This is a genomic window from Desulfoconvexum algidum (assembly GCF_055382125.1).
In genome coordinates this window covers 1,901,507-2,016,849 of sequence record NZ_AP042394.1, presented here as the reverse complement: position 1 = coordinate 2,016,849, position 115,343 = coordinate 1,901,507, and the positions used below count along the sequence as shown (strand labels likewise).

The window sequence follows — 115,343 nt, the reverse complement described above, 5'->3', positions numbered from 1 at the left end:
CTTTTTCCTATAAATAATTAAACTTAAAACACCTCCAACAGCCAACAACCAGACAAGTGTTGCAGTACTCCCGGATATTAGAATACAAAATAAAAGGGATAGAACTAACAAAATTTTCTTTTTTGTATAGTCTTTTTTCATTAAAGCAGGATATGTCACAAAGAAAAAGAGAATCAGGACATACCCACCATAAGAATGAATGTCCTGAAAAGGTGAGAATATTGACCCTAACCCCTTTTGATCCGGCATGTTAAATATCAGTTGTCCAAAAGCAAAAACAATAACGGTTACAGCATGGAAATAAAGGCATGGAATAAAATATTTCCGGTCGCTTTTATTGTTTATCTCAAGATCAAAAATTCTATAAAGGAAAAACCCCTGAAGTATTCTATAACCGGTTTCCATAAACCAGAAAGGATCTTCCTGCCCAACGATTGAGGCATATTTAAGTCGATATACTAAAAAATTTAATGGATACTCACATAAACAAACGATGATAGAGAGGCATACAATACCGGATAATACATCAATAATATTACTAATTTTGTTTTGTGAAACAAAACCTTTTCTATCCCAAAAAAATCTTTTTAAAAACCAGGCTGTATATATTATGGAAAATGCAAAACTTAATAAAGGAGCAAACTTAAGAAAACCCAAGCCCTGGACTCCGCTTATCAAAGGGATAAATGCAACAAAAAGATAAAGTATCCAGATAATTTTCCACCAACATACAGCAACAAAAAGCAGTATTGCTATTATTCCAGCTATTTGTAAAGTTCCAGGAAGATAATTCAAATAGACAAAAACAGATCTAATCGATAAAAAGAAAAAAGTGACAAAAACAAAACATCTCAAAAAAGTGCTTGCACTATATATAGCTGCTATTCGTTTATTGATCTTCATTTTAAAAATTAGTTATTCCTTACACCCTAAGAGCTTTGAATTAGACCGATCCTCATCAAAACCTGATGAAAAATGAACCCTATCTGAAGAAATTTGATTTTCAAATCTCATTTTTTTACTGGTTTTTAGCTGTCTTTTGAATTTTAAGACTCAGACGTGTGTTAGTAATTACCTTTTGGGGAATGATTTCATATCGTAGCCGCATTTATCCCTGAAAAGCCTTTTCCTGCTGCATTTTTTGAACGGCCTTGATACCTTTCCGGATATTGTAAGCGACCTGTCTGATCCAAATATCGATATTGTTTTTGGCTATGCTTGTAAACCTGGCGCTTTGACCTCCATCATGGAGATAACTGATACCAAAGTACTGTTCTACAATATAGCGTACTTTGGATATCTTCTTATTACGGTCCTTTTCAAGCTGTGTCAGTTTGGCAGTGGTCGTATCTTTTCACATAATGCCATCACCAAATTCATTTAAACTTAAAAAACTTCTGTTGTCTTTGCCATGATATCCTTTATCTGCATAGACCATTTTCAACTTCTGCTTCGTATAGCGGCTGTATAGTGTACAGTATTTGAAATAATTGGTATCGTGAACAGAAGCCTGACTTAAAATCGTTGCCAGAATAAAACCGTGATTGGTATCTATTGAAGCATGCTCTTTTAAACCATAATAAGGCTTATCATTCTTTACCTTTGACCCCGTATCCGCCTGCACGTATACCAGTCTCTCAATATTCCAGGGATTCAAGACCAACGGCTTTTCGCAAATAGCATTTGCCCTATTCCTCAAGGCAAACCGGAGATGGACATCATGAAGATAATTAGGAGAACAGATACTTATATAATCAATGGCATCCCTCTTTTCTTCTCTGATTATCCACATGCCGATCAAAGCATTCAAACTCCGCAAAAAAATCAGTTTCAGGAAAATAACTATCAATCCCCCCACACTGTCATTGGGATCAAGCACTGCAACAAGACTGTTGCCCGTATCCTTTATCGCCCGCATATACTGTGGTGCCAAATGCTCTGACATCCTTTGGAAAACAAAACCCTCCAAAACTGCACCCGGGATAAATAAACGAATATCTTATTCTATTGTCGGAACCGATCCCCTTCCTTACATTTTCCACATTCCACTGCAATGAAATAAATATTGGATTCCTGCAATGCACTTGCAAGATTTGTTGCAAAATTCAGATGGCCTTCTTTAACATTTCTATTTACGATATCTTCAGGACCTGGTTCATAAATCGGGAGGATTCCTTGTTTCAAATTCTCAATTTTTCCTCTCATCAACGTCTACACAGGTTACAGTACTTCCAATCTCAGCAAAGCATGCACCTGTTACAAGGCCGACATAACCTGTTCCGATTATTGTAATATTCAAAAGGACTCCTTAAAATAAGAAATTAACGGAAAAACTGTTTCACCGCTTCAGCGACATATTTAATTTGGTCATCTGTCAACTCAGGATAAATCGGAAGACTCAATATTTCGTTTTGATATTGAAAAGTTATGGGGAAATCATCAGGGGTATAATTAAGGTAAGCATAGGCTTTTAAAAAGGGAAGGCTTATTGGATAGTGCACACCTGAACTAATCGATTTCTCTTTAAGAAATGACTGTAATTGATCTCTCTTTTTTGTTCGAATAACGAAAAGATGATATACGCAGCTGACATTTTCAAGTTCTTTAGCCAGGACAATCTCTTTTGTATCCTTTAATTCTCTATTGTAAGTTGCCGCAACCCTTTGTCGTTCTTTAGTCCATTTACTGATATATTTTAATTTAACGCTCAATATGCCCGCTTGAAGCCCATCAAGACGAGAATTATAACCTTCAAACTCATGATTATACTTTTCAATCCTTCCATGATTTGCAAACATTCTACACTTCTTTGCAAGATTCTCATTATTGGTTATAATTGCCCCCCCATCTCCATAAGCCCCTAAATTTTTTCCCGGGTAAAAACTGAAACATCCGGCATCCCCCAATATTCCTATCTTTTTCCCATGGTAAAGAGCGCCATGGGCCTGAGCACAGTCCTCAATAACAAAGAGACCATATTCTTGAGCAAGTTCCAGAATAGCATCCATATCAGCAGGTTGCCCATACAGGTGTACAGGCATTATCGCTTTTGTTCGTGAAGATATATTTTCCTTAATTTTATTAACATCAATGGTATAAAAATCAGGATGGCAGTCTGAAAAAACCACTTTTGCTCCGGTTGCTGAAATCGCTTCTGAAGAGGAGATAAAAGAATTGGCTGCAGTGATCACCTCATCCCCCTGACCAATTCCAAGAGATTTTAATGTGATAAAAAGAGCGTCGGTACCATTGGCCACCCCAACGCAGTGTTCAGCACCGCAAAATTTTGCAAATTCATCTTCAAATGCTGTTACATATTTTCCGTTTATAAAAGCAGTATCATTGATAACGTTTCTAATAGCAAAATCAATTTCATCTGCTATGGACGTATACTGAGTTTTCAAATCAACAAAAGGTATTTTCATAAATCATTCTCTCAATTAAAATTAATAATCAATTTTCCGAACAAATTGTGCAGGACTGCCTGCAACTATTGAGTTGTCTTGGATATCCTTCGTTACAACACTGCCGGCTCCCACAAGGGAATTCGCTCCAATCCTTACCCCTGGCAAAAGAGTAGAATTGGCTCCTATTTTGGCATTCATTTCAACAACGGCCCCTTTTAATTCTTTTTTAACGTCTGGAGATTTCGGGTATTTTGCGTTTGTAATAACAACATTGGGCCCCAACCAACAATTATTTTCCAGTATTGAATATTCCGGGACAAAAACCTGGGAATGGATTTTAGTATTGTCACCGATTTCCACGTGGTGCTCTATAACCGACATCGTACCAATACTAACATTATTGCCGATCTTGTTTAGCTCACGGATATTAGCCTTGTTTCCTGTCTGGAAATTATCACCAATTCTATTTCCGGCATAAATTACGGTATGGGAACGAATGAGGGCATTATCGCCAATAGTAGTTGTCAGTTCTCCAAACTTACCGCCTCCAGGTTGACATCCTATAATACAAAAATCTTCCACAATTATATTTTTCCCAAGGATTACATTTGGATAAATTACAGCGGTCTGTGAAATCAGGTTAGACATGACCGAGCTTACATTTTTTCGGTTTAAATCTTAAGGAAACCTCTTTCCCAGTTTCAATGGACTCATAAATCGCCATAATGAGCTCTAAGCTTTTTCTTCCCACAAGCCCGTCAACAAGTTGGTGCTTTTTATATTTCAAACAATCCACAACGTGATCATAATACTCTTTGTGACCAAACCCATAAACATTGGGAGGATTAACCGAATACTTTTCCATAACATCTTTGTCTGTTTCAAGTTCCTCAAGAAAGTTCCATGTTTTCATCTGGTTCACTGCAAACCCGCCAACCTCCACAGTACCTTTCTCACCAAGTATTGAAATAGAACCTTCCAGGTCTTTAGGACGTGTTGCAGTTGTTGCTTCTATTATTCCCAAAGCGCCATTTTTGAACTGCAGGGTAACCACAGCAGTATCTTCTGTTTCTATATCAACAAGAGCCGTTCTACTTTTGGCAAAAACGCTTTCCACATCACCCATCATCCATTCAAGCAAATCAATATGATGACTTGCCTGATTCGTTAATACACCACCATCTTGGGCCCATGTTCCCCTCCAGGCATCCTGATCATAATACCGCTGGGGCCTGCACCAACGCACACGGACAGTGCCTAAAACCAATTTACCAAATCGCCCCTGCTCCATTGCTTCACGCAATTTAATAACAGGCAGATTAAATCTATTCTGTTTAATGATAAACAGTTTTATACCGTTCGTATCACAAGCATGGATCATGCTATCAGCATCATCAAGTGTCAGTGCCATAGGCTTTTCCACAATAAAATGCTTATGGTAGGACGCAAGTTCGATTACGTTACCCGCATGCATACCGCTGGGGGTAAGGACAGTAACAGCATCAAGTTCCTCTTGTTTCATCATCTCGTGCATATCCGTGTAGTAGGGAACATCAAATTGTTTCCCAATATGTGCCGCTTTTTCATGATCAAGATCACATACTGCTGATAAAGAGGCTCCTTTAATCTGATTAAATCCCAAAAGCTCTGAATGGCGCTTGGCAATACGGCCACATCCAAGTAATCCAATTTTCAAGTCGTCCATAGTATTTCCCTTTTTTATTCGCTCCTGATTTTATTTGTCACAATGTTATATAGCCCGACAAAAAGCACCTTTACATCGGTCCAGAACGGATGTTTTTGTTTTTGGCAAAAATAAATTCTTTCCGAATCCATATATTGATCTACTGCTTGCATTTTATACGCCACGTATGGAGGAAAACAGCCGGGCTTATACTTCATACGCTCTTTTTTCAAATCTTCCGGATAATTGGCTAAAAATCTTTCACTTAAAGGTCTTACAGAAACCAATGACAATTCACCCTTAAACAAATTGATAAGCTGAGGAGCTTCATCCAGCCAAAATCTTCGCAAGAAACTCCCCCATGCAGTGACCCTGAAATCTTCCTTGACTTTGCCTTTGTCCCCATATCCGATCTGTTTTGTAACAAAAGCCTGAAGGTATTCTGAATAGGGATACATGGTTCGAAATTTATAAATATATATTGGCTTTCCGTATCTGCCCACCCGTTTCATCTTAAACACAGGGGAGTAGGAAGGATTTGGGTCTGTTGACGGCTTGCCTGTCTTTTTAGCAGCAAAAAAAATAAAATTGTTTATCTCTTCCATGGCGATGATCTCAAATCCGCAGAAATAGATTCTTCCAAGACCTTCTGTCAAAGACAACACCCGATTTCTTCCCTTGGTGACAGAGAAATAAATTTTTTGGAGAACCGGCAATTTTGGGAAACATCGTTTCCAGATAAAATCAAGGAAATATAGGATATTCGCTAAATAAATTGGATATTTATTCAAGAAACTGATCCTGCGATTTTCTTTTGGTTCAAACTTACTGATGAAGACAGCCCCGTCTTTTATTACACGGTTCACTTCAATCAAGTATTCATTCACTCTTCGATAGTCATTCAATTCATGCAAATTTATAAAAAGATCCATCGAAGAATCAGGCAATATCTCAACATTGTAAGGATTCCCACTGCTGATCACCTCAGATGATACAATATCCAAAGAAGAGATATCAATAACCTTATCAACAAACTGATATACATGTGGCATTTTCTTTAAGTATATGTCTTTTAATTTCTTTTTAAACAACCCTGAACTATATTCCCCCTCCGTGATGAAATATTTTTCCTTTATTCGATTATTATTAACAACCTTTTGAATAATTTCCTGTTCTTTTACAACATCTGCTTTAAAAAGATTTATGCTTGGTTCATCAGTCTTCTTGGGAGAAATATAAAAATAATAAAACGAAACAATTAATAATTCCAAAAAAGCAAAAATCATAAGAGAACCAAAAATCAACCCCCTTGGAAATTCATGGATTCTACTGGCAAATATAAAAAAACTTACAATACATACAATTAGAAATATTGATTTTATAAAAGGCCAAATTACTTTAATATAGCTTTGAGTTTTAGGAATTCTGAATTTATGGACAAAAATTTCGACAAAAACCCATGAAAAACACATCACACCAAGAAGAATTTCATATTCTTCGTTTAAATTAAAAGAACCTTTTTTGAAATAATGCGCTCCAAAAAAACAACATAAAAGTATACAACACTCCAGGATTAAAAGATAAAAGGGAAACCAATCTTTCTTAGTTTTTTTCTTATCAACGTTTAAGGGAATGTAATAAAGCAATGATAAAACAATAAACTCAAGAAAGAGCCATATAAACACAGAGCCGAAAACGATAAACCTGGATAGTTCATACCATTTTAGGAAATAAAGGCTTAATGAAAGCAAACCAGCAAAAATGCAGACAGACACAAGATATGATTTTAATTGTAATTTATTACTCTCTGAATCTTTTTGCCGGAACTTATTTGTAGGGAAAAATGAAATTAACCAACAAATAAAAAAAAGAGGAATAAATTTCACATAAAGAGGTTCAAGGAAGACATGCCCTCTTTTTAAAAAATATGCCATAAAAACCGCAACCAAAAGAAGAAAACCATCAAAAACGATTTTCAACCAATAATTCTTGTTCTTAAATAGTGTAACTGTTGAGTTTGACATTTATATATATCTCTCATTTGAAACTGATTATTATTGACAGGGTCATCAAGAAGAGGGCAATCAGATATATCAGCAACATATTTTCAAAGTCACACCATCACTCCAAATTCTTAATATTTGCCAGACCAATTCCTTAGCCCTGGCTAAAAACCGAGCCTAAAATTTCAACGACTCTCTCCGCCGCCTTCCCATCCCACTTAGGCGGAACCTCGCCTTTTTTCCATTCCTTAGTCATAACCTCGTCAAATCCGTTCATTATATTTCGAGGATCATTACCCACTAACAGATTGGTCCCAATTTCACAGGTAACAGGTCTTTCAGTATTTTTTCGCAAAGTCAGACATGGAACGCCAATAGCAGTTGTCTCCTCTTGAAGACCGCCGCTGTCAGTCATCACCAGTCTTGCGTTCTTCCAGAAATACAAAGATTCCTGAAATCCCAAAGGCGGCAATTGATAAATCTTGTCTGATAGGCTGCAATCATAGCGTTTCAGCATCTTGGCTGTTCGGGGATGAACAGGAAAAATAATCGGGATATTTTCGGCAATCTCATTTAAAACACTGACAATACCGGCAAGTGTCTCGCGGTTATCCACATTGGACGGACGATGCAAAGTGAGAAATACATACTGATCAAGCTCCTGCTTAAGAGACTGATTTTTAAACCCTGCCGGATCAACTGTTCCCAATTTTTTAAGCTGATATAGGAGATTGTCAATCATCACATGGCCAACAAAATATATCCGATTTTCCGGCTTGCCTTCTTTTTTTAAATTATCAACAGCATTTTGTTCAGTCACAAAAAAATAATCAGTAATAGCATCTGTTACCATTCGATTGATTTCTTCAGGCATGGACAAATCGAAGCTACGCAAACCAGCCTCTACATGGGCAACCTTTAGCAAAAGCTTTTTCGCAACAATACTGCAAGCCAGTGTTGAATTGACATCACCAACAACCATGACAATATCAGGCTTTTCACCAATACAAACCTTTTCAAACTCAGTCATGATCTTTGCAGTCTGTATCGCATGAGAACCAGATCCCGCATCCAGAAAATAATCCGGTTCAGGAATCTCCAAATCTTCAAAAAAAGCCTGAGACATCTCATAATCATAATGCTGCCCAGTGTGTACAAGCTTATGCTCAATCTGTGTAATTTGCGGGCCGACTTGAGCATTCAACGCTCTTATTATCGGAGCAATCTTCATAAAATTAGGTCGAGCACCTGCCACAAGAATCAGTTTATATTTTCTTTTCAAATCCAAAACCTCTCACATTCATGTTCATCCGTTCCCATGTTATTTCCCCTTTCTCCCCTCCGGATCCGTGTAATATGCGGATAGAAAATTATTTTGATACTCAGGGTTCTCTTTCATAACCCCCACGCTGGAGGGAAAATTTTCTATAAACCAGGCCATAAAGGCAGCGACATTGATTTTATCTGAAAGCATTTTATATTGACGATCTTGCCATACTTTTTTTATATCCGGAATACTTGTCAACTCTTGAATTTCCAAATACAATTTTCCTGGTTCAGAGGTTTTTATACCATATGTTAAACCATATTTATGCTCTAATTCTTCCAGATAGCCGAGCTTACCTACAAAATCATTGAACCGTAAAGACGGAGTTCCTAAAACAGCAGCCTCAGCCGCCATTGTCTGACTGTCTCCGATGTACATATCCGCATAAAACAATATATGGTGAATATAGATGGGATCTACCGCAATCCGATATGGTTCAAACTCAGGCTCTAATTCACGTTCTGAGGTTATATAAATATTATATTTAGGCTTAAGCAGGCGTATTATTTTTTCCGCTATGTTTACCGTTATGCCAGTTTTCCCTTCATCGTGATGTGCAGTAAGCTTTGCGAATCTAAGAACAACATATGGTTTGGAAAAATCTATTTGTTCCTGAAGAATATTTTTGCTCGGTTTAAATATGTCTGGGTGTAGGTATGCAAGTTCATGAAAGCCTTGATAATGAATAGTTTTTCTTTCCCAATCGTTATTATCCGGACCAGTAGGACAACTAACCGGTGCAAGTATATTACTTGCCCAAGGATATCCCAGTTTGCTGAATAATGCCACTGCATCATAGTCATCCTCATTAACTACAATTGAAGGAATATTTAATAATTTGCCCACATGGGTTATTTCGGTCGAAGTCCCTACCATAATATCGGGTCGCTTCTTTTTACAAAGCCAAAATATTTTCCAATCTCTTTTAATAAGACCGATGGCTATCCCCAGCCGACCGTCTTTTCTACCTTCTGGCAAAATATTGATAAAATCGATATTGGATTGTTTAAGCAGATATTCTAGTATATCTTTTTTCTTTATAAGCACTATGATATCGTGATTGTTATCTTTTAACGTTGTAATAATATTTTTAAACAAATGATAATGAGCTGGATGCCCCAGATAAAATAAAATCTTCATTTGTTTGTTCCTGTTTTATATAGTAAAAAAGATAATGCCAAAAACATCCATGCATTTGACCAACGCATAAAAGAAGTTTTAACAGTATAACTCTTACTTTTTCTGTAATGAAAAAAACCTTTTTTCGATTGCATATTTTTAATTATCCATAAAGCAACATTAGTAGCTAATTCAATTTCCCCAAAACGACATAGAGTTAAAATAGACTGAGAGGCAGAGGTACAATCAATGGGGAATAATTTTTTATCGTAAAATTTTGGGATTTGATTATCATGAAAAAAATTTTTAGTATAATAATCAAGTCCTTTCTTTAAATTATCTTGATATTTGTTGTCTTGAGTTAATTTAATATAATCATCAAGGGAATCTAAAATGTATCCTGTATGATAATTATCAACCCAAGTTCTTTTATCACCATATGAATACTGCCATGAGCCATCTTCAAATTGATGATCCATAACAAAAGAAACAGTTTTTGATGCATCTTCTTTTAATTTTACATCATTTGTCAAAGAATAGACTTGTGATAATAATCTTGCACCCTTCATTGTTGCATTAAAAACAACCTGTTTATCAAAAGGAGAATATGAAAAACAAAAATTTTCGTCTTTAATAATTCTATTTAAATCATTACTAATAAAACTAACAGTATTCTTACATAATTCAAATGATTTTTGATTATTTGTTATTTTATAATTAACATATAAAGCATTTGAAATAATACCAGTTGTAACAACGGTCGGAGCATATGCAGGAACTGTAAAATATCTACCTTCCCAATCAAAATCATAACCCCATGAAATACCATGATAGCCATTTGATTGATTTTCGATTAATTTAGAAATTAACAAATTTATTTCATTTTCATAGAATCCTTTATTACAAGGAGATATTTTCCACATATAAGAATAAGCTTGTATACAAAGACCTATAGTAACAGGATTAAGTCTTTTTTTAATAAATAATATTTTTCTTAAATTTAATGGAGAACGTCTTACTATCTGTTGAAAACTAAAACGAAATAATTTATTATTTTTTATAAATGGGAATTTAAACAAATCTGATGTTAATGCATCATATGGGTCATATCCACAATATTCTTCATTTAGGATATATTTTTCAAGTTTTATATGGCTTTTACTTAATATTTCTTGATTCATACTATTTTTTATTCTTTTTTCGAAATACACTAAATTTTAATATAAAATCAGTTTGTTGTTTTTTATAGATTTTATAACATCAAATGTCATCTTTGTTGTCATATATATATCCTCAAATGAAATAGGTGCGATATTACCTTTTGCTATTGAATCAAGAAATTGTTTTACTCCTTCTTTATGGCCTTTATCATTTATTTTATGTGATACTTTTTTTCTATTATCATAGATTGTTAATTTCTTAAAATCATCTATAACAGCGGTAACACCATCAGAAAAAATTTCAAGATATTCTTTTGCAAGGGCTTTACTACCATTTGCAAAATAAGAGATGTTTGCAATAGAACCATTTTTAAATTTAACATTAATCACAAGTGTATCATTCATATGAAAATTTGAATCCATAACGTTTGCAGAGATTGATTTAGGCATACTATCGGCTAAGTACATAGATAAATCCAGAAAATGACAAACTTCTCCAATAATTCGCCCCCCCCCTATTTCAGGATCATGCGTCCAGTGGTCTGAGGGAATATTTCCAACGTTAATTCTATAATTAATTGCTTTAGGGCGACTATTATCAAATATTTGTTTCACTTTTTTAATATGAGGAGAAAATCTACGATTAAAACCAACCATAACAGATACATTATTTTTCTCATATTCATTTTTAATTTCTTCAAGTTCACTTTCTTTTAAACATAGTGGTTTTTCTATAAATACATTTTTCCCATTTTGTAAAGACTTTAATACACATTCTGCATGTAAATTATGTCGAGTTGCAATAAATATTGTATTTACTTCACTTTTTTTAATTAACTCATTATAATCACTAAAAGCGTACTTAAAATTGAATTTATCAACAATATTTTTTGAATTATTTCCACTAGCAGTTGCAACACCAAACAAATCACAATTCTTATTTACATTAGGTAATAAAAACTTTTGGGCAAAAGAACCTGCCCCAATAAATCCAATAATCGTTTTTTCATTATTAGAATTTTTATTAATTTTATTATTCTTTATATTAACTTTGATTTCGCTTTTTATATTATACTTAAGTAAAATCCCTACAAACATCTCTTCTTTATTAATAATTAATTGATATGCTTTTTTTGCATCTTCAAAATCATACATATGAGTTGTTAATAGATCAATATCCAATGATTTGTTGGACAACAATTCTAAAAAAGCTAACATATTTCGATTTTCTGTCCAACGGACATATTCAATAGGATAATTTAGTCCTTTTTCTTCATAATTAACATCATATCTTCCAGGTCCATAAGAACATGACATCTTTAACTCTAATTCTTTTTTATAATAATTTGGCCGTGTAAAGCCAGTTGGTACAGCACCTACGATAATAACTTTTCCTTTTTTTCTACATAACCGACCTGCCAATTCTACCGGATCAATACTTGTTGTCCCTGCTGTAATTATTACAGCATCGACACCATGACCTTTAGACATATTTAAAGTAGAATTCTCAAGAGAATTATTATTTCTGTTAAAAGCTAATGTTGCTCCTGATTTTGTTGCTAATTCAACCATATTATCATCGATATCAATACCGACAACATTAACACCAGATGTCTTTAACATTTGAACAGTTAATTGACCAATTAAACCTAAGCCAATTACAATACATGATTCACTTAATCTTAAATCGGCTTGTCGAATGCCTTGCAATGCAATAGATGCAACTGTCGTATAAGCAGCATGTTCAATTTTAACATTTTTAGGAATTTTTACACATAGATTTTTATGAACAGAAACTACTTCAGCATGAACAGAGTCGGCACCACCACAAGCAACAAAATCACCAACTTGGAATTCAGTTACGTCATCAGATACTTCTATAACTTTACCAGCACAGCTATAGCCTAATGGTGAAGGAAAATCTAATTTATTCATAACTTTTTGATATGTTGATTTCATTCCTTCTGTTTTTAATGAATCAATAACCTGTTTCACTTTATCAGGTTTTTCCTGAGCTTTTTTAATTAATGAAGATCGAGCTGTTTTAACTTTACTAACCTCTGTACCTGCACTAATTAAAGAATAAGCATTCCTTATCAAAACTTTTCCTTTTGATAAAGCAGGAAAAGGAACTTCTAATATTTCCATAATTCCAGATTTTAAATTTTGTGTAAGTTGTTTCAATATATATACCTTAATTTAAATGTTAAAATAATTTAAATATCATAATACTAAATACTTCATATATTCTCATGATAAAATGTGTCGAACATATGTCCCATTCTTTCACAATAGGATTCAACAGAAAATTTTTTCTTAAAGCATCTAATATTTTCTTCTGATATTCGATGTAACAATTTCCTGTCAAAATAAAAAAGGTGAATTGCTTGAAATAAATTAGAAGGTGAATTTTCGTTTAGTAAAATTCCATTAACTTTATCCTCAACAGTATCAGGTATAGCGCCAACATGTGTAGAAATTATCGCAAGGCCGCATCCCATGCTTTCAAGAATCGTCAGTGGTTGCCCATCCCAATATGTAGGATGCGTCAATATCGAACACTTTTGAATTATTTCCCATTTTCTATTATCAGTCAGCAATCCATGAAAAGTAATATAATCATTAAGATTATTATATTGAATATAATTTTCCATTTTTCTTTTATGATTAAAATTGCTCCACTCACCTAATACATGAAGATGTACATCTAAATTATGATCTTTACAAATATGTATTGCTTTAATAAGATTTTTTATTCCCTTGGAATAATTTAATGCACCAATATATAGTAGATTTAAATTTACACTATAAATATCCTCTTTTGATATTTTGATTTCATCAGGAACATAAACACCATTGTCCAACACGATTGTGTTAGTTATACCATGTGACTCCAAGTCTTTTTTTACACTTTTACCCAACACTCGAAGCAAATCAACACGTTTTAAAAAAAATAATCCAATTTTCTTTTTGAATCGACCGTTTTCCAAAAATTGAAAATTTGCACCTGCCAATTCTCCTATTATTTTAACACCCATGCTTTTAGCGACAATAATAACAATACCTGTCCTTAAAAAAGCACTTAAATTTTTCGGAATTGATGTAAAAATTATTTTGGGTCTTGTTTTTGTAATGTATGAAATGATCTTTATTATTTGATAAAACCCCCAATAGAGATTTCGAGGTGAAATTTTCCCTTGAGTTGATTTATTTGAATCTTTTCTTGAATATGAAAATATAAGATATTCTTTTTTTGGTGTTAGATATTTTTTCAAATAAGAGGCACGTATTTCCCCTCCTCCAAATGGTGGTGGAGTTTTAAGAATTATTAAAAAATTATATTTTTTCATATTTTCTCGTTTCATGAATTAAGTTCATCAAATAACCTGACAAGAACCAAAAGAAATACACAAACAGACTTACTCTTATGGTATTGAGGTATATTGTTGATGGAATTAATATTATATTCATACCCAAGACACCTATTGCTACAACCCCATTTATACCAGAAAGATTTCTTAATGGATAAATTTTAATAAACATAACGCTTATTATAAAAAAAAAGAATAGTGTGCCAACTATTCCATACTCCCAAAGCATATTAGCAATAAAAATCCTGTCAATTTCAAACCCTTCAAATTTTTTATAATATATCCCTTGCCCTTCACTAAAAAAAGAGTTGGAAGCATTACCCGCACCAACTCCGAAAATAAAATGCATATTGTTTTTTTTTATATTATCAAAAGCAAAAATTATTTGAGGAATTCGATTTAACTTGGATTCTGTTGTATCTTTCGCATAATAGATATAGTTAATAATTTTTTCAGGATTAGTAACATAAGTTAGTATTGATCTGTTTTTCATTATGTTAACTTCTTTATAAGCAGTAGTATTATATAAAGAATTAAAAACGAATATGTAAACTCCTATTACAAGCAGGAAACCGCAAAATAAAGATACCCAGCTTTTAATATTCATTTTTATTTCAGGAATTAAAATGAAAATGGAAAAAAAAAACAGTATAATCAAAAATATACTTATTTTTGTTTCGTTGATGGCCATTGGAAAAAAAATTGCCAATAATACAATTTGGAAAGTTCTCTTTTTTATCTTACATTTGAAATAATAAGAAGTCCAAAAAATCATTATAATGCAATTGAAAAGGCTCAATATCCCTGAAGACCCTGCTCCCAATGTCCCTCCAACGGGGTCTCCGGATAAGGTGTTATAATAAAATCGTTGTGCTATCGATACAGGGCACTGTAAAATTGAAAGAAAAAAAATAGTTTTCATTAATTTAACAATAAATCTATCTGAAAATTTATAAAAAAAAGGTAAAAATACAATTGGTAAAAATTTCAGATGAACTCTACTTCCAACTATTATCGAAAATAATGGTGTCTTATTGATAAAAAGGCTAAACAAGGTTAACATAAGATATAAATAAAACAGTAAATAAATGTTCCCAGTAGGTAAACGTCTATTTTTCAACATAATGGATAAAATCATATATAAAATTAGAACTATTGTTAAAAGTTCAGGTAACCAAGTAAATTGCCTTGGAATTAATAACAACTTGTCTGCCATCCAATCGAGAAAAAAGAAACTAATAAATAATGATAAAATACTTAATTCAATGAATTTGTTAGTGCTGTTATTTTTTATGACTTGCATAAAATCGTCCATACTTCCATATATAATGTGTTATTAGCTTTAAAATTTTTCATAGGCTATACATGCAGCAATAAAGTCATGATCACTTTTCTCTTTATTTTTTTTATTATAAAACCAATTTTTCTCAAAGAATCATTTGTTAGACAACAAAAAGTGACTGGATCTATTTTTTGGGAACCTAATTTATTTTGTCGTTGAAAATGAGTATATTTTTAAACTTTCTCTAAATATTTGTCTTTTCCCAATTGAATACTTTTCAATATAGCAGCAGACCTTTTTTCCCAGCTATATTTATCAAAAGCAAGGCTTTTAGCTGTCTCTGCAATTTTTGAAGGATATGAGTCATCAAGAGCATTTTGTAATTTTAATGACAATTCTTCAAAGGATTCTGGATCAGCCAGATAAGCTGATATCTGGTCAGTGAGGACCTCTCTTATTGTTCTAAATCCGTGGCCGACAATAATCCGACCAGATGCCATATATTCAAACATCTTCAACGGCGAGCAATAGTCGATGGTTGGTACTGTCTTTGACCATATCATAAGTAGCACATCAGCAGCGTATAAATAATTTTTAACCTGTGATTGGGGGACCCTACCAATAAAATTGAGATTATCAAGACCTTTACTCTTTACTATTTTTTCATAGTTATGTTTTTGTACCAAAGGCCCACCAAGAACAATAAATTGAGCCTGCGTGTATATTTCGGCCAACTCAATAATATGCTCAATCCCCCTATCAGGATACAAACTTCCGGCATATACTACAATTTTACCATCAATTTCCAAGCCAAGATAAGTCCGGGCTTCCTTCCGGGTTAGTGATGGGGCAAAAGAATGAAAATCAAATCCATCATGTAGAGGAATAATCTTCTTTTCGTCTATGCCATTATCGGACCAAAAGTCTGCCAGAGCCTGACTTATTGCAACAAATTTAAGCAGAGTATTGGTTTTGGAATATCCGATTAGTATTTTTTTCCAAAATTTGTCCAAAAAATTGTATTTTGTATGTAAAAGTGAGTTATGGGATTCAAAAACAACAGGAATATTTACCCTTGCGGCTAAATGTAAAAACAAGGGAATTCGAACATAACAAAGGTCAGCATCAGATTTTTGCAAAATTTTTTTTGCACCAAAATAACTTCCTAAAATTTTAAATTTTCCTAAAATAGTAAATTTCGGATATGAAACAATTTTAAACCCAATCGATCTGCCGATAAATGTCTCAAGAAAAATAGTTATGTCCGTATCAGTTTTCATATTTTTGGATTCAGGCACTGCTAAAATGACATCCACACCCAGCTTTTGAAAACTGTCGCATAGATATAGAATTGATATAATATTTGCTTTCCCGGAATCAAGCGGTATATTATGCAGATAAAGCATTTTCATTTAATTACCTTTCGCATTTCAATCAATTCCTCTTTGTTTAGTAGCTCATTTTCCGAATATATTTGTTTTTCATGGTCTAAAATTTCCTGTATTGACCATCTAAACTTTATAGCTCTTGCCGGTACTCCACCGAAAATTGAGTAAGGTGGTACATTTTCAATAACAAGTGCACCGGCGGCGATAATTGCTCCTCGGCCTATTGTTACACCTTTTAATATAGTGGAACAGGCACCTATCCAGACATCGTTATCAATAAATATTGGCATATCATCTTCAGGTCTTTTCTCTTTTACATCATACATAAAACGACCTATAACAGACGTATTATGATTACCACCTCTAATTGTAACATTGGGGCCGAACATAACCTTATTACCAATAGTTATTGAGGTCATACTTGCTGATAAATTAGCACCTTTCCCAATATAAACATCATCTCCAACTGATATCGTCTTATAGGTATAAAAGCCAAAAGGATCAAATTTAAAATTTTTTCCATGTTTTTTAAACATTGGTCTCAAGACATACATAATAAACCGGCTATATATACGTCGAACTAAATCAAATAAAAATCCAATGTATTTCAAATTATATGCCCTTTATTAAATTGAGCATTAAAAGTAATAACAAAAATTTTAAAAATATCCTAAACCAATACATTTTTGAAAATTCCAATCTGAACTTGATGAAAAAATTGTATTCTCAATTTCAGCTAAAGTTAGACACCTAAACCAAGTATTCCAAAGATCACTTTGATTCCATCTTCTTCCCTTATTCGTCCAGTGAGTATTGATAACAGACTTATGCTTTATAGTACTACTTGCTGTCTTTCTTAACCTAAAATACCAGAGATAGGGATTTGAACCCGAAAATACAAATCTTATAGTCTCTTCTTGAAAAATATTTCTAAATGCTGATACATGCTTCCTTGATTCACAAAAACCACCATCTTTATTCTGACTATTTATAATTCCTTTATGCAAACGGCTTAGAGCTAAACTGATTTTTTTTTTATTATATTCTTTTTTGAATCCAAGATTTATAAGTATATTGGCAGCATCATAATCCATACATCCACCACCACCAGGCACTGCAGCAAAATGCCCGTCTGGATCCTGTAAGTTTAAAACTGTATCAACAATATGATTATTCATAAAAACCTCTTTATTCCAATAATTATAAATTTCAAACTGATGGAATGAATTCTGAAATCCAGAATAATATCTTTTACTCAAAGCATTTCCCCAAAAACCAGTTTTTTTATTTTGATGTTCATCATGAAAATAAAACCAATCTTTCATTCTTTCTGCAGCTATTTCATCATTATTTTTTTTATATTGATATGTTAAAAAAATTCCAACAAACATAGCCATGTTTCCAGAACCTTGAACACCTCTAAAACAGCCATTTTCTAATAAGTACTTATAAAGACTTTCAGATCGCATCCATTGGTTTATAAATATCAATTCATTTGCTGGTGATGCTCCTAATAAGTCTAAAGCACTTAAACAAAAAGAAGTAAGTTGATAAACAGTTTTTGTATTTAGTTCACCTTTATAGTTTTCAGGTATAAAAAAACCTGAATCTTTATCTTGAAATGAATTGAAATATTCAACCCAAAGTTCTTTTTCTTTTGAAGATATAGAACCTGTCTCATCAAAAAGATCTAAAATAAAAAGGGCGAAACAAGATGTAAAAACTGTAGCATCGGCACCATTATTCATCTTAAAGTGAGTTTGTCCTGTCTGCATTGAAAATAACCATTTAAGTACATTATTTTTCAATTTTTTCTTCTTATTTATTTTTTTTCCCATAAACTCATTAGTTAGTTGCATTATTTTTAGCATATACGGTAATACCAATTTCTTTGCCGGTTAAAATATTTGAAAAAGCTTTTTCAAGTTTATTAGTACACTTCAAAAAAAAAATACTATTTCTTATGCCTGGAATATTAGTAAAATCAAGAGAAAGTCTTGTTGAAATAAATTCAAAATTATATTTTTCAAGAGTTGTCATCACAGATTTATAATCATAAATATTTACATGCTCCAAAGGGTTAAAATTTTTAGAAAGAGCGGGGAAATTAGAGCTTACTTTTTTTACATTTTTTTTAATATATTTTGATCGATAGTCATTTACTGAAAAAATTAATAAGCCATTAGGTTTTAGTAAAGTTTTGACTAATTTTAATATATAATCAACATCCTGTACGTGCTCTAATACAGAATTCATTACAAATACATCAACTGGAGACAGAGACTTAAGCTCTTCAATACTATCGACGATTTTATGACCTCTTTTTTTTGCGAAATCAATTTTACGCTTATCTTCATCATAACCATAAACATTGACTCCATATCCATTTGCAACATCTAAAAAATCTCCCCAACCACATCCATAGTCAAGCAGTTTTATATCATTTAACTTCTTTTTTCCTAAAAGTGTAAACAAACGTAATAGATTGTTCCATGTACGCGTAATGGCGATTCTTTTATTTAGAAGTAACACTTTTTCAAGACTTTTCTCGTGGTCAATAGTTTTGTCATAAACTATCCTCAATGTATCATTGTCCCATAAAGTTTCACAATAGACCATTCCACACACGTCACATTCAGAATAGGTAACCAAATCATCTTTACCTATAATGGCTTTCCTCAATTCTTCTACTTTATATGTAGGATTTACTGCACAGAGTAACTCTGGAGTAAAAGTCATGATAACTTCTGCTTTATTTGTTTCACAAACTGGACAGTTTCTTTTATTCATTTAATTTTAATCCTTTTGATTTCACCAGATAGATATTGCTGCAGTTAATACTTAGTCTGCTATTATTCATACTTCTTGCAATAATCTTAATCTAAACATTTTAAAATTTAGTTAAGCCATAAACGATAGTACCATTCCCCAAATATTAAGAGCTTTGAATTAGCCCAACCTTCATCGAAACCTGATGAAAAATGAACCCTACCTGATGAAATTTGATTTCGGAATTTCGTTTTTTTACTTATTTTTAGCTGTCATTTGGATTTTAAAACTCAGACGTGTGTTAGTAATTTTCTTTTGGGGAATGATTTCATATCATATCCGCATTTACCCCTGGTAAACTTTTCCCTGCTGCATTTTTTGGACGATCTTGATTCCTTTTCGGATATTGTAAGCGACCTGCCTGATCCAAATATCAATATTATTTTTGGCGATGCTTGTAAACCTGGCTCTTTGGCCTCCATCATGGAGATGGCTGATACCGAAGTACTGTTCCACAATATAACGTACTTTCGATATCTTTTTATTCCGGTCTTTTTCAAGCTCTGTTAGTTTGGCAGTGGTCGTATTTTTTCCCATGATGCCGTCACCAAAGTTATTCAGACTTAAAAAATTTCTGTTTCCTTCGCCATGATATCTTTTATCTGTGCAAACCATTTTCAACTTCTACTTCGTATAACGACTGTATAATGTACAGTATTAAAAATAATTGGTGTCGTGAACAGATGCCTGACTTAAAGCTGTTGCCAAAATAAAACCATGATTGGTATCTACTGAAGCATGCTCTTTTAAACCGTAATAAGGCTTATCATTTTTCACCGTCCAGTTGGATTCAAGATCCCTTGAAAACTTACGAGGTTTACCTGTCTTGTCAAGCTGTCCTCCTGAAGATAATCGTTCTGCTTTTAATTTAACAAGCTTCTTGTTGCTCAACGCTTTACTGGCAGACTTGACGATACGAGCATCTATTAAAATACCCTCATTTATTTTTATCCCTTCTGCAGAAAACTGATTCAAAATATTTAGCGTGATTGTTTCAAACTGCCCCTTACTCAGCCTTCCTCTGAAACGGGAAAAGGTTGAATGATCAGGAGAGGGAATATTTGAAGGGAGGTCTAAGAACTTGCGGAAAGCTCTTCTGTCATTGATTTGACTTTCAAGTTCCGGGTCTGAATCAATTCTGAACCACTTTTGGAGCAAAAGACATTTAAACAACATCAAAGGGGGATATGCCGGTTGACCGAGTTTGTTTTTACCTTCGTCATACGTCGAATCAAATATTTTCTTGATCGAACACAGTCTATAGAATTATCAATTTCTACCAACCGGTTAAGCCTGATATTGGTAAAAGAATTATTTTCAACAGATTTTAGATCGGCAAAAGTCATTTGCTTATTTTTTTTCTTAAAACTCATGAGCACCACCCAAAGTCATGGTTAAGTTTTAAGTAAATCATAGCATGTTTTGAAAAATTATTCAAAATTTTCAGCTACATAGATCATTTTACTACTAACTTTTTATTGGAAAATTTACGTAAACGAATTTCAATCAGTTGAGCAGCTGCGCAAGTCTCTGAAAAAATACTTTGATTATTACAACCATAAGCGACCTCACCAGAGTCGTAATAGGCAAACCCAAGCCGAAATATATTATGGAGAAAATCGGTTGAGGTTGGTTGGATGATAAAAATATTTTTAAACCTGCTCCGGTAAAAGTCAACTCCTCCGACGTGGCTATATGGGGGCCCATTCTCGGACCTGACTTCTACCTCCGATAAAGTGAGTCGTAAATCAGCAATTGTTTTAAAAGCCGGATTCAATTTTCTCGGAAATTTAATCAAAATTTGACGTTTAGATTGAGCAAAGAACTGTCTTGACATTGAGGTCCACTATAAAGCTATAAAAAGTCAGAATGAAAATTTCACCATTAACCTTCTTAATTTGCCATTTAAATACGACCTGTGTATAGGAAGTAATCCTATAGAATATATACCTAATAAAGTTACTATTCCAAAAACAACAGTACATATTATAAATTCAAAAACACCTGAAACAATAATTACTTTTCCAAATATCAGACAAAATAGAAACAAAACAAACGCTAATAACAATGGTGAAGCGTAAACATTTTTATAGTATATAAATACAGACACTTTAAAATATTTACAATATAATAAGGGGAGTGCTAATATATCTGATAAAATAATTTTTAATGCCCACCCAATTGCAATCCCTGTTATTCCCATATCAGCAAATATCATTAACAAAAGCCCACACCCAATCCCTATTAATGTGCAAACAAATTGGGTAATAGCTGATACCCAATGTTTACCTGTGGCATTTAATATTGACCTTGTAGCTATTTGAGGAGTTCCTAAAGCAAATGGGATAATCATTATTTTAATTAAGTTATACATTGTGCTCAAATCTTCTTCAGAAAGTCCTGATTTACCAATCCAAACAAACAATAAGTTATCTGCAAAAAAGAATAAAAATACACATATGGGAATACTCATAATTAGCCCATACCTAACACCAATTATATTGAGTTGGGTAAGTTGTTTGTATTTATTTTCTGCATCTAGTCTACTTGCAATTGGGACAAATGTCGAACCTAACATTGTTATAAAAGGGGATAATTTTCTTAACAATGCATTAGGTATGCTGTACAATGTTGTTGCTCCGACACTTAACCAGACACCAATAATTAATATTGGTAACTTAGCCCCCATCATACCAGAAAGTGTTTGTAAAAATGCACTATTACCCAAAGAAGACATTTCCTTAAAATTTCTTATAGTTATACTTTTAAATTCAAATTCTAATTCTGGATAATATTTTTTAGTAGCCAAACAGAAAAGAGTAACTGCATTTGATAAATTTAGAATAAAAAATATTACGGCCAAGACAATAAGCCCGTTATTTCCGTCTCTAAAAAAGGATACAACCAAAAACAATTTCAACAAGTTAAAGAATACTTCAACAAAAGCTATAATATCATACTTATCTTTTGCTTGTAATAATCCATTTCCAACTCTGAAAGGAAAAATTAAAGCGACATTTAGTCCTGTTAAACCAAAAACCCAGTAAATTATATTTTTTTGACTTTCAGCGACATTCAATATCGCAGGCACAAAAGGACTGACAATCAAAATTGTAATCATAATTAAAATAGAAAATCCACTGAAAATTGCAATTGCAGTACTATAAACTTGATTATTCTCAGTGTTATTTTTTAATACAATATTTTTTGAGACAAATCTGGAAACACTATTTGCAATGCCAAAATCAAGTAACATCAAGAATGAAGTCCCCTGTCCCACCATTAACCAAATCCCATAATCATGTTTACCAAAATGAGAAATGAGGAGAGGGGTCATAATGATTGTTGTAAGAATTAATATTAGTTTTCCAAACCACCCTGCTGCAACATTTTTAAATATTACTTTTTTTAAACTCATAATCTAAGGCCGACCTATTTTTTCTTTTTGAAAGACTAAAAAAACGATAAATCAAAAGTGACTATTCAGCACTCAGTTCCCTGAGGTGAATAGTAATAACTATGCTGAATTATGAGAACTCAATATCATTAATAATTATAATTATAATATCTTATGCGTTCTGCAGAGTATACTCATCAAATGTTCTTACTTAAAGCCTAATTCAACAGCTCTTTCAGAGCCGTCCAAATTAAATAGGGTATGGAAATAAATGAGTGCATCTTTAATACTGCACATCCCGTTCTTTACATAATACCAGTTTTCCACGTCTTGTTCCTTGATTATAGGGAAACACCCCGGTTGAATTCGTGCAATAATTTTCTTGTAGCCAAGATAAGAAAGAACTGCCGTACGATGGTTCCCCTGGAGTATTACAAATCTAAAATCGCTGTTTTCTCTTTTAAGGCAGACTCCTGCAATAAAACTATGGGGAAACCTCCAGGGAGAGTACCCTGTACTATTTATCGAATTTCTAAGCTTCACGATATCCATAGATTCTTTTTCAATAAGATCATCATCGGATGGCCCACAAAATCGAGACGTACACCTATCTTTGGTCGGTAAGTTGTGATCAAATTCTTTTTTATAATTCCCCCATGGAAATCTGAAAAAATCTAAATTGAATTCAACATTGTTGTCAGAAAACACAATCAATTCTTTCATAGAGGCAGGTTGATACATTTTATGGTAACGATACAGAACAGATTCACAAAGGAGTACACTGGGATCGGCCTTAAGTTCTTTCAAGTATTCTACGAGAAAGTGCCAACCATTTTCTCCAAAGGAAAAACCAAGAGGATTAATACACTTGTTCATCGGCACCTCAAAGACCTTATGACGGTTAACTGTTTTCAACAATAACCGTGATGCCGTGTACTTGGCATACCTGATCAACATATGCGCCATTGTCCCCTTATTGTTCTAAGTACGTCTGCAATAAAGCGCCTTATAAATTTTTTCAGTAAATATAATTTATTTGCTTTATCAATTCTGTTTAAGCTCTTTAAAATCGGTAATTCTTTCTTTGATGAAACCAGCATTACCCTTCGCGAAGTTGGATCACCGATTATTCCAGAATGTTCAATTTTTAATTGTTCAAGCATCGTCAAGACAGCTCGAACAGATGGGATAAAATAGCAGATAGACCATTGATCGCCAGGATCCGATCTTCTTCCATCAAACATCAGGTAAGGCCTGTCATACGCATATTCTTGAAATGCTTTAAACTCCAATAAAAAGGTATCACTTAATGGTGCAAGTATAGAAAGTAAAGTATAAGGATCAGGAACCCGATGGATGAACCCCATACAAATCACTAAGTCAAAAGAGCCTAATGTGTCTAACTGAAAATCATATACACTCGCATTTATAAGTCTTATCTGGTTCGAAACATTCCGTTGGTTGAATACGAACTGCGCCTTTTCAACTCGTTCATTACTTGCCTCCAATGCGACAACATTGGCACCGAGTTCTGCGAGTTTCAATGAAAAAAAACCGTCATTGCACCCAATATCCAAAACTCTTTTACCTGAACAGGAAAAAGAGTTTATAAATGGTTCAATTCGCTTCCATTTGACTAAGTTTTTTCCTGCTGAAGACTGATCTGGACTACAAGTAAAAACTCCAGGAGAAAGTTCTATCGAGTGGTTCCAAGGTTGCTTTTTGTTCAATACTCCAATCTTCTCAACAAGTTTATCTGTATTCATGACAATCTTTCTCCGTATATGTGTACATCGCTTCTTTTATGCACAATTTTACTTTGTATATAAAAAGGCAACTTCAAAACCACTTCCAGTTCTTTAGAACTAATTTAGATTATCTCAGTTGTCTTTCTTATCATGTTCACTATAAGCTTAAACAGCTATTTTCTTATATTAATTTACACAATCATTATTTTTCAAATTTTCTATTAAAAGTTCACCCAACATTATAAAATTCTTTTTTTTGTTGCCTTTATTTGGAGCATATCTCCCTGGCTTTTTTAAAACTTCAGTATATATATTTACAGGAACAGACATATCAATTGTTGCAGTTATATAATTTATTAATGCTTTTTCATTAAAAGAGTATGAATGAATTAAATCAACAATAACCCTACCCACATCTTTAATATTATCGACATATTTCACCATATTATCAGGTAAGACATTAAAGGGACAAAAACCTACTGTTATTACGGGTCTCTTATTCATTATTGCTTCAAATCCTAAAAAACCGGATACAACTAATACTGCACTTGAATATTTCATAATAATTTTAGGAGAAACACCTGGATCAATGAGCATAAGATTTGGAATTTCCAATAACTTTTTATAATAGGATTTCTTTCTCTGGCCAATTGTTCTTGGATGTTCTTTAACTATAATTTTCATATTAATTGGTAAATTTTGTGCCACATTTCTTAAAAATTCAATTTGATTTAAATAATATTTACCATAAACAGATAACGCAATCTCCGGTTCGTGATGCAACGGATAAAAGACAAATTCGATATTTTCTAACTCTTTAGTTGAAACATAATATTTTTTGAGCAAATATTTTAATTTCGTTTTATTTAAAGGAACAACAACATCTTTATAAATTTGATTATAAAATAGATTTGGTGACTGGTGAGCCCCAGCACCCCTTAAAACTTGTTTACATAATTTTTTAAATAAGTTATACGGGACACCAAATATTTTCCTTTTAAAAGAACTAAAAAAAGTATCCGCTTTGTCAATAAAATTACCTTCATAAATCACTCGGTTACTTATACAAGATTTATAATAAGACATTGCAAGTTCTTTATTATTTGATTTAATCTCTTGAGATTGCAACCCACTATATCTATTATACACATGTATTGGATTTTCAAAAATATTCGGGCTCCACATCACATAGTTATTAAATTTTGTAGATTTTAGATGATAATATTTAACGTTGTGATATTTAGAAAAAGAATAAAACAAATAATCACCAAAAGTAACTGGAACAAATGATAGAATTAAATCTGGTTTTATTCTATTAAATAAATCATCAATTTCAATTAACGCTGTTTGCAATATTTTTTTTATTTGCAAATGATTATAGCGTGGTTTATAATGCTGAATTACTTTCGTATATTGTCCGTTATAAATTCGTCTATCGCAAATAACTGAACTCCATAAAGATGGATCCCCGATTTTTCTTTCGTATTCTGCAAGGACATCTTCTTTAATTAAAGTTTTTTTCGAATCGTTGACAATTTCCCATTCTTTTAAAATTTCAAAGTTGTTTATGTTTTTGTTTTCTTTTGAAAATTTGTTAAAGTAATTTTCATCGGTCACATAATATGCTACTTTTTCAATATTCAGTTTATTTTTTATTTCTTCAATAAGTGGATAAAATATATTTAATGAAGAACCCTGAGTTACGCATATAACATTCATAAACCACTTATACCTTCATTTAAAATTGGACAAATTGCTTCAGCAATAACCCAATCAATGGGTTCATCTATGTTAACAGCATGTTTCGTATCAATTTCAAGAAAATCTTTTTTACCACCTAATAATTTCCCATTGCTAAAAACAAATTCCTTTTTAGCAACATAGATATTACCGCATCGCACAAACACTTTAGGTAATTGGTGTCTGCTACTATAATCTTTATTTTCATTAATTAATTTTTTAAACTCGGAATTCTCCTGAATATACATAAATGATGGGTGTGAATGTGCAACATTAGTAACTGTTGAAACAGTATCTAATTCTTTTTTTTGTATCAGTTCTATCGTTTCTTCAATTTGCTTTGTTGTAGTAAATGGGCAAGTTGGCTGTAATAGAATTATATACTCAAATTCTGTTTTTTTTATTCTTTCCATTTCTAAAATTGCATGTTTCACAACATCAATACTTTTTGCGGTATCATTTGACAATTCTTTTGGCCTAATAAAAGGGACTTCCATACCTAAAGACTTTCCAATTTCTGCAATTTCAAAATCATCTGTTGTAAGAATTAATTCAGTAATTAAGTCACATTTAATTGCAGCATTAAACACATATGATATAAGCGGCTTCCCACATAATTTTTTTATATTTTTTCGTGGGATTCCTTTTGAACCACCCCGAGCAGGAATGATACCAAGAATTTTACTTTTAATATTTCTCATTTATAGCTTCAATCTTTATTGATTTTTTCTATATCATAAATCATATCCAAATATGATTTAAAAAAAGTTCTTACAGGTGAATTAAAAGGTACAGAATTATAGAAAGTTAAATATAGTGTTTTTAACTCTTTTAGCATTGAAGAACCTTGCATATTAAACTCTGCTATCTTATAGCATAAATTTGTCACAAGGCTTTGATAACCTGTAATATTAAGAGTTAAATAGTAACCCTTAATATTATCGTTTCTTACATATGCAGTAATTGCGTCATTAAATATTTCGGTCATAGTCAAATTTGGTTTCTCAAACAATTGATTTATTTGTTCACCTGATTTAGCACGTAAAATTGAATTGGCTAAAATATCATATTTATTAGTAAACAATTTACGATATATTGGCTGTGACTTTTCTTTTATCAATTCCAAAGTCCCAACACCCCAAGATACATTTTTTTTCTTAATCTTTTGACTTTGTAAATGCAACGCATCTATATAATATTCTGAATAATGGTTTAAATCTCTAAAAAAATATTTATTTTTCGAATTATATGACAACCAAGGAAACAAAACATCTAAATCATTTTTTCTTCGTACCAACCTATTGGCTATTGCTGCTTCATCAATAATATCGACATTATCCAGTAAATATAGTTTAGTATATTTGTCTCTATTGAGATTTTCCTCATTAAATTGATAACTAAAGTTACCGTAATTGCAATTATTTAGATTTGAATCTGGAATTGTTTTTAAAAATGTAATTATTTTAGTATCTGGATTAATTTTTCTTAAAGCAATTATTGTTTCTATATAATATTGATAATAATTTATTGATAATTTCTTACTTAAACATTCCCATTGGGCTTTATCGTAGTTATTTAATTCAGTATAAATATTTTTTTTTCTCACATAATAATCTCGAACAAAAAATTGAGACATTGGTAGAAAAATAGTCGAATATTTATAATCTGTTACTAAATCCACATATCGATTTATGTTAAAAACAACATCTTCATTTTCTAACAGCTTTGTACATTTAGTATTCTGAATGTAACGGTAATTTGTACACCATTTATATTTTTTTTTATTATCTTTATCTCTATAATATAAATAACGAGCCAAGCAATTTCCCAGATATAGTTTCATTTTTTATTTCAACCCATTCTGAGCTTGCTCTGATCTTATTTTTCCTAACAATTTTTCAGCATGTTTTCTATTTGACATTTTACCAATAGAAGATGATTTTACACAAAGAAACCCTATCAAATGGCCGTCTAAAAGAATTGCTTCAGCAATAACACTTAAACCCATTTCTTGCAAAAAAGGCATAATAGTATTTCTAGAAAAGTTGTAAGGATGATCAATTTTTAGAGATTTTTGTAGGCCTCTATCATTAATCATAAACTCAATATCCACTATATCTATAAAAAACAAACTATTTGATGACATAATATCACGAATACGTTTAATAGTATTTTTAACATCAAGCAGATGATCAACCGTTTGACAAAGCAAGATTAAATCCCATTCTTTCTTTTCTATATCAACTTCTTCAATTAATCCTTCAATTGTATTTAATCCACTCTTTTTTGCCACCGATAACTCTGTTGGGGACGGATCTATAACCGTTGCCTCAATATTTAGATCATATTTTTTCAGATCTTCTTTAATAGTAAGTGCCACGACTCCTGTCGACCCGCCAATATCCAATAAATTTATTTGTTTCTTTTTAGTTTTTATGTATGGGAAAATCCAATCTATAATTTCATGTGAATATTCTTTTTGACCGTCTTTTATTGAATTCGCATCTATTGTTTTTTTATAAAAACTACTTACTAATGGTCTATAGTAATCCCTATAAAACAATTTATATCCATCGGGTTTCATTCTCGGAGAAAAATATATCAATCCACAGTTCAAGCATAAATGAACAGAAACATTGAACCCATACCTATCTTTTTTGGAAATCAATATAGAATGAGTATTTGAACATAAATTACATTTCCAAATGGTATCCTTTGGCTGACTTTCATAATTAAAATTAATCATTTTTTATTTTTTACCTATTTTTTTAATAATAGTATTAGCTGTCAAAAAAAGCATCCCCCTAAATTTTACATACTCTTTCTTTTTTTATTTTCGGATTGTATTTTCAAACTTTCTGGCCACAAACAATTCCGTATTCCACATGGCATCAGAGGTGCATCCGCCAATATGCGGTGTAATAATAAGATTGGGATTATCTTTAGCATATTGCATGATTCTTTTATCAAATAGACCATCAAGATTCTGTTCATTTGAAACAACATCCAGTGCAGCCCCTTTAAGTACTCCGCTATCCATCGACTTAATAAGATCATCTTCATCAACCAGTTCGCCTCTGGATGTATTAACAAAATAACTTCCCGGCTTCATAAGGTTAAATTCTCTGAGGGTTATCATTCCAATGTTTTCAGAACAGTAATCCACATGAACAGTCACAATATCAGACCTGGTAAAAAGTTCATCTTTTGAGCAGACTGTCACATTTTGATCTTTCAGATACCCTAATGATTTATATGGATCACATGCAAAAACTGACATATTAAATGCCCTGGCATAATCAATGATGTGTTTTCCGATTCTGCCGACCCCCAGGATACCAATTGATAATGATGACAATTCTCTGCCCTTAAACCGCTCTCTATCCCATTGATTGCCTCTAACAACTGAATTTACACTCGGAACAATATTGCGTACCAGTGAAAGGATCAACGAAATGGTGTGTTCGCTGGTCGATCTGATCGAATCAAGAAAATCTGCTTCCCCTTTGAGACTGATAATAGAAATATCATTATTTTCACAATAGGTCTGATCAATATGATTCAATCCGGTTGTGGGACTCACTATAAACTTTAAATTTGGAAACATTCCCAGAAAATTATCATTTAAATGGTAACCTAATCTGCAGACAAGTGTGTCAACAGTTCTTTTGTCTTTAATTGAATCAACCCCGTTATCAACGTCTCTTACAGTCCCAAGCCTGGAATAAACTTTAACGGCATCAGGGTTATAATTCAATGGTTCCAATATAAGAATTGTATCCGGCATAAAAGTCTCTAATATGTAATTTTCTTTTTATTTGTAATACTAATTTTTGAAAGTTTTTCAGCAATTTTTGTTCCTGCATCGCCTTCACCAAATAACTTATTATCACCGTAAGTGCCATGGCTTAAATGCATCTCAATAGCCTTGAAAATATCATCGCGATGATAATCACTAAAAACTACATTTTCGCCATGTTCCCTATCCTCTTGCCGATCTCCGACAATAACCGAAGGCACGCCTAAAAAACTACCTTCCCTGATAAATGAAGATGAATTTCCAACCGTACATACCGAATTTTTAAGTACTCTGGCATAATCTTCAGGCGAAAAATTTCTAAAATAATGAAAATGCTCTTCTCTATGCATTTCCCTGAAAACACGAATCCCCTTTGATACATCATCTGTTCCAGCATCTATATTGGGCCAAAGAACAATTTTCTGAATCTCCTTAAATCGTACGAGTGCATAGAGAGTCTCCTGCGCTTGTTCAAACCCCTGTCCGTAACTTGTTGTGACAGGGTGCTGTACCATCAGAATATAGGGTTTATTCCAATCAACAGGGCCTCCGGTACCACCATATGAAGACATTTTTTCATTATTGATTGTCATATTTTCATGCTGTAATATGTCCATTGCAGGACATCCAAAGTTAAAAACTGTTGCAGGATTTTCTCCCATTCTAATAATCCGCTCCATTGACTGCTCTGAAGATGGAAAATGTATATCTGCAAGTTTAGTAATAGCATGACGAACCTTATCATCAATATTACCTGAAACTTCCCCACCTTGAAGATGGGCAAGGGGGATATTCATATATGTTGATGCAATTGCAGTAGCCATTGTTTCAAACCTATCCGCTACGGTAACCACAATATCTGGTTTAAGGTCTTCAAAAGCTGTCGAAAGCTCCACAATTCCAAGTCCTGTAGATTTAGCCTGAGTTGAAAGTGTATCACCCTCAACGATATAATATAATTTCCGTACCGGCTCGAATCCGTCTTTCTTTATCACATTTACAGCTTCGCCAAAGCGGTATAGAAGTGTAGATGCACCAACAATCAATTGGAGTTCCAACTCAGGGTGTTCATCAATGGCTTTCATTAAATACTTTACCCGACCATAATTAGCCCTGCTTGCAACAACGACGCATATTTTTCGTTTTACCATATGAGATCTTCCACTTTTAAAAAATCATACATGACCTTTTCGGCTTTAAGCCTTTTCCCAATAACATCTTTGTACTGTTTAGATGGGATTCCATGTCCAAGAGGTTTCTTTGACTCAAGATCCTCAAATCGTATAATATGACCGGCAGATAAATGTTTATTCACCGCCAGACTTTTTTCAAAAATTGTTTTCAATCTTTTATATTGTGAATTGTCATTTTTATCCACCGAATTTTTTAACGATGCCTCAATAAATTTTACACCATCAACAAGAAGCTTTAGTTCTTCAATTGTTATGGAAGAAGAAGTATCCGGTCCAAACATTTTCTTATTAAACACCGTATGAACCTCTATCAAATCCGCTCCAAGCGCCACAGCTGCAATCGAAGGATAAATGGTTCCTGAATGGTCAGATAATCCAACCGGGCAATTATATCTACCCTTCATCTCCTGAATGACATTCAATCCTGAATTTTCAGGCAATGTTGGATATTGTGTCGAGCATTGCATAATTGAAAATTTATTATTGTACTCTTTAATGAATTCAATGGCCTCATCCAATTCCTGAAAACTGCTCATGCCACTCGAAAAAAGTATTTCTTTTCCCGTTCTTGCGATTTTCTCAAGTAACAAAAAATTATTAACTTCTCCAGAGCCTACCTTATATTTTTTAACACCAACCTCTTCCAATAAATCTACTGCTGCATTTGAAAATGGTGAACTCAAAAACAGAAGATTTTTATCATCGCAATGTTGTTTGATTTCTTTCCATTGCGACAGTGTAAATTCCATCCGTTTCCAATAATCATAACGGGTTTTATCTTCATATGAAAACTTAATTCTAAAAGGCTCATGAATACTACTTTCAGCATTTGCAATATGGGTCTGAAATTTTATGGCATTTACACCCGTATTGGCAACTGCATCTATATAAGAATGCAATATACCCAAACTGCCATCGTGTACCTGACCTATTTCTGCAACAATAAAAACACCCATTATTTTTCTTCCTTAAAAAGATTAAACAACTTTGATTTGGTCATACTAAGCTTAGATGCCTCTCATTTCAACAGGGGAGATAATGTTATTATAAATTTGAAGCTGCTCTTTTTCAGTCAAAGAAATATGCATGGGAATACTGAATATTCTGGACGAGTAATCTTCTAATACAATGAATTGTCCTCTTTTAGGCTACCAGAAACAAATAATTCCGCAAAAATTTAAAAATCGATAAACAAGCCGAGCAGTATGATTTATAGCCAACATGGAAACCTAAATAAAAAGAGAGACCATGTCTGATCAGAATAATCATATTAGCGATTTACCTAATCTTGAAAATTTATCCCCAGCAGTTAAATTTTTTTTAAATAAAACAAGAAAAAAATTAAAAGGCCATGAACGTCGACAATTTATGGCTCGTGTAGTTTCCCGTTTAGGATATGGAAGGCAACTAAAAGCCGAAAAGGAACTTGGATGGGATCGGAAAACAATTTTTAAGGGCACGAAAGAGCTTAAAGCCGGAATTACATATATCGATATTTTTTCTGATCGTGGTCGAAAATGCAGTGAAAAACATTATCCAAATTTACTTGAAGATATCAAAAAAATAGTCGATCCAATCAGCCAAACAGATCCAACTTTTCATACTACGAGCCTTTATTCGCCCATAACAGCGAAAGAAGTACACCGTAGGGGGTATAAATCAACCCCGTTGTAGTAATCATGCTGCTGCCATCTCCTCAATCCGATTATCCCAAAATTCTTCCCACCAGCCATTTGCTCTTAAAATGCGTAAGGAAAATATTGGATTTATAGAATCACTTCGCCAGCTTGCTCCCGGTATTTTTAACCGTTTTTGGGGAATTGATTTATGTGCACTTTCTATTTCACCAGATCCGATTGGATAGCCTTTTGATTTAAATTTATTGTAATCCAGTGCATCTTTAAAACGCTTGATGTATCCAATTACTCGGGTTCGTCGATGAATCGGATCCTTTTTGTTCTCAACTTCAAATTTTTTTAGCACCTCGTCAACGTTCCCATTTGCAACTGCTTTGAGTCGTGGATTATTTCTCCTGTTTTATTCCGAGGGCTTCTGCAGTGTCATATAAATGATCACGGAAATGAGATTTATCCAATATAAATTGCATAGAGGGAAATTGCCTTTTCAGTTCTTCGCTGAGCCCTTTGCCACCGTCTGCGACTCCGACAATCTCTGTTTTTGGAGTCATGCCGATTAAAACGCCGGCACTATGCATTTGACTGACAACAGTTTGGTATGAATCCATTTTACCTGCAAATATTTTGGCTTCTGAATCTAATGGCCTTTTGGTAGGCGTCCTTTTCCATGATGGGCTCCTTATGTTATAGGGATTTATTATCCCCTAACCTGGACAAGCCAGAACCAAAAAGGTTTCATTTAATAATAAGCGAATGTATAATGAATATCCAATAAGAAGAATTTGGTCAAGACCCGTTCCGGTCTGATCACCTTGCAATCGTTGATTTGATCATTTTAACAAACTCTACCCTCATTTCATTTGAACAGCAAAACTCTCTCGCTTCGCTCCCTCAAACAGTTGCTGTTCTATCATTCCATTCGGCAAGAGTTTGTAAAAAATGATCAAAAATACGCTCTTTACAAGGCAATCAAACCTCCACTGGAAACCGTGCCTAACCCAAAGGAGGTCAAGTATGCTTTTTACAGAAAGATACTCCAAACAAATATCTGGTGTTTTACATTGTTACGATCGTGTCATTATTCAAGGTACTGTTCCCGGAATCTGTTACGCAAAAGGCATGACCAGTTATCTTTATTCAAATAAAGTTAGAATTTTTGATTACCCAAAATTTGCCGAACCTTTCAAAGAAGAACTCCGAAATAATGCTGAAAAAGTTGCTTTAAATAATGAAATCCAGATTCAATTTCTTCCAAAGAGAAAAATTCGGAAAGAAAAAATAATAAAAGATATCATCAAAAAAAGAGGTGATCATTCCGGTCTTGTTCATATTATTTCGGCCATGGAAGCATGTCCTTCCTACAAACCTTGGCACAATAAAAAAACTGGCAAAACATATCTGAAATCAATTTTGGGGAAATGTTTGCATTATTATTTTTATTTTATTGATGAGAATTTGGGCCTTTGTTATGTCAGGGTTCCTACATGGTGTCCGTTTCGATTACAAATTTATTTTAATGGCCATAATGTCCTTGATGCTGCTATGAAACGAAAAGGCATTCAAAGTGTAATAAGGGACAATGCAATCATGAAAACTGAATCCTTTGAAGCTGCTCAAGAAATCAGCGATGCTCTAAATATTGTTCAAATACATGAAAAGCTAAATGAACTTGCAAACCGTTATTGTCCGGTTATCAAACATTTTCCTATGGGTTATCATTGGAGCATCATGCAGGTTGAATATGCGACCGATATTATTTTCAAACGTCAAGAAGATTTGAAACTAATTTATGAAAATTTAACCCGTACTGCTATTCATTCAGTCAAACCTGAAAACATCGCTACTTTTCTTGGCCGAAAACTCGATCCACAATATCAGGATGAAATGGGCAATAATTTTTCTACAAGGATAGAGGGGACATGCATCAAATTTAGAATGGGGTCCACCTCAATAAAAATGTATGATAAACACGGTATCATTCTCAGGATAGAAACAACGACCAATGATGTCTCTTTTTTTAGGCACTACCGAAAGGTAGAACATCGAGATGGAACAAGCTCCATGAAACTTACAGGTATGAAAAAAGGACTATACAGTTTGGGGCCTTTAACCGGCATATTATTGAATGCAAACAAACGTTTTTTAAAATTCATTTCAGATATAGTTGATCCGAGTGTTGGTATAAAAAAACTTAAAAAAATCTCAGAGACCGTTGTTCAAAACAACCGGCCATTCAAGGGGTTTAACTTTTTCAACGAAGATGACATGAACGTATTGCAAACAATAATGTCCGGTGAGTTTACAATCAGTGGCTTCCAGAATAAAAATCTCCGTAGTAAGCTTAAAAACTACTCCAGCAGTCAAGTATCAAGAACCTTAAAAAGATTGCATACACACGGTATGATCAAAAAAGTTGCCCACACTTATAAATACTATTTGACTCGTTTTGGAAGCCAAGTAATTACCATGGGGATGAAAGTTAAAACAATGGTTATAATCCCTGAATTGTCAAAGGCTTATGAGCCATTTGCATAATTCTTTTGCCAAAAAAACACGAATATAAGAGATAAGAAACTAACATAAAGAAATGCGGTTGTCTACTAAATGGGGAATTATTTTATTCTGCAAGCCTTATATCCCAAATCGGCAAAGGCCATCGGTAGATGCAACGGGAGCATTACCTGTTTCTCACGAATTGTCTACAATGAGACGAAGTTTAGGTAGTTGTTTATGAATGCGACCCTGTTCAATCTGTCTTGTTCTGTTTTCCATAATTCGATCGAAGGTTTTATTGTATTTTGCACATCGTAGCTTCAAAATATTATTTGCATTTGTTGGATACCACCAAGCACCTGAACGTTTGAGGCGGACATTGGAGATAAACTTATTTGAACTTTCTATACCACCACTGCCAATGTGGTAACCTCCACGCTTCAATGAGCCATAATTGATCATCTCTATACGCTCGGTGAGGTATCGAACGGTTTTTTTAATTTGATCTTTGGCTGCATCTGATTTTGGTTTCATTCGTTTGATTCCGGAAATAATTCGATCTGCCTTGTTCAGGAAAAGACGAGTAAGCGTGGCCTCTACCCACTCCCGTGCTTTCTGGTTGCTTTTGCCGTATTGAGCATTGGCCAAGTCATTTAAGTATTCGCTGCAATGATAATAATCCAATACTTTTTTAGCATCAGGATAAATTTCCTTTGCTCGATTCCAAATCCAAGGTGCACCGTCTCCAATAAAACATATGCGGACTTTGTCTTCAGGAATCAACCCGGCCTGCTTGATTTCTAAAAGATCGTTCGCAAGTTCTTTATCACTTTTAATTTGATGCCAACTGATTAAATGGACCATATCTTTATTATCAAGCAGATATATGCGAAAACCTTTAACTTCTTTCCATTCGCCCTTACCTCTTTTTCCCTTTCTTGGACTTGGTTCACGACGGGTTGGTGCATGGGCACCGTCTATACCGATCATTAAAACAGGACGACGAAATCTACCTTCTGAAAGTACGTCAATTTTATGCTGAATCTCGACTTTATCAGGGCAAATATCCAGCAAATGTATATCATCGGCAATTTCATTGACAACATCGTGGGCATGGTGGTTACTCACTTTAATACCCGCACATCGTTCAAGGGCTTCAACGGATGTTTCATAAGGCATTTCGGCTGCTAACCACGCCTCTAATTCTTGGATATCTGACTGTATTTTCCTATTAGAAAGCCCCAATACATTATCCAAGGGATAAAATCCAAAGCCGCAGGGCTTACAGTAAAAATAAGGCCGATATAAAGTCACCGGTCCAACAAGCGTATCAATGTCACATTTGACTTTTTCGGACTTAGCTTTAGTTTGCTGATGGCACTTCGGACATTGACAATATTGTTGCTCAAGCAGATGTCCATATTTTTTCTCGATGATTGCTAAAGCCGCTTGCCCCATTATTTCTGAACGGTTTGTAAAAAGGCTTTTCGATATATCTGTTATGGATTCCATTGAGTCATCCTTTTCGATCTGATCCAAACGATTACTGACGAATGATAAAAAGTTTAATTTCCAGCTTTCTGAATCTATAGGTGTGGCTTGAATTTCTGCTAACATGGGATTTCCTCCCTTTAAAAAATCAAGGTCTATTACCCATGGTACAATATTACAGATCGCAGTTGTTGTCTAATCGATCTACTCTTCGTGAAGAAGCTTTATCAGCAGTTATTGCCAATATTTATAAAATTTCCTCCTATTTTCATAGATTTCTGGGGAGAAACAGGTAATGCATCCCAGATGCAACGGTGTTAGATAGTAAATATCTTTTTCTTTAAGCCTATTCTGATTACTTAATTTTGAATCTTTTCATCCCAAAAATTCTCTTAATTATTTTTTTAGAGCAACGTTAATCGTTTTTCTTATACCGAATCACATAGTCCACTAGAAATGATAAAAACACACTGAAGAAAAGAGCCCCGACAAATGTCAGCGGCAGAATCAATTTTGGATCGTATTGATTCTTTTGTATATATTCGGGAGTATTGCCAATATAAATCGCCTGCCCAAATTTCAATTCAAGATATTCCCGGTTAAGGGTATTTGTACTTTTGACAATCTCTAATAATTTATTCTGAATAGAAATTAACCGGCCTGTTATCTCTTTATCATTTCTTTCGAAGTTTATTCCATTATTTTTTATTCCGTCCAATCGATCTTTTAACTGGCTAATCTTTACACTATTTTCTATTGCTTTGTTCTCAGCATCAAGAGATAATTTTATCAGGTAAAAAATATACTCATTTTCTTTTAGTTTTTCATAAAATGTCGAATCAATTTCAATTTTTGTTTCTGCTTGCCCGGGGACTTGGCCGGTTCTGCTTACTTTTGCGCTATCTTTTACTGACGCTAACAGGTCGTATGAGACTTTAGCCATTTTTTCACTTTTCAACCGTTCATACTCAAGGTCTTTTATATCTTCTGAAATTCTGGCAAGAAGACGTTCTTTATTCTTTGCAAGATGGCGAGTCTTGATTTCAGAAACAACATTTTTAAAATCAACACGTCTTAACACAATCAATTGGCTTAAAAGGTCAGAAAAAATGTACCTATTTTCCTTGGATTTAAATGCCCCGGTAATTTCACTTTTTCTCGCTATTATTGATTCAGTTAAATTAATATTATTTTCAATAACATAGGTTACGTCATCGTATTCGCTTGTATTAATAAAATCATCTGGAAATTGAATTGAGATCGCGGATTCTTCGATGAATTTCTTTTCAAAATTTATTTTAAACGCTTTTGCAATAGCCTTTAAAGTGTCAGCCCTCTCCTTGTTGGAATCAAACAATGCAGGTTCATACTCGAGCAGTACAATTTTAAATCTATTGGGATAATAAATATATGCCGAATCTTCTTTTAACTTCAATTGCATCTGGTTCGGAATTAATGCTTCAACAAAGACATGGCCGGACAAATCGATATTTAGATTCAATTTACTTAATACATTAGGGGAAATGATATCAATGCTCTCAAAGATGCTGCCATCAGGGTAAATCCCTTTGTTAATTCCCTCAAAATTCAATCCAATTACCATTTCAGTTCTCAGTTCTTTTTTTTGAAACGTAATCAAAAGAAGGGCACACACCACGGAAAAAAGAACAATCCCAATGATGATCGATTTTCTTCTCCAAAGAACCAAAAACAAATCCATCAATTCAATTTCATCATTCTCTTTGAAAACTTCAATTTCATTTGGCATAACAATCCCCTATATCATTCTATAGCATTTTTCAGAAATGGGTACTTTTTCCCCCCAAGCAAGATATAGCTCCGCCCTTTCGGTTACATCCTCACTGGATGATAACCAAACGCTACCAACAAATTCTCACTTCAATCACAACAACACTCAGCTTATTTTTTTCAAATTCTCTAACAAATCAGGGTCATTGGAAAGTTCAAGATCAATTTCGTGAATCTGCTCTAAAAGGACTTTAATTTCCGTTTTAATCAGGTCATATTCCCTGATTTTAGTCTTCAAAAACCTTAAGGTCTGGGTCGTCATCTCTTCCAATCCGAATGGCGTTAGATGGTACATATACGCTGATTTGTTTGTGGATTTTTTAAATCTTTTGACCTTGATTATTCCCTTTTGGGCAAGCTCTGAAATGCAATAATTTATTTTCCCAAGACTAATCCCCATTTTTTTGGGTCATTTCTCTTTGGGTCAGTCGGGACTCTTTATGCAAAAGCTTAAGCAACCTCAATCTGATCTCGTCATCAAAAACGATGTTCATGGGTTGAACTTATATTTAATAACACCAAAAAGGTCAAGGCGAAAGCATATTTTTTGTATTATTTGACACTGCACAACGACGGCCTAACATAAAATTGTCCCGAGCTGGTTAATTCTCAAATTCTGATCAAGGCATGGTTTTGAATAACGCTGAATAGGTGTTGGCAAAATCTGGCACCATAAACAAAAAAATAGGCGCTATTAAAAGATAATAACACCTATAAAAAATCGGAACTATAAATAATGTTGCTACCCGGTAAAAATCACTGTGACCTGGGCACGCCTTTCGAAGGATTTTTGCTGGGAAGACTCTTTGGCGGCAAACCTGTATTCACCCGTGGTTTCAATTTTAAAAATAGAGGGCTTAAGGCCCTGATTCACAAGTTGATGGACAATATTGGCAGCCCTTGCAGCCCCCAGTTCAAAATTGGAGGGGTATTGGTTGGAACTTATGGGGACGGTATCGGCATAACCGTTCACCAAGACCTTGACATCATAGGGTTTTAAAAAGGAAGCCAGTTTTTTTAAAAAAGGCTGGTACTCTTTGGCCACCGTTGCACTTCCGGATGAAAAAAGAATGGGGAGAGTGGTTTCGATTCGAAGGCAGGTATCATCCCCATTTACCACCACCCAGTCATCAAGATCTGCTCGTTTAACTGCGGCCTCGATCTTAAATCTTTTAATTGTATTGGATTGGATCGCAACGGGTTTGGGGAGACTCTTTTTTTTTAAAACTGCCGGAGAACTTTTCTCGGCGACTATTGTTTTGGCGACTATTGCTTGGGCGACTTCGGCTTTGGTTGTTTTTTCTTTGGCTTCTATTTTTTGGCTGCCAATTATGGCGGCCAGGGTTTGAGTCCGTTCCGTTTTCATTCTTAAATCATAGGATTTCGAATAAATGGAAGAAAGGTTTTCCAACCTGGTTTTTTCTTTGAGCAGTATTTTAATTTTTTCTTCTTTGGCGGTGACCGAGGCCACGAGATCCTGGGGTGGTTTTTGTCCGGCATCCTTGAGTCGGTTAATTTTTAGTATCAGCCAGTCTATGTCCTTTTCAATCTCTGTTACCTGGGTACCCAAAACCATAATCTTGGTTTTGTATTCTTCCAGAAGAAATTCCAATTCCAGGGTCGAATAGCTATCTGTAGAGATAAGTTTTTCTTCATGAAACCCCGCTGTTAAAGGTTGAGAGAAAAAAAGGCCTGCCACCAAGGACAACGCCAAAAACATAACAAACACCCGGAACCTGATATTTGACCATACCCTTCTCATAACACCCTCCAGAACAAAATTTCAGGGTAATAAAACCCATTTTAACCGCTATCTTAATTTATTCAGCCGTCCTTCCTTGGGAAGGGCTCACCTAGTGGTAGAATCAGAAGATGTAATAGAATTGCGTGACGTCAGAACCGGTTGAACATTTTCACCGATCCCCACGGGCCACCAGACCATTCCGTCTTTGGAGAAATTAATCCTCAACCGCAGTCTGGCATTTGTAATGCCGTATTCTCCCTGGGTGATTTCCATGACTTCGGTTCCCCGCAGCCAGGACTGGGTATGAATTTGAATCTCGTCATGATTCACGGTTCCCCTGCCGGCCTTCATAAAAGCGTCCACATAGACACCCCGGACTTTTTCCACAAGCTGACGGTAACCATCTGCCACAGCTGCCCGTTCAGCCATCAAAACCGCTTCCCCCTTGGTAAGGGCATTTTCAGGTTCAAGCCCTTTGCCGGTGACATAAAAACTCACAACCTTGTGGTTATCGGCACTGCCCCCTGGAGCCCCCAGAACCCCGCCGGGATTGCTGGCGGTTGAATTGGAGGTTGTTGAACATCCGTAAAAAGACAAGACCAAAAGACCTGCAAACAGCAACACAATTTTTTTCATTTTTTTCTTCCTCTGCTTTCCTAATTAACCGAGATACAAAAACCGGTCCCCTTTTAACATTGCTTCCAGACAAAATTATATGATAAACAGAGAATCGTCAAGAATTGCTGTTAACTTTAATTTGGGATTACCTGAACACCATTGTCAACAAACATACAAAATCCATGCCTTTCTTTTTAAAAAAAATATCATATTTTATGCCTGTGATAATGTTCCTGTGTCTGACAGTGGGGATTCATGCCTGGGCAAAGGCATCTGAAGGGATTGACCATTATTATGTCCGGTATGATTTTAAGTCAAGCAAGAACCAAATAACAGATGCGCGGCTCACCATGGTACCAGCGGAAAATGAGTTCAGGGCGGAAAATTTTTCACTTTCACAGATTTCAGGTGTCATTTCTTCCCATGGCCAGGAATCCAAACAGGCCATTGAAAAACGGGTAAAAGAAAGTGCCCTGAAACACGTCCTGGAAAACAAAGGATTAAAGTCCGTTAAAACCCATAATCATGACACCATTGTCAGCTATGAAGGCGTGGTTATAACGCCAATGGATATTTCGATTCTGGCCTATGATGATGATCGGGGAGGATATGGGTATAGGGCTCGAATTCAATTTTCCCCCATTGCATTTCCCGATCAATGGGAAGGCCTTAAATTCAAACACAAGCTAAAAGAATTTTTCCATGATTTTTTTATGTTATTCAAATAGAGATATCATTCACGGTCTAAATTTAAATGAATTTTAATCGCAGTATCCACATTTTTCAGCAGTTCACTGTTCAGTCGTCCAATTGGTTTTATCAATCTTAGTTTATCCAAGGTCCTAATCTGATCAGCTTTTCCCTTAGCGTCTTTTTGCAACTTACTGGTTTCCTTGGGAAGATAAATTTCAAAAGGGTAAATTTTTTTAAGGTTCTTTGAAGTAACCGGTATTATAGTCACAGTTCCTGAATATTTATTACCTACATCATTGGATACAACAATTACAGGCCTGGTTTTTGCTATTTCATGACCGATCACAGGATCAAGTGCTGCCAGAAATATTTCTCCCCGTTTAATATTCATCCCAGTTCTCTATATCAATGGCTTCAAATTCTTTTGTTATTTCCAATCCTTCATTTTTTGTTGCCAGATACCCTTCTGCAAGAGATGCTTCTATCTTTTTGTCTTTCAGCTGTCTGATCCGCAATTTTATAGCTTCAGCAATAAACTGGCTTCTTTTACGGGGGGCGGCGAACTGATTCAATTCTTCGGTTATGGAAGAAGGAAGTGTAATGTTTAATCTGACCATTTCAGTGCTCATAATATTCTCCTTAAGGTTTTATAAGCATTATAATACACCCGGCAAAACACATTGTCAAACACACACCAGGCAAAATCACGCCCAAAACTGTTGGTTACAAGATATCGCAAGGGTCAAACCCTGCCATTGATATTCACCTTTGCCCGATACCCTTTTAACATTGCTTCAAGACAAAACTTTATGATAAATAGAGAATCATCAAAAATTGCTGTTAACTTTAATTTTGGGAAGATCTTAAGTTCAAACACAGGCTAAAAAATTTTCTCCATAATTTTTTTATGTTATTCAAATAAGGACAAGAAACAATGAATAAAACCCAGGCAGAAAAACAAAAAAAAGAGCTGTTCAAAAAGACGCCCCTTGCCTATGACAGTCTTGGAAAACAGGAGCGAGACGCTATTTTTACTTTTGGGGATGGGTACAAAAATTTTTTAAACTCAGCCAAGACAGAAAGGGAGGCAGCAGAGAAAATTGTGGCCCTGGCAAAGGACAGGGGATTTGTTGATATTGATGCATTTTTGGCTAAAAAGAAAACCAAATCAATCCCCCAAAAGGTGTTCCGGCTTTTCAAGGACAAAACCGTTGCCATGGCTGTATTGGGTAAAGAAAAGATTTCTGCCGGAACCCGTATTATTGCCTCCCATATTGACTCCCCCCGGCTGGATTTAAAACAAAACCCGATTTATGAAGATTTAAGTATGGCACTAATGAAGACCCATTATTACGGGGGCATTCGAAAATATCACTGGCTGGCTATTCCCCTGGCTCTCCATGGCAGCATTGTTAAAGCCAATGGAGAGAAGATGGATATCATTATTGGGGAAGCAGCGGATGATCCGGTGTTCACAGTAAGTGATCTTCTGCCCCACCTGGCCGGAAAACTCCAGGGAGATAAAAAAATATCAGACGTCTTTGTAGGAGAGAAGCTGAACCTTGTTGCCGGCAGTCTCCCCCTTGGCAATGACAGTGTTAAAGAACGCTTTAAGCTGGGAATCTTACAATTGCTCCATGAACAATACGGTATTGTTGAAGAAGATTTTATCAGTGCGGAAATAGAAGCGGTCCCGGCAGGCGATGCACGGGACATTGGGTTTGACCGTTCCATGATCGGCGCCTATGGCCAGGACGACCGAATCTGTGCCTTCACAAGTCTCTCCGCCTTGTTTGACGCCCCCGCACCTGAACGAACAGCCATTGCCCTTTTCTTTGACAAGGAAGAGATCGGCAGTGAAGGCAGCGGTGGGGCAAAATCCAGTTTTTTGGAAGATTTTGTCTCGGACCTGCTGTTTTTAAACCAGGAGCCAACGGACAGCAGGCATCTGAGAAAAACATTGATCAACTCCCAATGCCTGTCTGCAGATGTAAATGCTGCCATGGACCCGGATTTTAAGGAGGTGCATGAAAAAAACAATGCCCCCCTCTTAGGATTTGGCATCTGCCTGACAAAATTTACAGGGGTTGGCGGCAAATCAGGATCAAATGACGCCAGCGCCGAATTTGTGGGCCGTATCAGAACCCTGTTCAATGAAAATAAAATTACCTGGCAGACAGGGGAACTGGGAAAGATCGATGAAGGCGGCGGCGGCACGGTGGCAAAGTTTCTGGCCCAGTTCGGTATGGATGTCCTGGATTGCGGGCCTGCCATTTTATCCATGCATTCTCCCTTTGAAGTGGCCGGTAAAACCGATGTGTATATGACATATAAAGGGTATAGGGCATTCTACAATAGCCCAGGCAAATAGCTTTCCATGAACTATAAAATTTTTAAATTTATTTTTTTCCATATCTCATATAAAAAACAGATAGTTGCCTGGATCAGACCCGCTCCTATTTCAGTATTTCTTGGTCCAAAATGATAAAATTGATCTGTATATGGCTCACGATATCATCATAAGGTCCATATACGGACCAATTTTTTCTTGACCAAATAGTTAGAATAAATTAATTTTGTTTCACAGAAAGATCATTAAACTGCCTTATGGTCTATATACAAATCAAAGGAAAAATGATGCCAAAGTCCATCACACGGACCTATTCACACTATAGCCGCGATGCGACGGCCTTGCTCGGTGCGTTGATCCGGGAAGCGCGTAATGAGCGCAAGCTCACTGCTCAGGAATTGGCAGATCGTGCTGGTATTTCCAGAGGACTGCTGCAACGTATCGAAAAAGGCAATCTCAAATGTGAAATCGGAGCCGTGTTTGAAGTGGCAACCATTGTTGGTATCAAACTATTTGATGCCAAAGAAAGCGCTCTGACGAAATACCTGCGTCAAACCAAGGAAAAGATAGCGCTCCTGCCAAAATCTGTTCGCAAAAAAACCAAACCGGTGCGCGATGACTTCTAAAACAGAAAAAGAAGCCTTTGTCTGGATATGGCTGCCGGGCGAAACCGAGCCTGTTGTGGCCGGCCGGCTTGAAGCGGATAACGGCAATATCCTGTTCAACTATGGTAAAAGCTACCTGAATCGTGTCGGTGACAACAAGCCTGCAATTGCAATTTATGAACCTGAATTGCCGCTAAAGGCTGGGATTCTTCCCTTGCCGGAGGGCTTGACCATGCCCGGCTGTATCAGGGATGCCGCGCCGGATGCCTGGGGCCGGCGTGTGATTATCAACAAAAAGTTAGGGTTTAAAGGCGTCGGCACTGATACAGCCGAGCTGGATGAATTGACCTACCTGCTGGAATCTGGCTCGGACCGGATCGGTGCGCTCGATTTTCAACAATCCCCAACAGAATACGTGCCACGTACCGCAAATAATGTCAGCATGGAAGAGTTGATTGAATCTGCAAAACGAGTCGAAGAAGGCGTGCCCCTCACACCGGAGTTGGATCAGGCGTTGTTCCATGGCAGCTCTATTGGCGGCGCTCGCCCCAAAGCCTTAATTCAAAACCACGGCAAAAAATACGTGGCCAAGTTTTCATCCAGCACAGATCTGTACAGCGTCGTTAAAGCTGAATTCATCGCCATGCGATTGGCTGAATTGGCCGGGCTGGATGTTGCACCAGTAAAGCTTGCCAAAGCAGCTAACAAAGACGTACTTTTAATCGAGCGTTTTGACCGCGTGTCAAAAGGTAACAAGTGGACACGAAAGGCTATGGTCTCTGCTCTAACCCTGTTTTGCTTGGATGACATGATGGCTCGGTACGCCAGTTATGAAACGTTATCCGAAATTATCCGCCACCATTTTACCAATCCGAAGCATACACTAAAAGAACTGTTCTCTCGGCTCGTCTTCAATATTCTATGCGGCAATACCGATGACCATGCGCGTAATCATGCGGCGTTCTGGGACGGTAAAGCGCTGACCCTGACACCCGCTTATGACATTTGTCCGCAAGGCCGTACAGGGAATGAGGCTTCACAGGGAATGCTCATATGTGGCGACAACAATCTGAGCCGACTCAAAACGTGCCGTGAGACCGCGCATAATTTCCTTCTTTCGGAGGAAGAAGCCCACGAAACATTCGGTAACCTGACTGCCGCAATCGAACAGAATTGGGACGCCGTCTGTGAAGAAGCTGAGCTGAATGAAGTGGATAAAAAACTTCTTTGGAGGCGTCAGTTTCTAAACCCCTATTCGGTTGAGCAATAGGCATTATATAAGGACAAAAACGATGTGTATATTACATAAAGGGTATCGGGCATTCTTCAATAGCCCGGGCAAATAACACTCTATGAACCATAAAATTTTTAAATTTATTTTTTTCCTGGGCATGATAGGGATTGTTCTTACCCTGCCGGCAGCAGCCAAGGCCAATGCCATGGGAAAAAAAGCAGGGGTTATACTGGCCGATGACCAGGGGAAAATTTTATATTCCCAAAACAAAGACACCCCCTTCCCCCCGGCTTCCATTTTAAAAATCCTTACCAGCCTTGCCGCTGTGGATTATTTTGGCATGGATCACCGGTTTAAAACCCTGTATGCCTATGACAAGGGGTCTAAAGATTTGTATATCAAAGGATTTGGAGATCCCCTGTTTATTTCAGAAGTGATTCAGGATCTGTGCGAACAAATTTTGGCCAAGACAAATGTCAAAACCATTAATAATATTATCCTGGACCTTTCCTTTTTTCATCCGGATATCCACATCCCGGGGACAGGCGACTCTTTAAACCCATATGATGCCACAAGCGGCGCCCTGTGTGCAAATTTTAATACCGTGTCATTCAAATGGAGCCCCCTTTACAAAGGATATGTCAGCGCAGAACCCCAGACCCCCCTGCTCCCTGAATTCTTAGAGGAGATCAAATCCTCGGGCCAACGACAGGGGAGAATTTTACTTGCCCCCAAGCAGCGAAACGATTATCCGGGTCTGCTGATCAAATTTTTCCTTAAAAAAAGGGGAGTGCCTGTCACCGGCATGGTTAGTCAGGGAGGTTTTGATCCGGCAGATGGACAGACGTTTTCCTTTGAGTCTCCGTTTAACCTGGAAGAGCTCCTTCAAAAACTTTTGAAATATTCGAATAATTTTATGGCAAACCAACTGATTTTGGCCATGGGAGCAGACAAAGAAGGACCTCCTGCCACACTTGCAAAGGGTGTTAGCGTTCTTAAAGCATTTAGCTGGGAAAAATTAGGGCTGACACAATTAACCCTTGCAGAGGGATCAGGCATTTCAAGGAAGAACAGGGTTTCACCCCAGCAAATGCTCAAGATTCTAATGGCATTTATGCCCTTTCATGATCTCTTAAACCTCAAAGGAGTGGAATACTATAAAACCGGTACCTTGTCCGATGTCAGATGCCGGGCCGGTTTTATTCTGGGAAAAGACAAAAGGCTCTACCCCTTTGTCATCATGGTCAATGAAAAAAACAAAGGATATGATTCCATTCACCGGGACTTGCTCCGTCGGGTCAACATAATCACAAAAGGCAACTGACTTCTGTCTTCAGCAAAAGCTGAGAATTCCATGAATAGAATCGTACTTGATGCCGAAAAAAGATAGGAGATCTTTTATTTGTAACTGTCTTTTCGAGGTAAGATTCTACCAATTTCAATTGTATTTTCCAATACATCAAATAAGATTCTGTAATCTCCAATTCTACGACGATATGCAGGTTCAAAGTTCGTTAATTAATGGCACTTTTGCGAATATTAATTTTCATTTTCCAGATACGCATTAAAGGGAATAGATTTCTCTTTTCTTGTGGCTTTTAATAATTTTAAATCATCTATATCTTCTTTTGAAATAATTTCTAAACCATCATTTTTTAAATGCTCTAAAAACCACATGACTTTATCAACTAATTGTTTATTGTTAATGTTTATTGTTATTGAATGCATTATAAATCTCCTGTGTATGTGTCTCAAGTTATAATATTTTCAATATAATCATATCTTAGATTTATTTTATTCACAATTGGAATTGTTTATCGACCTTGAATTTTCATCAACTCAGCCTCATAACTTTTTTCTGATAAAAACCTGTTTGCCTTCTTTCCTCTCAGAGCAACCTTTTTATCGTTTTTTATTTCCCGGTTACCCCCATCTTCAGCACAAGTTTATGGCTTGCCACATTCAGGACATATTGGCGTTTCAGGGAAGATAACGTTTTCTTTTTCCACCCGTCTAAAGGAATTTTTTGAGCTCTGTAGAAAAGATCATTCACCCATTCTGACCCTATATCTTACAATATCCACTGGCCTATGAAACTTCTCCTCATTCATTTCCAAAAAGTTCCGCAAGGTCCGTATTATTTCATTCAGTTCCATTATTCATAAGCTCCTGTTCTCAAACACTTCCGGTAAGGGCCTGTTTTAAATCAGCATGGTCAAATGCTGATCTCATAAAATCGATTTCTTGTTTACCTGCGCCAAATCGGGATGCTTCTTTATCCCATTCTCTTACAGCATTACCCACTTTCAATGCAATTTTTCTAGCAGCAGAAAGGGTAAGCCCAAAATATTCAATTACTTCATATGCAAGATCTAATGAGGCTGTGCCATTATTCAAGTCAATATTGGTATGCAAGATTCTTGCTTTGACGTGATCTGGAGTTGGCTCCAAATCATATAAGGGAGATAAGCGCCAACCGGAAGGGCCTTCGTAAAGAAACCCGTGGTTCCTCAAATGATCATCCACATTGGATATCATGATGTTAAAAACGATACGACGCCATAAATCTATTAAATCTTCGCTGGTCCTTGCCCCATATTCCTGAAGCACGTTACCAATCTCAATATAACTTTTCCGATCTCCATCTGAAGCGCCAAGCATGCTCATTGCCGATAAAAACGGAATCCTGACATGCTCTCCTTTGCGGTCAAAACGGCCCAACAGCAACACATTTTTCCCTAGAATTTTTTCAAGTCGAAAATATGGAACAGAAATGCCCGCTCTTTGTGCCATTCGTAGAGATAAAAACTCCCATAGCTCTACATCCCACTCATCTTTGGGGCTGGGAAATTTGGCTATCAATAGATTTGAATTGGTATCGGAAACCATGGCTTTTGGCCTTGCCCCCCCTAAAGACGAGCCGGGTTCAAAAATATCTCGAATATCCTGGTCTATTTCTTTATGCGCCATTATTCGATCTGAAGCATTCAACAATTTCCCAAGCATTATGAGTGGGGGGATGTGTGCATCCGTGCACGAGGCCAAAAAAGGACCGTCTTTATTGGTTGAAAACCGCAAAGCACCCTGCCGGGTCCTATCATCAACCATGAGCAAATAATCTGATTCCTTTAGATTACGCGCCTTATTGTTTTCTAATTTGGCTCTTCTGGCCTCCATGCGGTTCATTAAAGTTCTTCCCCACCTATCAGGCGAAGAGTCACTGATAGACCCAAAAAGGGCTTTGGAAGTATGAAAAGCGCCTTCTCCCACTATCAAAGCAGGCTCAAGAGGAAAACAAACAGGAGTAGATTTCCATTCTCTTGCATATTCAAAAGAGGCACTTTCACGCCCATGACGATCATGCAGCCACAACCGCCCGACAAAATACATTTTCCCTGCAAGATCAATATGTACAAATATATTTTCAGGCATACTATTCCTATAATTTAATATCCCGGGCGCGAAGCGGGATTCTTTTTTCATCAAGCATTTGGCCCATTATATCCTTTTCTATATCAGCCAGATTTGTCCAAGCCACACCTAATCCGATGGCAAAAATTACAGATGCATAATTTCCAATACCGACTCCGGAATCACCTTTTTGTATTTTTGACAGCGTCTCCCGGCTTATTCCAGCCCGATCAGCGACTACACTCATCTTCAACCCCCGCCTAAGTCGCGCTTTTTTAAGATCTGATCCCAATTTTTTTAGCCCGCTACTGACGGGTATAAGCAATTTTCTCTTCATAATCAATGCCCATAATAATAGTATTTGTTAGGCTTAATGACAAGTATTATAGTCTTTAAAGAAATTAATATCAAGAGAAACAGCGCCACGATCGAATGGATTTAAATTTGAACCACAATAACCGTGTTCAATTTGCTGTCATTCAGCAGATCCGTTTGAGCTTTGCCGAAAAGATCAGATTCTTTTTTTAGGTTTAAATGCCCAGCCCTGGATAGCTACGCCTTGTACCAATGAAGCATTATCCTCGTTGATGAATTATTTAGGACATGGTATGCTAATATTTATAATAACAATATATAAAGTGACTCAATATGCCAACAATTTTACAAATAGTTGGATGGCGATTATTTTTCTATTTGAATATCTTGAAGAGGCATGGAATGAATTTCAAAGGAGAAAACAACAAAATGACTAAATATCATCATGTAAAAGATTTAAGGTTTACAAAAAAACATTTGATAATCGAAATTGACGAAAAAGAGAAAACCTTTAATTTAAATGAAATTTCAAAAGCATTAAAAAATGCATCAGAGGTAGAAAAAACAACCTACACAGTATCCCCGTCAGGATATGGCATACATTGGCCTTTGCTAGATGAAGATATTTCTATTGATGGGTTATTGGGAAATGTTCACAAACCTGAAAGTTTACCCTTACGGGCATAACAAAAACAAAGGTTTGCCCTCCCAATAAACGAATTTTTATGGCTTCAGCAATAAACTGGCTTCTTTTACGCGGGGCTGCAAATTTATTTAGTTCTTCGGTTACGAAAGAAGGAAGTGTGATGTTTAATCTGACCATTTCTGTGCTCATAATATTCCCCCTTAAGTTATTATAACCATATTAATACACACAACAAAACGCATTGTCAAACGCACTCCAAGTCCCCACTTATTTTTTTTATCCTGTAGCGTATGGTAAAACTGCGATCAAGAGATATCCATAATCAGTTTCATGCCTTTGCAAACTTCGGCAATTCTTTCTTTCGTAAGACTGCCGATCATTTCTTTAAGGCTGAGTTTATCCACCGTTTTTATTTGTATCATATTCACCACCGACCTTTTGGGAAGGTTTGCTTCTCCTTTCCGAAGCACCACATTGCCCGGCAGTTCACCAAATTTCAAAGTCGAGGTAATTGCCACCACAATAACCGTGTTCAATTTGCTGTCATTTAACAGGTCATTTTGAACCACAAGTCCAGGACGTCTGCCCATCGGTTCAGAACCTTTTGCCGGTGAAAAATCCACCCAATAAACAGACCCCTTCCTGATTACCATTCTTGCCCCTCGTCAGACCCCACCCCATCAAACCATGCGACACAGTTACGTTGTTCTTTTCTTATTAATTCATCTGAAAAAGCATTGTCATAAGCATCCTTGATAAATTGATCTCTTTCCGCCATAAGTTTTTCTCTGAGCATAATAGAGATGAGTTTACTTCTGGATAGACCCCTTTTCTTACTGATGTTATCAATCATCGTTACTAATTCTTTTGGAATGGTAATAGCAACCTTTTGAGTATGCATGTTTTGGATACCTCCTTTGTATGATAATATATGAATACCATTAGGGCCCTTATCTGTCAACAGAACACCGCAGGGATATATAGGAAATCATTACAGGACTGATCCGTCACGGTAGTCGGTTGTTTGTAGTTGAAAGGGACTGGATTTGTAAAAAAAATGGTTTTTGGTGCCTACCGCCAGGTCCGATATTGATAAAATGTCATTATCAGCATATATTATCTTCAGGTTTTCGAGAAAAACATATCATCTCTAAATGAAAGGACATCATTATGCTTGTAACTATTGATAAAAGAGGCAGTATCAATTTACCCGCTTTTATAAGAAAAGAAATTGGGATTAAACCCGGTAGCCATCTTGAACTTTCAGTGGAAGCTGGTGGTGCAATAACCCTTTACCCTGTTGCAATTTATCGGGCGATAAAATTAAATGATTCCGGTTTATTAAAGATAAAAGAAGCAAGGGACTCTGAAACAGAAAAATTTCCAGATTGGTTCATGGAGGAAATTAAAAATGCCAGAATTGATTCCGAATAAAAAATTCATATCTGATTTGGAAAAATTCAAATATCAAACCGACCTGCGGAAAAAAAATTGCTAAAACCGTCAAATTTCTCAAAGAAAACCCCTATCATCCCGATCTGAAAATTGAGCGAATTACCAATGATCCCACTGCCTGGTCTGCTCGTGTCGACAGAAAATATAGAATTTCATTTGAGCCAATGGCTTTTTTGGCAAGCGGTTCTCCAGACTGATCGTGCCAACTCAAGCTCTTGCGTATTCTTGACCATGATGATCTTTATAAAACACCCAGATAGGATTATTTTTCAATATCTTGAACGTATCAAAAAATTATTTCGGGGTTGTTCCGCCCTGAATATAGGCGTAGGCACTGTGGTTGTGGATGGATTCAAAATTTTCAACACTCACTGAAAACCAGGTAATGTTTTCATCCTCCATCAGGGCCTTTGCCACATCCCTTGCAATATCTTCCACAAACTTGGGATTGTTGTAGGCTTTTTCCGTCACAAATTTTTCATCTTCTCTTTTGAGAACGGAAAAGATATCACAGGAGCCGGAACGTTCAACGATGTCCACAATATTTTCAATCCAGATGAGTTTTTTAAACCGGGTATTAACCAGCACCTCGCCCCGCTGGTTGTGAGCACCGCCATCACTGATCTCCTTTGAGCAGGGGCAAACAGATGTGACGGGTACCGCCACCTTTAACACAAGGTCGGTATTGTTATTGACATCCGAGGAGCCGAATATGGAACAGGTATAGTCCATGAACCCTTTGGCACCAACGCAGGGAGACTTTTTTTCAATAAAATAAGGAAAGGTGATTTCAATGTGGGAGGATTCAGCCCCTAAAATTTTTTTCATATCCCCAAGGATCGTTGTTAAAGACTCGAGGGAAACCTGGGTTCTGGATAAATGCAAAATTTCCACAAAGCGACTCATATGGGTGCCCTTGAACTGGTGGGGCAGATCCACATACATACAAATCTCAGCCACTGTGGATTGAATCCCCTTTGTTTTGTCCATGACCTTTATGGGGTATTTAAGCCCCTTAATACCCACTTTATCAATGGGAATCTTTCTAAAATCGGGTTCATTCTGGGTGTCAATCATTTTGAATCTCTAAAAGATAGTCAGATGCAACATTACCCATTGCCCTGAATATATTGCCCTTTATATGGTTATTTTGTTTATACAAACCTTCAAGCATCTGCCGGATCTCCCCTCTTTTTGTACTGTTTGCACTGGGACAATTGTTGATAAATTCAGGGAAACCATATTTTTTTGCAAATGCAACAATATCTCGTTTTTCAACATATGCCAACGGCCTTATTATATCAAGCTCACCGTTAAAAAAAGATTGCCTGGGTTTCATGGTGCCGATCTTTCCAGCATAAAACATATTGATAAAAAGGGTTTCAATAATGTCATCTTTAGTGTGCCCCAGGGCAATTTTTTTACAGCCCGTTTCTCGTGCAATTTTAAACAAGCGGTTTCTTCTGAGCCTTGCACATAAAAAACAGGGATTTTCCCTGTTTTCCTTTGCGTGTGCCCGAACCCCAAAATCTGTGCTTTCAACCCGCAGGGGATAAAAATTTGTCCCCACATGGTCTTCAAGTTCTTTGACAAAAGAACCTTCAAACCCCGGGTCCACATGGACAGGAATAATATCAAATTTTACGGGGGCTCTGGTTTGCAGAGAAAACAAGACCTGCAAAAGTGTCTGACTGTCTTTACCGCCGGAAAGCCCGACAAGAATCTTGTCTTTATCTGCAATCATGTCCCAGTCAGCGATGGCCTTGCCCACAGCATGGCGTACTCTTTTTTCAACGGATTTCAACCGCTTCTATTTCTTTTCCGGGTCTTCTTTTCGTTTGGCGATAACCCGACCTGCGGCAATCTCTCTTAAAACACTGACAACATCTCCATTGTTTGATGATTTCACCAGCAGTTCGGCACCCTCCCGGACCTGGCGAACCCGTTTGGCAGCCAGATGAACAAGGGTAAATCTATTATCAACATTTTTTAAACAATCTTCTATGGTTACTCTTGCCAAAATATTTTCCTCCAAATTTATCTAAAGAATATCGATTATCTCATATACTCTTTTTCCGCCCGGGGCTTGCAAAACAGCCTCATCCCCGGGAACTTTTCCAATTAATGCACTGCCAAGCGGAGAGGATACAGAAATTTTACCATTCCGAATATCCGCTTCATCAGCACCAACGATCATGTATTCAACTTCTTCTTCGGAGTCGAGATTCACAACCAAAACCCGGGTTGCAAATCGGACCACATCCTTGCCAACACTGGCCGGATCTATAACTTTTGCATTGCCCAGTTTATAACCAATTTCTCCGATACGGCCTTCAATAAAAGACTGTCTCTCCTTGGCAGCATGGTATTCGGCATTTTCCGAAAGATCACCATGGGCCCTGGCCGTTTCAATGGCTTTAATGTTTTCAGGCCGCTCAATTGTTTTCAACCGTTCCAAATCTTTTTTTAAGGCCTCATAGCCTTCTGTTGTTATGGGTATTTGCTCCAAAATTACAATTCACTCCGTTTATAGAAATAGTTGGGGGTTATGGACAAGATGTAAACAAGTTGGGAAGAATATAAATACTTTTTTTAAAATTTGTGTTTGTCATATAAGTATTGCCCTTCTGTCAATTCATAATCCCTATCACAGTGGTGCCGGCCTTTGTTTTGTCCCCTAATTTTACACAAACTTCAAAATCCAGGGGCAGGTAAAGATCAAGACGGGACCCAAATTGAATCATGCCGTATCTGTCCCCTTTCTTAATTTGCTCACCTGTTTGCACACAATTCACAATTCTTCTGGCGATTAACCCCGCAATCTGGACAACAACAAATTTTTTATCTGCCCCGGTCTTTACAACCAGAGCATTACGTTCATTATGAATGGAGGCCTTATCAAACGAGGCATTGATAAATTTACCCGGGTTGTATTGAACGCGCTCAATAACACCGTCAAATGGGATTCTATTTACATGAACATTAAACACATTCATGAAAATACTCACCTTTTGGCAGGGTCCTTCCATATATTCACAGGTTGAAAGTCCTTCAATAATAATCACCCTACCGTCGGCCGGAGAAACCAATTCATTCTCCCCGCCCGGAATTTGCCGATCCGGATCCCTGAAAAACCAACTGACAAAAAGCGTCACTCCCAGAGAAACAAAACCTGCTGCCGTCCACCCAAAATAAAAAAGCATCCCCGTTATGAGGATGGTTAAAAAAACGTACTTCAGTCCCGGCACGGCAATAGGCAAAACTGCCCGGGCCGGCCATTTTGATTTATTCATAAGCTCTCTTTCCCAAAACTATATTCAGCGTATAATATCAAATAACAGGCCATTGTGTCAATATGCTTGTTTGACCTAAATTATTTGCCCTTTATATTTGCCCTTTTTATTTAGCCTAATTCATTTGAACTGGTTTTTTGTTCTGGTGCCAAATTGGAGTTCCGCATCTGATTTTCTAATGTAACTGGGCGCAAGTTTGTTTTCAGGGCAATCAAAAAAATGATCATCTAAAAGAGCAGGCCTTGCCAAGGCAACTGCGCTTACATAATCCATGGTTTCGCAGGAAAACAGGGCACGCGTATTTGTCAGGCGCAGTATCAATTCTTTATAGGCTTTTGATCCAGACCCGACAAAAACGGCCGTTTCCCCGGCCAACAGAACCGCCTGCTCCGGAGAGCAAACCATTTCATCACTTTTATCCACCAGGACGCCCCTTTCAAAATGATACACGGCGCAATACACTTCATTGCGCCGTGCATCCATCATCACACAGACAGGAACAGATGTAAAAGAAAACCTATTGCCAATGCCGTCAAGACTTGAAACACCGGCATCGGGCTTTGACACGGCATAGGCCAATCCTTTTATGACAGATATCCCGATGCGAAGTCCAGTAAAGCTGCCCGGGCCCTTTGCGGCAATAAACCCGTCGATTTCCGACACATCCCACCCGGCCCGACAGGCCAGCAAATTTTCCACCATTGCCAGGACTCGCTTGGAATGGGTCTGCTTGTCTGCCCAGTATTCTTCGCATACCAAAGCCTTATTCTCAAAAGCAGCAAGGCTGCAGCCCTGCTCGGCAGTGCTCAGGGAAAGAATCCGCAAACTATAGTTCCTTTTCCGAAGCCTTTTTCGGGGCCTTTTTCGGGGCCTTTTTCGGGGCCTTTTTCGGGGCCTTTTTCGGGGCCTTTTTCGGGGCCTTTTTCGGGGCCTTTACCGGGGCCTTTTCCGGGGCCTTTACCGGGGCCTTTCCCGAGGCCTTTTCCAGGGCAATGTCCAGCACTTCTTTCACATCCTTGACACAGGTAAACTTGAGTTTGTTTTTAATGGCCTTGGGAATATCATAGAGATCCTTCACATTCTTTGCCGGAATAATCACATGCTTTATCCCAGCTCTCAGTGCCCCAAGGGTTTTTTCCTTGAGCCCGCCAATGGGCAGCACACGCCCCCTTAGGGAAATCTCGCCTGTCATGGCAACCTTATTATTTACTTTCCGATTGGTAAAAGCTGACACCAGGGCCGTTGCCATGGCAATTCCTGCCGAAGGCCCATCCTTGGGGATGGCGCCAGCCGGGACATGCATATGGATGTCAAAATTTTCAAAGGCCTCTTTGTCAATCCCCAGGGCTTCCTGGTTGGCCTTGGTGTATGTCAGGGCAGCCCGGGCAGATTCCTGCATGACCTCACCGATTTGACCTGTTACCAATAACTCGCCCTTCCCCGGAAACAAGGATATCTCAATATAGAGATGCTCTCCGCCATATTCTGTCCAGGCCAGACCGGTTGCAAGCCCAACCTGACTCTCCTCCTGATCCAGTTCCGACACATAATGGGGGGGACCTAGGTAACGGGTCAGATTTTGTTTGGTTATGGCAAATCTCCCCTTTTCCCCCTCGGCAATCTGCCGGGCAATCTTTCGGCAGATGGTATCCAACCGTCTCTCCAATCCTCGCAAACCAGCTTCCAGGGTGTACTCTGAAACAATGCATGCCAAAGCTGTGGGACTGATATGGATGGATCTTCGAATCAGGCCGTTATCCTTGAGTTTTCTGGGAATAAGGTGTTGTGTGGCAATGGTTATTTTTTCCGGATGGGTGTATCCCGAGATCCGGATCACCTCCATTCGATCCAGCAATGCCGAAGGAATGGTATCGGTCATATTGGCGGTTAAAATAAACAATACATTGGAAAGATCAAAGGGCATGTTCAGATAATGATCTGAAAAATTAAAATTTTGTTCCGGATCCAAGGCCTCCAGGAGTGCAGAAGAAGGATCCCCCCGAAAGTCACTTCCCAGTTTATCGATTTCATCCAGCATAAAAACCGGATTGTTGGTGCCGCATTGACGCAGCCCCTGAAGAATTCTGCCGGGAAGCGCACCGATATAAGTTCTTCTATGTCCCCGGATTTCTGCTTCATCCCGGATGCCCCCAAGGGAGAGCCGATGAAATTTCCGTTTCATGGCCTTGGCAATGGCTTGTCCCAGGGATGTTTTCCCCACACCCGGAGGGCCAACAAAACAGATAATCTGTCCTTTTTTCTTGGGATTGAGCTTTCGGACACTCAAATATTCAAGGATTCTTTCCTTGGCTTTTGCCAGACCATAATGATTTTTATCCAACATTTCTTCGGACTTTTTAATATCCAGAAAATCTTTTGTGGAACGGCTCCAGGGCAGTTCCACAATGGTGTCAAGGTAGGTCCTGACAACCGAGGCTTCAGAAGAATCAAAATGCATTTGTTCAAGCCGTTTTAACTGCTTGAATGTTTCCTCTTCACAATCCTTGGGAAGCTTGCATTTTTTTATCTTGGTTTTAAATTCTTCAATTTCAGCCAGCTTATCATCACTTTCTCCCAGTTCCCGGTGAATGGCCTTGACCTGCTCCCGAAGATAATAATCCCGTTGACTTTTTGTAATCTCATCTTTCACATCTGTTTGGATCTTCGCCTGGACAGTTGAAAGGTCAAGCTCCCTTGCCAACAGATCGTTCACCGCCTTGAGCCGATCCGTCGACTCTATGATTTCCAGCAGCATCTGGGCATCTTCCACCCGAAGGTTTAAATTGGAAGCCACCAGATCTGCCAGTTTTCCAGGGGACTCAATGTGTGACAAAAGGTCGCCCACATCCCCGGACAACTCCCCTTTGAGGGCCAGCAATTTTTCAGAGCTTTCTTTGACATTGCGCATCAATGCTTCGATTTCAATGTCAATCTCTTTGGGATCCGTATCCACCAGGAGTTCTATCTTCACCCTGAAATACCGTTTCTTTTTCACATACTCCAGAATTTTTGCCTTGGCAATTCCCTGGACCAACGCCTTGATTCTCCCATCGGGCATTTTAATCATTTTTTGAACACGACCAATAGTGCCCACTTCATAGACATCGTCAGGCCCGGGTTTTTCAACCTCGGAATCCTTTTGTGCTGACAGAAAAATATACCGGTCAAAATCCACACACGCTTCAACCGCTTTTATTGATTTTTCACGTCCGACAAACAAGGGCAGTAGCATATCCGTAAACACAACCACATCCCTTACCGGCATCATGGGAAGGGTTTTGGGAATATCTTCGAGATTACCCTCTTTTTCTATAATCTCAATGAGATCATCAATATCTGCTTCTGCCATTTATACTCCTTTATTAACACTACACTGAATAGAACTTGGTATCAGACCCGTCCTTGTCCCATTCAGTGATGCAGTTGATTTCCATCATTTATTTACAGCTGGTTCTACAATAAAACAGAATTTTCTTTTTACAATATCCTTGAAAAAATATTTTTAAAATCAGATACTCTCTTGGATTAAGATTAATAGGAACTGACAAGGAAATTTATAATGATAAGCTATACCCTGACACTGACAACCCTGCTATTTATATTCGGTGCCTGCATCGGCAGTTTTTTAAATGTATGTATTTTCAGGATTCCTCAAAAAAAATCCATTGCCTTTCCTGGTTCATTTTGCCCTATTTGCAAAGCGAACATCCCTTTTTATTGTAACGTCCCCATCTTAAGCTATCTTTTTTTAAAAGGCCGCTGCAAATACTGTAAAAATCCGATATCCATCAGGTACCCGCTTGTGGAGATATTGACTGGGATTTCCCCTGTTTTTCTTTTTTTAAAATTCGGCCTTACCCCGCCCCTGTTTTTCTGGTTTTGCTTTGTTTGCGTACTAATCGTCATCTCATTAATTGATTTTGACCACCAGATAATTCCCGATATCATTTCCCTGCCCGGAATCGTTATTTTTGCATCCTCTGCCGTGTTCATCCCGGGAATGACAATCGCCTCTGTATTGATGGGTATTTTCACGGGGGGCGGCATTCTGTACGCCATTGCGTTTCTCTATTACAAACTTAGAAAGGCAGAAGGGATGGGAGGGGGGGACATCAAGCTTCTGGCCATGATAGGGGCTGCCACCGGGTTAGAAGGGGTGATGTTTACCCTTTTCACAGGTTCCCTCGTGGGAACTGTTGCCGGGATCGGTATCATGCTCTTCACAAAGGGAAGTAATCGTCAACTTAAAATTCCCTTTGGCCCCTACCTTTCCGCCGGTGCAATTTTATATATATTTTTCGGGAACGCTTTGATCCAATGGTATTTAGGCGCTTTGGCCGGCTATTAACCCGTCAGGCATCGTAACAAACCTCGATAACCATCCTGCCTTTTGTTGTCCGAAAAGGAAGCGCCAGGACATGCCCCCCCTCGTTAATATGTTCAATTTTTTCAGCACCCGCACAAACTTTTATAAACTTCACCTTTACCTTTTTGTCCATTTCAGCAATTTTAGTGGTGACATGACCGGCTATCATATTGCTGATTTCACCAACGGCATCGGTAATTTCTTCATTAATTTGGGTCATATCCTCACCAAACATGGCCGAAACAATACCCAAAATGCAACGTTCCGAAAAGCTGATGGCAGCAGAACCCTTCAAATCACCGCTAATTTCCAGAATTCCGGAAATATCCCCCTGGGGCTTGTTGTCTCGTTTCAAAAAAGGGGTGTCCGGTTTTACTTTAACAAATGCCGTGGTATCAAGAATGTGCAAAGCACCTTCGACAAAAGGATTTACAAGTGTTACATCCATATTTTTCTCCTATTTTAATCAATTTTATGTTTTTTACTAAAAACTGGCAACCAATTTTTTTAAAAATATGAATAAACACTTGACAGGCCCGCCCCAACGACCTAAAGTACGCAAAAGCTGATTTAAATTTATTTAACTTTAGGAAATGTTTTTGAAAAGCAAATTTTGTAGTTTGTAATTTCTAAAACCTAAAAAAAAGGAGCGATACGATGAACAAAGGCGATTTAATCAACAAGGTTTCAGAAGTGCTCAACAGTAAGAAAGAAGCTCAGGCTGCAGTTGATTGCACAATCAAAGCGATAACCGATGCTCTTTCCAGCAATGACTCTGTTACTTTAGTTGGCTTCGGAACATTTAAAACTGCAGAGAGAAAAGCAAGAAAAGGAAGAAACCCTCAGACTGGTAAAGAAATCGATATCCCCGCCAGAAACGTTCCGAAATTTGTTCCCGGCAAAGCATTAAAAGACGCCGTTAAGTAATCGAATCCATTTGGTAATAGGGTCAGGCAGTGTTTGATGCGTCAAATACTGCTTGATTCGATTGTATTTCATGAGTTTTAAAATAGAAGGCATCTTTATGCCATCGGTTGGTGTGGACTTGGTCTTCAATATGAATTCCTTAAATCCCATATCACGATCCTCTATTATTCACGATGTAAATTATCAAAAAGAAATTATTACGATTGCCCAGCCGCTGGCGCCAATCACCCGCACAACCGCCTACGATCAGTTACATCTCACAACTATTATTGCCAGAAAAAAAAACCCAATCAGGGTAGGAATTTCGTGTCTACCCACAGAGTTTGTCAACCAATATCGTCTTACCAATCAAACGATTTCAAAGGCCGTTATTCTTAAGTATAAATTCCCGGTGAAAGAGACCAATATCCGCGCTGCATTTCGACTTCCCTTGAGTCATAAATATACCATTCGAGCAAAAATTAGATACCAGGGTGAGGACTATTATACCCCAAACGACTTTGGCATCAAGGACATCTCTTTTACAGGAATGGGTTTAATTATCCCCCGAAAAAAAGGATTGCGACCCAATCCTTTGATGGGGTTGAAAAAAACTAATATTATACCCCTGGGCATGGTGCTGATGGATGAAGGAAAAGAAAATCCCGTTGGGGCATTTCCCCTGCGAGCTGAAATCATGAGGGTCAATAAAAATTATTCAGATTCACACGTTCAGGTGGGTTTAAAAATATTAGACCTGGACGAAAAAAATGAAACATTGCTAAACCGCTTCGTCCACACGGCTCAGATTGATCAATTAAAAAAGTTCAGTATCAGAAGAGATTAATTGTTCCAAATAGCATTTCAGCCAGGCAAGGATCTCCTTCTGAAGGGGGTTCAACTCTCGTTCTTGTTCCTGAATTTCCCTTAAATCGCGCATTCCCTGAACCACATCATACTTCACATCGTTCCGAAAACCCACTATATGATCTTCCGGGGATTGCGATAACAATCGCCTCAAATGATCTGTGTACTCTTTGTTTCGCACAATCGAAGAATGATCCTCAAAGTTTCTTAACAAAATCCGAGCGGCCATCTCCTTTACCCGCCCATTGGCGAAGCTCTCGCAGACAGCAGCCTTGTTTTTATCGTCTGAACCATGGAACCGGCTGATTTCTTTTTTCTCTGAAGAAGAAAAAAAACCAGACTGGTACAATGCCGCATCCAGATCAATTTCAGGGATCAAAGGATACCGATATTCTTGATGGTGGTGAATGGTTTTCAAAAACGAATCTGGATGGGACTGAAGTTTCTCAATATTTCGTGTAAATGCCGCTTGTGCCCTTGGGGTCATCTTTGGTTTAAATCTGTCCAGCCATGGCAAAATAATCAATTGGTCACCGGGTCGTTTCCGGATTACGAACAAATCAAACATTTGAACTTCATCTGATTTTAACCCTTCTTCCAGTACAAACTCGTCTTCCCGATCCAGGCGGATCCAGAGGCTTTGATTCTTATATGGCACAGATTCGCCCACATGAATCACCGGGGCAATATAGTTATTTTTAGGTCCGAATGAGGAAGAAACCATAAAACAGATACGAAAATCAGACGTTCCAACACGGCGCCCTTTTTCCATTGAATTAATTCGTAAGCCATCTTTGGTCTTGTCAAAAAAAGCCAGGGCATAGTCCCAGATATCTCGTTGCCGGGAAAAAATCCTGGCAAGTTCAATCACAGCCTCCACATCGTTCATGGCTTCATGGGCCCGACCCGTGGTCAAAAAGGCATTTTTTTGGCTGAGCAGCTCTAATTTCAGACTGGGCCTCCCATCTGCAATATACGGCCATTCTAACACATGGTCACAAAAAACCTTGAACAATGTCGTCACCGGCAGCAAATCCATCCGGGAACATTGATTTGCATATTGGTGAGAATAGGGATCCAGCAGGTTTCTATAGAAAAGAAACCGCAAGAATTCATCGTCAAATCCAAGGGAATTGTATCCAAGACTGATAGTTCCCGGGGTGTTAAAAAGTTTGTGAATCCTCTGGGCTGCCTTATACTCTGTAATGCCGGATTCTAACTCTTCATGGGTCAGACAATGGGTAATAAACGCATGGGGGGAGGGGATTATATCCTGGCGCAACTTGATGGTGATCAATTCCCGGGAAATTTCCTTCAACGAAAGATCAGTTCTGATACCGGCAAAGGTCAGTATTTGATCAAAGGCTTTATTCAGCCCGGAGGTTTCAACATCATAGAATAGGTAAGTTTTCATGTTTTCTTTCAAACCCAGAAAAGGGGGAAACAAAAACCTTGCTTCCCCCCTCCCGGTATTTTACAAACCGTATAAAAAAGACTATCTTTTTGAAAACTGGAAGCTTGCTCTTGCGCCTTTTTTACCATATTTTTTACGTTCTTTCTTCCTGGCATCCCGGGTCAAAAAACCAGCACTTTTCAGAACGGCTCTCAATTCAGGATCGATAAGGACAAGAGCTTTTGACACGCCATGACGAATCGCACCCGCCTGACCGGTCTGCCCACCACCCATCACGGTGACTTTAATATCAAAGGCATCACTATTGGCTGTCAGTACCAGGGGTGCAACAAGTGCTTTGCGATTAACACCGATATCAAAGTACTCATCCATCTCTCTATTGTTGACAACAACCTTACCTGTACCAGGCACCAGCCATACTTTGGCTACAGAATCTTTTCGTTTGCCTGTCGCGTAAAATACGTTTCCACTTTCCATTGATATTATCGCGTCCTTTATATCTTAAATTTCAATTGCTACAGGCTTCTGGGCAGCATGGGGATGCTGATCTCCTGCATAAACAAATAATTTCTTACAAAGCTTTCTTCCAAGCCTGTTCTTGGGGAGCATTCCCCGAACTGCTTTTTTAAGAACGTCTTCCGGTTTTTTCTCAAACAATTCTTTTGCAGTCGTCGCTTTTATACTACCAATATATCCTGAATGCCGGTAGTATGTTTTCTGTTCCAGTTTATTACCGGTCAGACGGACCTTGTCCGCATTAATCACCACAACCCAGTCACCCATATCCACATGGGGAGTAAAAAGGGGATTATGCTTTCCACGAATCCTGTAAGCCACCTGTGAAGCTAACCTTCCAAGAACCAGATCCTTTGCATCGATTACGCACCAATTTTCTTTGTTGTCGGATCTTTTTGCACTGTATGTATACTTTTTCAATTTTATCTCGCTCCTGTTCATAAACACAATCCGCATTAATTACAGAATTTTTCCGCTCATGTCAAGCAGATTTTACAATTCTATCTGCTTTTCCTTTTTCAACCCGGCCATAAAAGAAGCACTCTCTTTTCCAGGGGCGAGACGACTGGAAGTTTTGCAGGAAACATCTGCATTTAAAACACCGCCGTTTTCAACGATTAAATCCTGGCATTCTACTTTCCCGGCACAAATCCCGGTAGCAAGTATGATCAATTCCTTAGAGGCTGACACATCTCCTTTAAAATTGCCGCCAATGGTCAGGCTGGATACCTTTGTTGAGCTGGAGTTCACCACCCCATCCTCTGCAATAATAACAATATCACCGTCGATGGTTCCGGTCACCTGACCCTTGATAATCAACTTTCCAGTGCTGGATATGGACCCATCTATTTTAAGCTCTTTATCAATGATTGATAAGTTCTTCCTGTCTTTTTTCCCCACTGCATGTCTCCTCGAATGCTTCGGGCCGCAAATTTTAATACTTGAACAAAATAATTTGCCTTTTTGTCCAGCTTATTTTTGCGGTCCTTATGATTTAATGTCGATATAAATCTTGCCAACTTCATTACCCGCAAGTGTAGCCACCACATAATAGTGCCTGCCTTTTTTTCCCAGAGAATACCTCGGCATAAGGACACCGGCACCTGTATCAATGACATATCCCCTGTCCTCACCTGTGTTCACACTGCTATTGCCGACAAACCCTTTAAAATTAACCACATATTCCGAGGGGTCTATATCACCTGTCAGAATATCTTCGATGATCAATTTGTCACCCAATTGAATGTTCACATGGCTATAATTTTCTGCAATAAGCGTTCTGCCGTTGACCTTTAATTTATAACGGATGGTATCCGCCTCGTTTCCAGCTCCCGCCAAAAGCTTGCTTCCTCGATCAATTTTTGTATCATCAAAATCTAAAAAAACACTGCCGCAGGCATAGAAATCCTTTTTTGCCTCTATTCTTGTGGGTTCATTAATGATCAATTTTTTTTTCATATCATTAAAATCATTCCCCACCCCCAGGACATCCACACTCAATCCGCGCTCATAGTTCGCCACAATGTCATGGACCTGGATGCTATCCCCCCGGTTAATTTTCAGACGATGCATTTTCCCGACAACGACCGGAATGGCATCATTGATGGAAATGATCATATAGGTCATCTGGGGTTTCTGCAGATCTATGCCCGGCGTCTGGGGCAAAATATCCAACATCTCCATAAAACCGTTAATGGCATAAATATGTTGTCTCACTTTTTGTTCCAGGGGGAGCACTTTTGCGGATTCAATCCCAAATGCCGGAATTTTGCAAACGTCCATTGCGTAATAGGTAGCAGATCTTCGCTGTTCTTTGTGGGAGGTATCGGGGTGATTGGTCCTATGATTGTTAAAATGGAAATGGAGGACATCCTCTTCAATATTCTCGTTAATTTTGTCAATAACATGTTGCGCCATGGCCTTAAGATCCACGCTTGCAAGATTTTCCCCTGGATATAAAATCGAGTCATCCGCAATAACAGATTGACCATATTTTTTCGGATTTCGGTCAACACTTTTCCAGGTCGGTGAATAAAAACCCGATCCCTCGTGGAGATTGAGAAAACAATCACTTTCGCAAATAAGTTTTTTTAAGACATCCACTACCTTGGCTTCATAATTTAAGGTTGTGTCATCCATAAATTTTCGATTCATGTCCTGGTTAATCTGTCTTTCTTTTTTCAAAATAGAAGGGAAATTTGCCCGGGGCACAACAATGAGATTTCCCTTCTCAAGGGAAAAATCAGCATAAAAATCAGCCGCAAGAAAACCGCCCGGCTCATCCCCTTGAATCCCCCCGATAATCAACAGGGTTTTTCCTGGTTTTGACCCAAATATCCGGTATACATTCAGCTCATTTTTCTCTCCTTGAAAAAAAACGGTGTGGGTCCTCTGGCCGGCCATAGCAACAGACCAGATCAGCATGCTTCCCAAAAATCCCGCTAAAAACATCATTCCCAGCCTGAATCTATACTTCTTAAGCTCTAACTTCTTAAAATCAGATTTCATAGGCTTGGATCTTCCTCGGTAATATCGATGAGGCTTTCAAACATCAGGTCCCCGTTTTCATTAAAAATATAGATGGATGCTTTTTTGAAAAAATCCGGTCCTGCCTGATTTTCAATCCTGAATTTAACGGGTTTAAAATGTGCAATGGAAAAGTATTGTCCCTTTTTATATTTTATGGGCACCCCCTTGTCCAATTTTGCAGAAGGGACAACCAGCCAGTCTCGCTCGGATTTAACGTCGGGTTTGAGTATGGTAAATATACGACCGGAAACGCCACCAGGCTTATCGGAAATATTTCGGATATCAAACCGCACAAGAAGATCCCCATCTACACCATCCCGGGTAACGGTAAATTTTTCGATGGTCACTATTTGCTGAACAGGCGTTTTTGATTTTAGCTCCACCTGGGCTTGGCCCTGTTTATTTTCATCCACCAGCTCTTTGGACGCTACTGCTGTCGTCGTTTCCACAGTGGTTACCACGATAGTTTCCACACTTTTGAGATCCGATTTTTTCTTGATGCCTTCTTTTTTTTCTTTTTCACTTTTCCCTGGCAATGCTATTGGCACTTTTAACGGCATGGGTTGCGTTTCTATCCCTGGTTCTTTCCCTGAAATAACCAGCCTGGCCATGAGTACTTCTCGTTCATTGATTAAACGATCAACCTTTTTTGCAAGCCCGGCCGCCTCACTTTTAAGACGTTTATTTTCAACGGCCTGATGGGAAAAAAAATAATAGAGCCCACCGGCCGCTAAAAGAAAAACAAGGCTTGCCACCCCAAAAACATAGACCAGCACCTTTAGATGATCGGCCGGTTTCATTTCCCCGAAATCATCAACCATCAGAATACTCTTTTTCCTGCTTTTTTTATATGGAGACGGTTTTAACTGGGTTATTTCTCTTTCCAGTTCTCTTGAGATATCTTCCATAATCCACCTTTCCTTACTAGTTTAAGATGTTTTGTTCCCTGGGTTGAAAAACTGCTGGATTCATAATCTTGGAAAAAATAAACATCACAGCGATCTTTCTTTTCAATTATTTTAAAATCCTTGCCCGTTACCGTGATATAATTATATTTTTTAGCCAGTTGTCTTTTCCGATTCACCCAGCTTTTTTTCCCAAGTCCATCCGAAGAAAAATCAGCAGCATAAAACCCGGCATAGGCATCCATATCTTTTGAAGACCAGGCTGCCAGCCAGCCTTGAAGTGTTTCCATTACAGTTTGCCCAGGGGTGTAACGTATGAGTTTTTCAGCAGCAGCAATCAAAGGGAAATCGCTTGTTTTATAGTCCTTTGATTTTTTCTGAAGTGTATCCCCGATTATTTTATAGGTTTGACCCGATTCCTCAATAAAAAACTTTCGTTTCCCGATTAAAATTTTTTCCCTGACCTTTTCACCTTCCTTTTCGTAACCTGGGGAAAGGTTCAAATCAAACAATACCACTATGATTGAATCATAGGCATATATACCGACATTGGCCGGTTGAACCCTCAGAGAGACCTTGTCTTCCATGGATTTTCTCCTTAATCCAAGCCAGGTTTCCCACCAGGAAATATCCGGAACATATTCATCGGAATAAAAATCAAGATATTGATGATAACTGCCGGTTTCAACGGAACGGGTCCAATTGTCCAAAAAACTGCGAACTTTTTCTTCTCGATTTGCCCGTATCCTGGCATCTGTTTTTACAATTTTATCAACAATAATCAAGGGCGTAGAATCCAACCGAATATAATCGGCAAGAGAAAGAATATTATCATTTTCAAGGGCAATGCAGCCATTGGAATCCATGGGTTTCAACGCTTTATCGGTACCGTGAATCCAGATGGCAGACCCATCTTTACCCAACCGTTGATCATGAAAGTTTGGATAGTCAGAAGGAAAGGCTTTTTTCCCGTATACGGGTGTAAGATAACGATCCTCATATTCATCAATTAAAAAATAAACCCCTTCGGGTGTTTTTTTATCGCCTGCTTTTTTCTTGGCCCCAAAGATTTCACCGGTTGAGCAAGCAGCTGAAAATACCAGACCCAGTGTTTTATTTTTCTGGGAATAAACATAAAGCGTCTGGCTTTGTTTTTCCACAAGAATGGCGTTTTCATTTTCAGGAAGACGGATAATGGAATCTGGCGAATCACTGCCGAAAGCCTGATTGAACGACAATACCAGGACAGCTGAGATCAAATAAACAGCAAAAAAACTTCTAAACATCATTATTATTTTCTTTCGTTGGGTTTTGCCCAGCGGATGTTTCTGGGCCAGTCAAGGTTATTTTAAGGTGGTGATAGGCTTTTTCAGATGCTCGTCTACCGCTTGAGGTACGAAGAACAAGCCCTATTTTTAATAAAAAGGGTTCCACAACATCCACCAGGGTATCGGTTTCTTCTTGAAGGGTGGCCGAAATGGCCTCAATCCCCACAGGACCACCATTATAGAAGTCTATAATGGTTTTCAGGTAACTTCTGTCCAGCCGGGTAAGACCCAGATTATCAATGCCCTCAAGGGCGAGGGCTGCCGCCGCACTCGCCCGTGTCACCTCTCCATTGGATCTTACCTGGGAAAAATCCCTGACACGTTTTAGCAGCCGATTGGCAACCCGGGGAGTCCCCCTTGATCGCTTGGCAAGCTCTATTGCACCATGGTCTGAGATAGGAGTGGCTAAAATTTTTGCAGACCGTTTGATGATGACCACCAACTCCTCAACAGAATAAAAATCAAGGGTTCGAAATATACCAAACCGGTCCCGTAATGGTGCCGACAGCAACCCCACCCTTGTGGTGGCACCCACCAAAACAAATTGTTTGAGCCGATATCGATGACTTCTGGCATGGATCCCCTTGTCAAAAATAAAATCCACGGCAAAATCCTCCATGGCCGGATAGAGGAATTCTTCAACTATCTTTGGAATTCTGTGAATTTCATCGATAAAAAGGATATCGCCCTCTCCCATATTGGTCAGGATACCCACCAGGTCCCCCCCCTTTTCCAGGGTTGGCCCCGAGGTAATGGTCAGCTCTTTTCCCATTTCATTGGCAATTATATGGGAAACAGTTGTTTTTCCAAGGCCCGGCGGTCCATGCAGCAAAATATGATCCAGGGGCTCGGCGCGCATTTTAGCCGCTTGGATGGCTATTTTCAGGGTTTCAATTGCCGCTTTTTGGCCCACATACTCATCAAAGCTTGTGGGGCGAAGGGATACGATTTCGGCTACCTGGTCTTCCCGGGTCTGCTCCGAGGTCACCAGTCCCTTTTTATCAGATTTGGTATCCGATTTGTTGTCCGATTCCATGCCCGATTTTTTGTCCGATTTCATAGAGGAAAAAGAGAGAATATCATTGCCCATATTTTACCGCCCCTCTTGATAAATTTCATCAAATAAACTTTCTGCGGTTTCAATGGCCGGATTCCGATCAAAGGCCTCTTTTATCAACCGCCTGGCTGATGCCAAAGAATGCCCGAGTTGATCCACCAGAACATCTTCAACCTGCTGGGAAATTTCTTCGAGGCTTTTATCCAAAGGACGTGGACTCGTTTGGGATATTTGGGCTGCCGAATCAATGAAGCCTGACACCTTTCCATTGAGAGTGGCAATAATTTTTTCCGCAGTTCTTTTCCCAATTCCCGACAATTGTGCGAGGAAAGAGACATCTTTTTCCTCAATGGCCCGGGCTATTTCCCCTACGGGTCGGGTCAAAGCCTTCACCGCCTTCATGGGGCCCACGGCAGAAACGGAAATAAACAATTGAAAAAACGCCTTGTCCTCGGGTGTTCCAAAACCAATCAATACAGGCTTGGGTTGACGCTCGGTCACATGGTAATAGATATACAAAGAAACAACCCCCTCTTCCGAGGAATCTTTTGTCACCTGGGCAAGGGTAATAGGATTCAATAAAATTTCATATCCGATGGACCCTGCCAACAACAAAATACCGTCTGACTCATGTTGAATGATACGCCCTTCAAGATATCCTATCATAATAGCCTTCCATATCTATAATACCCTGCCAATGCCAGCCCCAGAGCATCTGAAGCATGAAACGGTCGAATGGGTTCCCCATGTTTCAACAGGTTTCGAACAGATTTTTCCACCTGCAGTTTGTCTGCACTCCCGTTTCCGGTCATTATTTTTTTCACCTCGCGTACCGATATCTCTTCCACCCTGATGCCGGCCCTGAAGGCCGCCACCAGCAAAACACCGGATACTTTACCCAGCATGATACCCGATCCAGGGTATTTTTCAAGGGAGTAAATATCCTCAATCACTACAAGATCGGGTTTTTGATCATCCAAAAAGTCTGCTATTCTTGAATAAATAAGATTGAGCCTGGAAGGAGTAGATGCTTTTGAATCGGTTGCAATACTGCCAAAGGAGTAGCCGCTGATATCTCGATTGTCGCCTTGAATAACGCCTATACCAGTGCCAGCCAACCCTGGGTCAATACCCACAACTTTAATCATAGCATCCTAACCGAGCCACCATTGAATCGTACCATCAAAAATCAATTCAGGCTTTTCAATTTTTTCTGGGCATATTTGGCTTCGTTGGAATCAGGATGCCGTTTAATGAGTTCCTTTAGAATCAATCTGGCATTTGCAGTTTCACCCAGTTCAGCAAAGGAATATCCCTGTTTCAGCCTGGCAGCTGCCGTCTTGTTTGAGTCTGGATAATTTTCAAGTACTCGCTGATATTCCAGAATGGCTTTTTCATACCATTTTTCAGCATAATAACTGTCTGCAATCCAAAACCTGGCATTATCCGCATTCTTTGAATCGGGATATTTATTAATGAAATTTTCAAACTGGATCCTTGCGTTTTCCTTATCTCCCTCATCAAACATTTTTTTTGCAAGGGCATAGATCTCTTGTTCAGAGGCAGCTTCTGGTGTAGCTGTGGCCAAAGGCGCTTTATTTGCATCAGCCGGTTTGGCCTCCCCTGGTTCAAACCCCATGTAGCGTTCAAGAGTGACAACCCGTTCATAATTGCGGGAAATAACATTGTCCAAACGTTCCAGTCTTTTTTCCAATTCTTCCTCAAAAACCTGCCGATTGGTTCCGAAATTATGATTTATCTCTTCAATCAACCCTTCCACCTGTTGGAACTGAGCTTTAATCTGCCCAATTTCATCTTTGATTTCAGCGTAATGTTCCCGGCTGACTTTTGTGGAAGTGTCTAATTTCAACTCAAGACTTTCCAGATCTTTTTGACCCTGGGATTTTTCATGGGTTATCTCCTGCTGGGCAGACATCTGCCGGGTATTATCCATCTCAACGGCAGCGATTCTGTTTTCCAACAATTGGTATTGATCCGGTGTTACACACCCTGAGGCAAGGACCATTAAAATCGGGATCAGCCCAATACACAAAAGAAACGTTTTCATTACCAAACTCCAACCCATTTTTTTTTTGAAATAAAGCATAAAAAGAAATGTCCGGACACAAAAATCAATCTGAGGTTCATTTATGCCCGGACAAAATCATCTTGCGTCAACTATTTTATAACAAACTGTGCACGTCTGTTCTTTCTGTATGCCGCTTCATTGGCACCCGAATCAAGGGGCTTTTCTTCGCCAAAGCTGACCGTCGTCAATCTTGACCCTGAAATACCCAGATTCACAAGATAATTTTTCACCGCAATTGCCCGGCGTTCACCCAGGGCAATATTATAGTCGGTGGTTCCCCGCTCATCACAATGACCTTCAATGACAGCAACGACACCTGAATTATCACCGAGCCATTCTGCTTTTTCTTTTATCAGCAGCTTGGCCATGGAACTCAATTGGGCACTGTCAAAATCAAAATGAATGTTCTGATTGCCAAATCGATTTCTGGCAGCTATTATTTTTGCTTCTTTTAAAGCCTGTTCATTGGCCATCTGATCCTGTAGGTCCTGGGCTTTGATGCGTTCTTGCTCAGCAAGCGCTTTCGCCTCTGCCGCTGCCGCTGCCTCCACCATTGCCTGATCTTCTATGGTGGTCCCATCGGACACAATCGTTTTCTTTGCACATGAAACAGTCATAAAAAGCCCTGCCACAAGCATGGCTATCATTAGATTAATCCACAATTTTCTGTTCATACCGTCTCCTTTGTCAATAAATTTAAACACCCATCATTAATTTTCAAAACTGGTTGATTTGGACCAACCGGGCTGGCTTTGTTTCCCTGCTAAGGTTAACAGCCGCCGCTGGTCCGTTCCTGCAGAGGTCATCACAAAGATCCTTGACACCCCTCCCTCCCGGTTGGATGTAAAGGCAATCAAACTTCCATCTGGAGACCAGGAAGGGTCTTCATTGTCTTGTTGGTTCATTGTCAACTGAACCGGCATTCCAGAGGCCGACGTAAGATTGATAACAAATATATCAATCTTATTTTTCTCAATGCCCACATAGGCTATTTTCTTACCGTCCGGCGACCATGCCGGTGACGTATTATAGCGGCCCTTAAATGTAACCCGCTTCACCTCACCGCCATCCAAATCCTTTATATAAATCTGAGGCGTCCCCCCCCTATTGGAAGTAAAAGCAATTTTTTTCCCATCCGGTGAAAAGGTTGGAGAAACATTTACTCCCCAACTCTTGGTTATCCTTTTAGTAATTTCTCCCTTTTTGGTCAACAAATAAATTTCTTGATTACCAGAAAAACTTAATGCCGCAGCTATATTCAACTGGCCAGGCATCCATTCCGGAGAAATATTGGAACCTTTATGGTTAACAATGGCACCCCGCTTTTCCTTGAGGTTTTTAATATAAATGTCGGGTTTGCCCTTGGCATAGGACACATAGGCCAACCAACGCCCGTCAAAGGACCAGTTAGGAGAAAGTGAAATGCTTTCATGATGAGTGATCTGTTTGGGGTTGTGGCCGTCAAATTCACAAACAAAAATTTCCTTATGCCCCTTTACCGTTGAAACAAATGAAATTTTACTATTAAAGACCCCCCAGTTGCCCGTAAGTTTATGGGAAACCTCGCTGCAAAAAAGATGAACCATCCGCCTTATCTGGGAACTGGCCCCTGTATAAATTTTACCCACAAGCAGTTTTGAATTAAAGGTATCAAACAGCCGAAGTTTCAGCGTCACCTGGTTCTCTCGTTCCTCTATCCCGCCGGTAATCAGAAGGTCCGCACCGATTGCCGTCCAATCTTTAAAATTGATCTGCCCTAGTTGTATACCCGTCTGGGCCGGATTTGAAAGAAATGCCGCTGAATTTAACACCTTGAGATATCCTGTAAAATCAAGGGCATCCTTTAAAATTTGTTCTGCAGCCTTCCGGTGACTGACCTCGGTATCATGGCCGTTAAAGGTCTTGAACTGGGTTATGGCAACGGGGATCTTGTTTAAAAACGGGTTGCTGATATTTATATAATCCACCTCTTTGGCCTGCAAAGGAGCCAGCCAAAAGACAAACAGCAACACTGCCAAACCAGCAAAAAATATCCGACATCCAAATTGATGGTATCGGCTCTTCCCCCCATATATTTTATTCAACCGAATCTCGTTCATTTTATTTTAACCCCTTTGGTGTAAAGATCACCACAAGATCATAGGAAGTCATCCCCGCCGGCAACTTTGGCAGGGGGTTGGCTCTTTTGAGCGCCTTTCTGGCGGATTCATCCAGATATCGATTCCCGGATTTCGTTTCATAGGCGATGTCGCGTATCTCACCACTTTTTAAAATCTTAATCATCACCCTGACTTCCAGGTGCTGATCCATGCGGGCCAGCATATCATTGAACACCCAATTTTGTTCTATGGCAATTTGTAAGGCCATTTTATAGATATCAAGGGGGGAATACCCCTGTTTTCCCATCCCCGTACCAGTCCCTGCCCCGCCAGGCCCAATGGCAGGATCTGTATTGTCCTTGTCAGGAAGTTTCCCCTTGGTGTCAACGGCAGCCTTGAGCCGGTTCAAGGCTTCTGAAATCTGTTGTTCATTCTGTTTTTCTATGGTTTGTTCCAGTTTTTCCCTGGCTTTTTTTAAGGCCTCTTCCGGATCAACTTTGGGCTTGGACTTCAACGGTTTGGGTGGCTTCTTGGGGAGAGGCTTTGCTTTTTTCTCCTGGGCCGCCATCAGTTCTTTTAAATTTTTCGGTTTTGCCTTCAAGCTGATATCCGGTTTTAAGGCGACAACAGGCTTTGGAATTGTTTTAGCAGGCATTTTTTTCTTGGTTGACTCCAAAGGGACCTTAACCGTCCCGGGAGGGACATCAACAGATTCCGGCGCAAAATTGGAATCTGATGCAACCTGACCACCCGCAGGACCTGGAACAAAGGAAACCAAATCCACCTGAATCACCCGGGGAAGTGGCTTAGACATATCAAATTTGTTCAGCAATAAAATTCCGGCAAAGAACAGCCCATGGACAAAAATAGAAAAAAGACAAACAACCACAAAATTTTTTGTGCCCTGATCAATGGCAGAAAAAAAAGTGTTTTTATTTCTCAGGTGAGATCGATTAAGCATGCCGACAGCTCAGGAAGCCTCGTCATCTTCGGGGAGGGTGATCATTCCGAGACTGTCAATTCCCGCCTTCTTAATTTGCGAAATTACGTTGACAACGACACCATAGGGCACTTGTTTGTCAGCCTTAAGATAAACACTTTTTTTATCAAGATTTTCCAAAACAGCATCCAGTTTCTGGGTTAGAAATGCCACACTGACTTCCAGGTCATTAATATATACCTTTAAATCATTGTCTATGGAGATGATCAAATGCTCTTCATTGGACGGCAGGGCTTGGGAAGTTGCAGTTGGCAAATTCACATCCACCCCCTGAACCATCAGGGGGGTGGTCACCATGAAAATGATTAACAACACCAGCATGACATCCACAAAGGGTGTCACATTAATCTCAGACATCAGCTGATTATTACCGGATTCTAGGTGCATTATGCCTCCATCTGTTTTTGAATATCTCGTTCGATAATGTTCAAAAGATCCGATGAAAAGCTTTGAAGTTCTGAATCCATGACCCGTATCCGGTCTGTAAAATAGTTATAGGCAATAACCGCTGGAATTGCCACGGCAAGGCCTGCTGCCGTTGCAATAAGCGCCTCTGAGATTCCCGGGGCAACAACCGCAAGACTTGCAGAACCGCTCAATCCGATCCCATGGAAGGTATTCATAATTCCCCACACCGTGCCAAAAAGCCCGATAAATGGAGCAGTATTTCCAGCGGTGGCCAAAAAAGGAACCAGTTGGGTCAACCGCCGAATTTCCACGCCAATAGAGCGTCTCAGGGTTCGCTTCACACTGCCCATTGCCTGTAGATAAGACGTTTCAGGGCCCAGGGTGGTTTTGCCCTCTTTTTTTTCAGACCGGGCCATTTCCATATAGGCGGTGATAAAGATTCTGGCCAGGGGGCTGGACCTTAATGCCTTGGCTTTTGCAAAGGCATCGGCCAGGGTCCGGCACTGCCAGAAGATATCTGTAAAATCAGCCGATTCCCTGTAGGCGTTTCTGATATACCGAAATTTTATAAACATGATTGCCCAAGAGATAATTGAAAAGAACAATAGAATGAGCATGACAAATTTCACAACAGGCCCTGCAGCATTCAACATGTAAAACAACCCAATAGATTCCGACGTCATAAAACCCTCTCTTAAAAATTCATACCGATCACAGGCAGTAACATAGCAAATAAATTTTAATAAAGCTACAATGCGCCACCAATTTCCTGCAAGCCAACGACACTAACAAAAAAAGCCCCTTTACACAATTGTAAAGGGGCTTTTTCATTTAGCTATAAAACGGTAGTGGAATCTAAATTACATCATTCCGCCCATTCCGCCCATTCCGCCCATTCCGCCGCCGGGCATTCCACCAGGCATTCCGCCGCCGGCACCACCCTCTTCGGGTTTGTCAGCGATCATGGCTTCTGTGGTCAGCATGATAGAGGCAACGCTTGCAGCATTCTGAAGTGCAAAACGAACCACTTTCTTGGGATCCATAACACCGGCTTCAATGAGATCTTCATAAACGTTTGTCCTGGCATTGTAACCAAAGGCGCCTTTGCCTTCCAACACCTTGTTAATGACAACAGCGCCTTCAACACCAGCATTGTCGGCAATTTTACGAAGGGGCTCTTCAATGGCTCTGGCAACTACCTGGACACCCAGTTTTTCCTCACCCACCAGATCAAGCTTGGCAAGGTCGGCAATACATCTTACCAATGCCACACCGCCGCCAGGGACAATGCCCTCTTCAACGGCTGCACGGGTTGCATTCAATGCATCTTCAACACGGGCTTTCTTTTCTTTCATCTCGGTTTCAGTGGCAGCCCCAACATTGATAACAGCTACGCCGCCAACAAGTTTGGCAAGGCGTTCCTGAAGTTTTTCCTTGTCATAATCAGAAGAAGTTTCTTCACTCTGGGCACGGATCATTTTCACGCGGCCTTCAAGGGCTTCTCTGGTACCAGCACCATCAACAATGGTGGTATTGTCTTTGTCGATGGTAATGGACTTGGCCTGGCCAAGATCCTGGAGAGTCACATTCTCAAGTTTAATTCCAATATCTTCGGAAACCACCTGACCACCGGTAAGGATGGCAATATCTTCCAGCATGGCTTTTCTTCTGTCGCCAAAACCAGGCGCTTTAACAGCAGCCACATTCAGCGTACCGCGCAGCTTATTAACAACCAGGGTCGCAAGGGCTTCGCCTTCCACATCTTCTGCAACGATAACCAGAGGTTTGCCGCTTTTTGCAATCTCTTCAAGCACCGGAAGCAGATCTTTCATGGAAGAGATTTTTTTGTCGCAAATCAGGATAAAGGGACTGTCAAAGGAAGCCACCATTTTTTCCGTATCAGTTGCAAAGTAAGGAGACAAATATCCCCGGTCAAACTGCATGCCTTCAACAACATCCAGAGTGGTGTCCATGGATTTGGCTTCTTCCACAGTAATAACACCTTCTTTACCGACCTTGTCCATGGCTTCTGCAATAATATTTCCAATGGTCTCGTCGTTGTTAGCAGAAATAGTACCTACCTGGGCAATATCATTCTGATCCTTGGTGGGTTTTGCCATTGCTTCAAGCTGTCCAACGATGTTGGCAACTGCTTTGTCAATCCCTCTTTTGATACCCATGGGATTATTACCAGCAACTACAAGCTTCTGACCTTCTTCATAAATTGCCCGGGCAAGAACCGTTGCAGTAGTGGTACCGTCACCGGCCATATCAGATGTTTTGGAAGAAACTTCCTTTACCATCTGAGCGCCCATGTTTTCAAACTTATCTTCAAGATCGATCTCTTTGGCAACTGTCACGCCATCTTTGGTGACATTGGGTGAACCCCAGGATTTTTCTATAACAACATTTCTACCTTTTGGTCCAAGAGTAACAACCACTGCATCTGCAAGAGCCTGAACACCCCGAAGCATTGCTTCACGGGCTTTGGCATCGTATTTAATTTCTTTAGCCATGTTTTCGTATCTCCATCTATATTCTTTTAAATTATGCTCTAAATTATTTTTATGTTGACTAATTTAATCTTAATTATTCGACAAATCTAATTATTCGACAACGCCCAGAACATCATCCTGACGCATGATCACATAATCAATGCCATCAATTTTAACTTCGGTGCCGCCATATTTGCTAAAAAGAACACGGTCCCCGACTTTTACATCCATGGGAAGAAGCTTTCCATCTTCGGCCAGACGGCCATTTCCGGATGCGATCACTTTACCTTCAGCTGGTTTTTCCTTTGCTGTGTCCGGGATAAAAAGTCCACCTTTGGTTTTTTCATCCTCTGCAACGCGTTCAACCAAAATTCTGTCACTTAACGGTCTTAAACTCATGATACATTTCTCCTTAGGTTACGTATTGTTTGCTCTTTAAATTTTAGTGATCAAATACCAACTTCTATTTTGCAGAATCGCTTGATTTCTCAGAAGTTGTCTTAGTTTGTTCGATAGGCTTGGCTGATGACTTTTTCTTGGTTTCAGTCCCGGCCTTTTTCCCGCCATAGTCAGTGACATACCAACCGGAGCCTTTTAAATGAAAGGTACTCTGGGAGATAATCTTTTTCAAATGACCCTGGCAGTGAGAACAAATCTCAAGGGGGGGTTCTGAAATTTTTTGAAATGCTTCTTCCACTTGCCCACAGACGGTACATTGATACTCATAAACTGGCATTTTCTTTTACTTCTCCACTTTTCTTTGTTCCTGCTTGAAAAATCAAAGATAAAATAATTAGTCTTTCATCCTTGTCAAGACAGATCCTCCAAAATTTTTACCTTGTTTCTCCCCCTCTATGACCTCCACGCCATTCTTCATAGAAAAGAAATACTTTTGAAAGACCTGGAATGGAAATCCTGCGCAAAATTGAATAGGTCAAATCATGGACGCGTCTTTCTTCAGCCAAAGTAAGATCGGCTTCCCCGACATTTTCATATCGATGCTCAAACCGTAAAAATCTTGCAACATGCACCAACTCATGGGTGAGAACATATAAAAGGAAAGGATCCAACACTAGTGTTTTATCCTTTTCCACCACGGACAGAATGGCAGAGTCTTGAAGACAGACCTTATACAGACTAAAAGAAGAGGATCCCAGGGAATCTTCTTCTTTACGACCTTCATATTTTACAACCTGGGCAAAGGGACCGCAAACCCGCTCATGGACGGCCAGGTCCTTGGCTGTTTTAATATCATACCTGTTTTTTAAATATTGCCCGGAAGAGAGTTTAAAAAAATCATTCACCAGTTCTTCAGCCATCAGAACCGCCCGATCTACCCTTTCCAGGTCTTGGTCGTTAAAATATCTATATGCCTGCATAGCGCTACCTGTTAAATAAAGGATTGGACATTTACTGAAATACTATGATATGGTAGCTATTTAGCTAATATGAACAATATATAAAATAAAATGATCTTAAAGGAGGTGATTTTTTTGGGTAGTGTTATTAAAAAGAGACGGAAAAAAATGCGCAAGCATAAGCACAGAAAACTCCTTGCTAAAACCAGACACCAGAGAAAGAAAAAATAGCCAAAAGACCATGTACGATTTTGGGGGGAGTATTGAGTTGCAAACACCCAACTCAATACTCAAACCCATTTTTATTTTCTATCCGTTTAAATTTCTAACAATGGCAGCACAATTGCCTGCCCGATGGCATCATTGCCGATCCGATGGCATAATTGCCGATCATTCTAATTACCAACACCCTTCATGTATTTCATCAAATCCGAATCCGTGGAAAGAATCAGCGAACTGTCCTTGGAGAGACTCTTTTTGTAAACTTCCATTGTTTTCTGGAAGGCATAAAAGTCCGGATCCACCCCGTATGCATCCGCATATATCTGAGTGGCTTTTGCATCGGCATGACCCTTGGTTTCCTGGGCAGTTCGATAGGCCTCTGATTTTATTTTCTGGAGCTCTTTTTCCTTTTCACCCCTTATATTACTAGCCTCTCCCTTTCCTTCCGCACGAAATTTTTCAGCGATCTGGTTTCTTTCTGCAATCATCCGGTCGTAGACAGAACGCCTAACACTGTCGATATAATTGACCCGCTTAATTTTCATATCCACAAGTTCTATACCAAATTCCTCAAGCTTTGTTCTGGACTGGGCCACAATCCGACGGGTGATTTCATCCCGACCCAGATCAACCTGATACCGGACACGCCTGTTCTTATTTTCATCATCGTCGGCAACATCAAAGGTATCCATGGCTCGGTCTGTATTTCGAACCGTTTCGACCAGGGGATATGAGGTGATAAGGTTCCGCATGGCAGGATCTATAATGTCGTCCAGACGCTTTAGGGCGGAAAATTCATCTTTTACTGTCTGGAAATAGAGAACGGGATCAGAAATTTTCCACCGTGCAAAAGTATCCACCCAGATATAGGTTTTATCCTTTGTGGGCACCTGGCCTGGATCGCCATCCCATTCCAACAGGTTTTTGGGGAAATAGTTGGCCGTTTGAATAAAGGGTGTCTTAAATTTTAAACCGGGTTCCTTGACAGGCTCCCCAACAATCCTACCAAACTGGGTAATCACCACCTGCTCGGTCTCATCCACCACGTAGGCCGAACTAAAGACCAGTACAAGGGCAGCCGCAACCACCGTCACAATCATTATTTTTATCGTGTTGCTATTCATCGTTATTCACCCTTCCGAAGGAGTTTATCCGGAGAGACCAGATTTGATCCATTGGTCCCCAAATTTAAAAACGGCAATAGATTTTTCTGATCAGAATCAATTATATATTTTGAGCCAAGATTTGGGATGATTTCCAGCATGGCCTCAAGATACATCCGTTTTTTGGTCACTTCCTTTGCCTGGGCATAGGCGTCATAAACCGCTTTAAATTTGGTTGCATCACCCTGGGCACGGTTAACACGGTCAATGGCATACCCTTCTGCATCCAGAATCAACCGCTTGGCCTCACCCCTTGCAAGGGGAACCGCCTTGTTATATTCTTCCCTGGCCTTGTATATGGTCTGTTCTTTTTCCTGAATAGCCTGGTTTACTTCATTGAACGATGCCTGAACCGGTTCCGGCACATTGGTCTTTTTCATCTCTATGTTGACAATACTGATACCGGCTTCGTAATTGTCCATTTCCTTTTGAAGCATCTCCTTGGCAGCCAGGGCAATTTCCTCACGACTGGAAATCACTTCGTTGATGCTCCTGTCCCCCACAACGGTTCTCATGGTTGACTCTGACATACTTCGAAGCAAGGAGTTGACATTCTTGACGTTAAAAAGATAGGCCCGGGGGTCTGCCCGTCGGTACTGGACAATCCAGGGAATCACGGCAACATTTAAATCTCCGGTCAGCATCAAAGAAGATTCCTGCCTCGGAGTGGCTGCCGATGTCCGGTATTTATCACTTGCACCATAGGTGTTAAAACCAAATTCTTCTGTTTCCGGAGTTTTAACATTGACCTTGGTCACTTTTTCGATACCCGAGGGCAACTTAAAATTCAACCCGGGCTGGGCAAGTCTGTTATATTTGCCAAATCGCTGGATCACCCCCACCTCATTTCGATCCACTGTAAAGAAGGTAGAGGATCCAAAAAATAGGGCGATAAGGATAAGACCCACCAAAAAAACCCCAGGGAATTGAAACCCTTTAAATTTATTGAGGAGTTCATCCATCTGGGGTGGCCTGGGTATACCCGGGCCACTACCCCCCTGTTTTTTCTCATACTTTTGCTGGTTATCCCGTAGCTTTTCCCAATCCCAATTCATAGATAAATCCTGTGTAAATGATTATTAATAAACCTTCTCATAATTTGCCCAATATTTTAATATAATTTTATAGAAAAACTATAACCGTTTTTATAATTATCAACCCTAAAAGGCAATAATTATTTGATTATTGCACGGGTCAGCCTTTAATTTCAAAGCACCCTATTTAAAAAAAATTGGGGTATATTCCATAAATAGGATGTGGTATTAAAAACAAATTACAGGAAGAAAAGAATCAACCCGACAGGTATCCAGATCAAACATATTGGGTCAAATATATCAGGTACACAAAAAACGCAAATGACAAAAAGAAAAGACAGCAAGCTCATTCATATCAGCGACATCCTAGGCTCGGCTCTGGGAAGATACAGACCTGCCAGGGATATGGACATGGCCCGGATATGGGATATCTGGGATTGCGCCGTGGGCAGGCCCGTTGCAATGAATGCCAAGCCAGACGCCTTTAAGGATGGTCAGCTTACGGTCAATGTCTCAAGTTCCGCCTGGATTCATCAGCTCAAATTTCTTGAACGTGAGATAATTGCGACGCTCAATAAACAGATGGACAAAGATATTGTCCGACAGATTCGGTTTAAAATTGGTAAAATTCACAGTTGACACTTTTTTTGAAAACCAGATAAAAATTCACCAGCCGGCAGAAGGGTATCGGTATTCCATGGACCCTGTTATCCTTGCCGCCCAGGTGATGCCACACCCTGGATGTAAAATCATTGATATTGGATGTGGTTGCGGTATTATCCCTTTAATTCTCGGCTTTCGACACAGGGATGTCCACATCATCGGTATTGAAATTCAGTCCCAGCTGGCCGAACTGGCAACAAAAAATATCGATGAGAACCAGATGTCGGACCGAATCCAAATTTTGAAGAAAGATATTCGTTCCACTACTTCTTTTGACATCCAATCTTGTGATAACCAATCTTATGATAACCAAGGGCTTGCCGATATTATCGTTTCCAACCCCCCCTATAAAAAAAAGGATACCGGGCGACTGAACCCAAATATCCAACGAGCGATTGCCAGACATGAGATAAGGCTTGAACTGTCACAATTTTTTTCAAGCGCCCAAAGGCTTTTGAAACCCCGGGGGCAGATCCTTTTTATATATCCGGCGGGCCGGTTACAAGATATTATTCCAGGCCTTATGTCCCATAATTTTCAACTGGACTGGATTCAATTTGTTCACACTAAAAAAAACAAAATAGCCAAGCTGATACTGGTCTCAGGCCTTAAAGAGGGCCACGGAAACTGCATTGTCCGCCCGCCTTTGTACATATATGATAACCAAAACAATCCAACAAATGAATATGCGGCCATGTTTAAACCTTGACACAAGGCAAAAAAGAGTCTATTTTTCCTTGAATTAATTGACTGCGGAGAGGTGACCGAGCGGCTGAAGGTGCACGCCTGGAAAGCGTGTGTATCTTAACGGGTACCGGGGGTTCGAATCCCCCCCTCTCCGCCAGCAAAGTTATATAAGCTACTGTAATTACAGTGGCTTTTTTTAGTTAAAAAGCCTGATATTTTTAGTCCATCATGTGTTACACACTTGACTTACACACTTTGTGTAAATGGAGGATTAAAATGGAAACAGGCAACTCCCCTTCTTACCTGATCAAAAATCCGTACTCCTATTGTTTCAGGATCAAGGTCCCCTTAAACCTACAGCCTACAATCTTCAGAAAAGAGTTGAGGTCTTCCCTTGAAACAGGTAATTTAGCTGATGCCAAGACCAAAGCAAGGTATATGGCTGGACAGTTTCAGTTACTTTTTAGGGACATACGATCAAACAAGATGGATCTTTCAAAAGAACAAATTCAAAGACTGCTAAAGGACTACAAGGACAGGCTATTTGAGCAGTATGATATCCCTGTTATGTATGGCCAATATGACAAAAACATGCCTCCTGAGACTCAGACACCAAGGGAGACTGAATACCAGTGGTCAGGTGGTTACAGAGATTGGCTCCTTGAAAGCCTGGCTTCTGGAAATTATTCTGAAAAAGCAATACCAGATTGGAATGGAGACAATGTCTCAATTGAACAGAAGGTGGATGATGTGTTGATCCAACAAGGAATAAATACATCTGAGATAAACAAGACCTCCTTAAAATATTCAAAACTTTGCCAAGGGTTTATGAGGGCTGAACTCCTGGGGGTTGAACATTATCAAAAAAGACTGGATGGGCATTATTCAGACAAATTTGAAGAAACACCAAAAGAAAGCCTCCCCAAACCCTCTGCTGTTGTAACAGATGCGAAAAAACTGATCACCATAAAAGAATTGATACCCAAATATATAGCTGAGGGAATTGAGGATAAACGGTGGTCAGGAAAAACCCCTGGAGAGATTGAAAATGCTTTAATGGCTTTTGCAGAACTTATAGGAGAAGACACACCAATATCAACCATAAACAGAGATACGATGGTAGATTACAAGGATAAACTCAGAAGGCTTCCACCAGCAAATAAAATCCCAAAAGGTACGACTCTTCTTGAGGCTGTGGAAATAGAGCATAAGAAAACCCTTGCTGTAAAGACAATCAACAAACGGCTGGAGTTCACATACACTTAACAACTTCATTGCACCAGATATGAAATTCAGGGAAAGGTATTTTGCATATGCCAGGGCAACTTGATAATGCCCCCAGGTTCCGGGGTTGGTTCCACCTCTTTTTGTAGTCACAAGGTCAAAGTCCTTCCCAGGTACTTTGAGTTTATTCTCAAGTGTTTCCAGAAACTTAACTGTGTCAATCTGAGCTAACCAGCGTACAGGTCTTTGAGAATTTTTACCATCCTCTGCTCTCCACATGTCTGTCAGATTGATTTTATTGTCTTCTTTACTCTGGGTAGACTGGTTATGGTGGTTCTGCTGCCGTTGCCAATGGTGCGGATGTATGGGCAAAATCAGCATCATATTAGAACGGGTATACCCTTCCTTTTATCTCCAATTATTTAATGGAGAATTTATTCATTTGGTTGCGTTAGGTCAAATATAATTGAATATTTCTTTACACAAATTCTAAATATTGATACTGATTTATAGATCAAATTCTTTAATCGTTGCTGTTCCCTAAAATACTGTAAATCAGTTTGTCATCCAGATGCAGGAATGTATTATATTAGGTTTTTTGATATGGCAAATCAAAACAAGGAAAAGAAAAAAATGAAAAGAAAAAATTTGGCAACTTTAATTCTGGCAATCATGACAATGATGATGATCTTAACCGTTTCGCAGGCTGTATCCGAGGACATGCCGGCGGATAACATGCAGATTCTTCTTGACAAGGTCAAGTCGGACAAGAAGTTGCTCGTGGCGGACAACATGCAGCTAACCGAGTCCGAGGCCAAAGGATTCTGGCCGATCTATGAAGGGTATCAGAAGGACCTGATGGCGATCAATCAGCGAATCCTCGGCCTCATCGAGAGCTATGCCAACGTCTACATGACAGATACCATTACCGATGAAACTGCCAAGACACTGACGGCTGAATTGGTCAGCATCCAGGCGGCTGAGAGTGAGCTTCAGTCGTCCTACGTTCCAAAACTTGCGAAGGTTCTGCCTCCCAAGAAAGTCCTTCTCAATCTGCAGATCGAGAGCAAAATTCGGGCCGCAATAAAATATAACCTCGCAGCACAGATCCCCTTGGTAAAATAACGAAATGAGATGGAGGCGAAAGCCAGTCACCATACCCCCGGCAAAGCCGGAGGCTTGTATTGTGAACCGCTCAAAGCGGTCATAAAAACATGAACCACCTAAAGGTGGTCAAAATAGTTTCAACTGGTCTATTTTCCGGTCGGCATCTTCTTGTTTCTTGATGTATTTCTTTACAGTCTCTTCATCTCTGCCGACTGTTGATACAAAATACCCCCTGGCCCAAAAATTTTGGCCTGTAAAATTATGCCGCCGTCCTGCATACGTTCTGGCAATATGTATTGCGCTTTTCCCTTTGATATAGCCGACAACTTGAGACACTGCATATTTCGGAGGGATTGATAACATTCCAGGTGCACTTGGACAAAAGCCCCGGATGAAAGCCTCCAGGACTTCCTTGGCGGCGAAGTTCAGTTTGCAGCCAAGGAAAAAAGCTTACCCGAAGAATCCAAACTCCTGAGGGGCAAAATCGAAGGGGAGGTGAATGATAAATACACCAGACTCAAGCATGATGGCCGATACTGGGAAGGATGAAAAATAAATGGTTCACAGAGACCTTAAATAAGAAAAGGGATGGAAATTTATTTTCAATCCCTTTTCTATCTGTATTTTTTATATTACTTGAGCGCTTCTGCTGCCTTTAGGTATGTTTCACATACCTCTTTGTCAGTACCCGCTTCCGTTGCTTTTTTAACGCATTCCTGATACTGATTTACCAGTGCAATTCTCTCCTTGGAAACGTTTCCCTGTGCCTTGTATGCTTTATCCTGGGAAGAGGAACAGGCACTGATAAATAATGTCAGACCACAACATAAAAATAGTGAAAATTTAATAAATTTCATTATTTCTCCTCGAAAATTGTTAAAAGATGCTGGAGTATAAAACACACCTTTATTTTTTGTCAAGGAATCTATGGGGAAAACAGTGCCGACGCATGAATTAGTTTTCACTGGCTTGGGTATGGGCGTGAACTGGTATTTTAAAAACTCAGTCCAGACAGAATTTTAGCACCCCTATATATGGTATACAGGTTTTTTCAGCCTTGATAATTTTATTCAATTATATTTGCCAAGGGTGTCATGTCCGGCCATTCTTCCAGAGTGTTTTTTATAAAAATTATGCAAGATAGGAGCTGTTTACTGGCTATAGTCAGAACCCGAATCATATTGCATGACAGCTGTTAATGCTTCCCCGTATTTGGCAGCGGAATAATGCTGATATGGTTTTGGCAATTGAAGTGGTATTATCTTTTTGTTTGCCGGATATTTGCCCTTGCTCTGCTCCTACTTCCAAGTTTACCTATGACTTTTGCCACAACAGGGGCATATAAATCTTCTATCCCATGAGTCTACTCTGGATTCTGCTGCTAAAAGGGAAACAAGCGTCTGAAATGCCACGGGGATAGGGCTTGATTTTTCTGGGTGAAGCAGTGTATAAAGTTTCTGTGGGAGGGGAGTATCCAAAAGGAATTGATATACACTTTTGCCATACACTTTGGAATAAACGGCTTGCGAATGGATTTTAAAAATATAGAGTAATTACAGCTGGTTAGGTGAGGCTTGCAATTCGATAAGGTCGAATCCCCCCTCTCCGCCACACAGAAATTAGCGGACATCCATGTCATATCAAGTATTAGCATTAAAATATCGGCCCCAAACATTTGATGAAGTTGTGGGTCAGTCCCATGTAACCCGCACCCTTAAAAATGCCATCACAGCGGATCGTGTTGCCCACGCCATTTTATTTACCGGCCCTAGGGGTACCGGCAAGACCACCATTGCCAGAATTTTGGCCAAAGCCATGAACTGTAGCACCGGGCCCACCCCAACCCCCTGTAACACCTGTAAAATCTGCAGGGACATCGTTGAAGGACATTGTTCCGATGTTTTTGAAATTGACGGTGCCTCCAATAACAGTGTGGACCAGATCAGGGATCTTCGGGAAAACGTCACCTATATGCCGGCCACAGCTTCCTACAAAATATATATTATTGATGAAGTGCACATGCTGTCCACGGCGGCCTTTAACGCATTATTGAAAACCCTGGAAGAGCCCCCGGACCATGTGATGTTCATCTTTGCCACCACTGAAGTGCACAAGATACCCGCCACTATTTTATCCCGGTGCCAGCGCCATGACCTTGGCAGAATTCTTCTGGAAGAAATTTCCGATCACCTTAAAATCTTGTGTGAAAAAGAAGGCTTTGCCATCGAAAAGGAGAGCCTGGACTTGATATCCCTGGAAGCAGACGGGTCCATCAGGGATTCTTTAAGCCTTCTTGACAGAATAATGTCCGCTTGCCCGGATAAAATGATTGATCATCAAAAGGTGGTAGACAACCTTGGGGTGATGGACAGACGAGTGATGCACGATATTTCATCGGCTGTGTTTCTAAAGGATGGGGCAAAATTGATCCATATCGTTGATATGGTAAATGATTCTGGCCTCGATTTGAAAAAGTTTTTTTCAGACATCATTCTTCATTTTCGAAATTTAAATGTCATCAAACTTTGCGGGCAGGACAATTCAGCGATAAATATCACCGATCTTGAAAAAAAGACCCTGGCCCAGGCAGTAACTCAATTGCACCCTGACTACCTGGGGATGCTGCTGCAATTGCTTTTGAATGAAGAATCCCTGGTAAAATTTTCTTCCCATACAAAAACAGCAGTGGAAATGGTTCTGCTCAAACTTATCCAGATCAGCCCCGGGGCACAACTGGACCAGATCATCGGCAAACTGGATCTTCTGGCCAAACAGATAGAGTCTAAACTGGCGAAACAATTGACAAACTCTGCCGGATACACCCAGTCTGCTACCCCGCCGGACACTGCCCCCATGTCGTTGGAACAACCTTCCCGAAAAGAAGCATCACTCAGAGGGATTGCACCCGAAGAGATTGCACCCAAAACACCTTCCATGCCAATGGCGGCAACCACTGCTTTACAAACTGAAGAAAGCCAGGCCACCTATGCCCCCCCCCCGATGGAACCAATTCCAAAAACCTGGCCCAATTTTTTAAAAAAAATTGAACAAAAATTCCCCTTTATGTTTGCCCTGCTCTCAAAAGCCTTGGTGGATGAATCAAGCCCCGGGAGTGTCCAGGTAAAGTTATATAATTGTTCCGCCTTTGACACCACAAGACTCAAGACAAAAAAAGGAGAGTTACAGACCCTTTGTAAAAATTTTTTGGGGAAAGACCTCGACATAGCTATTATGTCCGAAACCCAATCCATTGCCAAACCCGACAAGCAAAAGGCCAACATGAAGGTGGCAGCACGCAATCACCCGCTGGTTCTTGATGCCCAGCGCATATTTGATGGTGAAATCATCAACTATTAAATAAAAAAATTCCATAATACCACAGGAGATTAACCACATGCAAAATATGAGTTCCATGATGAAACAGGCCCAGAAACTTCAGAAAAAAATGCTCAAAACCCAGGAAGAGCTAAAAATAAAAACAGTTGAAGCCTCTGCCGGTGGCGGCATGGTAAAAGTAATCGCCAACGGGGGACAAAAAATCGAATCCATTGTACTTGAACGAGAAGTGGTGGACCCCGAAGACATTGAAATGCTCCAGGACCTTGTCATGGCCGCTGTCAATGATGCCCTGAAAAAATCCCAGGATATGGTTTCCGCTGAAATGGGCAAGCTCACCGGCGGACTCAACATCCCCGGCATGTAACCTGTGAATCATTATCCAGAGGCAATTATAAAGCTGATCAATTCCCTGTCCACCCTTCCGGGTATTGGAAAAAAAACAGCTGAACGGCTTGCACTCCATATTCTCCATGCCCCGGATCATGAGGCTGCCGCACTTGCAGGGGATATTATTGAGCTCAAAAGCAGTGTCAGACTTTGTTCTTCCTGTTTTGCCTTGAGCGACCAACCACAATGCCGCATCTGCACAGATCCGACACGAGACCCCTCCTTGATTTGTGTGGTTGAAAATCCTAAAGATATGGCATCCATTGAAAAGGCCCATGTCTTTTCCGGGACCTATCATGTCCTGGGGGGCGCCCTGTCTCCCATTGACGGTATTGGCCCCGATGATATCCGGTTGGCTGAATTATTCAACCGGGCCGACCCCAAACGCGTGAAAGAAATTATTCTTGCAACAAAAACCGATGTTGAAGGAGAAGCAACCGCTGCCTATATCCTGGATCGGCTTAAATCAAGAGACATCACCATCACACGGATTGCATCGGGGGTTCCCATGGGAGGAGATCTGCAATATGTCGATCCCTTAACACTGCAAAAGGCAATGGAAAAACGATATGGATTATAGATACAAGACAGCCGAAGATATATTTGAATGCCAGCTCTGCGGAAAATGCTGCAATGGCTTTGGCGGCACCTATGTGACAGACCAGGACATTCTCAAAATCGCCTCTTTTATAAATGCCGACCCCACAACCTTTGTTGAAACCTATTGCGATTATTCCGGTTCAAAACTTGTATTAACCCTTGGAGCCAATGGTGCCTGTGTATTTTTTGACACAGAGAAACAATGCACGATTCATCCTGTAAAACCTTATATGTGCAAGGCATGGCCCTATATTAAAACCATCATAAAAAACCCTGAAAACTGGAATGCAATGGCAAGTGCATGCCCGGGTATAAAACGAGATATCCCCCATGACGTCCTCGCACAAATTGTTACCAAGGAATCCCAACGACTGGATCAATCTTTGTCTGTAGGCAACCCGAACCAGGAGATTCAAACACCAAAAACATGAAACCAGAAGAAAACAAACCAGGTGAGAACAAACCAGGTGAGATTGTCTCCCTATTGGTGAAAAAAGGGCTTTTGACAGAACAAAATGCTGCCTATGCCATGCGGGTAAAGTCAAAACTTTCATCGGACAAAACCCTGATCGACACCCTAAAGGATCTGAAATATATCAACGGGGAACAGATAAAAGAGGTTTTGCGCGACAATCACCTTTCCATGAAAATTGGGGACCTCCTGGTTGAACTGGGATATCTGAGCCAGGAAAGACTCATGGCTGCACTCAATATTCAAAAAAACCAGAAAGACAAACGGTTGGGACAGGTCATTGTTGAAAACCAGTTTATGACCGAGAGTGGTTTCATGGATGCCCTCTCTGTTCAACTTGGGTTTCCTTTCATTGACCTGTCCGTTGAGGATGTAAACCCCAAGGTCATTGAAAATATTCCCATCAAGTGGTGCATGGCCAATAATTTCCTTCCCATAAAACAGGTGGAAGAAAAAATCCTGATTGCCTTTGCAGATCCCTTCAGTAAAACCGATATCCAGAGCGCCAGAAAACAATTTGGCAACAATATCATCATTGGGATTGCCGCACCGAACATGATCGAAAAAAAGCTGGAAAAACTGGGTTCCGGCAGTATCAAACCCAAAACTATTGTGAATGAGAATACAGCCATTGGTATTGTGGAAACCATCCTTGGCAACGCCATTGACCAGGGGGCCAGTGATATCCATATTGAACCCTTTGAAGAGCGGCTTCAGGTAAGGTATCGCATAGACGGGATTCTGGTTCCCTATAAAATGTTTCCCATTAATGCCGCCACCATGGTGGCAGCCCGTATCAAAATATTGTGCAAAGCCAATATTGCTGAAAGAAGACGACACCAGGACGGCAGAATGACCTTTGAACACAAGGGCAATTCCCTGGATTTAAGAGTCTCTATTTTTGTTACCGTGTTTGGTGAAAAAATTGTACTGCGAATTTTAAACCGAATAAATCAAATCCTAGAACTCGATCACATGGGCATGCAGCCCAAAATGCTCGCGCGATTTAGAAAAGATGTTTTAAATACCCCCAGCGGGGTAATGATTATCACAGGGCCGACAGGATCAGGTAAAACAACCACCCTATATTCTTGTGTGTCTGAAATAGCAAGTCCCCAAATCAGCATTATTACGGCAGAAGACCCCGTGGAATATGTGGTGGAAGGAATCTCCCAGTGCTCCATTGATCCCAAAATTAATCTGACCTTTGAAGAAACCCTGCGCCATATTGTCCGCCAGGACCCTGACGTCATCGTTATCGGGGAAATCAGGGACAATTACTCAGCCGGCGTGGCAGTTCATGCCGCCCTTACAGGCCACAAGGTCATGACCTCCTTTCATACCGAAGACAGCATCAGCGGGTTGATACGACTGATGAACATGGATATTGAGGCCTTTTTAATCTCTTCCACAGTGGTCTGTATTCTGGCCCAAAGACTATTAAGAAAGGTCTGCACCCATTGTCCGGAAGCCTATACCCCCTCTCCCTCGGACCTGAAACTTCTGGGATATGGCCCCGATGATATGAAAAAATACACCCTGTTAAAGGGGAGAGGATGCCCGGTATGCAACTACACCGGATATAAGGGCAGGATTGCTGTATATGAGTTGCTGGTTTTTAATGAATTTATTAAGGAAGCTATTTTAGATTGCAGGTCCAGCTATGACTTAAGAAAAATCGGTATGGAAACCGCCGGGCTGGTGACATTGATGGAAGATGCCATTTCAAAAGTCTCCCTGGGGATAACCACTCTGGAAGAAACCTTCCGGTGTATCCCCCAGCTACTGCCCCCCCGCCCCATCCACGAGATCAATCGATTGTTAGGAGTATCTTAAAAATGCCCGGACAAGTCAGCATTATTGACATCATAAAACAGCAGATCAAAAAAGAAGAATCCCTGCCTGTCCTCAGCCCAAAGGCCATGGCAATACAAAATGAGGCCATAAAGGAAGCGCCTGATTTTGAGGTATTATCCCGATTAATCCGGACGGATCCCACCTTGACCGGACAGGTGCTCAAAACAGCGAACTCCCCTTTTTACAGGGGATTGGGCGGTGTAGACACCATCAAGGATGCAGTGGTACGATTGGGACAGGATGAAATGGTCAATATTATCATGAAAGAGCTTCACCAGAAAAATTTCAGGTCATCCCATCCAGTAATAAAGTCATACCAAATTCGTTTGTGGAACCACTCTGTCTCTTGTGCCATTGGATCTCTATGGACGGTCAAATATCTGTCCATGGACGAATTACTTCCAAAGGCATTCATTGCAGGGCTGTTGCATGACATGGGCAAATTATATCTTTTAACGGCCATCGAGAAAATTTTTCAGTCCAAAACAGCCGCATTTAAACCCCCGCCCCAACTCATTGACAAAATACTGGACAACCTCCACTCGGCAATGGGGTATAACCTTCTCACCAAATGGCATCTGCCGGTAACATACAGGATCATTGCACGGGACCACCATACCGATGAATACGATATTTCAGATATGCTGCTGCTGATTGTCAGGCTGGTGAACAGGGTCTGCAGCAAGATTGAAGACAATTCCTCTAAAACAGATCTTTCAGGAATTATCAGCTCAAAGGAGGCGGATATCCTGGGGATGACGGAAATCGGGGTGGCTGAGCTTGAGATTGCCCTGGAAGATGCCCGGACAAAAAGGCCCATGTGAACATCTAATTGCCCCCCATATCGGCAAACTGCCGGGCGATGCTGTCCCGTTCATATACAATTTCAACCCGCCGATTCCTTGCCCGTCCCCGGGCCGTATCATTGGTCGCCACCGGGTGGTACTGGGCATACCCTTCCGCCGATATATACCGGGGAGAGACTCCGTTTTCCACCAATAATCTCACCACGGTCGATGCCCTGGCACTGGAAAGCTCCCAATTGGATGGATAAAAAGCCGATGAGATGGGCTCGCTGTCTGTATGCCCTTTTATCTTTACCTGGTAGGCAAGTTTGGACAGGACAGATGCCACCTTTCGAAGAATATCCAGCCCTTTGTCCGACAGCCGGGTTCCCCCTTCGGCAAAAAGAAGCAGATCCGACATGGTAATGACAACGCCGTCTTCGGACTTGGTAACACTTACCTCCCCGCCAAGTTTATTGAACAATACCAATTCCCTGATCTCGGAAACGATCTCTTCCATCTCCTTTTCAATCATTCCGCCCAACTCGTCAATCTGCTGGTTTTCACTCGGTTCTTCAGAGGGGACCGCATGCATTGTCAACCCTTCCCTGGTGCCCGACTCAGGCACGGCCTGGGATCCTAAGGCACTTCGCAGGGATTGAACCAACTCCTTGTAGGTCTCCTGCTGGGTGGTACTCATGGCAAAGAGCAGAACAAAAAAACACATCAAAAGGGTAACAAGATCGGCAAAGGTGGCCATCCATGCGGGTGCACCTTCCTCACCACCCTTTTTTTCCTCCTCGGGCGGAGGGGACAGCGTCATCTCAGATTCTGCTTCTGCTCCGGTTTCATCAGCCATGGTTTATTCTCTTTTTTCTAATTTATTATTTTTTTTCTTCTTCTTTTTTGCCACCTGTCATATATACCTTGAGTTTATCTTCCATCAGCTTGGGATGTTCCCCTTCTCTGATGGAAAGAATCCCTTCAAAAATAATATTCATATTGGTGATCTCTTCTTCATTTCTTCCCATGAGCTTATCGCTCATGGGAATAAAAAACAGGTTGGCAAGAACAGCCCCGTAAAAGGTAGTGATCATGGCCACAGCCATCTTGGGACCGATGGAGGAGGGGTCGTCCAGGTTGGCAAGCATCTGGACAAGACCGATCAGGGTTCCGATCATCCCAAAGGCCGGGGCATATGCCCCCATGCTCGAAAAAATATCTGCCCCTGTGTCCAGGCCTTTTTTTGTCAGGGACATCTTTTTTTGCATGATGGCAGCGATATCCCCAGTTTTCACCCCATCCACTGTCATCTGAAGCGCCTGGGCGAGATATGGGTCGGGGGTGGTCTGGATATCCCCTTCTATGGAAAGCAGCCCCCCTTTCCTGGCCTTATTGGATATTTCAATCAGATTGGCAATGATGTCTGCTGGTTTTTCAATTTTAAACATAAAAATCTTTATGCCTGTTTTAAACATACCTAAAAAATCAGACAAGGGATAACCGACCATGGTGGCGGCAACAGTTCCCCCCATAACAATGAGGATAGACGGAATATTGACAAACATCATGATACTGCCGCCCAAAAGTATGGTACCCAGTACAAACCCCATTCCTGAGACAACACCAATAATCGAAGATATATCCATTATTAAGCCTTTATGTAAACAGTTTCATCAACAGGATACTCCCGGTGATATTGTATAATCTTATCAATTGATTCCTGTGTCAGTTCTGTGTCCACAGAAAAAAGTTTGGTTCCAGTGGTTGTAAACAAGGCTGTTCCCAACCGCATCCCGGGTTCAAGCTGTTCCACCCCGACGCCTCTGACCCGATATGCATCGGATCCCATGTGAAGCACGGCATATTTTTCAAGCCACCCCACAATAACAGGGTCAAGACGGGAACCGGATAAATTTTCCAGGGCAGCCAGCAACTCTTCCAGGCTGTTAACCCCCGTATCTTTCAACCGATCAAACGCGTCGGCCCCGGCAAGTATCCGGCAAGCCAAGGGGATATGTCTTTTTTTTAATCCGTCGGGATAGCCTGTCCCGTCGGAATTTTCATTTAAAGATCGAATCATCCGGGCACAGTTTTCAAATCCCTGGCACTCATTTAAAAGATCGGCCCCTTTTACAGGATATTGAATCCAAATATTATTTTCATAAGCTGTAAGGTCTTTTTCCTGTTTTTCCAATGCCGAACCCGGCATGAAAAGAAGTCCGACCTCATGCAACATAGCAGCTTTTCGAATATCCTCCAACTTTTTTTCATCAAAATCAAATTGTTTTGCAATAAAGCCTGCAATATGGGCTACCCTGTCCCCATGTCCCCTGTTTGCTTCGATCCTCGTTCTGATAAGGGTTGACAAAAGCCGTTCAAACCCGGTTATATTCTGACCAAGGGCTTCTCGCATGAGCCGTAAAGATTTTTTCATCTGACTGCGTTCGCGGGTCATGTGATGAATCTGTTTTAATGCATTGTTCAGGCTGTTTTTTTCCTGGGTCAGCTCTTGTTTAACACTTTGCAATTCCTGCTTGAACTTGTCCAGGTAAAGAAAGGCTTTTTCCAAAGTTTGTTCCCGGACCTTAAGCAATGATCTCAGATCTTTGTCCATAGTCTCGTTGGATTCTCCCTGGGTAATTTTTCCTGATTCATTCAGAATAGTCATTTGTCCACCACTCATCCCATTGGGTTTCCATGATGCTTTGGGCCATCTGCCGGCCTGTTTGGGTTTGTAACCGCCCAATGACCAGGGGCAGCCAGCGTTCAGGGGAGCTACCCCCTGTGTCCTCAAGTTTTTTCAATTCAAGGACAAAAGAAAGCTGATCCGCATCCTTTGCAAGTTTTGCCTCTCGGGTTTCACCCAGGTTAAACTCCTCAATAAGGGATTTGATATCCTTACCAAAAGCAAGGGGCTTTATCAAATGAGAAATGGCTTTGGCTTCATCGACCTTTGTATATTTTTTCTGGACATAGTTAAGATCACCGGTCCTGGCTTCGGGAAGATCGTGCAGCAGCGCCATGGCCATGAGTTTTTCCCCATCAATATCCCCATCCATTTTTGACATGACAAAACAGATAAACGCCATGGTAAAACAATGTTCTGCAATACTTTCACGACCCGATCCCAAAAAAGCATACCCCGACCGGGCAATATCCTTTAACATCCTCATTTCAAAAAACAGATTGGCAATGCATTTCATCTTTTGTGTCCAATTTTAAGGTATAAGAGTAACAATTCTTGACTTTTTATAGAACAACCGTTTAAATAAAGTCAAGATATTCAAAGGGACCAATGCAGATCAAGGGAGGCACCATGTATAAAATAAAAGGGATCGCAACAATCACGGGCATCACACTATTTCTAATCCTTAACTTTTTCCCCATGGCATGGGCCCAGGAATTCAGTGACTTAGAACCTGCCGAGGGTTCAGGTTTTTACTATACCATACAAAAAGGGGATACCCTCTGGGATCTATCCCAACGCTTCTATGATTCCCAGTGGGACTGGCCCGGGCTCTGGGAGATGAACAAGGAAATCAAAAATCCCCACTGGATATACCCGGGGAAAAAAATAAAAGTTTTCCTAAAATCTCAGCTACCACCCAAACCACCCGTGGCACCCGTGGCTGAACCTATAAAAACTAAACCGCCAAAAATAATCCCCTCCTTTACCTACACACAAATGAGCCATATTGGATTTATCAAACGAGATGTTGAACCCTCCCTTGGAAACATTATTCGAGAAAAAGACGGGAATCTGATGATGTCAGCCAATGACATTATTTATATCAATCCAACCGGAATCGGTGGTCTGATTCCGGGAAAAATGTATCAAATCTTTGATACACAAAAAATAAAAGAAACCCTCAATGGCCAGAAATTTACAGGCATCAAACACCTGATTAAAGCAGAAATCAAAATCCTTGAACACAAGGGTGACTATGCGACTGCCATCATCGTCAATTCTTACAGGGATGCCAATGTGGGTGACAGAATCATGAATTATTATGAACGCGACACGGTATTATCGGTTCAGGAAAACCCAAATCCCATTGATGCCAGTCTTGTTTGTTCAGAAGAAGATACCGTCATGATCAATGATTATCAAATTGCCTTTATCAACAAAGGCAGACAGGACAATGTTCAACCCGGCCAAATTTACACAATTCTCCAGGAGAACAAATCTGCCTTTGACGGGTCCGATTCGAACTGGACCCAAAAGTCCAAAATCATCCCCCCCCTGGATCCTTTGAATTCAGGCAAATTAATCGTACTCCACGCAGAAGATATTGCCGCCACGGTCATGATTCTGTCGTCCAAGTGTGATCTTCATCCGGGGGATATGGTCAACTGATCCCAGGTAACCCGCAAAATCTCCTGGTAGGTGGTCTGACCTTCCAGCATTTTTTGAATCCCATTCTGACGCAGCAGGGTCAATCCTTCTTCCACGGCTTTGGCCCTTAGCTCTTCCAGGCTGGCATCATTGGAGGTCAACCGTTTGAGGGCCTCGGAATAGGGAAGGACTTCATAAATACCGGTCCGTCCCTTATAACCGGTATTTCGACATTTCACACATCCTTTCCCATGGGTCAGCAAAACCGGGCCTTTTTGGGGCACCCGAATCCCCAGGTCTGCCAATTCCCGGGCATCCATTTCAAAGGTCTGGGCACAATCAGGACAGATTTTTCTGACCAGGCGCTGGGCCACAATGCCGTTCAGGGAAGAATGAATAAGATAGGGCGGAATACCAAGGTCCAGCAGCCGGAAAACCGTTGAAACCGCATCATTGGTATGAAGGGTGGACAAAACCAGGTGACCGGTCAAGGCGGCCTGGACCGCGGCCTGGGCAGTTTCAAGATCCCTGATCTCCCCCACCATGATGATATCTGGGTCCTGGCGGAGAATATTTCGCAGGACCGAGCCAAAGGTGACGTTAATGACAGGCTGAACCGAAATCTGATTAAACTCTTCATGGACCATTTCAATAGGGTCTTCAACGGTGGTGATATTCACCTCGGGAGAAGAGAGCATGCGCAGGCTGGAATAAAGGGTGGTTGATTTTCCAGAACCTGTAGGGCCTGTCACCAGGACAATACCAAAGGGCATACCGATCAAGCGTTTATACCTCTCAAAATCATCCTTTAAAAAACCCAGCATCTCAAGGTCCTGGAACAAGATATCCGGATCCATTATCCGCATGACCACTTTTTCCCCAAAGGCCACAGGAATAGTAGATACCCTTATTTCAACCTCTGTATCCTTCTTTCCCATTTTAATCCGGCCATCCTGGGGCCTTCTTTTCTCGGCCATATCCAACCCGGAAAGGGTTTTAATCCGGCTGACCACCGCATTGTGAAGTTTTTTCGGCAGCTTGTATACCGTATGGAGGGCACCGTCAATTCGCATTCTCACCAGACAAATGTCGCGTTTGGGTTCAATATGGATATCACTGGCTCTTTGATCAAAGGAATAGGTAAACAAATGATTTACGGCATTGATAATATGATGATCCGTGGCGGGCAGATCATCCAAAGAGGTCAGGCTGACAAATTGTTCAAGATTCCCCAGGTCAACCCCCTTTTGGGAAAACAAATCTTCTGCCGCTGATATAGAATAATGGAATCCAAAAAACTCATTGATCAATCGTTTGACATCCGACTTGGAACTGACAATGGGTTTGACTTTCAATTTTGAGACCATTTCCACGTCCTTGATGGCCTCGTAATTAAACGGGTCGGGGGTAGCCACCACCAACTTACCCTCTTCCACTTTTAAGGGCAGCAAAAGGTGTCTTAGGGCAAAGGATTTTGAAATGGTGCCCGTTACTAAATTCAATTCCAGCTTCAGGGGGTCTATTTTGATATATTCCAGACGAAATGCAGCCGCAATTGCCTTATAGATCAAATCTTCATCAATAATCTTGCCAGGCTGATCCAGCCGCTCAATCTTTAAATACAAAACAACATCGATAAAGGATGTCTCAAGGATTGCTCTCTTTTTGGCTGCACCTGTCAGGGAATTGTCCTTTCCCTGCGCCCAGAGAAGCTCCTTGATCTTTTTTTCCCTGGCCAACAATCCCTTTGCCTGTTCTGTTGAAATTAATTTTGCGGCAATAAGAATTTTACAAATATTGGTGGCGCAAAATCTTTGATTTTTCTGGTCCTGCATATTGGTTTCACCTTATTTTAGAAAAAAAAGTACACGTATATGACACGAAAAAATATCAATAATTATACATCATCCAGAACCTGACAAAAGTCCGGAAACACCGGAACCACAGCTGGTAAGGCCTTTGCTTACATGGGTATTTTTTCCATTTTTAAACCCTTCTTTAAAGGCGCCGGATAAGCTCTGGTGTCGTCCGTACCTCCCTGATCTTAATCTTGGAAAAAGTCGGGATTCTTCTTGCCTGTTTTCTTCATGGTTTTGTTCCATCAAAGACCTGGTCACGTTTACTGGCAGGGAAAGATCACCCTTTATTTTTATCTTGGAATCGGCAAACATCAATTCATGGTTGTCCTTGATCCCGGCTGTGAACCCCATGTCAAAGGAAATTTTTTCGTTTCTTTTGCCACCCTGTTTGTGTTTAAAATCCTGCCAAAGGGTTCGGCCGGTATCAAGCAAAAAATAATACACATATTCTGCCACAATTAAAGCCTCTTTTCTCCCAATCAGAACAATGCTTTTGTAAACGGTATCATCGTAAGCGTGATAGGTCCGGGATGTCACACAATTTACATAATAATAGTCTCTCAAGACAGCCAAAATGGCTTTTTGGATAGATTCAATGCGTTTTTTTTTGTGGCAGATGGTAAGGTATCCGATATTTGGATCACCCTCTCCCTCCTTGATTCTCGCAAGATTATACTTGTTAAGCAAATAATTGGCTTTCCTGGATGCTGCTTGTGCCTCTGCCTGGTTATTGGATTGCCCAAGTGCCATCAGTTTCTCTACTTTTCTTAACATTTTTTGGGCATCCGCCGACAGGTCGCCTTTAAACTCCTGCAATCGTTGGTTATAATCCTTTTTGCCCGTCACAAACGCCCTATGAACCCCTAATTTTTTACAGGCCAGCTTGAAATAGTGCCCATGACTGTCTGCGTTGTCATAAAACGTGGAAACGTATTGATGCGCCATTTCATGTTTTAAAACCTCTAAAACGATATCCCAGGCTTGTGTTTTGATAAGATGGCTTGATATGGAAATTGTGTGTATTTTAAAATCCCACCATCCAAGGAGTGATTCACCGGAAGAAATGTTAATTGTCGGGGTTGCAAGCGATACGCCATACCGCCACGCAAGGGCCTCGTGTTCCAGGCAAAGTTGTGCTGCCCATCTGGTTTCAATGTCTATTGGCTGATTTTCCATGGTATCAATTATCTTCGATCCTTATTCTTTCTCATTATTTTCCAATAGTTTAATTGGCTTTCCAAAGGTTTTTTCGTATTGATTCAATTCTTCCCTGCTGACCCATTTTTCTTTTGTGTCAGTGCGAAGGGAAGATCTTTGACCCTCTTCTTTTACAAAGCATTCTCCCAGGACATATTGACACCCGTCATCGGTTGCAAATGCTTTCCAATCATTGCCAAAGGTCAAAATATTAGAGACCATTTTTTTTTGGTAGGAACCGTCATCCCCACAGATAAAAACGGTTTGACACGCCACCACATCTTCCGGCTGAACTTGTCGAAAAAAAAAATCATATCGATTCTTGACCATTCTTTGACCGATAAATATCCCAATCAGGCCACTTAAAAGGAGAAGACCACTTATTATTACAGGCATTGTTGCCTCCTATTTTTTTTACAATTGTATCCGCACTTAGAAAACAATAACAACCCTATTGGAGATTTACAAGTTCCCAGCTCAATATTTGAAGAAGATTAAGCGCATCACACATTCCAATCAAAACCGGTCAGCAGCCTTTATAATTTCACTTTAAATTCAAAGGCCCGGGAAAAAGATGGGACGTCTTTCCAGTGGCATAATAGGCTATCAAGCCGATCCACTCCTGTAAAGCGTCATTGAGTTTAACCAGGTTACCGGAAAAATTCCACTGAATCTGAAAAAGGTCTCCAGGGCGCGTCTCGTGGTCAACAGGATAGGGGATGACCCTCCAGTTGATCTTGGAAAAAATACCCATGGATCTGGGCATGTGGGCAGCGCTGGTGATTAAAACCCAATTTTCACCAGGTTTGGGCTCAATTAACCGACGCGTAAAGACAGCATTTTCATAAGTATTTCTTGATTGGGATTCAAATATCATTTTGGACGTATCAAGGCCCTGCTCTTTAAACAGCATTTTTGCCACTTGGGCACCCTTGTATGCCTGGAAGGTGATATCACCACTGCCAGAGGCAAAAACATGTCGCGCATGGGGATATTTTTTGACCAGCCGGAAAAACTCAAAAAACCGTTCTGAGGATTTGTTTAACTCTACCTGCTGCCAGAGAAATGATTGTTGAACTCTTTCCGCGCCCCCCAGGAGAATGATGCCGTCCACATTATCCGGCAAGTGTCCGGGAGAAGGGAATCGCTTTTCCAGAGGAGAAAGCAATATATCCCCAACAGGAAAAACAGCGATGATCAAGAGTAAAACCACCAGCAGCGTCATCAGACGGGTTGCTCGTTTATAAGAACGGGCCCACAGCAACACAAGGGTTACACCTGATAACAGCACCAGGAGACTGTCAGGGGAACATAGTTTCCAGCCCAATTTAGATATCCAGAAAAATACCGTATCCACGTCCTTCACGCCCCCGTATGCACCCGGTTTGTAATTCTGAGGCACTTTTCCTGACCGGAACCTTGCCTAAGCCTAAAATTACAGCAATAAATAAATTTCTTGTATTCATTTGGTTATTACGTCACCCTATTTTTTAAAATATTCTATCCGCATAACACCCTTTACCCCATAGGTTTATGAATATCACTTTTAATAAAATTGTCCAACAAATTGTTAGTATCGTGCAACGGGCTTCAAGATCGTCAATTCCGGTTCCGTCAACCCGGCCAGAATAGAGAGCTATTGACGCCCTTCTGACGGGAGATTGAAGCAGAGTCTCCTTTTGTTAAGGAACAATTGCGTTGTGTTTAAGCACTTAATCTGTTAGGTTCTGTTAAGCATTGGGAAAAAATATTCTTTCCATTCTGATTGATTGTAATCGAAGAGACTCCTTCTTCCTTACCACAAAATTCTATTTATGATGTGCTTGACTGGTAATAGACATCAATCAGAGATCTCAGTTCAATTCGGTGATTTTAGGGAAAGCCAAACTCTCAGGACTATAATGTTAAATCTCAAAGAATTAGAACAAAAAATTAATGATGTTGACACGCTATAGATTTTCACAACCGACCTCAACGGTCGCTCCTTTAGAGTTCTCTGGCAATAATTTATGCAGCAACTTTGCTGCAATAAGGAAATATTGTGCCGTTTTTAAATGAATTAAAACAAACACTTCCCAATGTAAAAGCCTATAGGCTCATGCAGCAATTGTTCAAAGAGAACCCCGGTCTTTTTGATATCATGGACACTTCAAAAACCATTCTCCAGGCCAAGAAAAAATTAAAAACTTGGGGCCTGGAGGTCCTCCGGGAAAACAAATCAGCATATGCCTATTATCTGCGCAAACAAACCGGCAACCTCCAACTTGAAAAGCTTAGATCCAAAGACTATGCTGCCATTCGCATTCTGGATTATATCCAGCATTCGGGCAGGCAATTTAAGGACCCCAATCTCAAGGGCGAAATTGTGGAAAATGATCCCTTTGCCATTCTCATGCAATGTGCCCGCAAGGGAACCGGCGGCGGTACGCCTGCCTATTTTTATGATATGATTCACCTGTTCAGGCAATTTTCAGGACATGAATACCCAGAACCCCAAAACCGTGAAATTTCAACCTGGATGGACCGATATTCCTCAGGCCTTGATCCTGCGGTCATCGGGCAACGCAAAAAAAACAAGCTTCGGATAATGAAAATCATTATTCAAATAATTGATAAACGAAGGGTAAAAAGCAAGCGATTTTGCTTTAAAAAAGGAATGTCCCGGCAGAAAAAACTGGCCCTTGCCAAAACATGGTGGAATGATCATAAATTTCATCTTAAATTTGCAGTCAGAACCCCTGAAGGTCTGAATGAAATGCTTGATTTCTCCCTTGACAGAAAAACAATGAATACCCTGAAACAGGCCCAGCAAGTCGGCATCCCCTTTTTTGTCAATCCCTACTACCTGTCGCTTCTGGATACCCAGGCCTCCCCTGTTTCTTTGGGAGCGGATCTTGCCATCCGGCAATATATTATCTATTCAAAGGAACTGGTTGCTGAATTCGGAAATATTAATGCCTGGGAAAAAGAGGATATTGTGGAGCCGGGAAAGCCCAATGCTGCCGGCTGGATTGTTCCCGACGATTGCATTCACAGACGATACCCCAATGTCGCTATCTTAATTCCCAAAAGCATGGGCCGTGCCTGTGGGGGGCTATGTTCAATCTGCCAGAGAATGTACGGGTTCCAACATGGTGATTTGAATTTTGACTTTGACAAATTACAAGCCAGGACCTCCGTGGAAGACCGTCTGGAAACCTCGATCACCTATTTTGAACATGACTCACAATTAAGGGACATTCTCATTACCGGCGGAGATGCCCTCATGAGCACCAATAAGACCATTCGAAAAATTCTTCAAAGCGTTTATAAAATGGCCAAACGAAAACTGGCAGCCAATGCAAACAGAAAAGAGGGAGAAAAATACGCACAGATCCTAAGAGTGAGACTGGGAACCAGACTTCCGGTTTATCTTCCCATGAGAATCCAGGCAGGTCTTATAAGCATCCTTGCCGAATTCAAAGAAAAAGCATCCAAAGTAGGGATTCAACAATTTGTTTTCCAGACCCATTTTGAATCTCCCATGGAAATTACCCCTGAAACAAAATACTGCGTGGATCAGCTTAACAACGCCGGTTGGATTGTAACCAACCAGCAAGTTTTCACATCTGCCGCATCAAGAAGGGGGCATACGGCAAAACTTCGAAAAGTACTCAATGATATCGGCATTCTTCCCTATTATGTGTTTACCGTTAAAGGATATATGGAAAATTCCAGCCTGTTTTCACCCAATGCCCGACTGGCCCAGGAAAGCATGGAAGAAAAGCGCATGGGTCTTCTGGAAGAAAAATTCCATCCGGGAATAAGGCAACTGCCCCTGGATGCTGAAAATATAGTTGAGAAACTTTCCCAATTGAGAACAGATGCCGACATCCCCTTTATTGCCTCTGATCGCAATGTCCTCAACCTTCCGGGGGTTGGCAAGAGCCTTACCTTCAGAACCATCGGCATTACCAATGACGGCAGAAGAATCCTTGAATTTGACCATGACGCAACAAGGGAACACAGCCCGATTATAGAAAAAATAGGGAAAATAATTATCATTGAATCCAAAAGCATCCATGATTATCTCCTGCAGCTTGACAATATGGGAGAGGATGTGTCCGAGTATGCTTCAATCTACGGATATTCCCTGAGTGAAACAGAGCCCAGGATGCCGATCTTTGAGTATCCGGCCTATGATTATGAGCCGACACAAACGATAACCAACCTGGATCTTGGGTATTAATTAAATGGCAATCAAAAATAGCGAGTAATGAATGAAATTTAGCTTCAACCGCTGAAAGGTTAAAACCGGCGGGGTGTCACACACTATTCACAAACAAAAAAAGTTTTCAACTAAAAGCTGAAAACCCTTGATATTGGTGGTACGCCTGGCAGGATTCGAACCTGCGACCTACGGATTAGAAGTCCGTTGCTCTATCCAACTGAGCTACAGGCGCAAACAGAAGAGACTTTTAACAAATACAGGTAGTTTTGGCAAGAGAAAAAAATCAGTTCATAACATTTTTTTTGCTGCCCCGGGTCTATCCCGGGTCACCTGGATATTGTTACCCTCTTTTTATCAAATTGCCGGGTCTGAAAATAGCTCTTTATAAAATAATTTCCTGTCCTGTAAAATCCGATTCAAACATAACCAACAATCTGATATAATAGGTTTTACATCAAAAATCCCATCATAGAAGTGAAGAAAATATTCAAAGATTGAATGCCTTTCCAAAACGGGATTAGAAAGAATCGAAGAAGCTTAATAGAGTCTTGATCCGTTTAGCCCTTTCTGTTTATGAAGATGCCATGGCCATGGAGCTATAAACAGCATTTTACCGCATCTGATTCGATTGTCTAAGGTATCACAATAATAAAAGTGGATCAGGCCGGGATCATCAAACTTCTCACCTCAACAGTATTAAAATATCATTTTTCTATGGTAACCAGTCATATCGCAATAAAAACACGCCAGGAAAAAAGAATTTATGCAGACTGGCCGCAAGGACACGCTGTTTAACAGTCTATTAAAAAATACAATAAATTTTAACCGACGGACTCGGGTTCAGGTTCAGAAGACTCGGGTTTAGGAGTCTCTGGGTCTTTTTTATAATCACTCCTAAATTGAAGCGGGGTTATTTCTTCCCAGATCCCAGGAATATTCGTCACATTCTTATCTAACGCAGAATTTAAAGTAGTCTCATCATCATCACCTGATGGGGGAACCAACATAGACAACATATCAGCGCAATGTGTAGCAAAATTAGTTTTAACATCAAGAAACATTTTTGCGACTTTTATAGCCTCACTTGTAACCATCTTGTCATCCTTAAACCAAGTATCAGGTTTAGTCCATTTCCAATCTGAAGGGACATAGTCAGCAAAACGAGAAATTAAATACAGTATTACCCGATCATCAACACCCCTAAATTGAGTATCGACCTTGATAGGGCGATACAAAGAATTACTCTTATGATAATGTTCTTTTTGTATTTTACTTGCGAGAAGAACAGACCATAATATTTTTTCTGTCTCATGATGAATCACATCTACAAAATAGTCATATTCTTCAATTTTAATAGCAGGCAATGCTAAACTAACAGATAATGAACTTAGTTCTATATATACATCTAACATCTCTCGTTCATTATTCAATCCAAGTTTCACCCTTGCATCAACATAAGCAACAATCGAACGTGTTCTATACTCTTCTTCTCGTAAATGTTTTTGTACTTGGCTCCTAAGTACAACTATTGCAGAGTTTCCCTGCTTTAATTTAGAGCCTTTTGCACTAACCTTTTTTTTTATACCTGACACAGCAATACCAGCTAAATTATCAGATAACACCTCCTTTACCGTCTTCGTTAAATCTCCATCTTTTGTTTCTGTCGGATTCGTCATGATGGTTTTTCGTTTTTCAGTAATCCTTTTCACAGCTGCCGCCTTTGCTGTTTCGGCTTTCTTTATTACAGCCTTCCAGCCCTTAGCTTCAGCTTCAGCTGCCTCTTTAAAAGCTTTTTCTGCTGCAACTGTACCTGATTTATTATAGTTAGCAGTTGCTAATCTTAACTTTGCATTCCTTGTTCGTCCTATTTTTTTATTTAGCTCAGTCCACTCTACAGATGTTGTATCTATCTTTTGGCCTGGTTGTGTAGCTCGAACGCTCTTCCCTGGGGGTAGTTTTTTTTTTAATACCTTTTGTCTATTCCAGATATTTTTAAAGACCCTTTCTGATATGCGCTTTGAGGCTAATGACTTTAGTATAGATTTACCAATCATACCAACTCCTAAAGGAAGTGCCGTCCATAACATTTCCACCATAATGTCGCTAGCACGAACCTCAGGCCCTGACTCTAACCATGTAATTCTTTTATCTTGAATTTGATCAACTGCACGCTCCATACCATCATGCAAAATAGTTGAGCTGCGTAATTGATCGTCCAAAGTAGCGTTAATTTCAAGTTGTAAATTAATAAGTTCTTGCTGTCGATCAATATTAACTGATTCAATTCTATCAATAGAATTAGTCAATTTTGCTTCAACGCTCGTATTTTCTTCTTGAGTTTGGGGAGTCGACATAGAACGATCTGCAGCTTCCTCAATTCTTGACATTTGAGCTTCATCTGGTGAACTGTTTACTTCGGTGGAATTTGAAGAAAAACCCTTTACTTCTCTCAATCTAATTGTGGTTTCAGTTGTACCAAACAATATTTCCAAATCATATTGTTTGCCAAAAATATATATAGAATCAGAAACACTATCTTCAACGTATTTCCACTTCTGCTCATAATGCCCCTTTTCTAGAATAACGGCACCATCATCACCTATTTTGAAAAAATTTGTAATGTTACTATCTATGGTACCTTCAAATATAAATTTAATCATTTGCTAAGACTCTTCTTTAATAATTTCTACATGCCATGGATCAAGATTAGGCGGATTTTGTTCTAATCGTTTTTTTCGTCGATCAGTCTCTAATGCTGCTTGACGAACATTTTCAACAACTAAATCCGCATTGGCCTTACGCTCATCTTTATCAATTCCTCTTCTTTCAATAAGGTAAGGTTCTAAACCTTCACATTGGCCTAAAACAGATTCCATATGGACGCCAGGAGTCGGTAAAGAAAACGCCTCAACTTTAGGACAGGGAACATCAATCGGAAGACGATTATCTAAATCTGATGAATTCTTTTGGTAAAGCCAGCTTTCCATTTTATCGGTGATACTATCCTCTAACATATCAATATTTAATGGATACATTGCTTTCTTACCTTTAAACCCTAATAACCGATTATCAATAAACTGTGATATGCCAGCACTTTCTAAACGCAATAATCTATCGTTGGGATCCTCTACACGCCAAATTTCATTTTGATAATAGACCCGATGCTTTTCAATGTGGGAAGTTAATTGAATAAAATCTGCGTGTGCTTCAGCTAATTTTTCATTGCTATAGAGCTCAGACAAGCGAAATGGTTCAACAATATAGTCACTTGTAGTTTCAGAATCTATTAATACAGGTTTAGGTAGAGCTTCTGCTTCTTGTACTAGCTCATAATCTGCAACTTGCCGTCTTGCTTTGCTCAGCATTACACCTAACCCCATATCATCATGATTTAAAGCCAATGCGGTAAACAGAGGAGTACAAATTATAGGCGTTGCATTTACAATAATTAATATCGTGGGCGGTGCTAAGACACCAATTGTTACCGTTAAAGCGGCGCCGGTAACTAACGTTAACATTGAGCCAATGATAACCCCAAGGCCTATCATTTTTAGAGCTGTTAACCAATCATCATCTAAGCCACTTAAAAATATAGCCAACTGACGGATAATTTCATCTTTATTTTTTCCATCATTGAATAAATTATTATCTTCATTATCGATGCTATCTAAAAATCTCATCACTTTATTTCTAAAACCTGGGTATGCGATATCCATCTTAGACCAGTATGAAAACCTACGTATACTTGTTTCTATTTGTTTTAATTGTTCAATATCTAAGGTAAATCCACTATCATTAGGAACAAAGTGCGTCGCAAATTGATTAATGTAGGCAATGGCTTCTTCATCTAATTTTTTAAATTCATTTAAAACATCATAAATGCTTTTTGCCGTTGCAAAAACGCCTTTTAAAGGGAAAGTATTAGGCTCAATATCGTCGGAATCGGTATCAGTATTCAAAAGTGTTTGTGCTAATGCTTCGGTCTGTTTACGGCTATTCTTATACCACTCCTCTGCTAATATAGTTCGTGCAGCTTCAAACCCTCTTTGGTATTCACTGCTTAACAATACTTCTTTAAATCTATGCTCATAAGCTAAAATAGTCGTAACATCAAAGGCGGGAAAATCGGGATTATCTACTAATAAGCACCACTGTCTTTCTTGAGGCGGAGTATCAACAACCTTAGTTGTTGTTCTATAATTTTCTAGTACTTCAAAATGGTGGAAGGTTAAACTTCTAGAAGTATTATGATTTTTTAAGTTTCTAGTAACGCGTTCTTCATAACCTGTTTCGTTAGTTTCAGTGACTTTTACTTTGTGTGTCGACTTAAATTTTTCTACCGCTGATCGAGTGATTTCATTCGTTGATTCTAACGTAGTTTTCATTCCTCGTGATAACTGTTCGGAAATAGAAACCTTACCCTCTGCTTTAACTGTTACACCTTTTATAGGTGGAGTAGCTAATCCACCCTCAGCGCCAGCAGTTGTAGTAACTGCTCGTGTAACATCCAAACCAATTTTAGATGCCGCACTTGTTTTACTATTAATCTGCCGATTTTTTTCATAAGAGTTTGTATTTGTTTCTTCATTTGTGATTGTATTTTTTTCCCAGTTGAAAACTTCAATCATTAAATTTTCATCTGGAGATAAAGTAGTTGAATGAAGAAGTGCACCACGAGAATAACCTAAAAGCGCCCATTCTTGTTCATATGTTGTTACAAGTCCAATTTCATATTTTGGAAAAGTACGTTTTGCAACAACAGGTACTCGCTTGCTTTTTATCCAACATTTATTTGCTCGTGGGTCACTTTGCATATTATGTAAAGCATACAAAATGTTGTCTGTAGCACGGCGCCCATAATCATTCACTTCACGAATCAAAATATTTAGCCTTTCGCAAAACTCATTATCTTCTAAACCAGTTATGTCGGGGTTATATTTATTTTTTCTATCCTCTGGGACGGAAACCACGATTTTAGACTGTTGATATTTGCGAGTATTTGTTAGTATTTTGGCCTCTTCATGATTTTCTAATACTATTTTATGCTTTTTTCCTTCAACCGTAGAAAAAATCATCCCATGCGTCATCAATTTTTCCTGTTTAGATGCGCTGAGTTTTAACTTATGTAATTTCCCTTCAGTCTGACTACTATGCAGTTTTTCGATTAAATCAAAATTAGAAATGACAATTTCTTCTAGCTTGACTTTGACATTGATAATTCTTTTTGTTTTAGTGTCTCTATAAAAAATTTGACCGAACTCCAATAAGTCACTTCTGTTTTTATCGGACAGAATTAATTCTTTATCTCCATAAATAGGGTTCTTTCTATTTTCAACATCAGGATAATCTATAAAAACATTATCTGAGGATAGTGATTTTAATAGCTCTTCAGTATTAGATGAAGGTAAGAAGGTATAGTCGGGAAAAACTACATTATCATCATGTAAAGTTACTTTTTTATTTCCGAATCTATTCTTTAGAAGATAATGAGCGGACAACCCCATCATTATAGTCTTCGATCCTGTTGTATTTTCTTCAAAGAGGTCGTTGAAAAAATCATCGACGGAAATAGAAACTATCGATACCTCGTTGAAAGAAAATGTGTTTTTTATGGGGTTTAAAGGAAGAAGTTTATTACATGTTTCAAAAGCATTATCGCTACCTTCCTTTCTTTCGAATAATTGGTAATTGTTATCTTTATCAATATTATTATCCATTTCTTGCTCCCCTTTACATATTAAAAAAATACTACGCCTGAATAATTATTGAACTGAGACCTTTGATTAATTTCTGTGTTCATTAATTTTGTTTCATAAAATCTCAAATTAATCCAAAATTCCTTAAATTAGATTGTTTTTAATCAAAATTTCCATGATTTCCGTTCATTTTTTGACCCATTTTTCCTCTCAAATGGCACTTTTCGACATTTGGATTCCACCATCTCTTTTCGATGTGGCCCCGGTAAAGGTTACATCGAAGCCAATTTTATCTAACTTTTCCGCTACAAATCGCTCAACTTGAAATGGCGACAGCTCGTGAAGGTGTTTGGGATCATCTTTAAATAAGATAATCAAGTTGGGGGTGATGTCAACATGCGTAATTACTGTACCGGTTTTTGGACGTTGTCCCTCGTATTAATCCGTACTATTTGAAATTATGGATAATTTAGTCTGATGTAGAAACCCTGGCCCTCTGGGCCAGGTCAGAGTGCAGTGGCTTTGCCATCTGTACGACTCAATGTTACTCAATATTCGAAGTTGTCCCCACAACAAACGAGTAAGGAGTAACAAATGAGCCGATTCCAAAAGTTATCACAGACATTATGGTGTTGCCAATACCATATTGTCTGGGTTCCCAAATACCGCTTCAGGATTTTGAACGGTGACGTGGCGAGAGAGGTTGCCAGCTGTATCAGGGCATTTTCAGAGCAAAAAAAGTGCAAAATTGTTGAACTGAATGTTCAAATTGATCATGTCCACTTGCTTGTTAAGGTGCCCCCAAAGATTTCAATCTCAGATTTTATGGGGATTATAAAAGGGCGTACCGCAATCAGAGTGTTCAACAAGTTCAAACATTTAAAATGCAAACCCTATTGGGGTAACAAGTTTTGGGCCCGCGGATACTGTGTTGATACGGTTGGTTTGGACTCTGAGATGATACGAAAGTATGTGAAGTATCAAGAACAAAAAGAAAAACGGGCAGAGCAACGAGACCTGTTCAGCTGAAATTAATTCGGGATAGCTTCCCTTGCCCCCTCAGGGGGCAAGGCATACTAAACCCCTTTTAGGGGTAGCCCAAGGCCTGGCCCTCTGGGCCAGGATATTTACTCTACTCTCCTTTTTGACGTCCCAAAAGGAATGACTGTAGCCAGAGTCCACTCCTGCCTCATATAATTTTTATATATTATAAAAAACAATTCGGAAAAAATATCGAAAAGGATTCCCTGGCTTATATATTTGAATAAAAAAATCAAGACTGGAAAAATCCTCTACACCATATGTGGGGGTTGCCCAAATTTCTTTAGAACGGAGCCCTATTGATAATAGTCTGGGCCTTTAAAAATGGCATTGGCAGAGAGGACGTATAGACAAAGTCTGCACCATATCAAAATGGGTAAACCCTTCCTTTTATCTCCAATAAAGATGATTCCAGGCACAATAATCAGAATATCTCGTCAAACCATATGATTTGATTGCTAAGTTTCATGAAAAGCGACAGCTATACCATGAAAGTTCTCATTGGAATCACCGGTATAATCTGCCTGTTAGGAGATGTCAGCAATAAAGCGCATGATGATATGTGATTGTTGACAAAACCTCTACTATCCTTCGTCTGGCATCAATATACATACTGTTTAAAGCCTTTTGTATTATCCTTGACAAGAGTCTGTTTTTTGTACTATGGAATGAGAAATTCTCTGAAATATATAGTAGCTTAACCATCATTCTGAATTGGTTTTTCTTAGTTTTCTTTCTGCTTAAATCTACGTTCCTAAAAAAGTCAGAGAAAATTTAACGACATAAAATTGGAGGAGACTATATCCATCAAATGGAAAGCAACTCCATTTTTCTTAACTATTCATGCTTGAGGTTATATTATGGGAAAAGTACATATAATAATTGTTATATTCTTTGTAGCTCTTATTTTAAATTCTCCTGTTGTTGTCGGTGCAGATATAAATGACGGATTGGTTGCTTTCTATCCGTTTAATGGAAATGCTCAAGATCTTAGTGGGTATAATAATCATGGAACTGTTTTTGGTGCAATACCTGTTTCGGATCGTTTCGGCAATGCCAACAGTGCCTTTCTATTTGATGGAATCGATGATCATATTGATGTGCCGCACTCCCCTTTACTGCTGTCAGGGGATATAACTTTATCCGCATGGATTAAAACTGAGTATGCGGGCAATAAATTTATTGTAACTAAAAAACCGCTCTGCGATTCTGATGAAAACGGTTATGGGCTACTTTTGAGAACTGGTAGCTATGTCGCGTTTGTAGTAGGTACAGAGTGTATCGGAGGCCACATTCAAAGCGTTAATCCTATTGGAACGGATTGGGTCCATATTGCGGGCGTTAAAGAAGGGAATAGCATTTATCTTTATGTCGATGGTGAAGCGAGAGGGCCTGGCAGCCTTGGCCCTGCTCATTCAATTTTTACCTCGACCGCTGATTTTAGAATTGGAATGGCAAATGGAGGACACGAATCTTTTGAGGGGCAAATTGACGATGTGAGCTTCTATAATCGGGCGCTTTCAGAAGCTGAAATTCGTGAATTGGCAGGGTTTAATGCATATTATTGTGATGATGACAATGATGGATATTATGATGTAGCAAGCGACGGCTACTGCATTGGTGAGGGATGTCGCCCTTCCAGATGTCAGGCTGCGCCCGGCAATGACTGTGATGATACCCCGATGTCCGGTGCTGTGACCTATCCTGGTGCACCGGAAATCTGTGACAGACTGGATAATAATTGCAATGGCGCGGTTGACGAGGGGCTGGATCAGGTGAACAGGGTCAGTGGGACAGTTTATTATAGCGGATCTCAGACCGGAAATATCCTGGTGGCAGCGGTGGATGGCAAGAATAACTTCAGTGCGGTAGCCCAGGTAATACTTGTTCAGCCCGGTCCTTATTCCCTGGACCTTCCTTCCGGCACTTTTTATATCGTGGCGCAAATGGACACGGATCATTCTGGTGTCATATCCATTGAAGCGTTCCAGCAGAATAAACCATCTGGGCACACTGATTCCGGTTGTGCCATGGATGATGATGCCATTGTTTTCCCGGGCTGCGCCTTGGAAAATATGGATATCTATTTGACAGATTTTGTAGAGGCATCCATCCTGCACAAGAGTGTTCCAGTCGACTATTTTTCCGGTTACGGCGGAGATATGGGGTATAATGATGGCGATCTGTGGATATGCGATGAGACATGGACGGGAAACAGTTTTGATATCCATCAGGTGAATCCGGCAAACGGTAATCTTGTTCAGTCCTTTGATCTGAATATCGATCATGTAACCAGCCTTGAATGGATTGGAAATGACATGTGGGTCTGTTTCAAAGATTATAGTCAGAATGCCTGGGTGGTACGCCAGTATCTGTTTGATGGGACAGCATTTACACCGGGCGCTTCCTATAATCTCCCGTCAAGTATGGACAGGGATCTGGTCTGGAGCATTAATATTGCCTGGGATGGAAACATGTTGTGGGCACAGGAGAGAGGCGGCTGTGTAAACATATACCAAATTGATCTGTCCAATGGATCGATTGCCGGGACAATTTTTGCAGACAGTTTTGGATACAATAAAAAAGTGGATCTTGGCGATATAACTGATATTTGCTTTTCAGGGGGATACCTATGGGCAATGGACGATGAGAATCCGCTTTTTGTCCGGGTGGAACCCGCCTCGTCTTATAGCATTAATTATACATTTGACCGCAGCCTTTATGCTTTTGACGATAATGCACGGTATTACGGCATGGTCAAGCATGGGGATATATTCTACCTGCTGCAGAGAACCGATGTAGAAGGCAATGAACCTGTGAGCAGTTATAAAATTTTAACAGCAACCCTTGATCAATGTTTGTTTAAAACGATAGACTTGGAAACCATTGCAACCGGGTTCGGTCAGACAGCCTGTGACCAGGCCGGTTCCTGCAGAGGAGATGGTGATATTGATAATGATGTTGATGGTAAGGATTTATGGGATGTTCTTGACTGCTTGGAATAAGAACGGAATAAACCGGTTCAACTGAATTTGTTGCGATTACTTCCATAAATGAGAGATTGTTTTTTGATCGGTTTCCGTTTGTCATGTTCAATTTTAATATATAGCCGTATATCACTCTGAATTGGAAAGATCTGCGTCAATTCTCTTTGAAAACTAAAAGTATTCGCACCAGCATTTCGATTGCATGTAAAGCAATTTGGATAATTTCCGAATCAACTTTTTACATAGCTGAATGACCATTTTTCCAAAATTCAAAATTCTCAGCAAGGTTGAAACTCACGGCATAACTTGCATAACTAATTACACCTTCAATGATCAACAATTCAAACGGTATCTTTGATATTTCCAATGAGTAATTTATCAACTGCAACCCAAGAGAGAACTTTAACGTGAAGGTCTCGCTTTTTTAATATTCTGATAGACACAAGATGTTGTTTCTTTCTTATTTCTCTTCCCAGATTCAAAATTCCACTATATGGGAGATGCCAAAATCAAATTTCAAAATTCTCCATTATTGTATATTGGAGACCAACCTTATTTCGGTCAAGGCCCCAAAAAAAATTGTTCCGAATCGGCGAAAATGTTTTTGATATATTCGTTTAATTTTGGATACTGGATTAGAGCACTATTTCTGGTTCATATATTTAAATGAAAAATTCTATTCTGGGAAGGAGGGTTCTCTGGGTTGACATCCAGATCTGACTGGAATTAGGCTGCTTGACAAAATATTGAAAACTCGATAAATTCTTCATTATCCGGAAATGCCCTATATCATCTGCTAAAAATAATCTTCTATTATTCTCGTTTCATCTCAGGATTTTTTTACCGTACAAAAACAAGGGGGACTTTATGACAAACACATCCAATAAAAGATCCAGAACATTGGTTTTGAATACTGGGATTATATTTATTTTTCTGCTTTGTTCGTCTACCATATGGGCGGAAAATACCCCGGAACATGCGGACCTCACCTGGAGTGACTACCCGTCGACCTGTCTGGGCTGCCATGAAAAGGAATATACCGAGGTGTTTTATTCCACCCATTACCAGTGGCAGGGTGCGGCACCAGACATGGTGAACAATCCCGACATCCCCCAGGGAAAACTCTTCAACGGCGTTAACAGTTACTGCATCAACATTCTGGGAAACTGGGCTGTCTGCGGCACCTGTCATGCGGGGCGCGGACAGACACCCGACTCTCCGGACGCCGGTATGGAAAATATTGATTGTCTTATGTGTCATAATGTGGAATATGCCACACAGAGAAAACGGCTTTCCGACGGGAGCATGGGGGTTATGACCGGGACAAACAGCATGGTGAGGCAGATAGATAAGCCAACCCGTGCCAACTGTCTATCCTGTCATGCTACGGCAGGCGGCGGAGACGGGGTGAAACGTGGGGATCTTTCCTTGGCCCTCGTGGACACTGCCAGCGAAGATTTCGATGTCCATATGAATACAGGAGAAGACAACCTGTCCTGTCAGAGGTGCCATGAAATTGAACAGCACCGGGTGATCGGCAAGGGATCTGATCTGAGGCCCACGGACGATCTGTCCCGGGGATCTGAACTCAATTGCATTGACTGTCATGACCATCACGGCACTACCGGAGAAATCGGCAGACACACAGGAAGGGTGGCCTGCCAGACCTGTCATATTCCTGTCTATGCCAAGGTTCCAACCGAGACCCATCGGGACTGGCGGCTGCATCATGACCAGGTCGATGCAGACACCTGCAGTGCACAAACCCCCTGTCCGGGGCACCCTCTGACCGTTAAGGAATCAAACCTAATACCGAAATACCGGTTCTGGAATCGGAAAAGTGACAATACCCTGCTCTATGATGACGCATCCAAAACCTTTGATGTGGGAAAAGGT

The 115,343-nt window shown here is 39.6% G+C and carries 113 protein-coding genes, 2 tRNA genes and 3 pseudogenes (2 of these 118 running past the window's edge); 30 read left to right on the top strand and 88 right to left on the bottom strand.

The annotated features are described in order from the left end of the window. The 20 genes and pseudogenes from ACZ45G_RS09275 to ACZ45G_RS09180 form a co-directional block, all read right to left on the bottom strand. On the bottom strand, positions 1-903 hold the 5' end (the start) of the coding sequence (locus ACZ45G_RS09275) for an O-antigen ligase family protein (RefSeq protein WP_464177303.1). The gene continues 1,095 nt to the left of window position 1, outside the view; 903 of the gene's 1,998 nt are visible here — the first part of the coding sequence; its start codon is at positions 901-903; the stop codon falls past the left edge of the window. 451 nt (positions 904-1,354) lie between these two features. Continuing rightward, a complete protein-coding gene (locus ACZ45G_RS09270) occupies positions 1,355-1,969 on the bottom strand; it encodes a transposase (protein WP_464177301.1) in 615 nt (204 codons plus the stop codon). Next, a complete protein-coding gene (locus tag ACZ45G_RS09265) occupies positions 1,872-2,084 on the bottom strand; it encodes a hypothetical protein (protein WP_464177299.1) in 213 nt (70 codons plus the stop codon). Before ACZ45G_RS09265 ends, ACZ45G_RS09270 begins: the two co-directional genes overlap by 98 nt. After that, positions 2,005-2,205 (bottom strand): hypothetical protein, encoded by a 201-nt coding sequence (locus ACZ45G_RS09260; protein WP_464177297.1) that lies wholly within the window; start codon positions 2,203-2,205, stop codon positions 2,005-2,007. The genes ACZ45G_RS09265 and ACZ45G_RS09260 overlap by 80 nt, the downstream gene beginning before the upstream one ends. After that, positions 2,189-2,299 carry an NAD-binding protein gene (locus tag ACZ45G_RS09255; RefSeq protein WP_464177295.1) on the bottom strand — a complete coding sequence of 37 codons (111 nt, stop codon included), beginning with the start codon at positions 2,297-2,299 and terminating at the stop codon, positions 2,189-2,191. The genes ACZ45G_RS09260 and ACZ45G_RS09255 overlap by 17 nt, the downstream gene beginning before the upstream one ends. A gap of 22 nt (positions 2,300-2,321) precedes the next feature. Continuing rightward, positions 2,322-3,425, bottom strand: a complete 1,104-nt coding sequence (locus ACZ45G_RS09250) for a DegT/DnrJ/EryC1/StrS family aminotransferase (protein ID WP_464177293.1) — start codon at positions 3,423-3,425, stop codon at positions 2,322-2,324. 21 nt (positions 3,426-3,446) lie between these two features. Further along, entirely contained in the window at positions 3,447-4,055 is a 609-nt protein-coding gene (locus ACZ45G_RS09245) for an acyltransferase (protein WP_464177291.1), read from the bottom strand. Then, positions 4,048-5,112, bottom strand: coding sequence for a Gfo/Idh/MocA family protein (locus ACZ45G_RS09240; protein WP_464177289.1), 1,065 nt, complete (start codon positions 5,110-5,112; stop codon positions 4,048-4,050). The genes ACZ45G_RS09245 and ACZ45G_RS09240 overlap by 8 nt, the downstream gene beginning before the upstream one ends. Before the next feature lie 14 nt (positions 5,113-5,126). Beyond that, positions 5,127-7,115, bottom strand: a complete 1,989-nt coding sequence (locus ACZ45G_RS09235) for a sugar transferase (RefSeq protein WP_464177287.1) — start codon at positions 7,113-7,115, stop codon at positions 5,127-5,129. Positions 7,116-7,248: 133 nt separating this feature from the next. After that, positions 7,249-8,382 carry a non-hydrolyzing UDP-N-acetylglucosamine 2-epimerase gene (wecB, locus tag ACZ45G_RS09230; protein ID WP_464177285.1) on the bottom strand — a complete coding sequence of 378 codons (1,134 nt, stop codon included), beginning with the start codon at positions 8,380-8,382 and terminating at the stop codon, positions 7,249-7,251. A gap of 33 nt (positions 8,383-8,415) precedes the next feature. After that, positions 8,416-9,561 carry a DUF354 domain-containing protein gene (locus tag ACZ45G_RS09225; RefSeq protein WP_464177283.1) on the bottom strand — a complete coding sequence of 382 codons (1,146 nt, stop codon included), beginning with the start codon at positions 9,559-9,561 and terminating at the stop codon, positions 8,416-8,418. After that, positions 9,558-10,721 carry a hypothetical protein gene (locus tag ACZ45G_RS09220; RefSeq protein WP_464177281.1) on the bottom strand — a complete coding sequence of 388 codons (1,164 nt, stop codon included), beginning with the start codon at positions 10,719-10,721 and terminating at the stop codon, positions 9,558-9,560. The genes ACZ45G_RS09225 and ACZ45G_RS09220 overlap by 4 nt, the downstream gene beginning before the upstream one ends. Before the next feature lie 36 nt (positions 10,722-10,757). Continuing rightward, positions 10,758-12,884 (bottom strand): bi-domain-containing oxidoreductase, encoded by a 2,127-nt coding sequence (locus tag ACZ45G_RS09215; protein ID WP_464177279.1) that lies wholly within the window; start codon positions 12,882-12,884, stop codon positions 10,758-10,760. A gap of 56 nt (positions 12,885-12,940) precedes the next feature. Next, positions 12,941-14,065 carry a glycosyltransferase family 4 protein gene (locus tag ACZ45G_RS09210; protein ID WP_464177276.1) on the bottom strand — a complete coding sequence of 375 codons (1,125 nt, stop codon included), beginning with the start codon at positions 14,063-14,065 and terminating at the stop codon, positions 12,941-12,943. Further along, a complete protein-coding gene (locus tag ACZ45G_RS09205) occupies positions 14,037-15,386 on the bottom strand; it encodes a hypothetical protein (RefSeq protein WP_464177274.1) in 1,350 nt (449 codons plus the stop codon). Before ACZ45G_RS09205 ends, ACZ45G_RS09210 begins: the two co-directional genes overlap by 29 nt. A gap of 200 nt (positions 15,387-15,586) precedes the next feature. Then, a complete protein-coding gene (locus ACZ45G_RS09200) occupies positions 15,587-16,765 on the bottom strand; it encodes a glycosyltransferase (protein ID WP_464177272.1) in 1,179 nt (392 codons plus the stop codon). Continuing rightward, positions 16,762-17,277: an acyltransferase gene (locus ACZ45G_RS09195; protein ID WP_464177270.1), complete on the bottom strand. Its 516-nt coding sequence runs from the start codon at positions 17,275-17,277 to the stop codon at positions 16,762-16,764. The genes ACZ45G_RS09200 and ACZ45G_RS09195 overlap by 4 nt, the downstream gene beginning before the upstream one ends. 123 nt (positions 17,278-17,400) lie before the next feature. Continuing rightward, positions 17,401-18,579, bottom strand: coding sequence for a prenyltransferase/squalene oxidase repeat-containing protein (locus ACZ45G_RS09190; RefSeq protein WP_464177268.1), 1,179 nt, complete (start codon positions 18,577-18,579; stop codon positions 17,401-17,403). Between the two features lie 7 nt (positions 18,580-18,586). Continuing rightward, positions 18,587-19,531, bottom strand: a complete 945-nt coding sequence (locus tag ACZ45G_RS09185; RefSeq protein WP_464177265.1) for a class I SAM-dependent methyltransferase — start codon at positions 19,529-19,531, stop codon at positions 18,587-18,589. A gap of 324 nt (positions 19,532-19,855) precedes the next feature. Then, a pseudogene (locus ACZ45G_RS09180) lies at positions 19,856-20,809 on the bottom strand (IS5 family transposase). A gap of 216 nt (positions 20,810-21,025) precedes the next feature. On the opposite strand from ACZ45G_RS09180, the gene ACZ45G_RS09175 reads away from it, so the two are divergent. Then, positions 21,026-21,211 (top strand): integrase core domain-containing protein, encoded by a 186-nt coding sequence (locus ACZ45G_RS09175; protein ID WP_464179909.1) that lies wholly within the window; start codon positions 21,026-21,028, stop codon positions 21,209-21,211. A gap of 223 nt (positions 21,212-21,434) precedes the next feature. Here the strand turns inward: ACZ45G_RS09175 and ACZ45G_RS09170 are convergent, their stop codons facing one another. The 10 genes from ACZ45G_RS09170 to ACZ45G_RS09125 all read right to left on the bottom strand — a co-directional run bounded on the left by ACZ45G_RS09170 (position 21,435) and on the right by ACZ45G_RS09125 (position 32,403). After that, entirely contained in the window at positions 21,435-22,988 is a 1,554-nt protein-coding gene (locus ACZ45G_RS09170) for a lipopolysaccharide biosynthesis protein (protein ID WP_464177263.1), read from the bottom strand. A gap of 186 nt (positions 22,989-23,174) precedes the next feature. After that, complete coding sequence (locus ACZ45G_RS09165) at positions 23,175-23,933, bottom strand: ParB N-terminal domain-containing protein (protein WP_464177261.1); 759 nt, start codon at positions 23,931-23,933, stop codon at positions 23,175-23,177. Continuing rightward, entirely contained in the window at positions 23,918-24,733 is an 816-nt protein-coding gene (locus ACZ45G_RS09160; protein ID WP_464177258.1) for a class I SAM-dependent methyltransferase, read from the bottom strand. Before ACZ45G_RS09160 ends, ACZ45G_RS09165 begins: the two co-directional genes overlap by 16 nt. A 168-nt stretch (positions 24,734-24,901) precedes the next feature. Further along, positions 24,902-26,434: a capsular polysaccharide export protein, LipB/KpsS family gene (locus tag ACZ45G_RS09155; protein WP_464177256.1), complete on the bottom strand. Its 1,533-nt coding sequence runs from the start codon at positions 26,432-26,434 to the stop codon at positions 24,902-24,904. Beyond that, positions 26,431-27,156, bottom strand: coding sequence for an acylneuraminate cytidylyltransferase family protein (locus tag ACZ45G_RS09150; RefSeq protein ID WP_464177254.1), 726 nt, complete (start codon positions 27,154-27,156; stop codon positions 26,431-26,433). Before ACZ45G_RS09150 ends, ACZ45G_RS09155 begins: the two co-directional genes overlap by 4 nt. 8 nt (positions 27,157-27,164) lie before the next feature. Then, a complete protein-coding gene (locus ACZ45G_RS09145; RefSeq protein ID WP_464177252.1) occupies positions 27,165-28,274 on the bottom strand; it encodes a hypothetical protein in 1,110 nt (369 codons plus the stop codon). A gap of 27 nt (positions 28,275-28,301) precedes the next feature. After that, entirely contained in the window at positions 28,302-29,201 is a 900-nt protein-coding gene (locus ACZ45G_RS09140) for a methyltransferase domain-containing protein (protein ID WP_464177250.1), read from the bottom strand. Between the two features lie 84 nt (positions 29,202-29,285). After that, entirely contained in the window at positions 29,286-30,242 is a 957-nt protein-coding gene (locus tag ACZ45G_RS09135) for an NAD(P)-dependent oxidoreductase (protein ID WP_464177247.1), read from the bottom strand. 8 nt (positions 30,243-30,250) lie between these two features. Next, positions 30,251-31,405, bottom strand: a complete 1,155-nt coding sequence (neuC, locus tag ACZ45G_RS09130; protein ID WP_464177245.1) for a UDP-N-acetylglucosamine 2-epimerase — start codon at positions 31,403-31,405, stop codon at positions 30,251-30,253. After that, complete coding sequence (locus ACZ45G_RS09125) at positions 31,399-32,403, bottom strand: N-acetylneuraminate synthase family protein (protein ID WP_464177242.1); 1,005 nt, start codon at positions 32,401-32,403, stop codon at positions 31,399-31,401. Before ACZ45G_RS09125 ends, neuC begins: the two co-directional genes overlap by 7 nt. Positions 32,404-32,695: 292 nt before the next feature. Here ACZ45G_RS09125 and ACZ45G_RS09120 point away from each other — a divergent pair, with 292 nt between their 5' ends. Beyond that, a complete protein-coding gene (locus tag ACZ45G_RS09120) occupies positions 32,696-33,121 on the top strand; it encodes a hypothetical protein (RefSeq protein WP_464177240.1) in 426 nt (141 codons plus the stop codon). A gap of 3 nt (positions 33,122-33,124) precedes the next feature. Here ACZ45G_RS09120 and ACZ45G_RS09115 read toward each other — a convergent pair whose 3' ends face one another. Together ACZ45G_RS09115 and ACZ45G_RS09110 are read right to left on the bottom strand one after the other, a co-directional pair. Next, positions 33,125-33,430, bottom strand: a complete 306-nt coding sequence (locus tag ACZ45G_RS09115; RefSeq protein ID WP_464177238.1) for a hypothetical protein — start codon at positions 33,428-33,430, stop codon at positions 33,125-33,127. 40 nt (positions 33,431-33,470) lie between these two features. Next, complete coding sequence (locus ACZ45G_RS09110) at positions 33,471-33,692, bottom strand: hypothetical protein (RefSeq protein ID WP_464177236.1); 222 nt, start codon at positions 33,690-33,692, stop codon at positions 33,471-33,473. A 406-nt stretch (positions 33,693-34,098) separates the two neighbouring features. Between ACZ45G_RS09110 and ACZ45G_RS09105 the strand changes: the two genes are divergently transcribed. Next, positions 34,099-35,619: a MarR family transcriptional regulator gene (locus tag ACZ45G_RS09105; RefSeq protein ID WP_464175045.1), complete on the top strand. Its 1,521-nt coding sequence runs from the start codon at positions 34,099-34,101 to the stop codon at positions 35,617-35,619. A gap of 153 nt (positions 35,620-35,772) precedes the next feature. Here the strand turns inward: ACZ45G_RS09105 and ACZ45G_RS09100 are convergent, their stop codons facing one another. From ACZ45G_RS09100 to ACZ45G_RS09080, 5 genes are all read right to left on the bottom strand, one after another. Further along, positions 35,773-37,089 carry an ISKra4 family transposase gene (locus ACZ45G_RS09100; RefSeq protein WP_464179907.1) on the bottom strand — a complete coding sequence of 439 codons (1,317 nt, stop codon included), beginning with the start codon at positions 37,087-37,089 and terminating at the stop codon, positions 35,773-35,775. Between the two features lie 394 nt (positions 37,090-37,483). Continuing rightward, positions 37,484-38,836 (bottom strand): GumC domain-containing protein, encoded by a 1,353-nt coding sequence (locus ACZ45G_RS09095; RefSeq protein WP_464177234.1) that lies wholly within the window; start codon positions 38,834-38,836, stop codon positions 37,484-37,486. Between the two features lie 147 nt (positions 38,837-38,983). Then, entirely contained in the window at positions 38,984-39,277 is a 294-nt protein-coding gene (locus ACZ45G_RS09090) for a MarR family EPS-associated transcriptional regulator (RefSeq protein ID WP_464177232.1), read from the bottom strand. A gap of 342 nt (positions 39,278-39,619) precedes the next feature. Then, on the bottom strand, positions 39,620-40,639 hold the full coding sequence (locus ACZ45G_RS09085; RefSeq protein WP_464177230.1) for an OmpA/MotB family protein: 1,020 nt from the start codon (positions 40,637-40,639) through the stop codon (positions 39,620-39,622). A gap of 87 nt (positions 40,640-40,726) precedes the next feature. Then, a complete protein-coding gene (locus ACZ45G_RS09080) occupies positions 40,727-41,257 on the bottom strand; it encodes an LPP20 family lipoprotein (protein ID WP_464177227.1) in 531 nt (176 codons plus the stop codon). A 197-nt stretch (positions 41,258-41,454) separates the two neighbouring features. Between ACZ45G_RS09080 and ACZ45G_RS09075 the strand changes: the two genes are divergently transcribed. Further along, entirely contained in the window at positions 41,455-41,967 is a 513-nt protein-coding gene (locus ACZ45G_RS09075; RefSeq protein WP_464177225.1) for a hypothetical protein, read from the top strand. A gap of 5 nt (positions 41,968-41,972) precedes the next feature. Here ACZ45G_RS09075 and ACZ45G_RS09070 read toward each other — a convergent pair whose 3' ends face one another. Both ACZ45G_RS09070 and ACZ45G_RS09065 read right to left on the bottom strand, forming a co-directional pair. Then, positions 41,973-42,323, bottom strand: coding sequence for a type II toxin-antitoxin system PemK/MazF family toxin (locus ACZ45G_RS09070; protein ID WP_464177223.1), 351 nt, complete (start codon positions 42,321-42,323; stop codon positions 41,973-41,975). Further along, entirely contained in the window at positions 42,313-42,561 is a 249-nt protein-coding gene (locus tag ACZ45G_RS09065; RefSeq protein WP_464177220.1) for a hypothetical protein, read from the bottom strand. Before ACZ45G_RS09065 ends, ACZ45G_RS09070 begins: the two co-directional genes overlap by 11 nt. A 305-nt stretch (positions 42,562-42,866) precedes the next feature. Between ACZ45G_RS09065 and ACZ45G_RS09060 the strand changes: the two genes are divergently transcribed. The 4 genes from ACZ45G_RS09060 (at position 42,867) to ACZ45G_RS09045 (ending at position 47,445) form a co-directional block, all read left to right on the top strand. Further along, positions 42,867-44,303 (top strand): aminopeptidase, encoded by a 1,437-nt coding sequence (locus ACZ45G_RS09060; RefSeq protein WP_464177218.1) that lies wholly within the window; start codon positions 42,867-42,869, stop codon positions 44,301-44,303. Between the two features lie 263 nt (positions 44,304-44,566). Next, a complete protein-coding gene (locus ACZ45G_RS09055; protein ID WP_464177216.1) occupies positions 44,567-44,908 on the top strand; it encodes a helix-turn-helix domain-containing protein in 342 nt (113 codons plus the stop codon). Continuing rightward, positions 44,898-46,157: a type II toxin-antitoxin system HipA family toxin gene (locus ACZ45G_RS09050; protein ID WP_464177214.1), complete on the top strand. Its 1,260-nt coding sequence runs from the start codon at positions 44,898-44,900 to the stop codon at positions 46,155-46,157. The genes ACZ45G_RS09055 and ACZ45G_RS09050 overlap by 11 nt, the downstream gene beginning before the upstream one ends. 82 nt (positions 46,158-46,239) lie before the next feature. After that, on the top strand, positions 46,240-47,445 hold the full coding sequence (locus ACZ45G_RS09045) for a D-alanyl-D-alanine carboxypeptidase/D-alanyl-D-alanine-endopeptidase (RefSeq protein ID WP_464177211.1): 1,206 nt from the start codon (positions 46,240-46,242) through the stop codon (positions 47,443-47,445). A gap of 215 nt (positions 47,446-47,660) precedes the next feature. Here the strand turns inward: ACZ45G_RS09045 and ACZ45G_RS09040 are convergent, their stop codons facing one another. From ACZ45G_RS09040 to ACZ45G_RS09030, 3 genes are all read right to left on the bottom strand, one after another. Continuing rightward, entirely contained in the window at positions 47,661-47,849 is a 189-nt protein-coding gene (locus tag ACZ45G_RS09040; protein ID WP_464177209.1) for a hypothetical protein, read from the bottom strand. 447 nt (positions 47,850-48,296) lie between these two features. Next, entirely contained in the window at positions 48,297-49,553 is a 1,257-nt protein-coding gene (locus ACZ45G_RS09035; protein ID WP_464177207.1) for a type II toxin-antitoxin system HipA family toxin, read from the bottom strand. Positions 49,554-49,560: 7 nt separating this feature from the next. After that, positions 49,561-49,869: a helix-turn-helix domain-containing protein gene (locus ACZ45G_RS09030; protein WP_464177204.1), complete on the bottom strand. Its 309-nt coding sequence runs from the start codon at positions 49,867-49,869 to the stop codon at positions 49,561-49,563. Between the two features lie 311 nt (positions 49,870-50,180). On the opposite strand from ACZ45G_RS09030, the gene ACZ45G_RS09025 reads away from it, so the two are divergent. Further along, complete coding sequence (locus tag ACZ45G_RS09025; protein WP_464177202.1) at positions 50,181-50,534, top strand: DUF2442 domain-containing protein; 354 nt, start codon at positions 50,181-50,183, stop codon at positions 50,532-50,534. Between the two features lie 264 nt (positions 50,535-50,798). Here the strand turns inward: ACZ45G_RS09025 and ACZ45G_RS09020 are convergent, their stop codons facing one another. After that, entirely contained in the window at positions 50,799-51,146 is a 348-nt protein-coding gene (locus ACZ45G_RS09020) for a type II toxin-antitoxin system PemK/MazF family toxin (protein ID WP_464177199.1), read from the bottom strand. Further along, positions 51,140-51,394 (bottom strand): ribbon-helix-helix domain-containing protein, encoded by a 255-nt coding sequence (locus ACZ45G_RS09015; protein WP_464177197.1) that lies wholly within the window; start codon positions 51,392-51,394, stop codon positions 51,140-51,142. Before ACZ45G_RS09015 ends, ACZ45G_RS09020 begins: the two co-directional genes overlap by 7 nt. Positions 51,395-51,663: 269 nt before the next feature. On the opposite strand from ACZ45G_RS09015, the gene ACZ45G_RS09010 reads away from it, so the two are divergent. Further along, positions 51,664-51,927: an AbrB/MazE/SpoVT family DNA-binding domain-containing protein gene (locus tag ACZ45G_RS09010; RefSeq protein ID WP_464177195.1), complete on the top strand. Its 264-nt coding sequence runs from the start codon at positions 51,664-51,666 to the stop codon at positions 51,925-51,927. 315 nt (positions 51,928-52,242) lie between these two features. Here ACZ45G_RS09010 and folE2 read toward each other — a convergent pair whose 3' ends face one another. The 7 genes from folE2 to lon form a co-directional block, all read right to left on the bottom strand. Next, on the bottom strand, positions 52,243-53,025 hold the full coding sequence (folE2, locus tag ACZ45G_RS09005) for a GTP cyclohydrolase FolE2 (protein WP_464177192.1): 783 nt from the start codon (positions 53,023-53,025) through the stop codon (positions 52,243-52,245). Next, complete coding sequence (locus tag ACZ45G_RS09000) at positions 53,018-53,752, bottom strand: PP-loop family protein (protein ID WP_464177190.1); 735 nt, start codon at positions 53,750-53,752, stop codon at positions 53,018-53,020. The genes folE2 and ACZ45G_RS09000 overlap by 8 nt, the downstream gene beginning before the upstream one ends. Positions 53,753-53,758: 6 nt before the next feature. Next, entirely contained in the window at positions 53,759-53,968 is a 210-nt protein-coding gene (gene rpoZ / locus ACZ45G_RS08995) for a DNA-directed RNA polymerase subunit omega (protein WP_464177188.1), read from the bottom strand. A 21-nt stretch (positions 53,969-53,989) separates the two neighbouring features. Continuing rightward, the gene (gene greA / locus ACZ45G_RS08990; protein ID WP_464177185.1) at positions 53,990-54,457 is read right to left on the bottom strand and encodes a transcription elongation factor GreA; all 468 of its coding nucleotides are present in this window, start codon (positions 54,455-54,457) and stop codon (positions 53,990-53,992) included. A gap of 121 nt (positions 54,458-54,578) precedes the next feature. Continuing rightward, positions 54,579-55,241 (bottom strand): phosphatidylserine decarboxylase family protein, encoded by a 663-nt coding sequence (locus ACZ45G_RS08985; RefSeq protein WP_464177183.1) that lies wholly within the window; start codon positions 55,239-55,241, stop codon positions 54,579-54,581. A gap of 120 nt (positions 55,242-55,361) precedes the next feature. Next, the gene (gene tsaB / locus ACZ45G_RS08980; protein WP_464177181.1) at positions 55,362-56,066 is read right to left on the bottom strand and encodes a tRNA (adenosine(37)-N6)-threonylcarbamoyltransferase complex dimerization subunit type 1 TsaB; all 705 of its coding nucleotides are present in this window, start codon (positions 56,064-56,066) and stop codon (positions 55,362-55,364) included. 1 nt (position 56,067) lies between these two features. Further along, the gene (lon, locus tag ACZ45G_RS08975) at positions 56,068-58,590 is read right to left on the bottom strand and encodes an endopeptidase La (protein WP_464177178.1); all 2,523 of its coding nucleotides are present in this window, start codon (positions 58,588-58,590) and stop codon (positions 56,068-56,070) included. 210 nt (positions 58,591-58,800) lie between these two features. Between lon and ACZ45G_RS08970 the strand changes: the two genes are divergently transcribed. After that, positions 58,801-59,589 (top strand): prepilin peptidase, encoded by a 789-nt coding sequence (locus ACZ45G_RS08970; RefSeq protein WP_464177176.1) that lies wholly within the window; start codon positions 58,801-58,803, stop codon positions 59,587-59,589. A 4-nt stretch (positions 59,590-59,593) separates the two neighbouring features. Here ACZ45G_RS08970 and ACZ45G_RS08965 read toward each other — a convergent pair whose 3' ends face one another. Beyond that, positions 59,594-60,055, bottom strand: coding sequence for a chemotaxis protein CheX (locus tag ACZ45G_RS08965; RefSeq protein WP_464177174.1), 462 nt, complete (start codon positions 60,053-60,055; stop codon positions 59,594-59,596). 209 nt (positions 60,056-60,264) lie between these two features. Between ACZ45G_RS08965 and ACZ45G_RS08960 the strand changes: the two genes are divergently transcribed. Both ACZ45G_RS08960 and ACZ45G_RS08955 read left to right on the top strand, forming a co-directional pair. Then, positions 60,265-60,534 carry an HU family DNA-binding protein gene (locus ACZ45G_RS08960; protein ID WP_464177171.1) on the top strand — a complete coding sequence of 90 codons (270 nt, stop codon included), beginning with the start codon at positions 60,265-60,267 and terminating at the stop codon, positions 60,532-60,534. A 130-nt stretch (positions 60,535-60,664) separates the two neighbouring features. Continuing rightward, positions 60,665-61,360, top strand: coding sequence for a PilZ domain-containing protein (locus ACZ45G_RS08955; protein WP_464177169.1), 696 nt, complete (start codon positions 60,665-60,667; stop codon positions 61,358-61,360). On the opposite strand, the gene ACZ45G_RS08950 is transcribed toward ACZ45G_RS08955, so the two are convergent. The 20 genes from ACZ45G_RS08950 to ACZ45G_RS08855 all read right to left on the bottom strand — a co-directional run bounded on the left by ACZ45G_RS08950 (position 61,331) and on the right by ACZ45G_RS08855 (position 78,599). Continuing rightward, on the bottom strand, positions 61,331-62,794 hold the full coding sequence (locus tag ACZ45G_RS08950; RefSeq protein ID WP_464177167.1) for an exonuclease domain-containing protein: 1,464 nt from the start codon (positions 62,792-62,794) through the stop codon (positions 61,331-61,333). The two genes, ACZ45G_RS08955 and ACZ45G_RS08950, sit on opposite strands and share 30 nt — an antisense overlap. An 81-nt stretch (positions 62,795-62,875) precedes the next feature. Continuing rightward, complete coding sequence (gene rpsI, locus ACZ45G_RS08945; protein WP_464177164.1) at positions 62,876-63,271, bottom strand: 30S ribosomal protein S9; 396 nt, start codon at positions 63,269-63,271, stop codon at positions 62,876-62,878. A 24-nt stretch (positions 63,272-63,295) separates the two neighbouring features. Next, entirely contained in the window at positions 63,296-63,730 is a 435-nt protein-coding gene (gene rplM / locus ACZ45G_RS08940) for a 50S ribosomal protein L13 (RefSeq protein WP_464177162.1), read from the bottom strand. Between the two features lie 72 nt (positions 63,731-63,802). Further along, complete coding sequence (locus ACZ45G_RS08935; RefSeq protein WP_464177160.1) at positions 63,803-64,210, bottom strand: bactofilin family protein; 408 nt, start codon at positions 64,208-64,210, stop codon at positions 63,803-63,805. Positions 64,211-64,297: 87 nt separating this feature from the next. Further along, positions 64,298-65,818: a M14/M99 family metallopeptidase gene (locus ACZ45G_RS08930; protein ID WP_464177158.1), complete on the bottom strand. Its 1,521-nt coding sequence runs from the start codon at positions 65,816-65,818 to the stop codon at positions 64,298-64,300. After that, complete coding sequence (locus ACZ45G_RS08925; RefSeq protein ID WP_464177155.1) at positions 65,815-66,747, bottom strand: hypothetical protein; 933 nt, start codon at positions 66,745-66,747, stop codon at positions 65,815-65,817. The genes ACZ45G_RS08930 and ACZ45G_RS08925 overlap by 4 nt, the downstream gene beginning before the upstream one ends. After that, a complete protein-coding gene (locus ACZ45G_RS08920) occupies positions 66,711-68,033 on the bottom strand; it encodes a L,D-transpeptidase Cds6 family protein (RefSeq protein WP_464177153.1) in 1,323 nt (440 codons plus the stop codon). The genes ACZ45G_RS08925 and ACZ45G_RS08920 overlap by 37 nt, the downstream gene beginning before the upstream one ends. Beyond that, positions 68,023-69,108, bottom strand: a complete 1,086-nt coding sequence (ruvB, locus tag ACZ45G_RS08915) for a Holliday junction branch migration DNA helicase RuvB (protein ID WP_464179905.1) — start codon at positions 69,106-69,108, stop codon at positions 68,023-68,025. The genes ACZ45G_RS08920 and ruvB overlap by 11 nt, the downstream gene beginning before the upstream one ends. Positions 69,109-69,165: 57 nt before the next feature. Then, complete coding sequence (ruvA, locus tag ACZ45G_RS08910; RefSeq protein ID WP_464177150.1) at positions 69,166-69,795, bottom strand: Holliday junction branch migration protein RuvA; 630 nt, start codon at positions 69,793-69,795, stop codon at positions 69,166-69,168. Beyond that, the gene (locus tag ACZ45G_RS08905; protein ID WP_464177148.1) at positions 69,792-70,277 is read right to left on the bottom strand and encodes a crossover junction endodeoxyribonuclease RuvC; all 486 of its coding nucleotides are present in this window, start codon (positions 70,275-70,277) and stop codon (positions 69,792-69,794) included. Before ACZ45G_RS08905 ends, ruvA begins: the two co-directional genes overlap by 4 nt. 41 nt (positions 70,278-70,318) lie before the next feature. Further along, on the bottom strand, positions 70,319-71,197 hold the full coding sequence (gene ybgF, locus ACZ45G_RS08900) for a tol-pal system protein YbgF (RefSeq protein WP_464177145.1): 879 nt from the start codon (positions 71,195-71,197) through the stop codon (positions 70,319-70,321). 110 nt (positions 71,198-71,307) lie between these two features. Then, positions 71,308-71,892 carry a peptidoglycan-associated lipoprotein Pal gene (gene pal, locus ACZ45G_RS08895; RefSeq protein WP_464177143.1) on the bottom strand — a complete coding sequence of 195 codons (585 nt, stop codon included), beginning with the start codon at positions 71,890-71,892 and terminating at the stop codon, positions 71,308-71,310. A gap of 36 nt (positions 71,893-71,928) precedes the next feature. Next, positions 71,929-73,317, bottom strand: coding sequence for a Tol-Pal system beta propeller repeat protein TolB (gene tolB, locus ACZ45G_RS08890; RefSeq protein ID WP_464177141.1), 1,389 nt, complete (start codon positions 73,315-73,317; stop codon positions 71,929-71,931). Between the two features lies 1 nt (position 73,318). Continuing rightward, positions 73,319-74,278 (bottom strand): energy transducer TonB, encoded by a 960-nt coding sequence (locus tag ACZ45G_RS08885; protein ID WP_464177137.1) that lies wholly within the window; start codon positions 74,276-74,278, stop codon positions 73,319-73,321. Positions 74,279-74,287: 9 nt separating this feature from the next. Continuing rightward, positions 74,288-74,704, bottom strand: coding sequence for an ExbD/TolR family protein (locus ACZ45G_RS08880; protein WP_464177135.1), 417 nt, complete (start codon positions 74,702-74,704; stop codon positions 74,288-74,290). After that, positions 74,704-75,408 (bottom strand): protein TolQ, encoded by a 705-nt coding sequence (gene tolQ, locus ACZ45G_RS08875; protein WP_464177132.1) that lies wholly within the window; start codon positions 75,406-75,408, stop codon positions 74,704-74,706. Before tolQ ends, ACZ45G_RS08880 begins: the two co-directional genes overlap by 1 nt. 177 nt (positions 75,409-75,585) lie before the next feature. Next, a complete protein-coding gene (groL, locus tag ACZ45G_RS08870; RefSeq protein WP_464177130.1) occupies positions 75,586-77,241 on the bottom strand; it encodes a chaperonin GroEL in 1,656 nt (551 codons plus the stop codon). Positions 77,242-77,331: 90 nt separating this feature from the next. Next, a complete protein-coding gene (gene groES, locus ACZ45G_RS08865; RefSeq protein ID WP_464177127.1) occupies positions 77,332-77,619 on the bottom strand; it encodes a co-chaperone GroES in 288 nt (95 codons plus the stop codon). Between the two features lie 64 nt (positions 77,620-77,683). Then, a complete protein-coding gene (locus ACZ45G_RS08860) occupies positions 77,684-77,956 on the bottom strand; it encodes an FmdB family zinc ribbon protein (RefSeq protein ID WP_464177125.1) in 273 nt (90 codons plus the stop codon). A gap of 97 nt (positions 77,957-78,053) precedes the next feature. Further along, positions 78,054-78,599 (bottom strand): hypothetical protein, encoded by a 546-nt coding sequence (locus ACZ45G_RS08855; protein ID WP_464177122.1) that lies wholly within the window; start codon positions 78,597-78,599, stop codon positions 78,054-78,056. A 90-nt stretch (positions 78,600-78,689) separates the two neighbouring features. Here ACZ45G_RS08855 and ACZ45G_RS08850 point away from each other — a divergent pair, with 90 nt between their 5' ends. Further along, positions 78,690-78,809, top strand: coding sequence for a 30S ribosomal protein bS22 (locus ACZ45G_RS08850; RefSeq protein ID WP_464177119.1), 120 nt, complete (start codon positions 78,690-78,692; stop codon positions 78,807-78,809). A gap of 164 nt (positions 78,810-78,973) precedes the next feature. Here ACZ45G_RS08850 and hflC read toward each other — a convergent pair whose 3' ends face one another. Then, the gene (gene hflC / locus ACZ45G_RS08845) at positions 78,974-79,924 is read right to left on the bottom strand and encodes a protease modulator HflC (RefSeq protein WP_464177117.1); all 951 of its coding nucleotides are present in this window, start codon (positions 79,922-79,924) and stop codon (positions 78,974-78,976) included. Between the two features lie 2 nt (positions 79,925-79,926). Next, entirely contained in the window at positions 79,927-81,018 is a 1,092-nt protein-coding gene (gene hflK / locus ACZ45G_RS08840) for an FtsH protease activity modulator HflK (RefSeq protein ID WP_464177115.1), read from the bottom strand. A gap of 300 nt (positions 81,019-81,318) precedes the next feature. On the opposite strand from hflK, the gene ACZ45G_RS08835 reads away from it, so the two are divergent. From ACZ45G_RS08835 to ACZ45G_RS08820, 4 genes are all read left to right on the top strand, one after another. Next, a complete protein-coding gene (locus tag ACZ45G_RS08835; RefSeq protein ID WP_464177113.1) occupies positions 81,319-81,636 on the top strand; it encodes a DciA family protein in 318 nt (105 codons plus the stop codon). Continuing rightward, positions 81,617-82,369 carry a tRNA1(Val) (adenine(37)-N6)-methyltransferase gene (locus ACZ45G_RS08830; RefSeq protein ID WP_464177111.1) on the top strand — a complete coding sequence of 251 codons (753 nt, stop codon included), beginning with the start codon at positions 81,617-81,619 and terminating at the stop codon, positions 82,367-82,369. Before ACZ45G_RS08835 ends, ACZ45G_RS08830 begins: the two co-directional genes overlap by 20 nt. Positions 82,370-82,414: 45 nt before the next feature. Next, positions 82,415-82,504 (top strand) — tRNA-Ser (locus ACZ45G_RS08825). 119 nt (positions 82,505-82,623) lie between these two features. Then, positions 82,624-83,613 (top strand): DUF6538 domain-containing protein, encoded by a 990-nt coding sequence (locus ACZ45G_RS08820; RefSeq protein WP_464177108.1) that lies wholly within the window; start codon positions 82,624-82,626, stop codon positions 83,611-83,613. A gap of 33 nt (positions 83,614-83,646) precedes the next feature. Here the strand turns inward: ACZ45G_RS08820 and ACZ45G_RS08815 are convergent. Further along, positions 83,647-83,952, bottom strand: a pseudogene (locus ACZ45G_RS08815) (KilA-N domain-containing protein); the annotation flags it as partial. A gap of 222 nt (positions 83,953-84,174) precedes the next feature. Here ACZ45G_RS08815 and ACZ45G_RS08810 point away from each other — a divergent pair. Beyond that, positions 84,175-84,696 (top strand): hypothetical protein, encoded by a 522-nt coding sequence (locus ACZ45G_RS08810; RefSeq protein ID WP_464177106.1) that lies wholly within the window; start codon positions 84,175-84,177, stop codon positions 84,694-84,696. A 108-nt stretch (positions 84,697-84,804) separates the two neighbouring features. On the opposite strand, the pseudogene tnpA (ACZ45G_RS08805) reads toward ACZ45G_RS08810, so the two are convergent. Beyond that, positions 84,805-85,041 (bottom strand): annotated as a pseudogene (tnpA, locus tag ACZ45G_RS08805) (IS200/IS605 family transposase); the annotation flags it as partial. A 269-nt stretch (positions 85,042-85,310) separates the two neighbouring features. Continuing rightward, positions 85,311-85,535, bottom strand: a complete 225-nt coding sequence (locus tag ACZ45G_RS08800) for a hypothetical protein (RefSeq protein ID WP_464177104.1) — start codon at positions 85,533-85,535, stop codon at positions 85,311-85,313. Between the two features lie 775 nt (positions 85,536-86,310). On the opposite strand from ACZ45G_RS08800, the gene dnaX reads away from it, so the two are divergent. From dnaX to ACZ45G_RS08770, 6 genes are read left to right on the top strand one after another with little or no spacing between them, the layout of a single operon-like run. Continuing rightward, a complete protein-coding gene (dnaX, locus tag ACZ45G_RS08795; RefSeq protein ID WP_464177102.1) occupies positions 86,311-88,035 on the top strand; it encodes a DNA polymerase III subunit gamma/tau in 1,725 nt (574 codons plus the stop codon). Between the two features lie 37 nt (positions 88,036-88,072). Continuing rightward, a complete protein-coding gene (locus tag ACZ45G_RS08790) occupies positions 88,073-88,381 on the top strand; it encodes a YbaB/EbfC family nucleoid-associated protein (RefSeq protein WP_464177100.1) in 309 nt (102 codons plus the stop codon). Between the two features lie 3 nt (positions 88,382-88,384). Continuing rightward, positions 88,385-88,984, top strand: coding sequence for a recombination mediator RecR (recR, locus tag ACZ45G_RS08785; RefSeq protein WP_464177098.1), 600 nt, complete (start codon positions 88,385-88,387; stop codon positions 88,982-88,984). Continuing rightward, positions 88,974-89,435, top strand: a complete 462-nt coding sequence (locus tag ACZ45G_RS08780) for a YkgJ family cysteine cluster protein (RefSeq protein WP_464177096.1) — start codon at positions 88,974-88,976, stop codon at positions 89,433-89,435. Before recR ends, ACZ45G_RS08780 begins: the two co-directional genes overlap by 11 nt. Continuing rightward, positions 89,432-91,312, top strand: a complete 1,881-nt coding sequence (locus ACZ45G_RS08775; protein ID WP_464177093.1) for a GspE/PulE family protein — start codon at positions 89,432-89,434, stop codon at positions 91,310-91,312. The genes ACZ45G_RS08780 and ACZ45G_RS08775 overlap by 4 nt, the downstream gene beginning before the upstream one ends. Before the next feature lie 2 nt (positions 91,313-91,314). Continuing rightward, positions 91,315-92,157: an HDOD domain-containing protein gene (locus ACZ45G_RS08770; protein WP_464177091.1), complete on the top strand. Its 843-nt coding sequence runs from the start codon at positions 91,315-91,317 to the stop codon at positions 92,155-92,157. A gap of 4 nt (positions 92,158-92,161) precedes the next feature. On the opposite strand, the gene ACZ45G_RS08765 is transcribed toward ACZ45G_RS08770, so the two are convergent. Genes ACZ45G_RS08765 through ACZ45G_RS08750 form a run of 4 tightly spaced genes read right to left on the bottom strand, consistent with a single transcriptional unit; the run spans position 92,162 to position 95,324 of the window. Beyond that, positions 92,162-92,977 carry an OmpA/MotB family protein gene (locus ACZ45G_RS08765; protein WP_464177089.1) on the bottom strand — a complete coding sequence of 272 codons (816 nt, stop codon included), beginning with the start codon at positions 92,975-92,977 and terminating at the stop codon, positions 92,162-92,164. 25 nt (positions 92,978-93,002) lie between these two features. Further along, complete coding sequence (locus ACZ45G_RS08760) at positions 93,003-93,767, bottom strand: motility protein A (protein ID WP_464177087.1); 765 nt, start codon at positions 93,765-93,767, stop codon at positions 93,003-93,005. Between the two features lie 2 nt (positions 93,768-93,769). Next, on the bottom strand, positions 93,770-94,789 hold the full coding sequence (locus ACZ45G_RS08755) for an HD-GYP domain-containing protein (RefSeq protein ID WP_464177085.1): 1,020 nt from the start codon (positions 94,787-94,789) through the stop codon (positions 93,770-93,772). Further along, positions 94,773-95,324, bottom strand: a complete 552-nt coding sequence (locus ACZ45G_RS08750) for an HD domain-containing protein (RefSeq protein ID WP_464177083.1) — start codon at positions 95,322-95,324, stop codon at positions 94,773-94,775. Before ACZ45G_RS08750 ends, ACZ45G_RS08755 begins: the two co-directional genes overlap by 17 nt. 113 nt (positions 95,325-95,437) lie before the next feature. On the opposite strand from ACZ45G_RS08750, the gene ACZ45G_RS08745 reads away from it, so the two are divergent. Next, the gene (locus ACZ45G_RS08745; RefSeq protein ID WP_464177081.1) at positions 95,438-96,478 is read left to right on the top strand and encodes a LysM peptidoglycan-binding domain-containing protein; all 1,041 of its coding nucleotides are present in this window, start codon (positions 95,438-95,440) and stop codon (positions 96,476-96,478) included. On the opposite strand, the gene ACZ45G_RS08740 is transcribed toward ACZ45G_RS08745, so the two are convergent. From ACZ45G_RS08740 to ACZ45G_RS08725, 4 genes are all read right to left on the bottom strand, one after another. Then, entirely contained in the window at positions 96,454-98,292 is a 1,839-nt protein-coding gene (locus ACZ45G_RS08740) for a GspE/PulE family protein (protein ID WP_464177079.1), read from the bottom strand. The two genes, ACZ45G_RS08745 and ACZ45G_RS08740, sit on opposite strands and share 25 nt — an antisense overlap. A 69-nt stretch (positions 98,293-98,361) precedes the next feature. Next, positions 98,362-99,492, bottom strand: coding sequence for a SprT-like domain-containing protein (locus ACZ45G_RS08735; RefSeq protein WP_464177077.1), 1,131 nt, complete (start codon positions 99,490-99,492; stop codon positions 98,362-98,364). A gap of 21 nt (positions 99,493-99,513) precedes the next feature. Next, a complete protein-coding gene (locus tag ACZ45G_RS08730; protein WP_464177075.1) occupies positions 99,514-99,909 on the bottom strand; it encodes a hypothetical protein in 396 nt (131 codons plus the stop codon). A gap of 148 nt (positions 99,910-100,057) precedes the next feature. Then, positions 100,058-100,915, bottom strand: a complete 858-nt coding sequence (locus ACZ45G_RS08725) for a YdcF family protein (protein ID WP_464177073.1) — start codon at positions 100,913-100,915, stop codon at positions 100,058-100,060. A gap of 639 nt (positions 100,916-101,554) precedes the next feature. Between ACZ45G_RS08725 and ACZ45G_RS08720 the strand changes: the two genes are divergently transcribed. After that, positions 101,555-103,741: a KamA family radical SAM protein gene (locus tag ACZ45G_RS08720; protein WP_464177071.1), complete on the top strand. Its 2,187-nt coding sequence runs from the start codon at positions 101,555-101,557 to the stop codon at positions 103,739-103,741. A 137-nt stretch (positions 103,742-103,878) separates the two neighbouring features. On the opposite strand, the gene ACZ45G_RS08715 is transcribed toward ACZ45G_RS08720, so the two are convergent. The 3 genes from ACZ45G_RS08715 to ACZ45G_RS08705 form a co-directional block, all read right to left on the bottom strand. Then, positions 103,879-103,955, bottom strand: a tRNA-Arg gene (locus ACZ45G_RS08715). Positions 103,956-104,544: 589 nt separating this feature from the next. After that, entirely contained in the window at positions 104,545-106,383 is a 1,839-nt protein-coding gene (locus ACZ45G_RS08710; RefSeq protein ID WP_464177069.1) for a hypothetical protein, read from the bottom strand. 3 nt (positions 106,384-106,386) lie between these two features. Next, positions 106,387-109,440: a hypothetical protein gene (locus ACZ45G_RS08705; protein WP_464177067.1), complete on the bottom strand. Its 3,054-nt coding sequence runs from the start codon at positions 109,438-109,440 to the stop codon at positions 106,387-106,389. A 573-nt stretch (positions 109,441-110,013) separates the two neighbouring features. Between ACZ45G_RS08705 and tnpA (ACZ45G_RS08700) the strand changes: the two genes are divergently transcribed. From tnpA (ACZ45G_RS08700) to ACZ45G_RS08690, 3 genes are all read left to right on the top strand, one after another. Further along, entirely contained in the window at positions 110,014-110,448 is a 435-nt protein-coding gene (gene tnpA / locus ACZ45G_RS08700; RefSeq protein ID WP_464177064.1) for an IS200/IS605 family transposase, read from the top strand. Positions 110,449-111,320: 872 nt separating this feature from the next. Continuing rightward, complete coding sequence (locus ACZ45G_RS08695) at positions 111,321-113,465, top strand: LamG-like jellyroll fold domain-containing protein (RefSeq protein ID WP_464177062.1); 2,145 nt, start codon at positions 111,321-111,323, stop codon at positions 113,463-113,465. Between the two features lie 849 nt (positions 113,466-114,314). Beyond that, positions 114,315-115,343: the 5' portion of a hypothetical protein gene (locus ACZ45G_RS08690; RefSeq protein ID WP_464177060.1), read on the top strand. The gene runs 618 nt beyond the window's last position; the window shows 1,029 of its 1,647 coding nt (coding positions 1-1,029); its start codon is at positions 114,315-114,317; its stop codon lies off the right edge, out of view.

What these genes read in the sequence shown, in the direction of transcription:
- ACZ45G_RS09050 (WP_464177214.1), top strand. Translation starts at nt 44,898, where the DNA reads ATGACTTCTAAAACAGAAAAAGAAGCCTTTGTCTGGATATGGCTGCCG.
- ACZ45G_RS09240 (WP_464177289.1), bottom strand. Translation starts at nt 5,112, where the DNA reads ATGGACGACTTGAAAATTGGATTACTTGGATGTGGCCGTATTGCCAAG.
- rpsI (WP_464177164.1), bottom strand. Translation starts at nt 63,271, where the DNA reads ATGGAAAGTGGAAACGTATTTTACGCGACAGGCAAACGAAAAGATTCT.
- ACZ45G_RS08950 (WP_464177167.1), bottom strand. Translation starts at nt 62,794, where the DNA reads ATGAAAACTTACCTATTCTATGATGTTGAAACCTCCGGGCTGAATAAA.
- ACZ45G_RS08740 (WP_464177079.1), bottom strand. Translation starts at nt 98,292, where the DNA reads ATGCAGGACCAGAAAAATCAAAGATTTTGCGCCACCAATATTTGTAAA.
- ACZ45G_RS09190 (WP_464177268.1), bottom strand. Translation starts at nt 18,579, where the DNA reads ATGGGAAAAAAAATAAATAAGAAGAAAAAATTGAAAAATAATGTACTT.
- ACZ45G_RS09150 (WP_464177254.1), bottom strand. Translation starts at nt 27,156, where the DNA reads ATGAGAAATATTAAAAGTAAAATTCTTGGTATCATTCCTGCTCGGGGT.
- ACZ45G_RS09105 (WP_464175045.1), top strand. Translation starts at nt 34,099, where the DNA reads ATGCTTTTTACAGAAAGATACTCCAAACAAATATCTGGTGTTTTACAT.
- ACZ45G_RS09090 (WP_464177232.1), bottom strand. Translation starts at nt 39,277, where the DNA reads ATGGGGATTAGTCTTGGGAAAATAAATTATTGCATTTCAGAGCTTGCC.
- ACZ45G_RS09210 (WP_464177276.1), bottom strand. Translation starts at nt 14,065, where the DNA reads ATGAAACGAGAAAATATGAAAAAATATAATTTTTTAATAATTCTTAAA.
- ACZ45G_RS08970 (WP_464177176.1), top strand. Translation starts at nt 58,801, where the DNA reads ATGATAAGCTATACCCTGACACTGACAACCCTGCTATTTATATTCGGT.
- ACZ45G_RS08730 (WP_464177075.1), bottom strand. Translation starts at nt 99,909, where the DNA reads ATGCCTGTAATAATAAGTGGTCTTCTCCTTTTAAGTGGCCTGATTGGG.
- ACZ45G_RS08765 (WP_464177089.1), bottom strand. Translation starts at nt 92,977, where the DNA reads ATGGCTGATGAAACCGGAGCAGAAGCAGAATCTGAGATGACGCTGTCC.
- ACZ45G_RS08920 (WP_464177153.1), bottom strand. Translation starts at nt 68,033, where the DNA reads ATGATGTTTAGAAGTTTTTTTGCTGTTTATTTGATCTCAGCTGTCCTG.
- ACZ45G_RS08810 (WP_464177106.1), top strand. Translation starts at nt 84,175, where the DNA reads ATGGCAAATCAAAACAAGGAAAAGAAAAAAATGAAAAGAAAAAATTTG.
- ACZ45G_RS08770 (WP_464177091.1), top strand. Translation starts at nt 91,315, where the DNA reads ATGCCCGGACAAGTCAGCATTATTGACATCATAAAACAGCAGATCAAA.
- ACZ45G_RS08985 (WP_464177183.1), bottom strand. Translation starts at nt 55,241, where the DNA reads ATGAATAAATCAAAATGGCCGGCCCGGGCAGTTTTGCCTATTGCCGTG.
- ACZ45G_RS09260 (WP_464177297.1), bottom strand. Translation starts at nt 2,205, where the DNA reads ATGAGAGGAAAAATTGAGAATTTGAAACAAGGAATCCTCCCGATTTAT.
- ACZ45G_RS09125 (WP_464177242.1), bottom strand. Translation starts at nt 32,403, where the DNA reads ATGGGTGTTTTTATTGTTGCAGAAATAGGTCAGGTACACGATGGCAGT.
- ACZ45G_RS09055 (WP_464177216.1), top strand. Translation starts at nt 44,567, where the DNA reads ATGATGCCAAAGTCCATCACACGGACCTATTCACACTATAGCCGCGAT.
- ACZ45G_RS08790 (WP_464177100.1), top strand. Translation starts at nt 88,073, where the DNA reads ATGCAAAATATGAGTTCCATGATGAAACAGGCCCAGAAACTTCAGAAA.
- ACZ45G_RS09165 (WP_464177261.1), bottom strand. Translation starts at nt 23,933, where the DNA reads ATGGCGCATATGTTGATCAGGTATGCCAAGTACACGGCATCACGGTTA.
- ACZ45G_RS09045 (WP_464177211.1), top strand. Translation starts at nt 46,240, where the DNA reads ATGAACCATAAAATTTTTAAATTTATTTTTTTCCTGGGCATGATAGGG.
- ACZ45G_RS09030 (WP_464177204.1), bottom strand. Translation starts at nt 49,869, where the DNA reads ATGAAGAGAAAATTGCTTATACCCGTCAGTAGCGGGCTAAAAAAATTG.
- groL (WP_464177130.1), bottom strand. Translation starts at nt 77,241, where the DNA reads ATGGCTAAAGAAATTAAATACGATGCCAAAGCCCGTGAAGCAATGCTT.
- pal (WP_464177143.1), bottom strand. Translation starts at nt 71,892, where the DNA reads ATGAACAGAAAATTGTGGATTAATCTAATGATAGCCATGCTTGTGGCA.
- ACZ45G_RS08705 (WP_464177067.1), bottom strand. Translation starts at nt 109,440, where the DNA reads ATGGATAATAATATTGATAAAGATAACAATTACCAATTATTCGAAAGA.
- ACZ45G_RS08930 (WP_464177158.1), bottom strand. Translation starts at nt 65,818, where the DNA reads ATGAAATCTGATTTTAAGAAGTTAGAGCTTAAGAAGTATAGATTCAGG.
- ACZ45G_RS09195 (WP_464177270.1), bottom strand. Translation starts at nt 17,277, where the DNA reads ATGTTTAAAAAACATGGAAAAAATTTTAAATTTGATCCTTTTGGCTTT.
- ACZ45G_RS08710 (WP_464177069.1), bottom strand. Translation starts at nt 106,383, where the DNA reads ATGATTAAATTTATATTTGAAGGTACCATAGATAGTAACATTACAAAT.
- ACZ45G_RS09225 (WP_464177283.1), bottom strand. Translation starts at nt 9,561, where the DNA reads ATGAAGATTTTATTTTATCTGGGGCATCCAGCTCATTATCATTTGTTT.
- ACZ45G_RS09095 (WP_464177234.1), bottom strand. Translation starts at nt 38,836, where the DNA reads ATGCCAAATGAAATTGAAGTTTTCAAAGAGAATGATGAAATTGAATTG.
- hflC (WP_464177117.1), bottom strand. Translation starts at nt 79,924, where the DNA reads ATGAATAGCAACACGATAAAAATAATGATTGTGACGGTGGTTGCGGCT.
- ACZ45G_RS09170 (WP_464177263.1), bottom strand. Translation starts at nt 22,988, where the DNA reads ATGAGTTTAAAAAAAGTAATATTTAAAAATGTTGCAGCAGGGTGGTTT.
- ACZ45G_RS08835 (WP_464177113.1), top strand. Translation starts at nt 81,319, where the DNA reads ATGACAAAAAGAAAAGACAGCAAGCTCATTCATATCAGCGACATCCTA.
- ACZ45G_RS09205 (WP_464177274.1), bottom strand. Translation starts at nt 15,386, where the DNA reads ATGGACGATTTTATGCAAGTCATAAAAAATAACAGCACTAACAAATTC.
- ACZ45G_RS08885 (WP_464177137.1), bottom strand. Translation starts at nt 74,278, where the DNA reads ATGCTTAATCGATCTCACCTGAGAAATAAAAACACTTTTTTTTCTGCC.
- ACZ45G_RS09015 (WP_464177197.1), bottom strand. Translation starts at nt 51,394, where the DNA reads ATGCATACTCAAAAGGTTGCTATTACCATTCCAAAAGAATTAGTAACG.
- neuC (WP_464177245.1), bottom strand. Translation starts at nt 31,405, where the DNA reads ATGGTAAAACGAAAAATATGCGTCGTTGTTGCAAGCAGGGCTAATTAT.
- ACZ45G_RS09080 (WP_464177227.1), bottom strand. Translation starts at nt 41,257, where the DNA reads ATGAAAAAAATTGTGTTGCTGTTTGCAGGTCTTTTGGTCTTGTCTTTT.
- ACZ45G_RS08855 (WP_464177122.1), bottom strand. Translation starts at nt 78,599, where the DNA reads ATGCAGGCATATAGATATTTTAACGACCAAGACCTGGAAAGGGTAGAT.
- ACZ45G_RS09220 (WP_464177281.1), bottom strand. Translation starts at nt 10,721, where the DNA reads ATGAATCAAGAAATATTAAGTAAAAGCCATATAAAACTTGAAAAATAT.
- ACZ45G_RS08960 (WP_464177171.1), top strand. Translation starts at nt 60,265, where the DNA reads ATGAACAAAGGCGATTTAATCAACAAGGTTTCAGAAGTGCTCAACAGT.
- ACZ45G_RS09140 (WP_464177250.1), bottom strand. Translation starts at nt 29,201, where the DNA reads ATGATTAATTTTAATTATGAAAGTCAGCCAAAGGATACCATTTGGAAA.
- ACZ45G_RS09160 (WP_464177258.1), bottom strand. Translation starts at nt 24,733, where the DNA reads ATGAATACAGATAAACTTGTTGAGAAGATTGGAGTATTGAACAAAAAG.
- ACZ45G_RS08750 (WP_464177083.1), bottom strand. Translation starts at nt 95,324, where the DNA reads ATGAAATGCATTGCCAATCTGTTTTTTGAAATGAGGATGTTAAAGGAT.
- tnpA (WP_464177064.1), top strand. Translation starts at nt 110,014, where the DNA reads ATGAGCCGATTCCAAAAGTTATCACAGACATTATGGTGTTGCCAATAC.
- ACZ45G_RS09035 (WP_464177207.1), bottom strand. Translation starts at nt 49,553, where the DNA reads ATGCCTGAAAATATATTTGTACATATTGATCTTGCAGGGAAAATGTAT.
- ACZ45G_RS09010 (WP_464177195.1), top strand. Translation starts at nt 51,664, where the DNA reads ATGCTTGTAACTATTGATAAAAGAGGCAGTATCAATTTACCCGCTTTT.
- ACZ45G_RS09025 (WP_464177202.1), top strand. Translation starts at nt 50,181, where the DNA reads ATGCCAACAATTTTACAAATAGTTGGATGGCGATTATTTTTCTATTTG.
- ACZ45G_RS08860 (WP_464177125.1), bottom strand. Translation starts at nt 77,956, where the DNA reads ATGCCAGTTTATGAGTATCAATGTACCGTCTGTGGGCAAGTGGAAGAA.
- ACZ45G_RS09060 (WP_464177218.1), top strand. Translation starts at nt 42,867, where the DNA reads ATGAATAAAACCCAGGCAGAAAAACAAAAAAAAGAGCTGTTCAAAAAG.
- ACZ45G_RS09085 (WP_464177230.1), bottom strand. Translation starts at nt 40,639, where the DNA reads ATGAGAAGGGTATGGTCAAATATCAGGTTCCGGGTGTTTGTTATGTTT.
- ruvB (WP_464179905.1), bottom strand. Translation starts at nt 69,108, where the DNA reads ATGGAATCGGACAACAAATCGGATACCAAATCTGATAAAAAGGGACTG.
- ACZ45G_RS09235 (WP_464177287.1), bottom strand. Translation starts at nt 7,115, where the DNA reads ATGTCAAACTCAACAGTTACACTATTTAAGAACAAGAATTATTGGTTG.
- ACZ45G_RS09250 (WP_464177293.1), bottom strand. Translation starts at nt 3,425, where the DNA reads ATGAAAATACCTTTTGTTGATTTGAAAACTCAGTATACGTCCATAGCA.
- ACZ45G_RS08850 (WP_464177119.1), top strand. Translation starts at nt 78,690, where the DNA reads ATGATCTTAAAGGAGGTGATTTTTTTGGGTAGTGTTATTAAAAAGAGA.
- ACZ45G_RS09040 (WP_464177209.1), bottom strand. Translation starts at nt 47,849, where the DNA reads ATGCATTCAATAACAATAAACATTAACAATAAACAATTAGTTGATAAA.
- ACZ45G_RS09070 (WP_464177223.1), bottom strand. Translation starts at nt 42,323, where the DNA reads ATGAATATTAAACGGGGAGAAATATTTCTGGCAGCACTTGATCCTGTG.
- ACZ45G_RS08780 (WP_464177096.1), top strand. Translation starts at nt 88,974, where the DNA reads ATGGATTATAGATACAAGACAGCCGAAGATATATTTGAATGCCAGCTC.
- groES (WP_464177127.1), bottom strand. Translation starts at nt 77,619, where the DNA reads ATGAGTTTAAGACCGTTAAGTGACAGAATTTTGGTTGAACGCGTTGCA.
- ACZ45G_RS08695 (WP_464177062.1), top strand. Translation starts at nt 111,321, where the DNA reads ATGGGAAAAGTACATATAATAATTGTTATATTCTTTGTAGCTCTTATT.
- ACZ45G_RS08760 (WP_464177087.1), bottom strand. Translation starts at nt 93,767, where the DNA reads ATGGATATATCTTCGATTATTGGTGTTGTCTCAGGAATGGGGTTTGTA.
- ACZ45G_RS08925 (WP_464177155.1), bottom strand. Translation starts at nt 66,747, where the DNA reads ATGGAAGATATCTCAAGAGAACTGGAAAGAGAAATAACCCAGTTAAAA.
- ACZ45G_RS08800 (WP_464177104.1), bottom strand. Translation starts at nt 85,535, where the DNA reads ATGAAATTTATTAAATTTTCACTATTTTTATGTTGTGGTCTGACATTA.
- ACZ45G_RS08775 (WP_464177093.1), top strand. Translation starts at nt 89,432, where the DNA reads ATGAAACCAGAAGAAAACAAACCAGGTGAGAACAAACCAGGTGAGATT.
- ACZ45G_RS08880 (WP_464177135.1), bottom strand. Translation starts at nt 74,704, where the DNA reads ATGCACCTAGAATCCGGTAATAATCAGCTGATGTCTGAGATTAATGTG.
- ACZ45G_RS08755 (WP_464177085.1), bottom strand. Translation starts at nt 94,789, where the DNA reads ATGACTATTCTGAATGAATCAGGAAAAATTACCCAGGGAGAATCCAAC.
- ybgF (WP_464177145.1), bottom strand. Translation starts at nt 71,197, where the DNA reads ATGAAAACGTTTCTTTTGTGTATTGGGCTGATCCCGATTTTAATGGTC.
- ACZ45G_RS08955 (WP_464177169.1), top strand. Translation starts at nt 60,665, where the DNA reads ATGAATTCCTTAAATCCCATATCACGATCCTCTATTATTCACGATGTA.
- ACZ45G_RS09110 (WP_464177236.1), bottom strand. Translation starts at nt 33,692, where the DNA reads ATGGATTCATACCAAACTGTTGTCAGTCAAATGCATAGTGCCGGCGTT.
- ACZ45G_RS09120 (WP_464177240.1), top strand. Translation starts at nt 32,696, where the DNA reads ATGTCTGATCAGAATAATCATATTAGCGATTTACCTAATCTTGAAAAT.
- ACZ45G_RS09135 (WP_464177247.1), bottom strand. Translation starts at nt 30,242, where the DNA reads ATGCCGGATACAATTCTTATATTGGAACCATTGAATTATAACCCTGAT.
- folE2 (WP_464177192.1), bottom strand. Translation starts at nt 53,025, where the DNA reads ATGATTGACACCCAGAATGAACCCGATTTTAGAAAGATTCCCATTGAT.
- tolQ (WP_464177132.1), bottom strand. Translation starts at nt 75,408, where the DNA reads ATGACGTCGGAATCTATTGGGTTGTTTTACATGTTGAATGCTGCAGGG.
- ACZ45G_RS09100 (WP_464179907.1), bottom strand. Translation starts at nt 37,089, where the DNA reads ATGGAATCCATAACAGATATATCGAAAAGCCTTTTTACAAACCGTTCA.
- ruvA (WP_464177150.1), bottom strand. Translation starts at nt 69,795, where the DNA reads ATGATAGGATATCTTGAAGGGCGTATCATTCAACATGAGTCAGACGGT.
- ACZ45G_RS08745 (WP_464177081.1), top strand. Translation starts at nt 95,438, where the DNA reads ATGTATAAAATAAAAGGGATCGCAACAATCACGGGCATCACACTATTT.
- ACZ45G_RS09155 (WP_464177256.1), bottom strand. Translation starts at nt 26,434, where the DNA reads ATGAATGTTATATGCGTAACTCAGGGTTCTTCATTAAATATATTTTAT.
- ACZ45G_RS08905 (WP_464177148.1), bottom strand. Translation starts at nt 70,277, where the DNA reads ATGATTAAAGTTGTGGGTATTGACCCAGGGTTGGCTGGCACTGGTATA.
- ACZ45G_RS09185 (WP_464177265.1), bottom strand. Translation starts at nt 19,531, where the DNA reads ATGAATAAAAGAAACTGTCCAGTTTGTGAAACAAATAAAGCAGAAGTT.
- ACZ45G_RS08965 (WP_464177174.1), bottom strand. Translation starts at nt 60,055, where the DNA reads ATGGATGTAACACTTGTAAATCCTTTTGTCGAAGGTGCTTTGCACATT.
- ACZ45G_RS08820 (WP_464177108.1), top strand. Translation starts at nt 82,624, where the DNA reads ATGGAAACAGGCAACTCCCCTTCTTACCTGATCAAAAATCCGTACTCC.
- lon (WP_464177178.1), bottom strand. Translation starts at nt 58,590, where the DNA reads ATGGCAGAAGCAGATATTGATGATCTCATTGAGATTATAGAAAAAGAG.
- ACZ45G_RS08735 (WP_464177077.1), bottom strand. Translation starts at nt 99,492, where the DNA reads ATGGAAAATCAGCCAATAGACATTGAAACCAGATGGGCAGCACAACTT.
- ACZ45G_RS09200 (WP_464177272.1), bottom strand. Translation starts at nt 16,765, where the DNA reads ATGAAAATGCTTTATCTGCATAATATACCGCTTGATTCCGGGAAAGCA.
- ACZ45G_RS09020 (WP_464177199.1), bottom strand. Translation starts at nt 51,146, where the DNA reads ATGGTAATCAGGAAGGGGTCTGTTTATTGGGTGGATTTTTCACCGGCA.
- ACZ45G_RS09075 (WP_464177225.1), top strand. Translation starts at nt 41,455, where the DNA reads ATGCCTGTGATAATGTTCCTGTGTCTGACAGTGGGGATTCATGCCTGG.
- dnaX (WP_464177102.1), top strand. Translation starts at nt 86,311, where the DNA reads ATGTCATATCAAGTATTAGCATTAAAATATCGGCCCCAAACATTTGAT.
- tolB (WP_464177141.1), bottom strand. Translation starts at nt 73,317, where the DNA reads ATGAACGAGATTCGGTTGAATAAAATATATGGGGGGAAGAGCCGATAC.
- ACZ45G_RS09245 (WP_464177291.1), bottom strand. Translation starts at nt 4,055, where the DNA reads ATGTCTAACCTGATTTCACAGACCGCTGTAATTTATCCAAATGTAATC.
- ACZ45G_RS09065 (WP_464177220.1), bottom strand. Translation starts at nt 42,561, where the DNA reads ATGAGCACTGAAATGGTCAGATTAAACATTACACTTCCTTCTTCCATA.
- hflK (WP_464177115.1), bottom strand. Translation starts at nt 81,018, where the DNA reads ATGAATTGGGATTGGGAAAAGCTACGGGATAACCAGCAAAAGTATGAG.